Source organism: Clostridium sp. KNHs214 (genome assembly GCF_000744935.1).
Classification (GTDB): Bacteria; Bacillota; Clostridia; order Clostridiales; family Clostridiaceae; genus Haloimpatiens.
Genome location: NZ_JQMW01000014.1, coordinates 1 through 115,343, shown reverse-complemented (window position 1 = coordinate 115,343; position 115,343 = coordinate 1). Strand labels below are relative to the sequence as shown.

The window sequence follows — 115,343 nt, the reverse complement described above, 5'->3', positions numbered from 1 at the left end:
ACTATAAGTGCTGTTTTGATATTTAAGATTAATATTAGCATTAATAGAAGTGTTCCAAAGATTAGCCTAATTAGAGTGCTCTCTAAAAAATTACCCATTTTGCCCCTCCTAAATTTGTTAATTTATCTATAGTATAACATTTATTATAGTAAATGTTAAAAAACATGTATTAATATAGATTGATACTAGCAACATTAAAATATACATATGGATTAAAAATTTCTATTAATAATGAAAAATTGTTATACAAGGGGGAAGTTAAAATGGGTTTTGATGAATGTGCTAAAAATTGGGATACAGAAAAAAGAATTAGTAGAGCAAAGATAGTAGCTGAGGAGATAAGTAAGTCTATTGATATTCATAAGGAATATTCTGCTATGGAGTTTGGATGTGGGACTGGTCTTGTGAGTTTTAATCTTTATGATAAATTTAAAAAAATTACTCTTGTTGATTCATCAAAGGGAATGATAGATATATTGAATTCTAAGATTGATAAATATAAAGTAAATAATATGATTGCAAAGAATGTAGATATATCCTTTAAAAATTCATTGGATATGAAGTTCGATGTTGTTTATAATTCTCTGGTACTTCATCATATTTATAATACGGAGGAAATAATAGATAAGTTTTATGAATTAATTAATGAAGGTGGTTACTTGTGTATAGTGGATTTGGATGAGGAAGATGGTGGCTTTCATAAAAAATATCCTGATTTTGATGGACATAACGGATTTAATCAAGAAAAATTAAAAGACATTTTACTTAGGGCTGGGTTTAGTGATGTAGAGTCCCATACATTTTTTTATGGTGAAAAAATTATAGAAGGGGAGAGGATCGATTATTCATTATTTTTGATTAAGGGGAGAAAATAAAGATAGATATTAATTTATTTTTCAATATTAATATTAAGGATTATTACAAATTAATTTCAATAGCTTCATAGGAATTATTATATGTAATAATGGGGGACGGTTAATGGCCATTGTTAGATTCAATATCAAAATGGTATTAACCGTCCCAATAAACTTAAAATAAAAGGAGAGGACAATTTTTCTTCAACTGTTTACCTATAGGGTACATTCAAATAAACAATAAGTCAGTGATAGTTTATTTTGTGTAATACTACGTCAGTAGAACCCGCTGATAGTATTACTAGCTACGGAAGCTGCTTCCTCGTATGACACAAAATATACTATCATCTTTGACTTCTTATTTCTTTCATGTACCTAATTGTATTTTAGGCATTTGAAGTTTTTATATTATTTATAGTAAATGTCTTAATTAATCAATAGCAATATGTGGCATTGCTATTTAGGAAATTGAGATTTTATAAAAATTATGGTGTTACCTATAGCTATATTTAAAGGTATTTTTCATAGAAGATAGTACAATGTCCATTTTCTTATATTTTTTTGCTTCATTTATAGCTTCTTTTAAATATGTTTTGCTCATTTCAAGTTTATTTATAGCATAAAAACCTAATCCAATATCATTATATATTTCAGAAGAATATTTCTTATTTGGAAGTTTTTCATATTGGTTTAAATAAAAAATACACTTTTGCATATATTCTTTTATATTTTTGATATCATTTATTGCAATATAAATTTCTAATATATTGCACAATGTAACAAGATACATTTCTATATTATTTTCGCTTAAAGTTAATATTTTTTTGTGTACTTGTAGAGCAGCAGAATAAAATTTTTTTTCTTTAAGGCAATTAGCTTTTAATATAAGTATACTTATTTTTTCAAATAGGTAGAAATTCAATTTATTTTGAAACTTATGTTCAATTTCTTCAATTTCTTTTAAAGCTGAGTTGTAGTCTTTTAGATTTTTATAGGCTATGATACTGTTATATTTAAGCTTATATTCTTGCTCCTCTGGAATGTTATTCATGTAAGTATAGGCTAATTTAGTGAAATGTAAAGTTTCTTTATATCTTCTTAAATTGTTGCAGCAATAGGTGATGTCAATAATTAAAACTATTAATTGAAGATTATCAAAAAGGTAGTTAGAATTTTCAAAAGCTATTAAAGAATAACTATATGCTTTATTGAAATTACGAGAAGTTTTAAATATTTTACCTAGCTTTGTATATATTGCTGTTTTTTCTTTTTTTAATTTATATTTATCTAGTAAGTTTTGGATTTCATCTAGATCTTTTTGAAATTCATTTTCAAATACTTTCTGCGGAGTGGAATTTAAGAATTTAATAAAACAATCACATATTTTTTTTGCCTGGCACTTAGGTGATTCTAGTAAGTATTTCAAAGTAACGTCGCATCTTATAGAGCGTCTTTTACATATCTTATGTAGGTTTTCCATTAAAATTTCAGCAGTAGCTTTTGTAAGGCCAGTCTTATCAGTTTCCAGCATACTTATCATATTTCTTGTAAGTCTATCTCCGCTTAGCTCATATTGCTTTATGTTATATTTTTTTCTTATGTCTTTAAGTTTTTCTCCTGCTGTAATAATTTTAGTATTCATAAGATCTTCTCCTTACTATATATTTTATCTAATTAAAGTATACTAAAGAATTCTATAGAAGTAAAGATAAATCCTTTACTTTTATAAAAATCAATGATACAATATATGTAAAATAAAGAATAATTCACTTTCATATTTGCATTTAATTATAAAATATATAAGGAGGAGATATTATGAAAAAAGTAATAAAAACTATGGTATTGACACTATGTACAATAGCCATTTTCAATAATGGGACAAGGATTGTTAATGCAAAGACTTTGGATACTAAATCTAAAAATTTAATATCTATTAACAGTCAAATAAAAGCTATTAATAATAGTATTGATCCAGACTCAATAGGAAGCTAATGAAAGTAAGGAAGTTACATTTACTTTAATAAATTATGTGGCAATATGAAATAGTTGGTAAATTTACTGATTATTTACTGTAACAGTTATGCTAATATGATACCTGAACATTTTCGCCTCAAAAAACTTAACTTCTTAAATTTAAGAAGTTAAGTTTTTTTTATTGTCTATAAATAAAAAAAGCTTAGCTAGTGAATGTTTATTTGAAGTTCTTATATTATATTTTTTTCTTATATCCATAAGTTTTTTGCCTGCTGTAGTGACTTTAGTATCCATAAGTTTTTCTCCTTACTAAATATTTTATCTAATTTTAAGTGTACTAAAGAATTCTTTTTAAATAAATTAAGAAATCTTTACTTATTGTTAAATGGATGATACAATATATGTAAAATACAAACTATTTACTTTAATGGGTATATTTTAATAGAGTACTATATTCTATCCAAATATCAAATCATATATTCTTCATTGCTTGAAGTACTAATCCTTAAAATCAGAGTATAAAATCTTCATTATTTATATACTCTAATTTTAAGGATTACTGTAGTGGATGTCCTATATCAATAAGAAAAGTAGAAGGTATTGACATAGTACCATAGATGTAAAGAATGTACTATGAATTAAATAGGAGGTTTTTAGATGCTAGATTTTATATATTATCTTATTAAAGTTATAGTATTATGTATAACTGGACCTATCATTACTTTTATTCACGAATTAGGACATGCTATACCAGGGTTATTATTAACTGATGGTGATGTAACAATTCAACTTGGAGAGAAAAAGGGGCTTAATGAATCTAAAACAATAAAGATTAGGAGATTGAAAATAAAATTCAATTTTCATAATTGTTTTAGAGGAATAACTTTTTGGTCTGATTGTGATATAAGCGAAAAAGATTATTTTATTATAATTTTATGGGGTCCACTAGCAAGTTTAATAGTATTTATATTGCTTTTTTTAATTAATCTTTTAAGCCCAATAGAATTAAGAAAATTTATTAGTGTGATTATTCTTTATGATCTTTATTTATTAGTACGTTCATTAATTCCTAGAATTGATCCTTATGGTTTAGGTGAAGGAAACTTAACTGATGGATATAAAATAAGAGAATATTTAATAAGCAAAAATAAAGTATAGTTTTAGTAAAATGATACAATTAAGAATAATATTCAAGTGAATTTGGCATTAAGTGATGGAGAAGTATTGGAGATTTGCAAGTAGTTAAACTTGAAAATCTTGATAAAGCAACTGCCAACTTCATTGAAAAATTTATTTTAGATACAAATGCAATGGCTATTATGATTTCCCATCATTTAAGTGATGAAATTAAACAGCAACTAGATGGAGTAGTAAAAATTTCATAAGATTTATGAAATATTAGAGATAGCATATGTATGATAGAAAAAAAGGGGACGGTTAACAACTTTTTATTAAATTCAATATCAAAAGCTGTTAACCGTCCCTAAAACTTTAAACTTGAATTTATATAAGTTTAAAATAAAAGGAGAGGATAATTTTTTTTACTGCTTATCTAATTGTGGTTTTGGTATTTCAAGTTTTTATATTATATATATTAAATATCTTAATTAAATATTTTTACTAAATGCAATGTAAAAATACTATTTCAAGAATAGGGATTTTGTAAAATTCACTATGTCATTGATAGTTTCTCTATCCCCTAAATCATTATAGTATTTAATAAACTCAAATATTAAAGCGTTGTTTATAGGCAGTAAATTAAGAGACATAATTTCAACTAGCTGATTTTTTAAATTATCCACTTCATCTGTAGCTTTATCATCTGCAGCTATATTTAAAAGTTTTTCCATAGAGGATAGTATGATGTCTACTTTCTTATACTTTTTTGCTTCCTTTATAGCGTTGTTAAAGTACGGTTTACTCATTTCAAATTTATTTATAGTATAAAAGCCTAGTCCTATATCATTATATATTTCAGAAGAGTATTTCTTATTTTGAAGGTTTTCATATTGATTTAGATGAGAAGTACACCTATCAACGTATTCTTTAAGATTCTTACTGTCATTCATTTCAATATAAATTTCTAATATATTACACAATGTAACAAGATACATTTCTATATCATTTTGGCATAAAGTTAATATTTCCTTGTGTATTTTTAGGGCATCAATGTAGAAGTTTTTTTCTTTAAGGCAATTGGCTTTTAAAATAAGGACTTTTATTTTTTCAAATTGGTATGAATCTAATTCATTTTTAAACCTATATTCAATTTCTTCAATTTCTTTTAAAGCTGAATTGTAATTTTTTAGATTTTTATAAGCTATAATATTGTTATACTTAAGTTTATATTCTTGATCCTTTGGAATATTATCCATATAAATATAGGCTAATCTGCTGAAATCTAATACTTCTTTATACTTCTTTAAATTGTTGCAACAACAGGTAATGTCAATAATTAAACCTATTAATTCAAGATCATTAAAAAGATCATTAGAGTTTTCAAATGCTCTTAAAAGATAGGTATATGCTTTATGAAAATTACGAGAGATTTTAAATATTTCACCTAGTTTTGTATATATAATTGTTTTTTCTTTTTTTAATTTATATTTATCTAGTAAACTTTCAATTTCATTGAGAGTCTTTTGAAAGTCACTTTCAAATACTTTTTGTGGTGTGGAATTTAATAACTGGATGAATTCATTACATATTCCCTTGGCTTGATATTCAGGACATTCAAGTAGGTATTCCAATGTGATATCATATTCTATATTGCGATCTTTACATATTTTGTGTATGTTCTCTAGTAAGATTTTGGCTGTATATTTTGTAAGTCTAGCCTTGTCAGTTTCGATCATGCTTATCATGTTTCTTGTAAGTTTATCTCCGCTTAGTTCATATTGTTTTATGTTATATTTTTTTCTTATATCTTTTAATTTTTCGCCTGCTGTAATAACTTTAGTATTCATGAACATTTCTCCTCGTATAATTAATTTAATTATATTATAATAAAAAATAATATAAAAGTAAATAAAAACTATTTACTTATTTTTAAATTAATGATACAATATATGTAAAATAAAAGGTATTTACTTAAATGCATATATTTTACTATTAATAATATAAGGGGGATATTAATATGAAAAAAATAATGAATACTATTGTATTAACACTATCATTGATAGTGCTTCTGAATGGTGGATCAAGAATTGTTAGTGCCAAACCTATAGAAAATCAAAGTAAGTATTTGGTAAATGCTAAAAGTATTAGTAGTTGTATTGATCCAGAACCAACAGGAAAATAAAAAAAAGTAAAAAAATATATTTACTTTCTCAAAATCAAATGATTTTATGTATATAAAAGAGAATTCACTAAGAAAGTAGGTGAAAAAGTGTATGATATTTTAAATGTTTATCTAGAAAATGGACTCAGGGTTATAATGCATAAAATTCCTTATGTAAGAACAATGGCTTGTGGTATTTGGGTAAAGCAGGGCAGTAAATATGAGAATGATGATGAAAATGGATTATCACATTTAGTAGAACATTTAATGATAAATATAGAAAATGATAGTAATCAACGGTTTAAGAAATTAATAAATGAAGTATCTTCAGAAGGAATTGTGTATAATGCAGGGACTACAAAAGAAACTACTTCATATTATTTTACTGGTCTATCAAATATGCTAGAAAAATGTATAGAAACAATATCTACTATAGCTATAGATAATAAAACTTTTGCTAATGAACTTCTGGAAAATGAGAAGAAGGTTGTATCTCAAGAGACTATATCTTTTTACTCTTCATTTAACCAAATAAAAGAAAGAACTAGTCAGGCACTTTGGGGAAATATGGGTGTAGGAAAAATAATAGTAGGTAATTTAGAAAATATAAATAATGCTAAAATTAGTGATATAGAAAATATTATAAAAAATTCTTATACACCTGAAAATTCAACACTTGTAGTTGTAGGTGGTATAGAATATCAAAAAACATTAGATACAATAGAAGAAAATTTTTCAAGGTGGAAAGATACACAGACTAGGAAATATAAAGAAATAGTGGATAGTGAACCTGGTATCTATTTTAATTCTGCTGGAAGTGGAAAAAGTACAGCAATATCTATAGGTTTTAGAACACCATCTTATATGGATGCAGAAAGAACTAATATAGATATTATAGCTAAAATACTGGGAGACACTAGCTTGGAATCAAGATTGGTTCAAGAAATAAGAATGAAAAGAGGACTTGCATATAGCATAGGAGCATTTACAAGTTTTTATGAGAAGAGAGGAACCATTGGTTTTACAGCAGTTTGTGCTAGTGAGTCAGTAAATGAAGTAGTGAAAATTATGATGGATGAATTTCATAAAGTAAAAGTTGAAGGTTTTACAGATAAAGAAATTAATAGAGTTAAAAAAGTACTTGAAACAAGAACCTTACTTGATTTAGATGATTTAACATCACAATTAAAATTTTTAGGTAAATGTACTTCAAATGGTCAATTATTTTCATTAGAACAAGAAATAAGGAACATTAAAAAATCAAATAGCGAGAGTTTACATAAAACAGTTCAAGACATGTTTGTAGAAGAAAAAATGGGATTGGCGGCTATTGGAAACTGTGATGTAGACCAAGTGATTTCATTACTCAAATTAAACTAGGAAATGGAGGAAACTATATGAGTGATATTCCTTGCATATACGATATGTCCTTAATAAGTGAAGAAGATAAACTTAAAGAAGACATATTAAGTGGTAAAGCTTTGGATGTTTTATTAATACTCCTATCAGGATCAAAGACAGTGAAAGAAATATCTAGAGAATTAACTGTACCAAGTTTTTCAGTACAGTTGTATATTCAAAGGCTTATAGAAGCAAAGCTTATTAAGATAATTGATGTAAAGGTTATCGATGGAAAAGTAGAAAAAACCTACGAATTAGCATCTACGGATGTAGATATATTAAATTACCTAAGGAATAATTGCAAAAGTGATGACAGTAAAGATGATGTAGAATTATCAGCTCAGCATTTTTCTTCATTAACTAGGGAAATTATAAGAAATATAAATAACTTTGGTGATAAACCTCATAAAATAAAGGCTTATTTTATAAAAACTGACGAAGAAAAAATGATAGAGTTTAAAAAAGAGCTAGATGAGTTATTTGATAAATATCAAGCTATGGAAAAATTAGATGCTTCAGATACTTATGGATTTATAAGTGTTTTGGCTCCATATAATTTGAAAAAATAATTTTTTTAAATCTTAATATTAAAGCAACAAATATAAGAAATATTTAAGAAAGTAATGATTTATGGCGAAGGGGTGAAATGATGGAGAAGAAAAAAGTAAATGTTAAAATTGAAAAGGATAAGAAAGGATTACCCAAGGATTTGGAAATACAAGACTCCTCTTTAAATGTAGACTCTTCTGAGGAAAGACCGGGGGTTGGGTATGAGATTCTTATAAATCCAACTAATCATTAAATAACATCAAGAATATGATTTTTATAGAGAAGGATGATATATATCCAATTGTGAAAGAAATATATGATGTTAGAAGAAAAAAAGTTCAATCTAGCAGCACTATAAGTATTGAAAAGAATGAAGAAGTTAGTTTATTTGAATATGAAAAAGCGAACTTAGGATATACGGGAGTTTATGAAAGTAAAAACCACTAGCTAGTTAATAATTTAAATTATTATATATAACAAATTAAATAAAATTTAGGGAGGAATATATAATGGAAAACAAAAATGTTGAAGAAAAAAAGGTTATGGCTTTAGGAAAGGAAATGTACAAAGTTGAGAATGGAAGAATTTACATTGAGTCTGAAGAATTAGCAAATGCTATACAAAATGAAGGAATGGACTTATTTGTAGATGAAGAAGCAGCGTCTAATGGACATAGTTGGTGTGGAATAGGCTGTTAATTGTTGGTTATAAAAAGGTACTAAACTTTTAGTGCCTTTTTATATTAATATGGAAACAAGAGAGGGGTATGTAAGTGAAACAATCAAAATATAATGTTAAGTTCAATATAGAAGCTGATACAAATATTCTTTATAATACTCTATCACGTAAATATGTTATATATAATGATTTTCAGAAAAATGTCGTAGATAACTTATTACAAAATTTAAATAAAGATAGGTATGAATTGAAAGAGGCTACGGTATTAAAACAATTGTTAGGTAAAGGTATTTTAATAAAAGATGATTTTGATGAATTAGAAGAAATTAAATTTAATGAATGCGCTAGTAGATTTGGAGATCAAGTGTTTTATTTAACAATACAGCCAACATTAGACTGCAACTTCAGATGTACGTATTGTTACGAAGAACATAAAAAACTCAAAATGGATGATTGCACAACTGAGAAAGTTTTAAAATTTGTAGATAATATAACCAAAAGAGTAAAAAGATTAGAAATAGGATGGTTTGGTGGAGAGCCAACTTTAGAATTTAAAAGAATTATTGAATTGACTAATAAGTTTAAAGATATATGCAAAAAAAATGGATGTGAGTATAAAGCATGGATGACTACAAATGGTTATTTATTTTCAGATAAAAATATAGAAATAGTAGATAAACTTTCAATAGAAAAATTTCAGATAACGTTAGATGGACCACAAAAATGTCATGATAAGCAAAGGCCCCTTATTAATGGAGAAGGAACCTTTAATAAAGTTAAGGAAAATATATTAAAATTGTTAAGTAAAGATGTACGAATTATTTTAAGAATTAATGTGACTAAAGATAACTCTTTTTATATTACTGAATTATTTGAGCAGATTCCGAGGGAAAATAGAAAAGATATTGAGCTTAGATTGTCAAATTTAATGCAGGAACGTGAAAAAATGAATTTGTATAATGTTTACAAAAATGCTATAGATAATGGGTTTAAGTTCTATCATACTATGTCTATAAAAAATGGTTGTGAAGCTTCATGTAAAGCATCATTTACAATAGAGCCAGATGGTAAAATATGTTCATGTTCAACGGCTGCAGAGAATGGGCTGCACTTTGGTAAGCTAACTGAAGATGGTAATATTAAATTAGAAAATAGACATGAATATTATAAATTTAAGAATACTTCAGCTTTGAATAGTGAACAATGCAAAAAATGTATACAACTACCAATGTGCATGGGTGGCTGTACTTATTCTAGATTTAATAATCCAAATATATGTAATGGACTTGTTCCAGATGGATTAAGTTTAGAAGATAAGATAAGATTACATTACTATAGCGATTTAAAACACAGTGATATTAGGAGGAATAAAATAGTATGAAAGTAAGCATTTTAAAACAAAGAAATTTCGTACTTCTAATGCAAGGGAAATTAGTATCTCTTATAGGTAGCCAAATGCAGAATTTTGCACTTTCTTTGTATGTTTTAAAGATAACAGGATCTGCTACTAAATTTGCATCAGTTTTAGCTTTGACCATAGTACCACAGATAGTTTTGGGACCTATAGCTGGAGTTTTTGCAGATTGGTTTGAAAGGAAAAAAATAATAGTATATCTGGATATGCTAAATGGGATTATGATTGGTATATATGCTGTTATTTATAAAGTTAATGGGGGATTAACTTTAACACATATATATTTTTTAGTTATTGTCATGTCAATAATATCATTGCTATTTAACCCAGCCATAAGTACAGTCATACCAACTATTGTAAAAAAGGAAGAATTAGTAGATGCCAATGGAATTAATTCTTTTATTATGAATTTAGGTAATCTAGTAGCACCTGCCATAGCAGGATTCTTATTTGGAGTTTATGGATTGTTTACTATATTAGTAATAAACTCCATAAGTTTTGTTTTATCATCCATAAGCGAGATGTTCATAAATATACCTAAAACAAATAAAAAGCCTGAAAAAATTAATTTAAAATCTTTTTATGTTGATTTTTCAGAGGGAATTAAGTTTATAAAGAAAAAGAAGATAATGGTTAGTGTAATAACTATAGGAGTAATACTTAATTTTGCCTATTCACCTGTATTTTCTGTAGGATTAACTTATATATCGAAGCAAGTATTAAAAGTAACTGATTACCAATATGGTATTTTAGAAGCTATATTAGTAATTCCTATGATAATTGCTCCATTTTTTTGTAGTATTATTTGCAAAAAGATGAAATATGGTAAAATTTTATTCTTAGATATTTTAATTCAATCGGTATTAGTGGGTATTATGGCAATAGTACCATCTGCATTGTATTTAAATTTATTTAGAACTAATTTTATACCATATATAAGTTTAATATCAATTACTTTTGTAATTACATTAATAACAACTATTGGAAATATGGCATTGAATATTATGTTTCAAGAAGTAGTGCCCTTATCAATGATGGGGAGAGTAAGTGCTGTATTGGGTGCGGGATGCATGGCAGCTGTACCACTAGGACAAATGGTGTATGGAGTTTTATTTGATAAAATTCAGCCTTGGATTTGTGTAGCTATAACTGCCATAATATTACTTGCTACTACTTTAATTTCTAGAAAAACTTTATTGAGTTCTGATAAAGAAGAGACTGGTGATGAATATCATGTAGATAATGAAGAATTAATAGTATCTTCAGCAGAAGTAGCCAATGCTGTTTCTCAGGAGGATTAATTTCATAATTCCACCACATTGTATTTTTGTGGTGGAATCAATATATTGTAGTATTTATTTTTAGTGCGACAACCTTTTACATTGAAATATGTTTGCTATTTTAATACATATGCGGCTAGTACACTTTGAAGTTCGTATATATTTAAACTTTTGTTAAATTGTTTTTCTATTGGCATTTGAGTTCCTGAAATCCATATTTTTAGTTCAGCGTCTAAATCGAAGTGACCTGCAGTTTCTATGCTGAAGTGAGTTATTGCTCTATATGGAATTGAGTGCTCCTCCTTGATAATAAAAAATGTAGTATTACTTTAATAGTATACCATGATTAACCCACAATAAGGTAGAATGTAATGGAATTATGAAATTTCTCCTCCATGACTTGCATAAGAGCTAGGAACAATAAATTTAATTTAAGAAATTCTAATCTTTTAGCCATATAAAATTATCTAACGCTCACATTCAGCGTCCTGCCTCAGGTTCGCTAGCCTGGAGTCCTTGCCAGGCTAGCGATAATTTTATCTGTCTAAAAGAAGAATTTCTAAAATTAAATTTAAATAGTTCCTTCGCTTCTTATGCAAGTCATTCCAGAGAAATTTCATAATTAAAGCAATGTAATACTTATTGTGGGATAATCATACCATGAATTTATTGATTTGCATTTTTATTAAGTCTTTTAGTTTGTATTAGATTTATAGATAATTTAATCAAGAACTTCCCTCAGCGTGAGCAAGTGGATGGAGATTTTACGTATAAATACTCATTATGAAATCTTATTAACCATGTCATTAACTCCGCTATTTTTTAAATGTTTTTTATAGAAAAATGTAAAGCAAATTATAGTGGAAAGAGAAGCTAATATATCTGCTACTGGTTCTGCCATCAATACTGCCTTAAGTTTATCGTCAAAAAATGCGGGAAATATAAAGATAAACGGTATAAGTAGTATTATTTTTCTAAGTAAAGCTAATACAACGGATATCTTAGCTTGACCTAGAGCAAGAAATGTCTGTTGGCATGCAATTTGTGCTCCGAATATAATAATCCCACCAAAGAATATTCTCATGCTCCAAGAGGTGAATTTTACTAATTCAGGGTTACTGTTAAAAATCGTTACAAGAAATTTTGGGCATAGCATAATTATAGACCACACAATTGTTGTATAACTTAAGCAACTTGTAATAAGTAATTTAAAGGTTTTTTTCACTCTTTCTATATTTTTCGCTCCGTAATTATAGCTGATAATTGGTTGAGCTCCTTGGGTTAATCCCGTCAGTGGTAATAAAATTATTTGCATAAGGCTGCTCATTATAGTCATAGCGCTTACGGCTAAATCTTTACCATAAAGCAAAAGTTGGTTATTTAATGATATTAAAACTAAACTTTCAGTAGATTGCATTATAAATGGAGATACTCCAAGAGAAATTATTGACAGTATTACTTTAAAATCTGGTATTAAATATTTCCTTCTTATTTTAAGTATGCTTTTTTTGCTAAATAAAAACCGTAAAACCCATATTGCTGATACTGTTTGAGAAAGTATTGTAGCCAAAGCCGCGCCTTTAACGCCCATATTAAAACCAAATATTAATATAGGATCAAGGATTATATTAATAAGTGCCCCTATAAGTACAGTTACCATTCCGATTTTAGTGAAACCTTGAGTATTAATGAATGGATTCATGCCAAGTGCTATTTGCACAGCTATGGTTCCAATAAGGTATATGCCTAAATAATCCTTAGCGAAATCTATGGTTACTTTACTAGCGCCAAAAAGCCAAAGCAATGGTTCTTTAAATATACTGAATATTATTGTTAAAATGATTCCTATTATTATAAGAGACGAAAAGCTATTACTCAATATTTTTTCAGCCGCATCATTGTCTTTTTCACCCATCTTAATAGCTGCAATTGGTGCTCCACCCATTCCTATCAATGCGCTAAATGAAGATATTATAATAATTATTGGAAAGGATATACCTACCCCTGCCATGGCAATATGTCCATTAGGAATTCTTCCAATAAATATCCTATCTACTATGTTATAGAGCACGTTTACAATTTGAGCAATAATAGCTGGAAGAGCTAATCTAAAAAGAAGTTTTCCAACGGAACCTTTCCCTAAATTTATACTAATTTTGTTATCAGTATTTTTTTTCACTATCATCTACTCCTTTCATAATTTTTGTCATAGCAAATAAATTCAAGTTTCTTTCCTATATTGAAAATCTTTAAGGAACATGAAAATAAATAACAAGTCAAATAGACTAGCATAATGGCTGATTATTTATTTGAATGTGCTTTAATATATCTTTAATATATTTACAGGCCTATAAATAAGTATTATATCACTTATCTAGTAATATTAAATTTAAAGATTTATGAATTTTAACTTATAACTTCACGTATTTTTTTACTATGGTAAAATGTAAATGAGGAATGAATAAGAAAAGAGAATAGATAGAAAAAGAAAATATATAAGAAGAAATAATAGATTAAGAAAATACATAAGGTACATGAAAGGAAATAACAAGTCAAATATATTAGCATACTGACTTATTATTTATTTGAATGTGCCGAAGAAAAGGATGGATGATACTTATGATAAAATTTATAGCGACAGATATGGATGGTACATTGATAAATGACAATGGAAAAATAAATGAGCAGGTATTTGATATAATTGCTAAGCTTAATAAGAGAAACATAATATTTGCAGCAGCTAGTGGAAGATTTTATTCTCAGCTTAAAGTGAACTTTCAAAAGGTTAAAAATGACATGATATTTATTGCTCATAATGGAGCATTTGTAAAATATAACAATGATGGTGAAGTTCTTTACTCTCAAAGTATTTCAAAAGAAAATGTTCAAAGTGTATTGGAATTAAAACCTAATTTAGGAGAAATATTAATTTTGGCAGGGGAAAATGAACCTCATATAGTAAATCCATCACAGTATATTATGAATATTTTTCATAAAGTTAAGGTTCCAGTGGTTATATTGAATTCTTTAGATGAAATGAAGGAGCCAGTGTATAAAATATCCTATCATATGCCCAGTGGTGTCACTGAAGAGATGATAAATTATTTAAATGAAAATCTAAACCATGAGCTTGAATTTGTTGTATCTGGTCGTGAGTGGATAGATATAATGAATAAAGGGACAAGCAAAGGAAATGCCATAAAAATTATTCAAGAAAAGTTTAACATAGATTCTAAAAATACAATGGTTTTTGGTGATTATTATAATGATTTATCTATGTTCAAAGTTGCTCATTACAGTTACGCCATGGGTAATGCTCCGGAAGATGTGAAAAAAGGGGCCAACTTTGTGGCAAAGACTAATAACGAAGATGGCGTATACAATGTGTTAAAAGAATATGCTTAGTCGCTAAACAATACTTTAGGTGGCGCATTCAGCTAATCTGTACTAGAGAAGATGGGGACAGTTAACAATTTTTAGCCAAATTTAAAGTCTAAAAGTTGTTAACCCTCCCCATCTTATTTGTTTATCTAGCACTCTAACAGTATAATAAAATTAGAAGTATAGTGAAAATATAGTAAAAATGTAGTGAAAATGCAATGTAAGATAAATAAGTGTGGTAGGATAAATAGGTAAAATAGATGAAGTGTAGGTAAAATGGAGGGGACAGCATGTACAAAATAATGATAGTGGAAGACGAGGATAAAATAAGAGATATATTAAAGACATCCATTGAAAAATGGGGATTTCAGGTGTATTGTGCTGAAGATTTTGGGGAGGTATTTCAGGAGTTTTCCAGAATCAAGCCCCAATTGGTGATTATGGATATAAACCTTCCTGAGTATGATGGATTCTATTGGTGCAGCAAAATAAGAGAAATATCAAAGGTACCAGTGTTATTTTTATCATCTAGAAGTACAAATATGGACATTGTTATGGGTGTAAATATGGGCGGAGACGACTATCTTACCAAGCCTTTTTCAATGGAAGTGCTTATGGCTAAGATAAATGCACTTCTAAGACGGGCATACTCCTATGCAGGGACCTCTACGGATACTCTAAATTATAAGGGGGTAGTGCTTTCTCTAAAAGATAATATGGTATATTACAAGGAGGAAAAGCTGGAGCTCACCAAGAATGAGTTTAAAATACTTTATGTGCTTATGAAAAATCATGAGAGCATAGTTAGTAGAGAAAAACTTATGCAGGAGCTTTGGGACCATGAGAGCTTTATTGACGATAATACATTAACTGTTAATATAAATAGGCTTAGAAGGAAACTTAGTGAAGTTGGCATAGAGGAATTTATAAAGACAGTAAAGAATCAGGGGTATATGGTGAAATGAATTTTGTAAGATATTTAAAAGAAAACTTTAGATTGTTGATTTTTTATATTTTCTTTATGACATTTATATTTATGACTACTTACCTTGATAGAAGCAACAGAATGCTAAAGTCCAATATGTTGTATATAATTTCTGTGTCACTTTTTATGATGGTTATATATTTTGTGTGGGATTATAATGTGAGATACGGATATATAAAGAAGCTTCTTAAGTTTAAAAGAAATAAGGAAAAAGTGCCTATTTTCCCTAAGCCTATTGAGTATAAGGATGAAGTTTATTCGGAGATTTTAGAGGATTTATACAAATATTATGTTGTATCCTTAAGGGATATGGAAAATCAAGTTGTAGAGGACAATGAATTTATAACCGCATGGGTACATGAGATTAAAACTCCAATAACCACTTTAAAGCTTATTACAGATAATATGAATAGTAATGGGGAAAACTTATTGTCCCTTCAGGAGGAAATTGACAAAATAGATGATTATGTTGAAAAGGTCCTTTACTATTCACGAAGTGATAACTTTTCTAAAGATTATATTATATCGGAAGTGTTTTTAGATAGTGTTGTGAAGGAAAGTGTGAAAAAGCATTCTATAATTTTTATAAGAAAACATATAAGTTTTATTAATGATGTAGATTCTAATATGTGGGTGGATACGGATAGAAAGTGGATTCTTTTTATAGTGGATCAGCTGATTTCTAATGCACTTAAATACACCAAGGAAAGCCCAAAGGTAAATATAAATGTAAATAAGGATATGAAATCAGAAATAAATACAGAATCAATGGCTGCTGTAAATGCAGCTGAAAGATCTGTTGAAGATTTAAATTTATTGACAGAGGCAGATGAATTAACAGAAGCAGATGAATTAATGGAAGTAGATAAGTTAATAGAATTAGATGCAAGGGTAAGGCCAATGGTTAAAGTCAGTACAGTGGAAAATGAACGGGAAAAGATTTTGATTGTACAGGACAATGGAAGGGGAATTAAGAAGGAAGATATAGAAAGGTTATTTACAAAAGCCTTTACAGGAAACAATGGGAGAAATTTTAACTCAAAATCCACAGGCATGGGATTATATCTTTCTCAAAAATTGGCTAAAAAGTTAAATCACTATATAACCATAGAATCCCAGTATGGAAAGGGCACTTGTGTGTATGTGCATTTTCCCAAGTGGGAAGAAAGCATATAATAACTTCATATGACAAAAAAATGTTTATGTATAAGTAATGGAAGTGATATAATGGGAAAATTAGCACTTTGGAAAAAGGAGTAATATGAAAGTATAAATCGTATGCTAATATGTGATATAAAACTCATTTTAGTTTGTATAAAATGAGTTTTATAGATTTATTTTTTAGTTACAGAGTCATATTTGTATATAGTGGTTAAATATAATTATGTTAGTATATATAAAATACACAGGATAATGCAAATACTTTGCATTATTGTGTGTTTTTTTCTTTTTTAGAATTATAAATTTTGACATTTATCTCATTTAAAGTATGATACCTTTAAAGGTGGACAAGCATATCAAATGAACTATCAATATACAAATTTTTTAGGCAATTAAATTTTGATAGGAGGAAATTGTGATAAGAATTGAGATAAAAAGAATATTTAAAAGGAAATCCTTATATGTAGCTCTTTTAATTGGAATAGTAATAGCTTCTTTAGAGGCTTTTAGTAACAATCATATAAGATTAAAATCTAAGGATTTTATAGATTTTTCAAATGGAGTTTATAACAATTTGATGTTGTATAATGTTGGAAAATACATGCGAATGCTTCAAATTATATTTCCCTTAATGGTTACTATTGTTTTTGCAGATTCTTATTTAGAAGATGTAAAAAGCGGTTTTATAAAAAATATGCTCACTAGATATGATAAAAAGAAATATTTAATCAATAGGTTTTTTGTAAACTTTGTTATTAGTGGATTAATTATTAGCATTCCATTTATAGTGAATTACCTATTATATGCATCTTTCATTCCTAGTATAGAGCCAAAAATATTTTTTAGTTCACCAGCTTTAGAGGCAAGAAATTTTTTACCACGGATATATTATAAATTTCCATTATTACACGTATTTATAAGAATTTTTTTATTATTTATATATGGAGGAACATTTAGCAGTATTGCTTTAGCTAGTAGTATATATTCTAGAAATAAATATGTTATTACAATTATTCCTTTTATAGTTTATATGGCCATGGATGTTATAGCTCCCATGGTATTTCCGATGGTATCAGGCTATAGATATTCTCCAATGATGTTTTTGTTTAATCCTACTGGATATAATCATATGTTTATAGCTGTTCCACTTATATTAATCACAGCTTGTTTTTCAATATTTATAATTGGGGGAATGAAAAATGAGCTTATTTAATAACTTAAAAAGGGAAATTAAGAATAAAAAAATATACTTTATTTTAATTTCAGTATTTATTTTAATTTATTCATTAGCTGTTTATTTTGCCATGTATTCATCAGAGGATAAATCAGTAATAAATATTGTTTCAACTTTAAATGGACAAGGTGGAATGGCTGGAGGCTTAGCATGTATATATTTATATACACCTATTTTATTCTTTGGAATTAATTCTTATATGGTAAATAGTGAGAAAGGGAATTTCATAATAAAGATGAAGACTCGCAAAAGTATATTTAATAGTCATGTGATTTTTGTTATTGCTCTTTCAATTATTATATCTATGTTAATTATATGCTTGGGGTACTCTATTGGAGGCATATATGCAGGGGGCTTTAAAAATTTATGGCCTAAAGATGATGTTACATACGCACTTCCGCAGTATGTAGATTTAAACATACCTGCAATTTTAAATTCTATACCACTATATATTGTTATTTTGAAAACTTTCATAATAAAATTCATAGGGTTTTCTGTAATAGGACTTTTGGTGGTAATTTTAAAGAATGCTATAAATAATAGTGGTATTTTGGGGTTGATCGTAATATTAATTCCATTTATAGATGTTAACTTTCTTAATGGTTCGTTATTTATGAGTAAATTTTCTTTAACCATAGAAAGCTGGATTAATCCAAATGATTTTTTAATAAATATTATATATTTAAATTTTCTTTTTATAGCTTTTTATTTGATAGGCAGAGAGGTTTATAAGAATAAAGATTTTATAAGTAAAGGATATTAGTGTAATGGATAATTTAAAATCATTTAGAAATATATTAAAGCTAGATCTTATTCAAGGATTTAATTTTTATAAGAAAAAACTCATATTATTTTTAACTATTATGCTTATTTTAAATATAGGAAGCATAGTAAATATAATTAATTATAATGGAAATTTAATGGATTTGTTTTTCCTTATATATAAAGACTTAATATTTAATATGTACTCAATAAATATCCCTATGAATTGGTTAATTATAAACGTCTTTATAATATTCATTTTAGGAGATTTTATTAGTGAAAACATTAAAAGAGATTCCAATTACGTTTTACTTAGAAGTAAGAAAATTTCTCTATATTGGATATCAAAGTGTGTCTGGATCATTATAAATGTAGTTTTTATATATTTAATATTAATGCTTTTAACATATTTATTAGGAGGGATAGCTTTAGGATTTAGTTTAGATAGTAGTAAATTAATGAATGATGAACTGGTTATGAAAGTACCACATTTAACTATTATTATATGGATGATTATCACTTACATATTAACTTCTATAGCAATGGTATTTATTCAATGCACACTATCAATAGTTATAAATTCTAGATATTCATTTTTAATAACAACTATAATTTTAACAATGTCTATAGTATCTAAAAATAAATTTCTTATAGGAACTCATTCTATGATTTTAAGACATAATTATTTTAATATTAAAATTGGATTATCAATAACATTCTCAATTATTTATACGGTACTCATAAGTGTCGTATTGATGATTTTGGGATATAAGTTATTAAAACATAAAGATTTTATATAGGATAGAGTAAAGTGAGATGTGAAAAAAATAGCCTTAAAAAATATGCTTGTGAGAGCTAAAATGGTTAAAGTTAGTGGGGTGTATTCATGAATGAAAATTATTATTTAAAAGTGGAAAACTTATCTAAGGAAATAAAGAATACAAGGGTTCTTAATAATATAAATTTAAAGCTTAATAAGGGAAAAATATATGGATTTAGAGGTAAAAATGGTTCAGGCAAAACTATGTTATTTAGAGCTTTGTGTGGATTAATAAAGCCAACAGAGGGAAAGGTAGAAATTAATGGACACGTGTTAGGAGAAGATATTTCATTTCCTGAAAGTGTGGGGGTTATTATTGAATATCCTGGTTTCTTACCAAATTTAAGCGGCTATGAAAACCTTAAGCTTATTTCTGAAATTAATAATAAAATAGGAGAGAATGAAATTAAAGAAACTATAGCAGCAGTAGGATTAGATCCCGAGGATAAAAAGAAGTTTAAAAAATATTCATTAGGTATGAAGCAACGTTTAGGAATAGCTCAAGCCTTAATGGAAAATCCAGAGCTAATAATATTAGATGAGCCCACTAATGCATTAGATTCAGATGCGGTGGCATTAATTAAAAAATTACTTATGAATATGAAAGAAAACAATAAGTTAATTTTAATAGCAAGTCATGATAAGGAGGAATTAGAGTTTTTAGCAGATGAAATTTTTTACATAGAAAGTGGCTCTATTGTTAATCATGAAATATTAGGGGAGGAGCAGTGATGAAAAAAGGTAAAATCGCTATGTTTTTATTAGTTATATTACTTGTAATATTTGGATATCGATATTACAAGGTTAACCACAATGTTCCCTTAAAATACACGATGGAGTATTACAAAGATGGAAATTATGCAGACTGTGAAGGACTTCAAATAAAAATACTTTCAACGGAAACCAGAAAATCTAATGCCAAAAATAAAGTAGGAACAGAATTTATGGAACTTGTGGTAAAGTCAGAAATTGTGAACAACACATCTGAAGTGAAAAATGCTATTAGTTTTCAAGAGTCGGATATAGTCATAGATTGTTATAGTGTTAGTACAGGCCCTCCTGAGGTTACTGGAGGAGATTTAAAAAATATTAAGCCAGGAGAAAAGTTACTTCTTACACAGGTGTATACACTTGAAAAAGAGCGTTACGAAAAAGGAAAAGATAATGTATATATGTATTTAAGAGAAAAACTATATCCTAATGAAATAAAAGAAAAATTTTATAAGGGTATTAGATATAGAAAGGCAATAAAAATTTAGGGGGAAAGTATGGATAAAAAATCTAGGGGCTACATAGTAGCAATAGTATTGACAATATTAGCTGTGTCTCTTATAGTCTACGAAATTAAATTAAGAGGGCCTAATGCTAATGTAAGTAATTCCAATAAGAAGAAGGAAGTTACAGTAGTACAAAAGGAAAATCTAAAGGAAGATAATCTTAACAAGGAAATAAAACTTTCAAAGCAAGAGGAAGACGCGCTAAAATCAAATCCAATAGGAGAAAGAGTCAAAAATAATTTAAAGTATCCTGATAAGGAAGAAATACATTTTAAGATGATTAATGCTGTAGATAATTTTAAAACCTGCAAAGGGGAATTTACGGAAGAAGGAACTATCCAAAACTCTCGCATGAAATCCACCTTTGCAGTTGATGTGGAAAATAAATCTTCTGTATCTGTAATTGCAGAAGAAGGAAAAAAAACTATAACGTTAATTTATCATAATGATAAAAGAAAGGTTTTTGATGATAATGATAAAAGCTATAGGGAGTTTGAGGAAAGACAGTTCAGAGGAAAGCCTACAATAGTAAGACCCATTAGATTATTTATAGAACCATCACTTAAGAGAGAAGACATTGGATATTTAGGAATAAGTAGTAATATTATTTGTGCGGAGGCAGTTCCAACATATCTATTTATTTATGAAGATTGGAATTACACAGACTCTACCTTTTTAGGAAGAGATGTATATAAGTTAACTGGAGTAATTGATTCAAATCTATCTAGTAATATGCAAGGAAAATTTTCTTTACTTATGGATAAAGAAACTGGAATAATACTTCGATTTTTCTCATTTAATGATAATGGAAAAATAAAAGAAAAATTGGAATGTACTAAATTAGAAGTAAACACTCCAATAGATGAAAGTTCATACAATAAAAACACTTCTGGATATGTAAAAAAATAAGTTCAAAAATGGGGACAAAGATGGGGACGGTTAACAACTTTTAGCTAAATTTAAAGTCTAAAAGTTGTTAACTGTCCCCGATTTATTCTTTGGGCAATAGTAATATGGATGGTATCTTCCAAAAGATTATAGACAGGAACCCAATATTTCCCTGTGGATTCCATGCATACATCGTAGCAATTATTGTCAATTAGCCACTGCTTAAATTGATAAATGGAATTGTTAAAAGTTGAAAATTTTTTTTTTTGAATAATGTGGTGTAATACCCTGTGAAGTAATAATTGTGGCAACGAGAAAAGTTTTATGTACATCGACACCACAGCAGATAGGGTAAACAATTTTCATGGCACAGCCTCCTTTTATAAATGAGGAGAAGACATTGACTGAACCATTACACATTTAACAAAGAGCTAAAACAATGATTAGCGTGCGGTCTCATAGAACCATTTATTTGTGCTTGAAAGATGATACTTACACTGGTTAGTATGCTGTTTTAAACTGAGAAGTAATCTACGACTTACCTCATCGTGCTTTGTAGTATATCTTCTCCTCAATTTAATTATTGACAAATGGTGAAAAACCTACACCATTTTTTCATTACTATTTGTGTCGCAGCGGTAGCGGCGAAATGGAGGTTAGTATTGAAAGTATAAATCGTATGCTAATATGTGATATAAAACTCATTTTAGTTTGTATAAAAAGAGTTTTATAGATTTAAAAACTACCACCAAAACATCCTGGTGTTATTAAAAATTTAGTTGAACAAGCTCTTACGGGACGAACCATCGAAACTCGCCATGAAAAGCTATTTCAACAAATTTTTGCAAAGTTAGCTGTTGAGCCTTCTGCCAAACTAGGTCTCCTTGGTGATACTCAAAAACTTGATATATCTGGAGATGGCACCTGTCTTGAAACAGGCGGAAGCTCATTAGGCATTAAGACCTGCGATTGTGTTAAAAAAGGTGTTTTTAACTGCAAATGCAATAGAAGATTCTCTGACCCTGACGCTAGACGCGGTTGGGACAGTTACCACGAAAAGTGGTATTATGGTCATTGCCTATATTTTCTTAGTGTCTATAATCCTAATGTTAAAAAGGATCTTCCTATATATTTTAGGATGGTACAAGCACAGCGTTATGATGGTGTTACTGCAATTTTTGCACTTTCAGAAGTTAGAAAGATGTATCCTTTGTTTAACTTCGATAAGTTCATCGCAGATGCTGCTCATGATAACTATCCTACGTATAAACTTCTTAATGAATGGAATATAAAAGCTGCTATATCCCTTAATCCAAAGGGTAAAGGTAAAAATAAATATGAACCACCAATTGGATATACTAAGGACGGTATTCCTATCTGCAAATGCAACCAACCAATGGTATATGATTGGTACGATAAAGGTAGAAGTAGAATTAAATATAGATGTCCTTTAGTAAAAGGTAAAATTAAAGAATGTCCTCATAAGGAAGAATGTTCTCCTAGTGCCTACGGCCGTGTAATATACGTAAAGCCAAGTGATGACTTGCGTTTATTTACTGCTATACCTAGAAACTCTGACCTTTGGAAACAAATAATGAAAAAGAGAACTTCTTCAGAGCGAGTAAATAAAAGAATACTTGAAGACTATAATATGGAAGAATCCCACTGCCGTGGTAAAAAACGTTGGTGTTGGTGGACATTAATCCATAGCATCAATATTCATTTGGATGCTCAACTATCTATTTTTAAAACTAACCTATTGAACATTCTAGAATTAGCTATAAATAAAGCATGCTAATCTAGATAATGTTAAGTCTTGAGAAAATTCACCTATCGGTGAGTTAGCTTTGCTATACTCTTTTTTAAGTAAAACTAAATAAAAACCATAATATAATAAGTGCTCCGCACTAAAATAATATTAGTGTTATTGAAAAACTTACTGGAAATTAGTTTCCTAATTCACTCATATAATTAATCTAAGTATAGTATAATAAAAAAAACATATGAAAGTAAATATAAACTATTTACTTATTCTAAAATAAGTGATACAATATATGTAAAATACAAACTGCTTACTTTAATGGTTATATTTTGCTATTAAAACATAAGGGGGATTATTATGAAAAAAGTAATGAAAACTATGGTATTAGCATTATGTACAATAGCTATTCTTAATAATGGGACAAGGATGGTTAAAGCAAAGAAAGACTATAGGCACTGAATTTAAAAACTTAACATCCAGTAACAGTGAGATAAAAGGTATGAATAACTGTATTGATCCAGATACAGAAGAAAAATAAAAAAAGTAAAAGGAATATGTTTACTTTATAAATTAAGTGTTAACATATGTGTATATCAACAAAAAAATACAAAAAAAGGGGGGTGAAAGTGATGACAGTAGTATGGTAAGTTGAATAATTTTGCTTTAATAATTAATTTCCTTTGATAAACTTAAGGAGGATGATATTTAATGAATTTAGAGTTTACAGATAATGGATTTACTCCATTTAAGTTTAATTTACCAATATATAACTGGTTTTTTCCCTTTGCGTTTGAAAAGTTAAATAATGATATTGAAAAAAAAAATAAGTAACAACAAAATGGAGATATTTGATGTAGTTGGTGATTTGCCTAAAAATAGAGCATTATATTTTCACATACCGTTTTGTCAAGATATATGCGCATTTTGTCCATTTTCAAGAGAAGTATGTAAAGATGAAGAAACGTTAGACTTATATACAGACGCATTAATTAAAGAAATATATTTAAAGAGTAAATATAAAAATATTAAGAAATTCCCTATAAATGCAATTTTCTTTGGTGGGGGGACACCTTCTATACTAAAGCCAAGGCACATATTAAAAATAGGAAAAGCAATACATGAGAATTTTGACTTATCACAATTAAAGGAATTTTCATATGAAATGAATGCTAAAACGGTAACGCCAGACAGAGTAGAAGCGTTAAAATCAATTGGCGTTACACATGCTAGAATGGGAGTTCAAACATTTAATCCTAAATATAGAGAATTATTTAAACTCTCTGCTACACTAGAACAAATTTATTATGGGGCAAAATTATTAAATGATAATTTTAAATATGTATGTATTGATATGTTGTATGGGATGCATGGACAAACAATTGATGAATTTATAAGGGATTTAAACTGTGCTATTAAATTAAATACTCCGACAATCGATATATATCCTATAAATAATTTAGTTACTCAAACAAGATTGAGTACTGAATATAAAAATCACAACTTAAATGCAACATCTGGTTTAACAAAATTTCTAATGAATGTAATTTTAAGAGAATCTATGAAAAACAATGGATATTTACCTCATAATGGCCATGGGTATATAAAATCTAGTAAAAATATTTTTAATAATCATAATGTAGTTACGGATGAATATAGATTCCAATATCATGAGGCGGTATACGGGTATAAAGGACATGAAGTCATAGGTTTTGGTAGTGCTGCATGTTCTATTTTTGATGGGTTTTTAATTAGTAATAGTAGTAATACAAAAAAATATATAAATGATCTACTAAATAGCAATTGTTATGATTTTGATATATATCAATATGATAAAAAAGTGTGTGAAAATAAAGGGATCTGTTTACATTTACCATATCATGGTGAAGTGGAGAAATCAAAAATAAACTATGAGTTAGTTGATCCAGAAGTTTTGTCAAGATTAAGATTAGCAATAAATCATGGATTAATTATAGAAAAAGAAGATAAATTTGAACTTACTCAATTAGGATGGTATTGGTATGTTAATCTTTTATACTATTTATCACCCACATCAGATCAAAAGAAACTTGAAGATTATATTAATGGAAGGTGTTTAGAAAAAAATAGGTTTGTAGAAGAGTGGAACATAGATTTGGGGTTTAATTAATATGATGGATTTAAATAAGAATGAATTAAAGTCAGGAAAGAAACATAGATTTTTAGGAAGACATATATTAGGTGAATTATATGGTATAGATTATGAAATTTTAGATAATTTATCTATTTTAGAGAAAGCATTAAGTTTAGGGATTAAAAGATCAGAAGCTAGATGTGAGGGAATGTTAGTAAAAAAATTTAATCCTTCTGGAGTGACAATAGTAGCACTTTTATCGGAATCACATGCTTCTATTCATACTTATCCAGAATGTAATGCGTTATTTATAGATGCGTTTACATGTGGGAATACATGCGACCCTCAAGCTATTATTGATGTTGTTGTTGAGATAGTTAAACCACAAAAAATTGCAGTTAAGGAAATGAAAAGGGGAAATGAGTTGTGAAGCTGAATATTAATAAAAAAGTACTTGCAATTACAATTATAAATTTCCTATATTGTTTTGCGCAATATGTAACATTACCTATATTGGCAGTATATTATAATGTTGAATTAGGTATAGATATATACAAAGTAGGATTATTATTAGGAATAGCACCTATTGTTTCGGCGGTTTTTGGGTCAGTTTGCTCGCCTGTCTCAAAAAAAATAGGAAATATAAATAGTTTAATTTTGGGTATAATGCTAATAACTGTCCCATATATATTAATATTATTTACTAAAAATTTTTATATCATTATGATTTTGTGTTTTTTAGAGGGATTTAGTAGAGTTTTTTGGGAACCAGTAATAAAAACGCTATTTACTTATCATGCGGATAACTCTGAGAATAAAAATTATGTATTTAGATTAAAATACATAACTGTTTGTCTTGGTGCTATATTAGGACCTTTTATAGGAATGTTTATTTCAAAGAATGGAAGAAAGTTTAATATAGTATGTTCCATATTTTTATTTTTTAGTATTATATTAGTGCTCATTTTAACGAAGAAGAATATTAATACTCATGAAATCAGTATAGACGACTTTGGTAGTAATTTGAAATATCTTAAAGTTTCAACTATTGAAAGTGTAGATTATAAATTAATAGTTTATATTATTGCTGCAGTTTTATTATTTTCTGCATTTTCTGAATTTGAAAGTGTTTTTCCGCTGGCGCTGAAAATATCAAACCCTAATATTGAAAATTTATTTTCGATATTGCTTATTGTAAATTCAATTGGCGGAATAATTCTTCAATTTATAGTAATGTATTTTGTAAGAAAGTTAAATAATATTATCTGTATATTATTAGGTAATGGATTCTTTATTTTAGCATTTTTAATGTTTGGAATATCAAAAGGTAATGTTGCATTACTCATTTTAGCTGTAATAGTATTTAGCATGGGGGAAGTTTTATCTATACCTACCACCGATATTATAGTTAACGATATTGCTCCAGATGGAAAAAAAACGCTTTATTTTGGATTGGCGGAATTTAGAACATTAGGATTTTCTATTGGCCCTATATTTTCTAGTTATATATTGCAAAATTATGGATATGAATCTATGCTGTTATACTCAATACTAATTTTAGTTATTTCGAGCAGTATGTATTTAGCTCCTAATGTATTTAAGCAATTAAAGATGTATAAAATAATTAGAACGAAAAAATAATTTTAAATTTATAAGAATTTAATATTTGATGTTGATATATTTTGAAAATAATTTATATGTATAAAGAATAAGTTTATTTCTATTTTAATATAAAGATACTTTTATCTATAATTCGGTGTTTATCAAGAGAGTTGTCACATAAAGCATGAAAACTAATGTGATGATTCTCTTTTTATATATGGATAAATGTACAAATAGCAACGCGTAACATTGATATTTAGAAAATAGGGATTTTGTAAAATTAACTATGTCATTAATACTTTCGTGATCAACAGCATCATTGTAGTATTTAATAAATTTAAATATTAAAGTGTTATTTATAGTCAGTAAATTAAGTGACATTATTTCAATGAGCTGATTTTTTAAATTATCCACTTCATTTGTAGCTTTATCATCTGCAGCTATATTTAAAAGTTTTTCCATAGAGGATAGTATGATGTCTACTTTTTTATACTTTTTTGCTTCCTTTATAGCGTTGTTAAAGTAGAGTTTACTCATTTCAAATTTATTTATAGTATAAAAGCCTAGTCCTATATCATTATATATTTCAGAAGAGTATTTCTTATTTTGAAGGTTTTCATATTGATTTAGATGAGAAGTACACCTATCAACGTATTCTTTAAGATTCTTACTATCATTCATTTCAATATAAATTTCTAATATATTACACAATGTAACAAGATACATCTCTATATCATTTTCGCATAAAGTTAATATTTCTTTGTGTATTTTCAGGGCAGCAATATAGAATTTTTTTCTTTATGCGCACACAAAGATGGCACACACAAAAAAAAACACAAACACAAACAAAGATGTGGACGGTTAACAACTTTTAGCTAAATTTAAAGTCTAAAAGTTGTTAACCGTCCCCGATTTACAAAACTCTCGCATGAAATCCACCTTTGCAGTTGATGTGGAAAATAAATCTTCTGTATCTGTAATTGCAGAAGAAGGAAAAAAAACTATAACGTTAATTTATCATAATGATAAAAGAAAGGTTTTTGATGATAATGATAAAAGCTATAGGGAGTTTGAGGAAAGACAGTTCAGAGGAAAGCCTACAATAGTAAGACCCATTAGATTATTTATAGAACCATCACTTAAGAGAGAAGACATTGGATATTTAGGAATAAGTAGTAATATTATTTGTGCGGAGGCAGTTCCAACATATCTATTTATTTATGAAGATTGGAATTACACAGACTCTACCTTTTTAGGAAGAGATGTATATAAGTTAACTGGAGTAATTGATTCAAATCTATCTAGTAATATGCAAGGAAAATTTTCTTTACTTATGGATAAAGAAACTGGAATAATACTTCAATTTTTATTGCTTGATGATAATGGAAAAATAAAAGAAAAATTGGAATGTACTAAATTAGAAGTAAACACTCCAATAGATGAAAGTTCATGCAATAAAAACACTTCTGGATATGTAAAAAAATAAGTTCAAAAATGGGGACAAAGATGGGGACGGGTAACAACTTTTAGCTAAATTTAAAGTCTAAAAGTTGTTAACTGTCCCCGATTTATATCTAGAATCTAAAAAGGTATTTTAGTGTAAAAAATTCCTAAAAACATCAATATTACAAAAATGTAAGTTTAGAGAGCAAAATGTAAGGTCAAAAAATGGCTGAGCATTTTGCTTTTTTATATAATATAAGTGTAGGTGAAGGAGCCGTAAGAAATTTAGTTGTCTAGTGTGCTAGTTGGCTAGTAAATCGAGTTTAAGTAGAATGGGATAAGGATAAAGAAATTAGTTGGCTAGTTAGTTGTCTAATGTGTAATTAACAAGTAAGTATATAGTTGTGGATAAGTTAATAAGTTTGGGCGTATAGTTGGGGACAAGTTGACAAGTTAGGGAAAAATAGAGGATAAAATAGAGAAAAAGTAAGGGACGGTTAATAAGTTTTAGATCTTGGAAAGGGAAAATAAATAGTATAGAGAGGAAGTTTGTAAAATGGAAGTATTAAACATACAGAATTTAAGAAAAGTTTATGGTTCAAGATTTGGAGGAGTAAAATATACTGCTCTAAATAATATAGATTTAAAGGTTAATGAAGGTGAGTTTGTAGGCATAATGGGACCATCAGGTTCAGGAAAAACAACTTTCTTAAATGTTATTTCTACCATTGATAAACCTACATCAGGTAAAGTGGAGATAGATGGACGAGATATATCACAGCTTAAGGAACCTCATTTGTCAGCATTTAGAAGGGATAAACTTGGATTTATATTTCAGGATTTTAATTTGCTGGACAATATGACACTTAAGGAGAACATTGTATTGCCTCTTGCTTTATCAAATACATCCTATGGAGAAATACAAAAGAGATTAAAAGAAATTACGTCCAAGTTAGGCATAAGTGAAGTTTTAAATAAGCATCCATATGAAGTATCTGGTGGTCAGAAACAGCGTGCTGCTGCAGCTAGAGCCATCATATCTAATCCATCACTTATATTAGGAGATGAGCCTACTGGTGCTTTGGATTCGAAATCCTCCAAGGAACTTTTAAGTGCTATGCAATATCTTAATGAAAAAAACAAAGCCACAATACTTATGGTAACCCATGATACATTTGCTGCATCCTATTGTAAAAGAGTTATATTTATAAAAGATGGAAAATTATTTAATGAAATATATAAGGGAGATATGTCTAGAAAGGAGTTTTATCAAAAATTATTGAAGGTGTTGTCTGTAATCGGAGGTGACATTGATGAAAATATTTAGGATGGCCATTAGAAATATTAGGAGCAATTTTAAAAATTATTGGGCTTATTTTTTAAGTTCATCCTTCAGTGTTTTTATTGTTTATCTTTTTATGTCTATCTTGTACAGCAAAAATATACAGGACAATTTAGGCGGAGTAAAAAAGTTTATAACGCTTTTTAATGTGGGAGCCACTATGATTGCATTGTTTTCAGCTTTCTTCATATGGTATTCTAACTCATTTTTTATTAAATCAAGAAAGAAGGAATTTGCTACATATATGCTGCTAGGTATGTCTAAAAAGCAAGTATCTAGACTGAATTTTTTAGAAAATATATTGATAATGCTAGCATCTCTAATAACAGGGGTTGTATTAGGATTGGTATTTACGAAGTTCTTCATTATGCTTCTGTTTTTTATAATTAAGGTTTCAGCGGATGTGCCATTTCAGTGGAATTTAAAGGCTTTAAAAATTTCTGTTGTAATATTTTTAGGGATTTTTGCGGTAATAACATTGCATGGTGCATTTGTAGTGAGGAAAAGTAACCTTATAGATCTTTTTAATGCATCAAAAAAGGTAGAAAAGGGACTTAAGGTGTCTTTTGTTACCATTGTATTTGGTATATTGGCTATGATTTCTATGGGTTCAGGATATTATATAGCTATTAAAAAAATGCCTACAGATATTACGAAGTCACCTATAGTAGTGCTTTTAGTTGTAGTAGGGATGATATTATTTTTTACATCTACTACATCTTTAATAATTCATATGAATAAGAAAAATGAGAGGAAGCTTTTTAGAGGTACAAAACTTATATCAGTGTCTCAGTTATATTATAGATATAGAGGCAATGCAGGTACACTTAGCACAATAGCAATAACTACAACAGTGGCTCTTTGTGCGCTTGTTACTTGTGTAGGAACTTATACAAAATGTGAACAGAATTCAAGATACATGAGACCTCTGTCTGTAGAATATTTTAATGTAGACAAGGCTCAGAGTACTTTTGATAACATATTAAAAAACCATAAGGAAATATCAGTTAGGCATAAAGATAATATTGAGTTTCTTAACATTATAGAGGTTGATAAAAGTTCAGAAATAGCACGAGGTTTTTATGTAATAAATGAAAGTAAATTTGATAAATTAAGTGAGCATGAGGGTATTGAACGTAAAGCTAATCTTAAATCTGATAGTGATTGCTATTTTATTCAAATTAATAATTTCGTTCAAAATGAAGTAGTTTCAAGTGAAAAAATTACTTTGAAAGTTGGAAAAAAGGACTATAAAATGAATGTGGCAGGATCAGATGGAACGCCATTTATATCGTTGGATCATTTTAATAAGACTGTGGTAGTTACAGATAATGTATATAATGAAATGAAAAGCAATGTTAGTAAAAGAAACATTATTAGTATGACAGGATACACTTTTAAAGATGATTTTTCTTCTGGAAAATTTGTAGATGATTTAGCTAAAAACATGTCTAAAGATAGTGGACTGCGTACATTTTACGATCATTACAGCGATGGATTAAAGCTTTTAGGGATGATGGCTTTTATAGGACTATTTATAGGAATATTATTCATCATGGCTACAGGAAGCATAATATATTTCAAAATGACCATGGAAGCTAGAGAAGATAAAAGTAAATATAAGACTCTTAGAAATATAGGAGTAAGTAAAAAAGAAATAAAGAAGGCAATATCAAAAGAATTACTAGTTTTATTTGGGGCGCCCCTTGTGGTTGCAATTATAAGCACATATCCTGCAACTTATGCTCTTGAGAAAATGCTGTTCCTTGATCTTATGAAGAGCTACGCAGTAATATCCCTTGTATATGCTGCAATCTATTGTTTATACTACTTTGTTACCTTGAATTCCTACGTAAAAACTGTGGAATAGCAAGGAAAAACTGGGGAGAAAAATTGGGGACAGTTAAGAATTTTTAGTTAAGAACTTTTAAGCTTTAGAATAAAGAAAATAGATGAAAATAAAGGAGAAAGATAGGGGACGGTTAAGAAGTTTTCAGTAGAATAAAAATAAAAAATAGATTGGAAGTGTGTGAAATGAAAAGGAGATTGGGCGTTATAATAACTTTATTTTTGATTGTTTTATGTGTTAGCTTTTTAGGCTGTTCAAAAATAAGGCAACTTACAACTAATGCTTATAAAAATAAAGAGGCTCAAAAGAATTTGCCAAAGTATACTTTCAATGAAGAAAACCTTAAGGAGATATCCTATAAAGGAAGGGTTTACTGCATTAAGGAAGATTCATTTGCTGTTGATGATTTAGATAAGCCCATAGGAAAAATCTCCGAATGCGTTACAGTAGATGTGAATAATAAAAAGCTTAGAAAGGAAGAGCTTAAGAAAATTTATGCAATTTCATCAGAAGAGTTAAAGGGTAAGAGCGCTGATTTAAATTTTGGCTGGGTATACAGTGTTAAGCATAAGGATTCTAAGAAGGTTGTTGCTATTGTTGTAAATCAAAACCTTAGAAAAGCAGAAATAAAGAAATGAGAATTTATCGATATTAAAGGACAATTTATAAGTGAAGGGCTATTACAACTAATTGAGGGTTTAAATTTTTAAGTTAGCAAAAATTAAAAAGTGAAGATTTTAGTGGACAATCAATTAAAATAAATTAGCAAGTACTATGAGATAGCAAGCACAATAGCAAACTTATAATTGGCAAATTTATAAGGATATATTTGAGAGTGTAAAATAAATATAATTAAATAAGGTAGTTTATAACTACTAAGATTATAAAAAAACAGCAAATCCACTTTTGCTGTTTTTTTATGGAATCATGTTTCAGAAAGATTTTCAAAGTTATTTTCAGGCAATGATAGCTATGATTTTTTATTTCAATATTTTTAAGTATATAATTTGCCAGTATATAATTAGCTATGCAATTGTAGGTGACGCTATAAATGAATTTCTGGCATTTCATAGAAAAAACGTATTAGTTATGATAACATATCATGTAGAATAATTGTTTAGCATTGCAGCTTTTATATTCATAAAATCACATTTTTGCTTAGTTATGAATAAGAAAAGTTGTAGTCAGTGATTATTGAGAATTAAGGTTTATATTTGTATTTTCTTTATTTATTAATGTAAAAATTATAATGTAGAACTTAAAATTATGTGTAAAAGTTAAGTTAGGCTGCAAATGAGATGCAAAGAAAATAAATATGAAATTATATACTATGATTATCAGCAAGAAGTATTACATTACTTGAATTATGAAATTTCTCCCCATTGTACTTTTTTGTAGTTTAATCATACTATATATTACTATGTATTATTAGTGGCTTGTAGAATTGAAAAATAAAAACTGTGGATAATTTTTAAGATTTGGCTTAAAAGCGTGCAAAAAAAGACACGACAAAAAGCCTTTTGTTAAAAAGGTATGCGTAGCATGTGGAAAGATATTTATTTGTGGATATGTTAATTATGAAGCTATTTTAAGAAGTTTATTTATACTTCTAATGTATTCTGGTTTATTTATAGCGTAAGCTAGTATAACATTTATGAGTTTAGAAATAGCCGTTAGGCACAGGTCAGCACGCATAGTTGCGGTGTTTAAAGTTCTTGGTGATTCAATGCATGGGTTAGATTTTAACGATGAAAGAGTTCGTTCAATACATGCACGATTAGGATATTCATCGTCCCATTCATTAGAATTTCTTTGAACACCAGGATAAAGTCTAAAGTCTTTATTGGGATAAACATAAGTCATACGACCACTTTTTTTATCAGTACATGGATTTTCACAAGTATGATAGCACTTACCTTTTTTATCCCTATGGGCTTTGGGACAAGTAAATTTGAATCTTAAGCTTCTATTTTTGCCTTTACAAGGACCTTCAGCTTTAAAAGGGGTTTTGTCTAAAGGACATAGAGGAACACCTTCTATATCATATTCAAGATCACCTATTTTACTGTTACTTTGATTACGAGGGTTAAGAGGTATAAATACTTTTTCAAAGCCACATTGTTGAAGAAAACCAAAGTTATCATAACTATCAAATTCTGAGTCACCTAAGAAATATTTAAATTTAAAGTTAGAGGTGTTACTTAATGTTTCTAAGAATGGCTTAATTACTGGTTTTAAAGAAGCATTATCATAGCAATATTTTTGCTCTTTAGGAGTTTCAAATTCTTTATCAATAGGGTTATAAAAATCTTCATCAAAAAATTTGATATTCAACGGAATGCCCCAACCATTAGTAATTAGACCAAATTTGTAAAAATAGCCGAAATGTCCATTTACGAAGTCTAGCTTAATACTATGGTTTGCAAAAGCAAATTTAGGCATGTTCTTATATGCGACAGCATAAGGATTGAGCTGTTTGTTATTGGTAGCTTTAGCATAGGATTTTACCCTATTTACTTCAGAAACAAGAGTTTTGGGATTATTTTCTTTTACTCTTGGTTTTAAACCTGAAGTATCATATATAAGTTGATAATTACGGTTTTTATGAGGTGAATCATCAGGAAGAGATTCATTGATATTGTTACAAATATCAATGACTTGAGGAACCATTGAATTAAATAAGTCGGCAAGATCACCTTCAAAATCCGTTTTAAATCTACTGAAAAAAGATTCATCAGGAATATCATCATAGAAGCAACAAAATTCTCTTATTTCAGTAGAAAATATAAGAAAAAGATTTAACAGAACAGTAGTAGGAATATGAAATATCTGCATTAGAATTAAAGCAGATAACACTGATGAAAGATTATATTTCCTATCTCTGCCTAAATCGGCATAGTATTTTTGAGTAAAAGATTCTGGAATAAAAGATTGGATATCAAAATTATCAGCAAGTAATTTGATGAAGCCTACAGGTTGCTTTTTTCTAAGGTCTTTAAGTTCGGTTAACTGCTCAAAAATATTAAGTTGCTTAAGTTTATTAATACAAAACATGTAATTCTCCTCCTCTGTGGATAATATTTTGTGTGGTTACATTTATTTTCTCACAGTGGAGGAAAATATAAAAGCCTATCGGCTAAAAAGATAGGCAAATCAACGGTTGTGTAATTTCACAATCGACTACTATGTATTATGATGGTGAGGATTATGAATAAAGGTTCTGAAATTTTAGTTGTGGAAGATGAAAATGATATAAATAAATTGCTTTGTACTATGCTGGAAAATGAAGGTTACTTAGCTAGAGGAGCATTTTCTGGAAGTGAAGCTTTAATGTGTGTACAGCAGAAAAATTGGGATATGATTTTACTTGATTTAATGATACCAGGAATTAGTGGAGAAGAAGCTATATTAAGCATAAGAGAAATCACAAAAGCTCCAATTATTGTAATAAGTGCTAAGACATCTAAAGAAACTAAGTTAGAGTTACTTGAAAAAGGAGCGGATGATTTTGTGTGCAAACCATTTGATCCAGATGAATTAATTGCGAGAGTTAATTGTAACTTAAGACGTTATTTGGATTTTAATGGTGACAATATGGCGAGGAACAAAATATTAAGCTATAAAGATATTAATTTAAATACGGAAAGTAAAGAAGTTAAAGTTGGGCAAAATGTAGTTATATTAACAGCAAGGGAATTTTCCATATTGGAATTATTATTAAGCAATCCTAAAAAGGTATATAGTAAATCTAATATTTTTGAAAGTGTGTGGAATGAAGATTTCTTAGGTGATGATAATACTGTAAATGTACATATGAGCAGATTGAGAAAGAAGTTAAGTGTATATAACAATCATGAGGATTATATAGAGACAATATGGGGTATGGGTTATAGGTTGAGAAAATAAATAATTTATTGAACAAATTTAAGGTTTTTGAAAGGTTTTAGCAAAGTTTTCTTATGAAATATTGTTTAATATAAAAACATAGTTCATAAGGAGGGAGAAAAATGAATGAATATGTAATGAGAGCAATTAATGTTACAAAAGTTTACAGCAATCATAAAGTTTTAGACAAGGTAAATATGAATATTAAAAAAGGAGATATATACGGATTCATAGGAGAAAATGGTGCAGGGAAAACCACTATGATTAGAGTAATTGCAGGGCTTTCTATACCAAATGATGGACAAGTTCTATTGTTTAACAGTGTCCAAGATACTGTTATCAATAACACTGCAGGTTATGATGTAAATAATGCTCCAAACAATGCTACAGATAATGTAGAGAATTGCACTGATGATTGTGCTGTAAATAGTACCAAAGATTATACTACAAATATCACTAAGGATAGAGCTAGAATAGGCTCACTTATAGAAACGCCAAGGCTTTATTTAAACATGACTGCAAGAGAAAATCTTAATCTTATAAAAATCCAAAGAGGAATTTCGGGAGTAAAATGCATCGATGAAGCTTTAAATTTAGTAGGACTTAACCATATAACAAATAAAAAGGTTAAGAATTTTTCTTTAGGAATGAAACAGAGATTAGGAATAGCTATGGCTATATTAAGTGATCCAGAGTTTTTAATTTTGGATGAACCTATAAATGGATTAGATCCAATGGGCATAAAAAATACAAGAGAATTATTGCTTAAGCTGAATAAAGAAAGAGGAACAACTATTTTAATTTCAAGTCACATACTATCGGAGCTTACTCAAATTTCAAATATGTATGGTTTTATAAATAATGGAAAAATCATTGAAGAAATTACCCATAAAGAATTATTAAACAAGTGTAGAAGTTATCTTAATCTAAAGGTAAGAGATGCTTCAGAGACTTCAGTTATTTTAGAAAAAGAACTTGAGGTTAAGGACTACGAAATTTTTCCTGATAACACCATAAGAATATATGATAATTTTGATAGTGAAAGAATTAGTCTATGTCTAGCCTCCCATAAGTTAGGGGTTAAGGAAATTGTGCAAAGGGGAGAATCTTTAGAAGATTATTTTGCTCATTTAATTGGAGGTAGGGATAATGATTAATTTAATTAGAGGTGAATTTTATAAAATAAAAAGAAGTAAATACTTTGTTGGAATAATGTTTCTGTGGGCTTTGCTTGGAGTTTCAATTTCATATATTATTATAAAAGAAGCCAATGCACATAGGACTGTTTCAGGCATAAATGCTGTAGTATTCTTTTTACAATTTCAAATTTTAATTAATTTTTTATATGCTGCATTTGCTGGGGTTTTTGTAGCCAGTGATTTTGAACATAACACCATAAATATGACTTTTACCTATGGATATAGTAGAAGTAAAGTTATATTAAGTAAAATAATAGTTTATATAATTTATTCTTTGCTTATGGAATTAGTTACAGTGGTTATTATGGGAATAATTTTTTCTGCCGTTTACGGTTTTAATGATTTTGGTGAAATTAATTTAGGTTTATATTTAATTAGAATAATATTTATTGAATTACTTTGCAGTACAGCCACTACATTAATAATAGCAGCTGTTTCTGTTATATCAAAAAGTATTATAATAACCTTAGCTTCACCGGTTGTGATGTTTATTCCTATGCTTTTAAATAATGAGCATATATTTGCTTTTCTTCCATATAGAGCTGCTACCATAGGCATAGCACCATTTGCACCTAAAAATACAATTATAATCTCTGCAGTTTCATCAATAATAACAATTTTTGTAATTACTATGGTTTTGAGAAAATATTTAAGTAAATTAGATATAAAGTGATTGAAATAATATGAAAACATGTAAATTGTAGTCATGAGATAAAATGATTTAACCACAAAAATGATTAAATTACTTGAATTATGAAAACTACATTGTACATTTTTATGGTTGAATTATAAAATATAATTTTCTTTTTAAGGATGAATATTATGTACATAATTGTTATTTTAATTTTTAGTTTGCTGTTAGTAATTTTCATAACAGTTTTGATTAAATTATTTTTATACAAAAAACAAATAAGGGATATTGCTATGCAAATTAGAGAATTTAGAGAGAAGAAAACAGGTAAAAAAATTACTACTGAAATATATGATAAGGATATAGAAGATTTAACCTATGAAACTAATGAGTTTTTAGAGCTTTATAGAAAGAGCGAACAGGAAAAAGTTCAGTTTGAAAACACATTGCAGCAGGGTATAGCTAATATGTCTCATGATTTAAGAACTCCATTAACATCAATAATTGGGTATTTAAAACTTCTCCAAAATGATGAAATAAATAAAGAAGAGGCTTTAGGGGTAATAAAAAGTAAAACAGATAAATTAAATGTTCTTATAAACGATTTTTTTGAATTAGCGTTTATAGAAAGTAAGGATTATAAATTAAAAATTACAAAATTAAATTTAACTAATATAATACAGGATGAGATTTTATCTTTTTATGAAGCCTTTGAAACAAAAGGTATAGAACCTATTATAAATATCCCAAAGGAATCTATTTTCATAAATGGGGATAAGAATAGTTTGGAGAGAATAATAGATAATTTGCTTTCTAATACATTAAAATATTCTCAAAGATATGTTGAAATAAATGTAAAAAGTTCTAGAAGCACAGCGACTTTAACTATTTCAAATAAATGCACAAATATAGATGAGAAAGATGTTATCTATATGTTTGATAGATTTTATAGGGCTGATAAAGTTAGAAAAGGACAAGGCACAGGGCTTGGGCTATCCATAGCAAAGAGCTTAATGCAAAAGATGAATGGCTCCATAAGATCTGATTTTGAAAACAACAAGATTACAATAGTGTGTGAATGGGAGATAAATAATGAACAATGATTTAAAAGCATATCTGGAAAATTTAAAAAAACCTTGGTGGAAACTTTTTTTTAGGGTAGTTTGGGAACAGATGCTTAAAGTAGCTAATTCTAAAATACTTGACTTTGGAAGTGGAGTTGGTGTTACTGCGAATCATTTGGCAAAAAATAATGATGTAGTAGCAATAGAACGCGATGCTGATATGGTGAATATGAGAATATGCGAAAACAATTATAGGCAAATTGTTGGTGATATAAAAGAGCTAAAAGAGCAAGATGATAATTCTTTTGATGTTGTAGTATGCCACAATGCTTTGGAGTATGCAGAAGATCGAAAAGAAATATTTAGAGAATTTTATCGAGTTCTTAAGCCTCATGGAGTAATATCTATTGTAAAACATAATCATACAGGAAGAATCATGTCCAAGATTATTTTTGAAAATAATCTGAACGACGCAATGATGCTGCTTAATGGAGAAGAGTGTGATGCAGCTTATTTTGGACAGATAAATTATTATAATATAGATGATATTAGAGAGTGGATAGGTGATTTAGACATTAATATTGAAAAAGTTCTTGGAATTAGAACGTTTTGGGGTTTGAATCCAAACAATGAAGTTAAATATGAGCCAAACTGGCAAGAAAAAATGTTTGAAATCGAGATGAAGGCTTCTGATATAGATGATTATATAAATATATCTTTTTTTAATCACATTTTGTTAAGAAAGTTAAGTTGAATATTAGAATATTGTGAAGCGATACATTGAAGAAAAATCTGATTTTAATTCCGTAATAAATGTGTAATTTGGGACTGTTCACAATACGCCAAGAACTTCTAAATGTCTCACAGTTAAAGCACCTAAAGCTTTCAAACTCACTGGTTCCTCGTTCAAACATGAAAGTTTCTTAACGATTCTTTAACTGTGAGAAATAAGAAGTTCTAAGGCTAGTTCAATAGTCCTCAATTCCACATTTATTACTACATTAAAATCAGATTTTTAGTTTAATAGAAAATTGTATAAATATAAAATATAAAAAAATATATATATGATTATCCCACAAAAAGCATTACATTACCTGAATTATGAAATTTCTCTGGAATGACTTGCATAAGAAGCAAAGGAACTATTTAAATTTATTGTTCCGAGCTCTTATGCAAGTCATGGAGGAGAAATTACATAATTCTATCACATTATACCTTTTTGTGGTTTAATCATATATATATAATGGTATAAAATGGGGACGGTTAACAACTATTTAGCTTAAACTACCTAAAAATTGTTAACTGTCCCCATTATTTATTTATGCAGTAATGTACTACTAAACGTCATTTAATTTTCTACCTATAAGTAGTTTAAATAACTCTGCTGATTTTTCCTTGCCCAATCGAATGTACTTACCTTCATTGGAAACAACAAGATCTATTTTATCTTTCTTAGAACTTATCCATAGTTCATAAATTATTTCATTTGATTTTTGTTTTTGGTTAGTATCTTCAAAGTGAAATTTATAATCTGGAGGGTATACCATACTTACTTTTGCGTTTTTCCAACTAATGTTATTAAGAATGTCCCTTACACTTTGAACTTCTTTACTATTTTTAATTTCATTATAATATTCATATTTATTTGTTTCCTCAACGCGTTTTTCAACTACGATTTTATCACCCGCTATTTTAGTACTATTTGTACAACCTGAAAATAAAAGTAAAAATATTGAAATAAGAACAATGAAGGTTTTATTAATGTTTATATTGATTGCCCCCTTTTTTATTATATTTGTATGAAGGAATATCAAAATAGTTTGTCTTAAATTATATAGGTACTAAAATATAATATCTTTATGTGAAAATTATAACACAAATTACAATATGTTACATATAATTGAATAAAATAAATGAGCAATTATCAGTGAAGGATGGATTTCCCAGAATTTCTTTGAAAGTGCCTTAGGCATAATACATATATAAAATATATTTACTTTGTAGGAACATTCAAAATACATTTACAATTATGGTGTATTAGGCTATAATATGGTAACAAATGAATATCCAAAAATCCTAAGAAGAGGAAAGTAGCCATGAAGATTTTTTACAGCGAGCAGGAACAGAGTGGAAGTCCTGCAAGAAAAATTGTGGTGAAAAGGACCTGGGAGGAACTGCCTGAGCATAGCATGGTTTTAGTATAGGTGAATTTGTGAGGGTAAGTCGCAAGCTGCGTTAAAGTTTTGAGTGGACTATGTTTAGTCAATTTGAGTGGTACCGCGGAAATACACCCGTCTCTAAGTAATAGAGATGGTTTTTTTTGTCTATAAATAAAACCACCTGCTATGCAGGTGTGTTCAGAAAAGCTTAAGCGTTGAAAAAAAATACCTCACTTTGATAAAATAGAAATGGTTTCGTCAGCCAATCTAAAATCAAAGGAGGTATTGCCCAAAATGGACAATAATAGTTTAGCACATACTAAGTGGAGATGTAAATATCATATAGTATTTGCACCTAAATATAGAAGGAAAGAAATATATGGAGAAAAGAAAAAAGAAAAAAGAAATAGGAAAAATATTGAGAACGTTATGTGAATGGAAAGGAGTAGAAATAATAGAAGCTAATGCATGTAAGGATCATATACATATGCTTGTATCAATACCCCCAAAAATGAGTGTATCAGGATTTGTAGGGTTTTTAAAAGGAAAAAGTAGTTTAATGATATTTGAGAAATTTGCAAATTTAAAATATAGGTATGGAAACAGACATTTTTGGTGTAGAGGTTATTATGTGGATACAGTAGGAAAAAATAAAAAGGCGATAGAAGAGTATATAAAAAATCAACAAAATGAAGATATGATCGCCGATCAAATAAGTATTAAAGAATATATGGACCCTTTTAAGGGTGGCAAGTAACAGTTAAATTGCGGCTGGCGATACTTTTACACGTGCCTTAAGGCACAATGCTGGTAAAATGCCCTTATAGGGCTTAAGAAAAACCACCAGCTAAGCTGGTGGATATTTATTATTGGAGCAATTTAGCATCATAGTAATGCAAAGTGATTTATAAAAAACTAATATATGTTTAAATTTTAGAAAGCTAAAGGGTTATTTAAAACTAAATAGTAAATAGTAAAAAGTAACTATTAAAAAAAGTATTAAAAAAACCTTGTGTGTTTAAACATACAAAAACAAAATTATTAAAAAATCTTTGTGTGTTTGAATGTATGTTTAAAGATTAAAAAAGTATTAAAAATTATTGGAAGGTGAGAATATGGAACATTTAATCAAGAAACTAAGTAATCTGGTTCAAGAAGAATTTGAAAAATGTGGATATGATAGAGAATATGGCAGGGTTAATGTATCAAATCGTCCTGATTTATGTCAATTTCAATGCAATGGAGCTTTGGCGGCAGCAAAAAAATATAGAAAACCCCCTATTAACATTGCAAATGAAATTGTAGAGAAATTAAAGAATAATGAGGAGTTTGAAGCTGTTACTGCTGTCATGCCTGGTTTTATAAATATTGTACTAAAAGACAGTTTCATAATAGACTATTTAAATAATATGCATAATGATAAAAAACTTGGATGTACGGAGGCGACAAAGCCTTTAACTATAATTGTTGATTATGGCGGGGCAAATGTTGCAAAACCTCTTCATGTGGGCCATCTTCGTGCAGCAATAATTGGTGAGAGCATAAAGAGAATTTCTAGGTTCTTAGGACATAATGTCATAGGAGATGTGCACTTAGGGGATTGGGGATTACAGATAGGTATGGTAATCTCTGAAGTTCAAAGACGTAAGCCTGACTTGCCGTATTTTAATGAAGGCTTTAAAGGAGATTATCCAAAGGAGGCGCCTTTTACTATAGATGAACTGGAGGAAATATATCCAGCAGCAAGCAAGTTAGCTAAAAGTGATGAAAAGGCAATGGAGGAAGCAAGGAAGGCAACCTATGAGCTGCAAAATGGGAGGGCTGGTTATGTTGCCCTTTGGAAACATATACTCAATGTTTCTGTTGCAGACCTTAAAAAGAATTATGGAGAGCTAAATGTTGAGTTTGACCTGTGGAAGGGAGAAAGTGATAGTCAGAAATATATAGGAGAAATGATAAATTACCTTAAAGAAAATAACTATCCCTATGAGAGCCAGGGAGCTCTAGTCATTGATGTTGCTAAGGAAGGTGACACTTATACAATACCTCCATTTATACTCCTGAAATCTGATGGAGCAACCCTTTATAGCACTACAGATTTGGCTACTATATGGGAGAGGATTAAGGAATATGATCCGGATCAAATAATTTATGTTGTTGATAAAAGACAAGGCTTACATTTTGAACAGCTTTTTAGATGTGCAGAAAAAACCAAAATTGCAAGCGAAAGGTTAAAACTTAATTTTATAGGTTTTGGTACTATGAATGGTAAGGATGGCAAGCCTTTCAAGACAAGAGAAGGGGGTGTAATGAGACTTCAGGATTTAATAAAGATGATAAAGAATAATGTAAGAGGAAAATTAAAAGAAAGTCAGTCCATTGATGAAATTGAGATGGAGGAAATTTCAAGAAAGGTTGGATTAGCAGCCTTAAAGTATGGGGACTTATCAAATCAAATTACAAAGGATTATGTATTTGATTTAGATAGATTTTCATCCTTCGAAGGAAATACAGGTCCATATATACTATATACAGTAGTAAGAATTAAATCTATTTTAAATAAAAGTTCTGATGAAATATGTAGGCATGGAGCTAAATTCACTAAGCCATATAGTGGAGTAGAAAGAGATTTAATGTTGAAGCTCTCAGCATTTAATGAAACAGTGGAGCAGGCCTTTATAGATAAGGCACCAAACAGAATTTGTGAGTATATATATGATACATCTAATCTGTTCAATAAATTTTACCATGATAACATAATCATTTCAGAAGAAGATACAGCTAAAAAGATGTCATGGATAAAGCTTTTACTACTTACTAAGGAGGTTTTAGAGACAGGACTTGACCTTCTTGGAATGGAAGCTCCAGAAAAAATGTAAGTTAAAGCAAAATAGGAAAAAAGAGAAAATATGGGACAGTTAACAACTTTTAGCTGGTAATTTGCATATTATCTAGCTATTTAAGTTTAACTGTCCCTAAATATAAATATATCCCTAAATAGATTACAAATAAGTATACTATTTAGCTATTGCGTCTTAAAATATCTTGGAGAAAGTGTATGATATTAAAGGTAACTTAATAAAATTATGATTAACCCACAATAAGAATTACATTACCTGAATTATGAAATTTCTCAAATTAAATTTATTGTTCCAGCTCTCATGTAAGTCATGGAGGAGAAATTTCATAATTCCATTGCATTGTACCTTTTTGAGGGTTAATCAAAATTATATATTTTTAGATATAAAATTAGTTGTTATACATTATTAAGGATCTATTTGATATAATCTCACCTGTTGTAACAGAAACATATACATCCGCTAGTCCCATATTTTCAATCTTATAAGTTTTAAAGTATTTTCCTTTTTTGAATTCATCATATCCTGTATATTTGCAGATATATGTTTTAATCTTATTATAGTCTGGGCATTCTAGTCCAATTAAAGTCTTTATAAGATTCTCTTTTGATCCAGCTGGTAATCTAGGGTCGTTATGAATATTTGATATTTCATGTGCTTTTGCTATTTGGAAAGCTTGTCCTTTTGTAATTATAGGTGTTACATTTGCTTCAGAATTTGCTTCGTAAAGACTATTATCGAATACTCCATGAACAGTTTCTATTTGGTTGTTGTCATTAAAAATAACAATATAAGTGTTATCAGTAGTAATGCCGTTAACTACCTGTGAAAATCTAAAAACATTACCAGAATCCCTTAGGAGTTCAAGCTGGTTCTTTGGATCGGATATTCTAAATATATCTTTATTAATTTCAAAGAATTTTACTATGTTGTCGGAATTTTTCGACATTTTAGGTGAAAGTACACCATTAACATACTTAGGTGCATTTTTGATTTCCTTATCTCCTAAAAATACAGATGGAGATTGTTCAATTTTTTTAATGTACATTTTGTTATCTTGAGATTTTTGTGGTAATGTACTAGAATATTGAACTGGTTTAATGTTTTGGCACTCAGTGGTCTTAGCTTGTACCTTTGGTATTGATACAAGAGATAAAGTAGTGGTCGTGCAAACTACTAAAGACATAAATTTACTTTTCATTAAAAATTCCCCCTTAATATTAAATATTTACATTTGACCCAAAGCAAGTATAACATACTGATATTTTTTTATCAACTTTACAAAAAAAGTGTTTTAAACATAATTTATAATTTCATATTTTATGGAAGTGTGAAATTGTAAAAAAAGTAAATGATATAATGAATACCAGTACTATCAGTGCTATATAAAGTTTAACTTAAAATTTTGTTAATTATAGTATGTGATTATTTTGAATTTTTATAATTAAATTATTCACAAGATTTATTACAGAGTTAAGCGTATCGATACAATATGCTCATGAAAAACTATATATAAATTACAAATTTCTTATTTAAAGTCCAAAAGATTTGATAATAAATTTTATTTTTACTATATAACAATGATAGAAAATTTGTATCTATTATTTTGAAAAGCACAAAAATGTTAATTACTAAAAAGGTTGTTTTTGGAAAAAATATATGTTAAAATTACACAAACATGTTATAAAATATAATTGCATAAGTATAAAAACATTATTTATGAGACATAGAATTAAAGGAATATCAATAATTAATAGAATAAAGATTGTAAAAATATGCGATTTTTATTCATTATACATATCTGGCAGATTATAAACTTTATTAGTGGTATTTTAAATAAAATTAAAGATTACAGAGGAGGTTTTAAATAGTGAATACTGATAAAAAGGATATTAATACAAAGCCTGAGATAGAAATTGAAAATGATATTAATTTAGAAATTATAGAATTGGAGGATAAAATAGCCCCAAGAAACTGGGATGTTTATGCAATGCTTAATAATTAATTAAACTAGTTTAAATTTAAGTTATAGTCTGCCAGATAAATTTTTTAATAATAAAATAAGGAATGATTATTTTGAGAAAAAAATTACTCCAAGTGGATTTTAATACATGGCATTTTATATGCAACATGCAATGTCAATATTGTATAAAACATTATGATTATAAAATAGAAAAAAATAATTTATTAATTCGAAAGTGTAAAAATGAAGAGTATAAATTCTATGCGAAAATTGAACATCTATTTATTAGGGCATATGAAGTATTAAAAAAGTTAGCTGAGAAATATGATGTAGGACTTCTAACATTTTCAGGTTCGGAGACTTTTTTGTTTGATAATATCTTTGATTTATTAAAAAAAATTGATGGAATGTTCTCTAAGGTTCAATTAATAACAAATGGTATAAATTTAGATAAAGATAATATTATTAAATTGAAAGAACTTAAAAATATACATATCACTTTGTCACTTGATGGAAATATGGTTAGGTCTAATTATAGTAGAACAATTAATGATAAGGATAAATTAAATAAAATATTGAGGAATTTGGATTATCTTATAAGTGGAGAAATTCCCTTTGATATTTATACAGTGATAACTAAATACAATATTGAAGAATTAGAAAATTTTTTTAAGTTTTTAGAGAATAAAAAAGCTGGTACAAGCATTCAGTTATGGCCGGTTTTTGGAAGCAATAAATTAAAACCAAAGGAAGAACAACTAATTTCATTAGAAAAGTTGATTAAAGAATATGATAATTTTAATTTAAAGTTGCAACCTAAGGTATATTATCAGTACTTAATTGATTATTTAAAAACTGGTAGCAGACAGATACCCTGTTGGTTACCTTATTATAGCTTTTATTTAAGTGATAATGGTGATGTTAAGGCTTGTTTATGTAACGGCATAGTAGATATAGGAAATATTTTAAGGAATTCTTCTGAAGAAATAGTCAAAAATCAACAAAAGAAAGAATTTTATAAAACCATATTAAAGCATGATCATAGAATGATACCGTGTAGTAAGTGTTTTATTAATTGGGACATTGTAAATTTGTATTTTAGCAATAGAATATCTATTGAAGATATTAAAAATATTCCGCTTTTTAATAATGAAAAAATAATTTCAATGTTGAAGGAATTTAAAATTTTATCATTACAATCTAAATAATAATAGTTTATCACTTTTGAAATGTTGTTATATGAGGTGATATATAGTGAAGTATTATATTAGAAATTTTTCTACTAAGATATGTTTTTATAATGAAGATTTAATAGTAACAGGTGGTAGATATAATAAAAAGATTAAAGCTAACGATAGTATTTTTCAAATACTGAGGAAGACTTCAAAAGCTATGAAAGAAGAAGAGCTATTAGAGTATCTAAATATTAACTTTAAAATAGAATATGATATAGGCGAAATATTACTATCAAAGCTTTTGAAGCTAGGTTTTTTAGAAACTAATATAGTATATTCTCTTCAGGGTAAAGATTATAAATCAAAAGATTTTAGTAAGATAAAAAGTTTTAATATACCAACCTATTTAAGACCAAAGGAGTTATATAAATGTATAGAAAGTTATTCTAATAATTTCCAGAAAAATTCTCATTATATTGACTATTATGTTTTCGATGATACTCCATTAGATAAAAGCAGAGAAAATTATAAGGCTTTAAAACAATTAACAAATAATATCCAAATCAATATTTTCTATATAGGTTTGGAAGAGAAGAAAAAATTTATAGATATTATAGCTAGAGAATGTGGAGTAGAGAGAAGGCTAATAGATTTTGCATTTATGCCTAATAATTTATTTGAATCTCATAAGCTTTTTATGTCAGGAGCTAATAGAAATTGTATATTAGCATATACAATTGGAGATTGCTTTCTTATGGCAGATGATGATAGCTGCTGCTTGGGTTTTGAAAATAATATAAATTCAGGTGTATGCTTTTCAACAGGAAGAGGAAGTATTAGTAAACAATATATACAAAAAGAAGATTTGAAGCAAATTACACATATGGATAATTTGGATATATTAGGTGAGCATGAAAAATATATTGGAAAGTCTTTAAAGGAAATACTATACAATAAAAAAATTAAAGATATTACTTTTGATATGATTACACCAAATAATGATATTTTCCCCAATAATTATGTTTTTTATGAAAACTCAAAAGTACATTTTACTTTTAATCCTACACTTGGATGGCCTGATCAAACTGCTGATGATGCATTATATGATTATTTATATAATAAAAATAAGGAATATTTATTAGGAACTTCAAATAAAACTATTTTTGAAAGTGTAGAAGAAGATACTATTTATTCTAGTCCATTTTTATTAACTACAACACTAACAGGCATAGATAACAGAAAGAGCCATTGTCCTTTTATGCCTATATATCGTAATGAAGATATACATTATGGGTATCTTTTGAACTATTTAGATCCATATACTTTATCTAGCTGTATAAATGTAGGTCTTCTACATAATAAGAAAAAGAGTACAAATCAGCTAGAAGCTTTTTATAAAAACTTTTATGGTGATATTGTATTATCTTATATTTTATATAAAATTTTGAGAAGAATAAAAATTAAATTACCAAAGGAATATTTAAATACTAACATACGGAAATTAATATTCTCTAGTAGCATCAAGAATATATGTGGTAATAATCAATATGATTTTACAAATAATTTGTTAGGTTTGAATATTGGTTTAAAGAAGCTTTGGTATGAAAAAAAAGATTTAATCAGTAGTGTTTATAACGATATTCACGAAGACAAAAATTTATTTCAAATAAGTGAATGCTTTATAGATTTTAATAAGTTTATGGCTAGCCAAGAATGGGAACTAATGCGTATAACTTTAATATTATATTCCGATTTACTTTTAGAATGGGATAACATTATGGACGCTTGTTATAGATTAAAATTACAAGGAAGGCTTCCGCAGAAAAAAATATAAATTTAGAATATGGAGGTGAAACAAATATTGATAGACTTTCTTAGGTTAAAAGTTAGTTTTTATCAATATGATATTTATGAATAATGAATTAATCAAAAGTAAGTATTTAAAAGTTATTAAGCTAGATAATAGCTTTTCTTTAATATATCACTCATTACATGGAAATTTGGTTAAGGTTAATAATGATGTTGTTAATTTAATAGATAAGATAGAATTATTGAATAAAGATTCTGAACAAAAATTTAATAGTACAATAAAGTATTTGAAAAGTAAACGTTTTTTGGTTAACAAAGGAGAGGATGAATTTTCAATTATTAAAACTAAATTAGAAAAAAGGGATGAAAAACTTAGGAAAGGTGAATTTGTCAGTGATATCCAGCTCTCCGTCAGCAATAAATGTAATATGAACTGTAAATATTGTTTTGAAAAAAAGTTTGATAATTCCATTAGAGATTGGTCTAAGAAAATGGATTTTGATATGGCAAAAAAAAGTATAGAAAAGGTAGTGGATTTAGCTAAGAAAAATGGACGAGATTATATAAGTATAAATTTCTTTGGTGGAGAGCCATTAACAAATATGGAGGTTATAAAAAATGTTCTGCAACATTTTGGAAGAGGTGAAAAATACGATATTAATATTGGATATAGCATTGATACAAATGGAATTTTAATTAATGAAGAAGTTGCAGAAATGTTTTCAAAGTATAAGGTACTTGTAAATTTAAGTATAGACTATATTTCTAATACTTCGGCTTATCGTGCTGATGGTAATTCAGGAGTTAGCTTTGAACAATTTGATAGAAATTTAAAAATTCTAAAAAATAAAGAAGTTTTAACTTATTTTTTAACAGTTCTATCTAAGGATACTTTTGATAAGTTTAGTACAAGCCTATTGGATTATGCAAAAGATAATAATGTACAGGGTAATGATGTTATATTATCTTTTGATTTAGACTTTGAGAAACAGCATTCAGCAGAAGAGATTGTTAATAAATTAGTACAGTACTATGTTTATGCTAGAAAGTTAGGAATATATGTTGGAGGGTATTGGGGCTCTATAATAGATCAAATAGAAAGAGTTAGTTCAAGGAATATAGAGGGATTTAAATGTTGTCCAGCTATAGGAAGAAGACTAAGTATTGAACCTAATGGAGATATATTTCCATGTAAATCAAGTTCAAAAATCTATGGAAATATAGAGGATATTGAAGGAGCTTTAAGTTCCAAACAATATCATGACTATGGAATGCGAGCATTTAGAAATTCTCCTAGTTGTGAAGGGTGTAGTATTGAAGGATTTTGTTCTGGTGCTTGTTTAGGAATGCTTGAAAAAAAATATGGAAATATATTAACTATGGATCCGTTCTTATGTGATATTTATAGGAATTTGACAAGAGAGATACTGAAAGCAAAGTATGCTAATAGTTAAGGGGAGAATATTATGGGGAATAAGATAACTTATCTGGATTTAAATAATCCCATTACTAGAGAAAGCGAGCAAGAAACTACGGCTAATTTAGGTGCTTTATATATAATATCAGCTTTAGAGAATGAGGGTTATGAAGTTGATTATAGAGATTATCAAATAAGTAAATTTTATAATAAGCTAAAAGTCGACAGTATAGTAAAATTTGCGGAAGGTTCTACAAAAATAATATTAATTTGTTGTATGGCATACATGCTTCCATTAGTTATTTTAGCTATAAGGAAAATCAAGGAGGAAGATCCAGAAAAATTAATTATATTAGGAGGCGTAGGACCTACAGGAGTTGCTGATAAACTTATGAGGGAGTTTGAAGATATAGATATTATTGTAAAAGGCGAAGGAGAATTTACAATAATAGAGCTTCTTAATGTTTTGCAAGTAAAGGAAGCGTATAGTAGATATGAAGCTTTAAGAAAGGTTGAGGGTATAGTTTTTAGAGATTTAAATTCAAATGTATTAATTAATTCTGAAAGAGAGAGGAACAAGGAATTAGATTTAATAGATTTTCCTGCATATCACATTATTGATAAAACAAAATACAAAGAATTTGGATTGATTACAGGTAGAGGATGTGCTTTTAAATGCAAATTTTGCGATATTCATGGCTTGTGGGGGGAAAAATACTTTCAACGAAGTCTAGATAATGTATTTAAAGAACTGAATATATTGGTTAAGGATATGGGAGTAAAACAAATTAGAATATGGGATGATACTTTTACTATGAGTAATAAACGAGTAATAGAATTTTGCAAACGAATAAAGAAAGAAAAGCTTAATTTCCAGTGGAGTTGCTTTGGAAGAGTAAATTTAGTAAACGAAGAGCTTATTGAGTCTATGGCAGATTGTGGATGTGGTGGCATATTTTATGGCCTGGAATCTGGATCAGAAGATGTCTTAAAGAAAATTGATAAGAAAATAAATATAGACTTAATGATAAGGGCTATAGAAACTTCAGTGAAATATATGAATGTAAAAGGTCATTTAATTTGGGGATTCCCTTTTGAAAGTTGCGAGGATTTATATAAAACTATTTATTTATATAATTATCTTAAAAACAAGATAGACATAGGTATAAGTGAGCTATGGCCATATCCTACGTCTCCATTATATAAGGAATACAAGCATTTGATTAAGTTTAATCCTAATTTAGATACTTTTTATAAAATTCTACCTTTTAAGGAGGACGAACTAGAAGATGAAAAAGAAGTTTTAAAATTAGTTATAAATCACAGTGATATATTTACTCAATTCTATTATTACCATACTGATAATTTTATGGATAAATATATGATGATTAAAGATTTGTATACTTTTTGCTAATTTTATTGTGTATAGAATATTCAATAAAAACTATGGGTAGTAAAATGAAAAAATATAGAAAGGGGTAAGAATTTTGGATGTAATGGATAAAATGGTAGAAAATAATTTAAATCTTTATTTTGTTGAAGGGTTTTATGGGAAGCATTATTTAATAAAAATGTCCCCTTTTATTAGTGAAGTAAAGATGTCTTATGAACTTTTGAATTTATTAAAGGTAAGTCATGATGAAGGCATTCCAATTAAAAATGCTTGTGAAAAAATTTTAGGTGATAAAACAAATAGTAAATGTTTGAATCAAATTTTAAATCAGATAAGCTGGTTAAATGAGAAAGGAATGATTAATTTAATATGAAAGATATATTAATAATTCAGCCGCCGGTATCTTTTAATAATTCCAGACCAGTTTTACCACAAAGTGCAATAGGAATAGGCATGCTTACTATCATGGCGTATATAAAGCAATTTGGGTTTAAAGGTGAAGTAATTCATATTCCGAGAGCATTAAGTATGGGGTACAGTTTAGAAGATATTTTTCAAAGAATAAAAAATGAAAATCCTAAGCTTATATCTATAGGGCTTAACTGGCTCCATTTCAGTGAAGGTGCATTGCAACTAGCTAGCATTTTAAGAAAAATGCTTCCAAATACAACTATAGTTGTGGGAGGACAACATGCTACTTTATTTGCTAAGGAAATTTTAGAAAGTAGTAAGGATATAGATGGAGTGGCTGTAGGAGAATCTGAAAGGACAATCTATTATCTGTTAAAAGAATTAAAAAGAGGTATTCGTTACATACCTAAAGATATACCAGGTATTATGACCAATCATTCAAGTGATGGAATTACAGGTTTAATACCAGAAGTAATAGAGGAATTAGATAATTTACCATTTTATTCTTATAAGGATGTATGGCCTTATACTAAAGAAATTTGTGCTGCATTGGATACTGTAAGGGGAGAATGTATAAGAAATTGTTCCTATTGTATAGAGTCAAAAACTAATTCTCTTCAAGGAAGAGGGAGGTTTACTCAGCATAGTCCTGAATATTTGGCAAAACAGGTTAAATCCTTTATAGATGAAGGTATTAATAACGTTACCATACAAGATCCATTCTGCTTAATAGGTGATAAAAAAGTTCAAGAGTTTTGTTCATGCCTAAAAGCTAAAAATATAAAATTAAATTTATTAAATATATTTGTTGAGCCTAGAGCTTTTGATTATGAGGAGACATTAATGGCATTAAAAGAAGTAGCTAATATTGTTAGTTTAGATTATGGGATGGAAACTGGTTCTACTAAAACAGCAGATTTTATAGGCAGAAGTTATAGTAAGGACAAATTATTACAGAGCTTAAAGTGTACCTCTAAAATGGGAATTAGAGTACTTACTTGGTGGATGACAGGACTTCCAGGGGATAATAAAGAGAGCTTAAAAGAAAATATGGATTATATAGAAAAAACGATTAAATGCGGAACAATTCCTCGCTGGATAACCCCCCTCATATTATTTCCACATACAGATATGGCAAAGAAAAATAAATATTATGGAATAAAGCCTTATATGAGTTCCTTTAAAGACTTTTGCAATTATTCTAAGGTTCAGGCTAATACTTATGGTGTTTACCCTGAATTATTAACTCATGAAACAACTGATCAAAATAAAAGAGCAATAGTTGAATCAACTATTGCATTAAAAAAAGCCATATTAGATAAAATAGATGAACATAAAAATACATTAATGTCTTTTGGATGGACCAGCAAGGAATTAGAGGCTATTGAAAATGAAGCTAAAGGTAGTTTTTATTAGGAAACATTAAGAAGAGTATTTAGTATTAAGGAGGTTTTTAATGTATAGTATACCACTGGAAAAGATTAATAAGTTGAATGAAGAATTTAAAAATGAAATTCCAATTTTAGATTGTAATGCTCATTTGTTTGCAAGTAGCATTAATTTATTAATCTCAGGAAATTATTTTGAAGGGTATAAAAAGTATAAAGAATACGCTAAAAATATAGATCATATCGATAGGGATTTGGAATTAAGAATAATAAATTTTGCTTCTTGTAAATTGATATATGAGAAGAAATTAAATGATGCAAGAATGATATTGGAAGATAATATATACAATTATTCAAAAGAGGTTTCATTGAATAATAATTTAGCAGTTACATTATTTAAACTAAATAAGCCAGAATTAGCATTTAAGAGATTGGTTTTTGCTTTAGATTTAGAGCCAAATAATAAAGAAATTAGGAGTAATTATGAAAAATTGGCTAAGTATTTAAATTTAGAGGGGAAGTTATTAACTTGAACTTTGAGGGTTTAAATGAAGAAAGAGTTTCTATTGTTAAGGGATTACAAATTACTGAAAGGTATGAAGAAAATAAAAAGAAATTTTTTATAAAAAATCCTATTACTAATAAGTTCTTTATATTAGGAGAAATGCAATATAAACTATTAATGGCATTTGGTGAAAATAAAACTATTGATGAAGTAGTGGAATACATGAATCATATGGGTTTAAATATATCTTTTGAACAGGTGAAAAAGTTTAAAGAAAATCTTATAAGCGTGAAAATTTTAAGTTGTGGTGATGAAAGTCATCCATTAGAGAAAAAAAGAGTTGAAACTCAAAGGGGGAAAACATTTTTTCAACGGCTTTTATTTATAAAAATTCCTGTGGTAAATCCGGATAATTTTGTGGAGAAAGTTTTAAAAAAAGTATCATTTATATTTTCACCATTGTTTTTAGTATTAATGGCTGTGTACGTTATACTAGGATTAGGTATATATATTTATAGATTTTCACCGTGGGTATCGGAAATTATTACAGATTCTTTATCAAAAAATGTAATGATTATAGTTATATTGTACTTGATAACTATATTTTCTTCTATTTTTCATGAAATGGCCCATGCATTAACTTGTAAGAGATTTGGAGGAAAAGTTAATGAGATGGGGTTTTTAATTATATACTTTAGGCCAGGATTATTTTGCAACATATCAGACTCCTATTTATTTAAAGAAAGAAAACATAGAATTTACGTGTCAATGGCAGGAATTATTTTAGATTTTATAGTGTGGTCTACAATTATAATTGTTGGGTATTTATTTGAATTAAACGGGCTTAACGTATATTTTATATCTGCCTTTGGTTTTTATGGATTAGTGACAATTTTATTAGAACTGAATCCCTTGGTTAAATTGGATGGATACTATATTTTAACGGAAATAGTTAATATATATAATTTGAGGGAGAATTCATTTAAATATTTAAAAAATGTGTTTTTAAAAAATATGTCAAAGACATACAGCAGTAAAAAGGAAAAGGGAGTTTATATAGCTTACTCAGTGTTTTCAGCAGTGTACTCTATTTGGCTAATTTTTTATACCTTTTATATAATAATCAAATATTTAGTATTAAAGTTAAATACGTTAGGAATGGTTATCTCAATAATAATATTAATTCTACTATTCTATGATTTAGTTAAAAAAATGTTTCTTTTAATATTAAGAATGTTTAACCATAGCTGTAAAAATATTGGAGGTTAATTTATGATAGATAAAAGAGTAATATTAACACCTTATGTATTTAAAAAGAAAATACATGATAATGAATATATAGGCAATTTGTTGAATAACAAATGTTTTATAAGAAATACAGAAAGTATAGAAAAAATAATAAATTATTTTACTGAACTTAAAAGTATACCACAGAAGCTAAAGGAAAATGTTAAGTTAATAGAGAGGTTAGTTGAAATGAAGGTATTGGTAAATGAAGAAAGTTTAATGTTACCTTTGCCTAATGTTGAACTTGAAATAACTAATTATTGTAATTCATCTTGTGTAATATGTCCTCGTGAAAAGCTTTCTCGCAAGAAAGGTTTTATGAGTGAAGATACATTTAGTATGGTTATAAGTGAATTGAAAAAATTAACTGTTAATGAAGTTGAAATCTGCGGAGTTGGTGAGCCTTTACTTCATAAAAATGTGGCAAAATATATTAAAAAATTAAAAGATATTGGGATTAAAAGGGTTAAGATGGTTACTAATGCTTCGCTACTTAGTGAAGATAAAGGAAATGAGCTAGTAGATGCTGGATTAGATTCTATAATGATATCTTTTCATACAATTGACCCATATAAGTACTCTAAGATGATGAGAGGGTTAAATTATAATAATGTACTTGAGAATATCAAAAAATTTATTAACAAATACAATATGGATATTGAAACCATAATAACTTGTGTTATTTGTGAAGATAATTTTAAAGAAATAAATGAATTTAAGAGATTCTGGAATGAATTTGAAGTTAATGATTTATATTTTCAGAATCTTCAATCTAGGGCAGGGAAGCTATGTAATGTTAAAAATCCAGTAGAAAAGTATAAATGTCCAGTTTTAGAACAGGGATTATTTATTTCCTTTGAAGGAGAATATTTATCTTGTTCAAATGATTTTTCAGGTGAAAGTAGTTGGGGAAATATTAGTGATATTGGTTTTGAAAAGTGTTTAAATCACAAATTGGATATCATAAGAAGTCAAAGTCTCTTTGAATTTTGTAAGTACTGTGACTATGATTTTCATGAGCAACAGTATTTAAATACAGATTTCTATAAATATGTTACATATGAAGGAGTGAAAAAATGAGAAAATTCTATTATTCAAATTATATAGAAACACTTACGAATGGCAAAAGAGTAGCTTTTTATCATAATTTAAATGGTAATTTTGTAATTTTTTCTAGATTAAATGTAATTAAGTTAATAGATGATATTATGAGTAAAGATGAGGAAAATTTAAAACAGTATGAGGGAATATTAGAAAGATTATTGGATGAAGGTTTTTTACTTAGGAGCTTTATGACAAAAGAAGAAGAAAAAAAAGCTTATGAAAATTATTATATAGTTCCCAATAACACCATATTTTCTACTTGGATCGAAGAAAATTTAGAGCTTTCTATTCCAAGTGCAAAAAAAATAAATAGGATTAAACTTAATAAAAAGGACGGAGAATTATGGCTAAGATTGAGTGAAAATAGAATCAAATTTAAAGATGTAGAAAAAGGCTTTCTATATTTAAATAACTTATCAAATTACAATAATTCTATGTTCAAACTTATTTCTAAGCAAAAATTAAATTCAAAGTATACGTTTTCTAATTTATATTTAAGTGACTTTTATAAAGTGGATATATTAAAAAATGAACCTCATCCTAGATCTTTATATCTCAAACTTACGAATGTATGTAATTTAAACTGTAAAATGTGTGGTCAAGCCAATAATAAGAAATTAGGACTTATAAAAAATGATGATTTTTTAAATTTTAACAAAGTTAAACAATTTATTGAACCAATAATGAAAGATTTGGAATTTATAAACTTATGGGGTGGCGAACCTCTTTTACATCCTGAATTTATAAAATTTATTAAATATTTTACCGAAAATAAAAAATACATTTCAATTGCAACAAATGGTACAGTCTTGAGAAAATATGCTAAAAATTTAGTGAAACTTGGAGTTGATGAAATTGTAATTTCCTTAGATGGACCTAAAGAGATACACAACGGTATTAGGGGAAATAAAAGGGCATTTGAAGACGCAAAAGTTGGAATTGAACAGATAATTGAATTAAAAAATCATATGCAAATAAAGCCTAAAATTATTTTGAATTGTACTATAACTGAAGAAAATATAGACTATTTACAAGAATTATTAGACATTTGTAAAAACTGGAAGATAAATAAGTTAATATATCAACTGCCCATGTTTATAACAGAAGATCAGGGAAAGAAATACAACTCTATATGTAATAAGCTATGGAAAATAAACTCTACTAGCTGGAAAGGATTTTTAAAAAATTATACTTTGGATTTACATAAATTATATAAATTTTACTATAATGCTAAAAGTAATTATGGTGATTTTGTAAATTTTTATAATATAAGTTTTGACAGTGAAGACAAACTTAAGCGATATTTTAATAATCCAGATGACTGTCTTGGGAAGTCTAAGTGCATAGTATTAAACTCAGCTATAGTAATAGAGTCCAATGGCGATTTAGTAACTTGCCCCGATTTTCCTGATATAAAATGTAAAAATATTCAAAATACTGATTATGATCAGTTTTGGAATAACGAAGTGCGAAGAGAGTTTATTAAAGGATTTAATGATAATAAAGGATATCCAATTTGTAAGCGCTGTTGTCAGTTTATTTAGATAAGTAAATGTTTATTTAGAACATATGGCTAAAAATAATTTATGCAAGTTTAAGGGTATACCATAAGTTGTGGATATTTATGATTATTTTGTTGAATTTATTAACAATTGTTACAATTACATTATAGTATGGAGGTAGGAGGTAATTTAATGTGTTCAGTGGATAGGATAACATTAAGTTTATATAATATTACACCCTCTAAATTGTGTATATACAGTATATTTTTAGATGGATTTTTAATCGAAATAGAACAAGAAAAAGTATTAAAGTGGAATTTAAAGGAGGCAGTTGAACTATTTAATAAAGATAATAAGGTTACGTTTATAGGCAAGAAGAATATAAATAAACTCAAGCATTATGTGTATATTCCTAAGGAAAGAATAGAAGATTTTTTAGACTTTTTCGGACAACCTACATGTAAGATCTTAAAATTTTTTTCACAATTTGAATTTACACCCAAAATTAGCTTTGGATTTTTATATGTATTTTTAATATTATACTATTTAATATTACCTGTAATGTGTATTTTCATATTTTTTAAAATAATATTTAAAGATAGTAAAGATGAGCTCATGTTTAATTACTATCATACAGTTAACATATCTGAAGAATTATATGATGTGATTTTGAAAAATCATTATCCAATGGGGTTTGATTTGAAAGAAAGAAAAGATATTCTTAATAAAGTAATATGTGATATTAAGGAAATTAGAGGCCCTTGGCTGGATTTAGGATGCGGAATAAATTCATTATTATTAGAAGCAGAACAAGGCAATGAGGCAGAAATATATTTATTAGATCCTAATCCTCTCTCTGAGAAATCCTATGAAAAATATAAATGTAAAATGCAAAATACAAAAATTAAATTTATAAAAGGCAGTGGAGAAAGGCTGCCCTTTGATGATAATTACTTTTCTTTTATATATTGCGGTGGGGTTATAGCTCATGTTTGCTATTTAGATAAGTTTTTGTTAGAGTGCAAAAGGGTACTTAAACCTGGAGGAATTATTCTATTTGACGAATCCAATGAATGTCCTAGAAAAAAATTTATTAGCACATTGTTTTCAACAAAATTAAAGGAAAAAATAAATTTCAATTATAAGATTAGTAAAAATTATGCCTTTAACCCACCAAAAGATTATATATCAAATCCTTGGTGTTATTGGGGGTGCTCAACAGATCATTTTTGGATTTTTAATTTAAAAGGATTAACTAGACATCTAAAAAAATTTTTTAATATTAAAGCTAAGGGAGGAGTAGGTTCTTATCTATGCAATAATGGAAAATGTGGAAATTTTCCACTGTTTTATTCATTGAATTTAGGTAGATTTACTAATATATATTTAGATTTTAACAATTTACCTAAATGGTATTTAAATATGATGAGTAATATTTTTGGTGATATGGGTATCTATATTTATGCCTTATGTGAAAAAGAGGTTACTAAAGTTTAAAATTTTAGATTAAAGTATAACACTATTAAATATATATAAATTTATATATAGTATCAAAAATACTAAACAATACATTAAAAATATTTTGGGAGGTATAATTTATGTTATATGTATTTATGGGATCAAGCTGTTCAGGTAAATCATCTGTGGCAAAGGAGTTAAAAAAGTTTATTGATGTGGAATTTTATACTGGCAAGGATTATTTACGTATGTCAAAAAATGAATATGATGCTTGGAAAATATTTAGCGAGAAACTAGAAGAAGCTTCTAACAATATGAATTTAAATTCTCAATCAATTGTTTATATTATATCAGAAAGAGATGATGTATCAAAAATCAAAGGTCTACATAAAGCTATTACAGTGAAATTTACAGCTGATTCAGATATCATTAAGTCAAGATTTTCTCAAAGAATGAAGGGAAATCTTCCAAAACCAGTAGAAAAGATGATAGAACGTCAATTAACAGAATGGGAAAGTATAAATGCAAAATTGTATGCTGATACAAGTGAATATAAACCTAATGATGTAGCTAAAAAAATTTATGATTTTACTTTGAACAATTGTAATAATTTAGAGGTGTAGAGGTGCAAGTTTTACAAACAAAGTTTCTACTTAACTACTTAAATATTGGAGATGGTAATCTTCGGTGGAACACTGAACACTGAATTTAGACAAGCAAAGAAATAAGAAGAAAGAAATAAACAAACGTAGGGTTATCAGGGCTAGGTTTATAATAAAAACAGCAGAAAGTATTTTCTTATTAGAGGGATGTTGTATTAAGAAATTTATATAAAATATATTGTTTTGCAGATTTAAAACTAGCAATATATTATAGTATATGTTCTTAGCATGGGCCTTTTAATAGGTCATTTATCTGCTGTTTTTTATTGCTAACTTGCTGATTTTTCATTTCTTATTATTCTTTTTATATTACTCTTGGAAAGATAATATTCTTCACATAGTTGTTCTGAACTAAGTTCATATATTTCAATATTTCTAGCTTTTAAGGCACCTTTTGCGCCGTTGCTTTCTTCCCAAGATTTCTCATTAACTTTTTTTATAGGGGTAGCTGGTGGTTCATTATTACTCATTCCTTTAGCATGTAGCTTGTTCGGCATTCCAAACGATATTGCTATGAAGGTAGTAGGTGTGGGATTTATAGTAGGTGTACTGCAAGATTCTTTTGAAACAGCACTTAATTCATCCACAGATGTACTTTTTACAGCTACAGCTGAATTTGCAAAATGGCGTAAGGGAGGAAAAGAAATAATCATAAAGAAATAATCATAGATAAATAATTATAGATAAATAGCCATTTGGTAAATAAACTGAATAAAAACTTTATGATAGGTCAAGAACTTCACGCAAACTTTTGTTTATAAGACATTATTACTAAAATAGCTTCAATTGCTCAATTTCTTCATGGTAATAGGCATCTTTCATTTGGCTGCCCAGACCGTATTGTGCACATTTTTCTTTAAAAAAATTATATAGAGAGTTATTATTGGGAACATTGCACATGTATTTATTTCCATAAATATTTTCATACTTAGCTTTTAAATCAGGAAATAGGGCATTTAGTTTTGAGTAATAGTAGCTGCGTTGCCTGTCTCTTAGAGTTAATCCAAACCAAGGGACTATATATTTACCACCATATTTGGTGGTGTTTTTTATGATGCTTTCAATATTTTCTTTATTATCTTCAATAAAGGGAAGAATAGGCATCATTGTAACGCCTGTGCGTATTCCAGCCTTAGAAAGCTCTTTCATAGCTTCAAATCTTTCGGAAGGAGATGGAGCTAGAGGCTCGATTTTTTTTGCTAAAGCATCATCTGTAGTGGTAATGGTAAAGGCTACATTGGCATAGTTTCTGTTAATTAGTTTTAATATATCTAAATCCCTTAATACTAAATTACTTTTAGTTACAATATGCACGGAGAAATTATAAAATGCTATTAAAGATAAAGCCTTTCTTGTTAATCCATATTTTGCTTCCGCTGGAGTATAGGGATCGCTCATAGAACCAGTGCCAACTATACCTTTGACTTTTTTACCTTTAAGCTCTTTATTTAGTATTTCTTCAGCGTTTATTTTTACTAGCACATCATCAAAATTTTCTATTTGGTAACATTCACTTCGGGAGTCACAGTATATGCATCTGTGTTCACAACCTTTATATAAATTCATATTATATTTTACTCCGAACCAAGAATCTGGAGATTTCATAGTACCCAATATGGTTTTGGCTTTAATTTCTTTAATTATGATCCTCACCTCCAATAATAATTACCATTTATATCAAAAAATATATATTATTAAAGAGTATATATTTTTTCAAAGATTATGTATATTATAAACTATTTATTTGGCTTATGCGATATGCAATATAGGTAATATATGTAATATATAATGAGAATTTTGAAATACAATGTTACAACTAGGTTAGTTTTATGTTATAATTTAGTAAAAAAGTTTATATAAGGAGAAAAAATATATTTAAAAATGAAGTGAAAATAAAAACCGATATATTAAATAGTGAATGGTAATTCTATATAATAAGCATATAAATTTTACACCCTTAGGAGCAGTGGTGTATAATAATACTAGAATGATACAAATAATATATTGGTTAATGTATTGGATAACAAATGAATAGATAATGAATAAAAGAAGATATATTTTGCTTGTAAAGAATTAAAATTTTGAAAAAATGCACTCTTCAGGTGCTTTTATTAATGGAGGAGTATTATGTTAAACAAATATTATACTAAGGGTGAGGAGATTGCAAATGCTGTAATTCACGGGGTTGGAACGTTGATAGCTATTGCGGAACTTGTAATTCTCATTGTTTTTTCGGCTATGTATGGAGATGCTTGGTATGTGGTGTCTTTTACAATATTTGGTTGTGGTCTTGTGCTTTTATATTTATTTTCAACTTTGTATCACAGTATACAGTCTAAAAAAGCAAAGAAAGTATTGAGAGTTTTTGATCATTCTTCTATATTTGTGCTAATTGCAGGAACGTACACTCCATACACTTTAACTGTTTTAAGAGGGCCTTTGGGATGGACCATATTTGGAATCCAGTGGGGGCTTGCAATTTTGGGTATAGTTTTTAAGGCAATTGTTTTAGGAAGGCATGAAGAGCTGGAGGACGGAAGGCTTGGTAAAATTTCAACTATAATCTATATAGCTATGGGCTGGTTCATAGTTATTTCACTAAAAAAACTTTACTTTTCAATATCGACTATAAGCTTAATTATGCTTATAGCTGGTGGAGTGACTTACACTGTAGGTGCATATTTTTATTCTAGGAATAATCTTCGTTGTGCTCATCCTATTTGGCATGTGTTTGTGCTTGGAGGAAGTATATGTCATTTTTTCTCAGTGCTATTTCTTTTGCCTTTTAAATAAAATAAGAGCAAGAAGAAAATTCATTTAACCAAGAAGTCATTACTTCAGTGTGAGTAAGTAAAGGCAGAGTACACAAGAGTTATTTGAACCTTGTACGGGTATTGTTGACTTAAAATAAAATAATTGTAAAAAAGGTGTTGCTTTATATAATAAAGTATGCTATTATTAATATATTGCTTAAATGAATAGTAAATAATATAACACAGATATATTTCAATTAGTATTATAAAACAAATGATTTATTAATCGAAATTTTATTGGTGCATTATTACAAAAAGTTTAAGGAAAATAAAATTTCGGAGGTACACGTTATATGACTGGTACAGTTAAATGGTTTAATTCAGAAAAAGGATTTGGATTTATTACAGGAGAAGATGGAAAAGATGTTTTCGCACATTTTTCTCAAATAAATACAGATGGTTTCAAAACTCTTGAAGAAGGTCAAAAGGTTTCTTATGACGTAGTTCAAGGACAAAAAGGACCACAAGCAGAAAATATTACTATAATCTAATTAGTGAATATTTTACCCCTTAAATAGGTGACTATTTAAGGGGTTTTTTAATTTCTAAGAAAAGTATAAATTTTTAGGTCAATTTTAATCATTGAATTTTAAATAATTTTAAGCATTCTATGATTTTTGTGAAATTGTACCAGTAAAAATTTATACTTTTTTTACTTTAGTATATGTAAAATTTATATCAAGTGCAAATATTTTACCATATAACCCTTAGGCTATTGGACACTCGCATACGCATATGGAAAAGCTATGTTAAATATAAAGAAAGCTTGTTCTTTTAAAGGAAGTTGAGAAATATTTTATCTATAATTGTAAAATTATAGAACTGGAAAATAATTGACAGCTTTATGGCAAAAGATGTAAAATAAGTTTAAGATATCTAATGCCTATAAATTTATAATTTATTTTGCATATAGATAAGGCACATTCAAATAAATAACAAGTCAGCATGCTAGCTTTGCGTCATATTGCGTCAGCAGAACCCGTCGATAGTTTTACTAGCACAGGAACCTGGTTCCTTGTCTGACACAAAATATATCAACGGCTTTGAATTGTTATTCTTTTCATGTACCTAACAGCAATTAATGAGGGGGAGATATTATGAAACCATCAAGGTATAATTTTTTCTTACCATTTCAAATGGATAATTATCAAGTAATAGCATATAATGCCTTAACTAATTCTTTGGCAGTAGTAGAAAAAGATAAGTATGAAAAATTAACGAACTTTATCAATAACCATAAAGAAATAGATGATGAAGATTTTTTAGATGATTTAAAAAAAGGCGGCTACTTAATTGAAGATGATGAGGATGAACTTAAGCTTATTAAATACAGAATGTTAAATACAAGATATTCTGATAACAGCCTTTCATTAACAATAGCGCCCACTTTAAACTGTAATTTTGAATGTATATATTGTTATGAAAAAAATAGTAGAGGAAAATTAATATTGTCTGATGATATTCAAAATAAAATTATTCAATTAGTTAAAGACAATCAGAAGTATATAGAGTCTTTAGATGTTACGTGGTATGGTGGAGAGCCCCTCTTAACTTTAGAGATTATCGAAGATATGTCTAAGAAGTTTATGACAATATGCAAAGAAAATAATATTAGATATAGTGCAAGTATGGTAACTAACGGATTTAATTTAAGTAAAGAGACAGCAATTAAACTTAGGACTTATAGTATAGATTCTGTTCAGGTTACACTAGATGGACCACCTGAAATTCACAATAAAAAACGTCCTCTAGTAGGTGGAAGAGAGACCTTTCATGTGATATTAAAAAATATAACTGAGTGCGTTGATATATTTAAAAATATAGCTATAAGAATTAATACGGATATTGATAGTAAAGACACGGTTTATGAACTGCTTAATATATTACACCAGAATAATTTGCAGCATAAGGTATCTATTTATTTAGGATATGTAGAGCCTTCAAATAATTGTTATAACAGTTGCGATTGTTTAAAATTTGATGATTTCGCAAGTGTAGTTTATCAATTTGAAAATAAGTTAATTGATACTGGTTTTTCAAAGGATTTAACGCAAATGTATCCCAAAATAAAGCACACGTATTGTGGTGCAGATTATAAAAAATCGTATGTTATTGATCCAGAAGGATATTTATATAAATGTTGGACTGATATAGGGATTGAAGAGTACAGAATAGGTCATATAGATAGTAAAATAAATGAAAAAATGCCTTACAGTAAGAGATTATTTGATTTTATGCTATATGATCCTACAGAAGATGAAAAGTGTAGGGAATGTTCTATTTTGCCTATATGTATGGGAGGCTGCCCACGCAAAAGATTAGATCAATCTGAAAGATGTGTTGAATATAAGTATTCGTTAGATTTATATATTAAAGAAATTGCTGCTTCTCTTTATAAAGGTGAACAAGAAAATACGGTAGCTAAATAGTTAATAATAAAAAGGCATATATATTCGCTTTTTTATTAAATATATTTTATTGTTAAAAGGAGTGATATTATGAAATTTTTAGTTCTACCAAATCTAAAGAACTCTGGAAAGACTCAGGCTGTATTATGTAGATATTCTGATCCAAATTGTCCTGATAGAGTATCATGTAGTACTTTTAAAAGACCATGTTACTATGCAAAACCATATTCTGAAAAGGAGTAGAAAGTTAGTTAAGAGTATTAATACTAATTTTTTAGCACAAGAAAGTTTTAAAGCTTCAAGGATTTCTAGTTATATTTTTTCATAAACATTACGAAAAAACAAAAAAAGTTAACTTTATAATATAAAGATGAAATCATATATTATTAAAGTTAACTTTTATAATATGTAAGGCACATTCAAATAAATAATATAGTCAGTATGTTAGTTTATTTTGCGTCATACTGTGTCAGCAGAATCCGCCGTAGTCCTATTAGCCACGGAAACTGCTTCCTTGTCTCACACAAAATATACTAGTATCTTTGACTTGTTATTTCTTTTCATGTACCTAAAAGGAATTGATATAAATGAAAATAAAAATATTATATAAAGGAATGATTGACAATTTAAATCTTGCTGAAGCTGATGAAGAGAAATTTTTAAATTATTACAATAATGAATATATTAGTGATAACAAAGACATATTAACATATTATTTTAAGTATTATGTGCCCTTTAGTGGTGATAGGATTAAAAAATATTCCTTACAGCTATATACAAACCTTAGAGAAAATTTGAAAAAATATCATGAACTTATGAATTTTAATGTTCCACAGGATTTAGTTGAAAGGTTTTTTTATGACATGGATATACCCTATAATTTATTCGAAAATGTTACCATCAATCTTTTTTGTGGCTTAGATACCTGTGAAGCCTTTCCTATACTCTCTTATACTAATCCTTCTATAAATATTGCAGTGGAGAAATTTCTACTAGACCAGGAGCCATATATACGCATGGGTGTTACTATGGGACATGAATTATCACATATAGTTAGATTTTTTTATGGATTATTAGACATAAATCATACTTTAGGGGATATGTTAATTGAAGAAGGATTAGCTTGTCTTGCATCTAGAAAATTTTTGAATTCTAAAGAAGATGAAGAAAAGTATATTTTACCTAAAAATATTAATTCTAAAAATATAGATTATAATAAATTACTTAATATATACATAAAAAATATACACTCAACAGACAGTAATCTAATCTTAAAATTAATGAATTTAGGTTGTGCAGAAGGGAATATAGAACCTGGCACTGGATACGTTATAGGAATGAGATTGTTAACTGATTATATGAAAACTAAAAATATCCAATTAAGCGATATATATTCTACTAAGAGTGATAAAATCGTAAAAGATATTTTAAAAAGTAGGTGATATGGTGAAAAAGTATAAAATGGCTTATAAAATTATAAAACCTTATATATTGAAGCAAATTATGGCACTTATACTTATGATATCATCCACTATACTTTCACTGTTAACACCTTTTATTGTAAAGCAAATAATAGATGTATCTATAGCCAATAGAGATTTGAATAGTTTATATAAAAATATAATTATATTTATAGTGATTTTTGTTATAACACAGTTACTATCTATAATTCAAACCTATTTGTTTACATATATAGGTGAAAAGATTTTGTATGACCTTAGAATGAATTTGTATAGAAAAGTGTCCATTAAAGATATTACATTTTTTAACAAGGTACAATCAGGTGAAATAATGGCAAGGTTACTAAATGAACTTCCAGAGGTAGGGAATTTGTTTACAGTAACAATAGTTTCTATTATTAATCAAGTAGTAACGTTTATTACTACCATAATTATAATGAGTTATATCAATACAACTATAATGTTGCTTACACTGGCACTGACACCTTTTATATACGTAATAATTAAATATTATAATCCTAAATATAAACAAGCAAACAAAATGATTATGGAAGGGTATTCTAATATAAATAATGTACTGCATGAAAATTTATATAATATTAATTTGATAAAATCTTTAAAGATATATAACTATGGAGAATTAAGGCTTTCTAGGGCTTTGCATAAATATATAAAATATAAATATGGATATCTTTTTATTAGTACTGTAAATGCGATTTTTTTATCAATAATTTATTTTATACCTTCTTTAGTGATTATTTTTTATGGAGGATATTTAGCTATAAAAGGGCATTTGACCATTGGAAGTATAGTAGCACTGAATTCTTATGCAGAATACATCTTTGCTCCAATAAAAGCATTAACAAATATAAATATAGGTTTGCAAAAATCTTTAACAGCATTTAATAGATATTTAGATATAATCAAAGATGAGGATGATGAGGATAATGTAGATAAAAAATGTATCAATATAGATGGAATAAAAAAGGGGATAGATATTAAAGCTTTAAGCTTCTCCTATGATAAAAATAAAGATATCTTTAAAAATTTTAATCTTTCAGTTAAGATGGGAGATGTAGTGCAGATTAAAGGGGTGAATGGGTCTGGTAAATCAACTTTTATAAATCTTTTAAGTGGTATATTAAAGCCTGATAAAGGTATTGTAACTTATGATGATGTACCTGTTAATTATATTGATAAATGTTGCATGAGGAAGGTTTTGGGCGTAGTACCGCAAAATGTCTATTTGTTTGATGATACAATTAGAAATAATATAAATTTAGGTAAAAGTATACCAGACAGTATTATAGTAGAATTAAGCAATCAATTGGGATTTGATGATGTTATATGCAGCAATCAAATAAACTTAGATACTATAATCACCAATAATGGCGGAAATCTTTCAGGTGGACAAAGACAAAAAATATGCATACTGAGGGCTTTAATTTTAAATGCTGATATATTAATATTAGATGAAGTTTCAACATTTCTAGATGTAAATTCTAAGCAAAATTTATATAGATATTTGGACAAAAATAAGGAAGATAAAATAATATTTATTATATCACATGAAAAAATTGAACAATTAACGTCAAATATTGTTTTGGAATTTAACATTCTTTGACCAAAGAGAGTGGAATTATGAAATTTCTCCTCTATGACTTGCATAAGAGCTTGGAACAATAAATTTAAACAGTTCCTTTGCTTCTTATGCAATTTAGGCACATTCAGAGAAATTTCATAATTCAAGTAATGCAATACTTTTTGTGGGATAATTATAATATAAATATGCAAATATAATAAATTATAAGTAATGATTTCAAAACAACATAAAATCAGAAGAAATGAGGTAGATACTAATGATGAAAAAGAAAGTTATAATTGATTGCGATCCAGTAAGAACTAATGGAAAAGTTCTTAACTGTCTTAAAAGTTTTCACCAGGATTACCCTTCTATTGGCTGGGTTTTAGGAGCAGATTTATAAGCAAATTTGGTTAACATATAGGATATAATACTAATTATTAAGCAGCTTAAGGCAAGGTATTTGAAAATAACAGGAATAAATATTTTGTCCGCTAAAGCACCAAATATTACTCCAGATAAAGGAGAGCTTATTAAACAAATCATAGTTATTATGGAGCCTACTCTACCTAAATAATTTATATCCACAAGCAACTGAATTTCTGTAAAGCTCCAAACCCCTATGAGAGACAAAATTAAGCCACAAATAAAAAACATAAACGCGAAGTAAAAAGGAGTAATTAAGAAAGTACTAAATCCTAGAGCTATAGCGAAAAATGATAACCCAAAAAGATAAACATGTTGGAGTTTGATTTTGGTTTTTACTAGTACAGGATATAGTATGGTTCCAATTAATGCGCCTACAATTGTAGCAGTGGAAAAGTAGCCAGCCCAAGTGTTTGAAACTTTTAGAACTTTGTTTATTATAAGTGGAATATAAGTTTCAAGAGGAGTACTTAAAAATTGAGCTAAAAGTACAACAAAAAGAATAACCACAATTAAGTTATTTTTAATTACATAAGAAAACCCACTTTTAAGTTCCTGTATGAAGTTATTTGATTCCTCATCCTTTGTTTTCTCCATATTAGGAATAGTAATAATTATAGCAGTAATAGCTGATAGGAGAAAGGTTAAAGAGTCAATGATAAAAAGAGGTTCTTTGCCTATGGTTGTCATAATGATACCGCTTAAACTATAGCCAACAATTCGCATAATGTGATTTAAAGTGGTACCAACGCTATTAGCTAAAGGCATATTTTCTTTACCTACAACTAATACAAAGGTTATGCCTACTGTAGGTTCAAAGAAACTTTCAGCTATGGATACCATTACGGAAATTAAATAAATATGCCATAGTGCAATGGAGTTTGTGTACATTAAAATAGGAATAATTAGTATACATATAGTTCTTGCCATTTCAGCAATGAACATAATTTTCTTTTTATTATACTTATCTGCAACCACACCGGCAAAAGGACTTATTATGGCATTAGGAAGAACACTAAAAAGCATTAAGCTTCCCATGGCAAGTCCAGAACCAGTTAAGTCATAGACAAGGTAAAGAAGAGCAAGAGTTTCAAGAGCATCTCCAGACCTAGAAAAAGCCCTTGAAATTGTCAATAACATGGCACTTCTATTTTTTAATAATGATTTCATATTTACAGCCCCCATTTTTATTAATATTAAATATTTAATATCAAGTAATAAATTTTATTTAACGTTATCAAATTTTTTTATAGTTAATAGACTACAAAAGAACGGTTTAGAATCTTTTGTTTTTTGTCTACTTTTTATGTACTCAACGCACATGTCATGTAATTCTCTGGTTTCAGCAGGAGTTAGATATCCCTCTAGATTGCTTACGAGTCTTCCTGCATCTTCGTTTGGAGTGGCATTATCCCTAAAATCATCAAGGTTTTTTATTATTTCTTTGGTTATTATTCCTATGAAATCCTCTTGTCCATCATCATAAACATTATTTTTGCTGGTTTTAACTACTTGATCTACATAAAAATTTTCAGCGGTAGGTAAATAGTATTTTTCTGTTATACCAGAATTATCTTTAGTTTCTACAATTTCAAGCACACCTATTTTTTCAAGAGCTTTTACATGGTAATGTACTTTTGACGGAACCTGCCCAAGTTTATCCGCCATTTGCTTTACAGTTAGTGGAGTTTTTCCTTGAGTAAATAAATTTATGATTTTAAACCTAAAGGGATTTGAAAAAGTTTTAACTTCCTGTGGGGTAGTTAAGCGTTTGCTTTTTAACATAATTTAGACCTCCTTAAAACAGTTAGTGTTAGTCGATTGTGAAATTACACAACCGTTGATTTGCCTATCTTTTTAGCCGATAGGCTTTTATATTTTCCTCCACTGTGAGAAAATAAATGTAACCACACAAAATATTATCCACAGAGGAGGAGAATTACATGTTTTGTATTAATAAACTTAAGCAACTTAATATTTTTGAGCAGTTAACCGAACTTAAAGACCTTAGAAAAAAGCAACCTGTAGGCTTCATCAAATTACTTGCTGATAATTTTGATATCCAATCTTTTATTCCAGAATCTTTTACTCAAAAATACTATGCCGATTTAGGCAGAGATAGGAAATATAATCTTTCATCAGTGTTATCTGCTTTAATTCTAATGCAGATATTTCATATTCCTACTACTGTTCTGTTAAATCTTTTTCTTATATTTTCTACTGAAATAAGAGAATTTTGTTGCTTCTATGATGATATTCCTGATGAATCTTTTTTCAGTAGATTTAAAACGGATTTTGAAGGTGATCTTGCCGACTTATTTAATTCAATGGTTCCTCAAGTCATTGATATTTGTAACAATATCAATGAATCTCTTCCTGATGATTCACCTCATAAAAACCGTAATTATCAACTTATATATGATACTTCAGGTTTAAAACCAAGAGTAAAAGAAAATAATCCCAAAACTCTTGTTTCTGAAGTAAATAGGGTAAAATCCTATGCTAAAGCTACCAATAACAAACAGCTCAATCCTTATGCTGTCGCATATAAGAACATGCCTAAATTTGCTTTTGCAAACCATAGTATTAAGCTAGACTTCGTAAATGGACATTTCGGCTATTTTTACAAATTTGGTCTAATTACTAATGGTTGGGGCATTCCGTTGAATATCAAATTTTTTGATGAAGATTTTTATAACCCTATTGATAAAGAATTTGAAACTCCTAAAGAGCAAAAATATTGCTATGATAATGCTTCTTTAAAACCAGTAATTAAGCCATTCTTAGAAACATTAAGTAACACCTCTAACTTTAAATTTAAATATTTCTTAGGTGACTCAGAATTTGATAGTTATGATAACTTTGGTTTTCTTCAACAATGTGGCTTTGAAAAAGTATTTATACCTCTTAACCCTCGTAATCAAAGTAACAGTAAAATAGGTGATCTTGAATATGATATAGAAGGTGTTCCTCTATGTCCTTTAGACAAAACCCCTTTTAAAGCTGAAGGTCCTTGTAAAGGCAAAAATAGAAGCTTAAGATTCAAATTTACTTGTCCCAAAGCCCATAGGGATAAAAAAGGTAAGTGCTATCATACTTGTGAAAATCCATGTACTGATAAAAAAAGTGGTCGTATGACTTATGTTTATCCCAATAAAGACTTTAGACTTTATCCTGGTGTTCAAAGAAATTCTAATGAATGGGACGATGAATATCCTAATCGTGCATGTATTGAACGAACTCTTTCATCGTTAAAATCTAACCCATGCATTGAATCACCAAGAACTTTAAACACCGCAACTATGCGTGCTGACCTGTGCCTAACGGCTATTTCTAAACTCATAAATGTTATACTAGCTTACGCTATAAATAAACCAGAATACATTAGAAGTATAAATAAACTTCTTAAAATAGCTTCATAATTAACATATCCACAAATAAATATCTTTCCACATGCTACGCATACCTTTTTAACAAAAGGCTTTTTGTCGTGTCTTTTTTTGCACGCTTTTAAGCCAAATCTTAAAAATTATCCACAGTTTTTATTTTTCAATTCTACAAGCCACTAACAGTTAGTGTGTTAGCTTACTAAACTGTTTATATGTATTTAAATATCTGTATTTAAATATATTTACATATGATAAAAAATTATTTTATGATTAAACCACAAAAGAGTACAATGAGGAGAAATTTCATAACGCAGGCGATGTAATGATTTTTGTGGGATAATTTTTTTATAGAAAATATGTTTAAAACACTGTTGTTTATCTTAGCGATATTTTATGAATGGGCAATTTTTTATTGTCTAGCTATTAACATTAATAAAAATATATTTATCAATAAAATAAATTTTATTGATAAATATATTTTTATTATACGATTCAAAATGAGATTTGTGAAGAGCTTTTTCGAAATTTTTAGATTTTTGTTTATAGTTTGCATAAAAGTTTTTATAGAATTTATATATAGAATTTGTATAATATAATAAAAGTGATAAATAATAAAATGATTATCCCACAATAAGGTACAATGTAGTGGAATTATGAAATTTCTCCTCCATGACTTGCATAAGAGCTCGGAACAATAAATTTAATTTAAGAAATTCTAATCTTTTAGCCATATAAAATTATCTAACGCTCACATTCAGCGTCCTGCCTCAGGTTCGCTAGCCTGGCGTTCTTGCCAGGCTTACGAAAATTTTATTTGTCTAAAAGAAGAATTTTTAAAATTAAATTTAAACAGTTTCTTTGCTTCTTATGCAAGTCATTCCAGAGAAATTTCATAATTCAGGTAATATAATGCTTTTGTGGGATAATCATAAAATATAAAATAATAAAAGGGATGGTTAACAACTATTAGTTAAATTCACAGTAAAAGTTGTTAACCGTCCTTAGTTTTTTCCGAAGTTTTTAAGTTTTTGTTATTGCCAAAAATGAAATAAATCCAGTACAGATGTAAGAATTCCATTACACCAACTTTTATAAATTTCTATTCCAAAAGACACTACACTAACTATTGTTAATGGTATCCCTAATGTTGCATTTGTTTTATCTTGAAATGCAAAGGAAAAGTAAATCATACTTCACCTTTATATCATAATTACCCATAAATATCTCAGACTTTGTGTTGATAATGCTGATATGTGGAGTTATTTTAGTGGGGGAATCGTTACTGGAATTGTTTGAGGCGGTCTATTAATTATACAAGTTTGTAAAGTAGTTATAAAGGGGGTAGCCCTCTTAGCTAGCGTATAAGTATGAAATTTAAAAAAAATAATTTAATAATAGTATTATTTTAAGAGGTATATATTAATGGGTTTGTTGGGGAAAATCGCAAATTTATCCTCTATTTCGCAACAGATCTTTAAATAATTACTTTTTTATTGCATTTAAAAAGCAAAGCTTTTCATCGTTATTTTTGAATGCTTCATTGGGCACTGTTAAAAAGAGGTGATTTTTTAATAGTATATATATCTTGTTATTATTTTCAGCTACTTTTAATATAGATTCAAATGTAATTTCTTTACAACTATTAATTGATTTTATTATAAGTTTATCTAATTTTAAATTCAGCTCTTTTTCTTTTATTAGTTCAGGATGTTCTTGTATAAGTGATTTATATTTTTTCTTTAAATAATTTAATTGCCTTTTGGGGAATAATTTTATTAATATAAATGATATTATTGCTAATAGTATAAATGTAAAAAACATAACCATTATCTTAGTATCAAAATAAAATTTATATTTATATATTGATATTGACATATACAATCCAGCCAGTATAAAAAATAAACAGCTTACGTACTTTATTATTTTATTAATTTTCATACGAATAATCGAACTTTTATCTATTGTTGCTACGAATAAACTTCCTTCTACTAAATCGTCAAAGCTATTAGTATATTTTAAAACCATAAAATATCACTCCTTATTAACTTGTAATATGTATATTACGAAAAAATTCTATATAATATTAAGTATGTAAACTACCATGTATTAAAAAAGTTTCATAATGAAAAATACACATATTATAATTATAGCACAAGTATGGTTAAAAATAAGTTAAAAGTAAAAAAATGTATGAAAATAATTTAATGTAGGAAGAGAAGGATAGAAATCACTTTAAGTTAAATAAAAATTTGCCGAATTATATTTTAAAAGATAGGGCATAGGGATTCAGTAGCCTCCTTGTTGTGTATTTTTGGTAATTATACTAAAGCATAGGTTGCTGATTTTTTAATTGTAAAATTTATGGGTAAATTTTAATATTAATCTTCTCAATAGTATGTTAATTCCAATCGTTGAACGCTAATGATTACATATTACTAAAATATGCTCTAATTTATATCAAAGTAAAAATATATAACTAGGCACAAGATTATATTTTTTAAAATCCTTATTTTAATTAGAATTAATGGATATATATTGAAGAAAAAGGAACAGAATGGTACCATATAAGTAAATAATATTTAAAAAAGGAATTAGGAGGTAGTATGAAAAGGACTATATTTTCTAAAATAAAAATACCAAATATAAAAAAATTAAAAGTTATTATAGCTTGTGCTGTTATAATTACAGTTTTCACAAGTGGATTTGTCATATATGCTATTAATATTTCTAAACCAGAATGTAAGTCATCAAAACAAAAAGTTCAACCTAAAATTAGTTTAGCAGATTCAAGTCAAGATAAAAAATTAAGTCAAAGTGGAATTAAAGCTGAAGAAAAACCTAAAATAGAAAAGACTTTTATAAAAGAGAATAAATTAAAAAAAAGTTATAATAAAGTAACACAAAAAAATATAAATAATAAAAATAAACCAGCAAAAAAACAATTAGTGAAACAAAATAAAATTAAAAATAATAAAGTTAATCCTACTAAAAAAGAAGGTATACAAAAAAAACAAGTATCTAATAAACCAATTACTTATAAAAATAAAAAGTTAGGAATCTGTTTTGATATGCCAGCAAGTTGGGCAAATAAATATTTTATAAAAGATAATGGAACAGAAGTGAGGGTTTATATGAGAAATAAACACAATTTAGATAGTGAAGATGGATTTTTATTTATAATAACTACTGATATTCATGATTATAACGATGGAAAATTTTTAGACAGTATAGGTGGAATAGATAAAATAAAGGTAATAAATGATAAGAAATATCTTATCGGTGGGCCTACAGGTGTAACTTTCCCTGGTGATAATTTTAATGATAATCCAGAATTTAAAACTTTTTCGCAACTTAATAATGATCGAGCAGTAGTTATAAAAACACTTAGAAGTGTAAATTAATTGATTAAAAAAATATTGACATATAGCAAATAAGCATATATTATATTAACAATAAATAAAATAAATTCGATGAAGAGAAGAAGTAAGTAATATTTTGTTCCACAGAGAGTTGGCACTTTGCTGCAAGCCAATGTTCAAGATATAGCTGAAAATCACCTCTGAGAAGTAAAGCTGAACTTTAGTAAGCTTTGTCGGAGTTTCTTACCGTTAAAAGAGAAGCGTATTGATGGATACGTAACTGAGTGCTATGAAGTGGCTTATTTGTTATAGGCTTATTTTATAGAATTAGGGTGGTAACGCGGATTATTCCCGTCCCTTGTTTTTCAAGGGACGGGTTTTTTATTTTGTCCGTTCATTATAGGCGTGCTAATCCGTGAAAGTTCTATATGGCAGTTGATAAGGCTAAACAGCATTTTGAGTCAATATAGGAGCTCATAGCACCAAGCAGTAGTTTAAGACGATAAATTATTATACTAAGGCACATTCAAATAAATAATAAGTCAGTAGGCTAGTCTATTTTGCGTCATACTGCGTCAGCAGAACCCACCGATAGTGCTACTATCTGCGGAACCTGCTTCCTTGTCTGACACAAAATATACCAGCATCTTTGACTTGTTATTTCTTTTCATGTACCTAATAGGGGGCTGATTTTATGGATATAGAAGAGAACATTATAAGTTAGAAAAGTGTAGATTATGAATTATCTAAATTAGAAGTTTTATTACTATAGTTTGCATCAACAGTTAGTAATAAAGAAGTTAGTAAAAAGGAAGAAACATAACTAAGGAGGATTTATAAAATGAAAAATTTACAAAAGAAGGACTTACTATTAATAGGTTTAATGCTTTTTTCATTATTTTTTGGGGCAGGAAATTTAATATTTCCTCCATTTTTGGGGCAATCAGCAGGTGTTGCAACTTGGAAGGCAATGGCTACGTTTTTTATAACAGCAGTTGGATTCCCGGTTTTGGGGGTAGTTGCAGTTGCAAAATCTGGAGGACTTAGTAATTTAGCTAAAAGAGTTAATCCGATGTTTGCTAGTATTTTTACAGTTCTAATATATTTATCTATAGGACCATGTTTAGGTATTCCAAGGGCAGGCAGCTTGCCTTTTGAAATGGCAGTGTCACCATATTTGCCATCAAGTATATCAAAAACTTTAGCGTTATTTTTATTTACATTGGTATTTTTTATGGTGGCTTATTGGCTTTCCTTATCACCAGCAAAATTAGTAGATCGTATGGGTAAGGTTTTGACACCTACTTTATTATCTCTAATTGTGTTTATGTTTGTAGGAGCTTTCTTTAAACCGCTAGGAGGTTACGGTGAAGCTACAGGGGCATATGTGGATTCTCCTGTTGTTAAAGGTTTCTTAGAGGGATATTTAACAATGGATACCATAGCAGCGTTAAACTTTGGGATAGTCATTGCATTAGCAATAAAATCAAGAGGGGTTAAGGATGAAAAACAGGTTGTGTCATACTCTATTAAGGCCGGTGTTATAGCAGGAACTTTGCTAATAGTTATTTATTCAATGCTTGCACATTTAGGAGCCACCAGCGGCGGAAGATTTGGAGCAACTAAAAATGGAGCTGAAACTTTAACAAATGTTACTACGCATATTTTCGGAAGGTCAGGAGCTGTTTTATTAGCGGTTATATTTACTTTAGCTTGTTTGACAACTTGTATTGGGCTTATAACCTCTTGCAGTCAATATTTTTGTACATTAACTAATAAAATATCATACAAAAATTGGGTTAGAATATTAGCTCTTTCTAGTATGAGTCTTGCAAATATGGGACTTACAAAAATTCTTGCTATATCAGTACCAGTGTTAGTGGCCATCTATCCTATATCAATAATGCTTATAGTACTTGCTATATCAGACAATTTATTTAAGGGAGACTCCACAATTTATGGTTTAACCATATTATTTACTGGGGCTGTAAGTGTAGTTGATGCACTAGGACAAGCAGGTATAAAATTAGGTATGATCAATGATTTATTTAGCAGACTACCTCTCTATTCAGAAGGCTTAGGCTGGGTTATTCCAGCAGTAGTTGGTATGCTTTTAGGTACTATGTTTAAGCTTAAAGAATGGGGACGGTTAACAACTGTTAAAGAAAAGTAAAGAAAAACAATGGGGACAGTTAACAATTATTAGCTAAGTTTGATAGCAAAAAGTTGTTAACCGTCCCCGCTTTTTTTCTATTTAAACCTATTTAAATCTATTTAGAACTATTCAAACAATCTATTAGTCAAAGAAGAAGTATAGACTATTTCTATTGGACAAGAATTATGTCTAAATATAAAATGTCACTTAGAGAGAACTTAAAAAATTATATTGATATTTTAAATTTGGGGGGATAATTTTGAAAAAAAGTAAGTTTATTAGAAAATTTGCAACGCTTTTTTTGTCGATGACATTAATATTGTCGTTTGCAGGATGCTCTAAAAATAAGGACAATGCAAGTAGCAAATCTAAAGACGTAAATACTGAGAATAAAGCTGTAAAATATGATTTTGAAAACTTTGATAAAAGCAAGTTCAAGGATACAAAATTAAATGTTTATTGTGTAACTGATAGTATTAAGCCAATACTTGAGGATTTTGAGGCAGATACAGGTATAAAGGCTGAACATATAACAATGAAAAATGGTGAAATACTTCAAAGAATTAAAAGTGAAAATAAAGCAGGAAAGGCAATAGCTGATATATGGTATACAGGCGGAGCGGATGCCTTTATAGAAGCTTCACAAAAGGGGTTGCTTGAACAGTACAAGTCTTATGAAGGCAAAAATTTATCAGAAAATGTAAAAGATCCTAATGGATATTGGTATGGTACTCATTTTACAATTGTAAATTTTGTAGTAAACACTAAGTTAATAAAGGAAAAAAATTTAAAAATGCCAGAAACATGGGATGACTTACTTCAAACAGGACTAAAGGGAGAAGTATCAATGTCAAATCCAGCATCATCAGGCACAGCTTATAACATTCTTTCATCTGTTCTTCAAAGTAAGGGAGAAGAAAAAGGATGGGAATACATTAAGAAGCTAGGAGAACAAGTGCCTTTTTTCCCACCAAGAGGAAGTGATCCAGCACAAAATGTAATTAATAATGAAGCAATAGTTGGAATAAATCCATGTAGCGGTGACAATGAGCTTGAAAAGAAATATGATTACATAAAACTTATATATCCTAAAGATGGAACTGGATGGTGGCCACAGCCTGTTTCTATAGTAAAAGGAACTAAAAATTTAGAAGCTTCAAAGGTTTTTGTTGAGTGGTTACTTTCAAAAAAAGGAATGGAATCAATAGTTAATAAACTAAATGTTTCTGTTTCAAGAAGTGATGTTGAAATGCCAGATAATCTTGTGAAAATTAAGGATATAAAATTATTTGAAGCAGACTTTAAAAAGGGTGCTGAACAAAGAGCAGCAGTACTTAAAAAATGGAAAGAAATAATAAAAAAATAATAAAAAAATAATAAAGACGTAATAAAGAAATAAAAAAAATAGATTTATTAAAATATTCAAATCTACAAATTACTTTATATTTTTAAAGTTAATTTGTAGATTTAATTTTATAAAAAGGAGAATGGCATGTGATGAAAACTAAGAAAAGTTATTTCTACTATATGTATATATTTTTTCTTATACTTTTAGTATGGTTCATTTTTATGCCTGTAATTAGTGTGGTTTTAGAAAGTGTATTTTCTGATGAAGGTATTGGAATAAAGATAAGTGAGATAAAGAGAACACTTACATATTTAAATAATAGTTTAAAAGTATCTATTGTGGTGACTATATTTTCAACTTTTTTTGGATTTATTATAGCCTTTACTCTATATAGAATAAAGTTTCCTTTAAATAACGTATTAAAAAAATTGATTCTATTACCTCTTTTTAATCCACCCTTTGGAAATACGGTTGTTTTTATAATGTTATTCGGTAAAAGAGGAGTTATAACCCATAATTTATTAGGATTAAATAAAAGTCCATTTGGATATAAAGGTATCGTAGTTATGCAAACAATTAGTTTGGTGGTGCTAGCGTACATATTAATATCTAGTGCTATACAAAAGGTGGATACTAATCTTGAAGATGCTGCGAGAAATCTTGGAGCAACAGAAAAAACTATATTTTTTACCATAACTATTCCTATGATGTTGCCTGAAATATTAAGTGCCGCGCTTTTGGTTTTTCTTTCATCTATGGCTGATTTTGGTACCCCCCTTATAATTGGAGGGCCCTATCAAACGCTGGCTTCAGATCTGTACATACAAATAATAGGTCAATATGATATGAGGCAAGCATCTATTTCAGGAGTATTTCTTTTAATTCCTTGTTTATTGGCTTTTTTATTTCAAAGACATATATTATCAAAAAAAGGTTATAGCATAAAAAATACTGAAAACAAAAGTATATGTTATAGAAATCTTAATAAGACAATAAAAATAATATTTGTATGCATCACATATGTATTTATAGCTTTTGTAACCATACAATATATTTTAATTGTTCAAGGAGCGTTTGTGACTAAATGGGGAAGTGATTATAGTTTTACATTGAATAATTTTAGAATGGCACTAAAAAATGGATTTAAACCTTTCGGAAATAGTATAAAATTATCCATAGTAGCTTCAATTATTTCTTCTTTTATGGGTATATTAATTTCCTATTTAATAAATAGAGGAAACTACAAGTTTAATAAATTAGCAGATTTTTTAGTTGTGTTACCATCAGCAGTACCAGGAATATTATTTGGAATAGCATATCTTGTTGCCTTTAGTAGGCCACCTTTAATATTAATAGGTACAGAAATTGTAATTTATATAATATGTATTTCTAGATCATTAAGTGTGGCATATAAATCTGGCAGTTCCATTTTACAGCATACGGAAGAGGATATTGAAATAGCCGCGTATAATTTAGGAGCTAGTGAGATTAGAACCTTTAGAGATATAACATCACCTATTTTAAAACCTGCTTTTGAGGCATCTATGACAAAAGCAATTTCTAAAAATATGGTGACCTTAGGAGCTATAATTTTTTTCCTCTTACCTTCTAATAAGGTTGCAGTTCAAATGATATTTCAAGTTTTGACCAGCAGTAGTATAAGTGAGGCATCAGCACTATCTGTTATGCTTTCATTTATAAGTATACTATTGGTTTTAGCATTAAAGATTGTTTTTAATGGCAACCATTTGAAAAGGATATTCTTAATAAATAAAAATGATTAAATAACATAAAATTGGTGTGTGAAATTTTTAAAAGGTGGTGATGTAATGGAGCTTACTATTAGTAATGTAAATAAAAAATATGGTGATATACAAGTGCTAAACAATATAAATTTAAAAATTAATGATGGAGAATTAGCAGTTATACTTGGACCTTCAGGGTGTGGAAAGACTACTCTTTTGAAAGTAATTGCTGGAATTATGGAAAAGGATAGTGGAGAAATATGCATAGGAGAAAATGATATAAGTAATATGCCTATGCAAAACAGAGGTATAGCCTTAGTATTTCAAAACTACGCTCTTTTTCCACATATGAATGTGGAGGAAAATATTGAATATGGTCTTAAGGTTAAAGGAATAAAGCAACCACAAAGAAGAGAAATGGTAAAAAGGACGATATGTAGTGTAAAACTTAATGGTTATGAAAAGCATAGAATAAATGAAATAAGTGGTGGACAACAGCAGAGAGTTGCATTGGCAAGAGCTCTTATAGTTAAGCCTAAGATTTTACTATTTGATGAGCCTTTAAGTAATTTAGATGAAAAATTAAGGGTGGAAATGCGAGAAGAGATAAGGCATATTCAAAAGGAATGGGGTATAACTACATTATATGTTACACACGACCAAGAGGAGGCTATGTCTATAGCTGATGAGATAGTTGTTATGAAAGATGGTGTAATTCAACAAAAGGATACCCCAGAACATATATATCATATGCCATCCAATATATATGTTGCAGAGTTTGTTGGCGAAACAAATATTTTTAAAATTAAAGGTAAAATGATCAGTGAAACTATTTTACAATCGGAATTGTTTAAAAAGAAGTATTTAATAAGTTGTGATAGAAGGGTGGACATTGACAAGTTCAGACTTATGATAAGGCCGGAAGAAGCATATTTTTGTAATGATGGAATTAATGGAATAATAAAAGATGTAGTTAAACTAGGAAGTGTGTGTGTATATATTGTTGAAGCACAGAGTGGAGAAAAAATAAAAATAAAGGTTTTGAATAGAAGAGATTGTAAAAGATATTTAGTGGGAGAACATGTGAATTTTAATTTTGATGAAAAGGCATTAATGTGTTTACAACCTTGAGAAGAAAGATCATAAGTATATCTGTTTTATTATTTTATATCCCAAGATAAATTTATAAAAAATAAGAGAAAATTTGTAATTAGTTAAAGAAAAACAATGGGGACAGTTAACAATTATTAGCTAAGTTTGATAGCAAAAAGTTGTTAACCGTCCCCACTATTTTCCCCACTATTTAAAAAAAATAAGAGAATAGTTGTAAACAGTAAAAAGGTAATAGATAATGATCTTTCTATAGAAATTACCCATAGCTGTAGAAAACGATATATGTAACAAGTATAATTCAATCGAAATATTGAGAAAAAAGTTAAGTTGGGAGAGTGTAACATGGAAAAAGAAAAGTTATTTAAAAACATAGCAGAAGCAGTAGTTGAGATGGAAGAGGACACAGTGGTTGAGTTATGTAATAAGTCTTTGGAATTAGAAATACCTGCTTATGAAACAATAACAAATGGACTTATAGTAGGAATGAATGAAGTTGGAAGACTTTATGAGGAAGAAGAATACTTTTTACCAGAGGTATTAATATGTTCAGATGCCATGAATGCAGGATTGGAGAAAGTTAGGCCTTATTTAGACAAATCTGTAGTTGATACTCCTATTAAAGTAGTTATAGGGGTAATTGAAGGTGACACACACGATATTGGAAAAAATCTTGTTAGAATAATGATGGAAGCAGCAGGATTTGAAGTACATGATTTAGGAAGAGATGTGCCATTAGATGAATTTATTGAAAAATCAGAAGAAATTCAAGGAGACATTATCTGTATGTCAACTTTAATGACTACCACTATGGATGGAATGAAAACAGTAATTGATAAATTAAATGAAAAGGGTATTAGAGATAAGTATAAGGTTATGATAGGAGGAGGTCCAATATCTAGTAATTTTGCAAAGAGAATAGGTGCTGATTTATATACTAAAGATGCTAATGAGGCAGTGAGAAAAGCAAAAGAAATGATGGGGGTAGTGTAGGATAGCTTAGGATAGAGGTGTTTATCATGAATCAAAAAGAAAGACTATTAAGGGTTTTAAAAGGAGAAAAAGTTGATAGACCACCAGTTATTTGTCCAGGTGGAATGTTAAATGCATGTGTAACTGAGACACTTGATGACATTACTGGAAATCATAATACAGAAAAAGCTGCTATGCTTGAAGCAGCAAAAAGAGTTTATGAACTTACAGGGTTTGAAAACTATGGGGTTCCATACTGCATGACTATTGAAGCGGAGCCTCTTGGAGTGAAACTTGATGTAGGAAACAAATTTGTAGAGCCAAGAGTTATGGAGTACAATAGCAATCCTTTAGAGGATATAATGGCAGAATATTCAGTTGTACCTAAAGAGGAAAAGAGAATGAATATGGTGCTTGAAGTTATAAATGAGCTTAAAAATGATGAAGTACCTGTGATTGGAAGTATAACTGGACATGTAAGTACAGCTACATCAATAGTAGATCCTCTTATGGCATTTAAAATGATAAGAAAAGAACCGGAAATGCTATACAAATTTTTTAAGTATGTGAATGATTATTTAATAGAATATGCTATTGAAATGATTAAAGCAGGTGCTGATGTAATAGCAATTTCAGATCCTACAGCTACAGGAGAAATACTTGGAAGTAAAAACTTTGAAAAGTTTGCAGTACCATTATATAAGGAAATTATATCTGCCATACATAAATTAAATGTTCCTGTGATTATTCATATCTGCGGTAATACAAGGACTATAATAGATAGTCTTAATTTAATAGGCGCAGATGCAATTAGCTTTGATTCTATAGTAAATTTAAGAGATGCAAGATCAAGAATAAGCACAAGACTTATGGGAAATGTGAATACGCAATTGCTTCATACAGGAAAGCGGGAAAAAATAATATCTATAACTAAAAATTGTATAGATTCAGGAACTGACATTGTATCCCCTGCCTGTGGATTAAGTATGGGGACGCCTGTGGATAATTTGAAAGCTATGACAGAGTATGTTAAGAAGGGAATATATGAGTAATGGTTAAAGTGGTTTTTAAAAATGAAAACATTGAAGTTCAAGTAGAGGAAGGAACCAAGTTAACAGATTGCATAAGAAAGGCTAATCTTCATATTGAAACTCCATGTAGCGGCATAGGCATGTGCGGTAAGTGCAAGGTTAAAGTAGTAGGGGAGTTATATCCTCCTACTTTGGAAGAAAAGAAATTTACCCATGAAAAAGATAATATTAGATTGGCATGTCTTGCTAGAGTTAAAGGCGATGTGGAGGTAGAATTATTAAATTCTAAAAAGGTTCTTAAAACAATAAATAGAGGATATTCAGTAGAGGCAGAAATAGATAGTTCAATTAAAAAAGTAAAACTGCCTATGAAAGATAAGAAAAATTCTACGCCTTATGTTGAATTTATTGATTATAATATAAATTCTGTGGACATATATGAAAAGATTGCTCAGCTTGAGAAAGAAAATGATGAAGAGATACAAGGTGTTGTTTGTAATAATTATCTTTTAGATATTGGAAAATATTTTGGAGATATATTGGGAGTGGCAATTGATATTGGAACTACAGGAATGTCTGCTTATTTAGTAAATTTAGAAGATGGTGAAGTATTAAATAAGGTATCCTCTTTAAATCCTCAAACTCAATATGGTGGAGATGTATTAACAAGAATAAGTTACTGCATTAATAATGAAAATGGAACGGAAATACTAAGAGATACTATAGTTAATAAGATTAATGGTATGGTAAGTGAACTTTTGGATGAAAGATTTAGTAGAGATAATGTATATCGTATTATGATTGCTGCAAATACAACAATGCTTCATTTATTTTTAGGTGTAAATCCAAAATCCATAGCCAGGGCACCTTATAGGTCAGTATTTTTAAATGAACTTAATTTTAAAGGAAAAGATATTAATATAAGCATTAATCCAGGTGGAATTGTAACACTTCTGCCTTCAGCATCGGGATATGTTGGTGCGGATATAATAGCAGGGGTTATAGCTGTAGGGTTTAATGAGAAAAAACACTCTTCAATTTTTATTGATATAGGTACTAATGGGGAAATTGTTGCAATTTCTAATGGCAAATTAGCAGCTACTTCTACTGCAGCAGGACCAGCCTTAGAAGGCATGAATATAGATTGTGGATGTAGGGCTGAAGAAGGGGCAATAGATACATTTTCTATTGATGAAGATTTTAACATAAATTATACAACTATAGATAATGCTCCGGTAAAGGGTATCTGTGGAAGTGGACTTATGGATATTGCAGCTAGCTTAGTAAAAAACAATATTGTACTTTCCAGTGGAAAGTTTAATTCTAATTTGGATGAAAGAGTTAAACACAGATTGAGAGATAAAAAATTCTATATAACTGAAGAAATTTATATATCACAAAAGGATATAAGACAAATTCAACTGGCAAAAGGTGCAATTGCCACAGGGGTAACAATGCTTTTAGATGAAATTAATGTTTCTATAGATGAAGTGGAAGAGGCTGTAATTGCCGGCTCTTTTGGATATCATATAAATCCTGAAAGTATTATGGATATCTCACTTATACCTAAGAATTTTAAAGGTAAAATAACTTTTGTGGGCAATTCATCTATTGAAGGAGCTAGATTGGCACTTATTAATGATAATATGCTTAGAAGTATGACAGCGGTGAAATCCGGTATAGAGGTTTTAGAACTCTCTACAAAGCCAAAGTTTCAGGAGTATTTCGTTAAGGAATTAAAGTTTTAGAATTTCTTAAATTAAATTTATTGTTCCAAGCTCTTATGCAAGTCATGGAAGAGAAATTTCATAATTCCATTTGTGGGTTAATCAGATTATAAATTTTACTATTAAACTAATATGTTAAGAAAATAAGATTATAGAATTCATATTACACTAAAGATGTTAAGAATTTATAGTTATAAAATTTAATATTGCACTGGTTGTATTAATAAATTAAAATTTTAGATTTAATAGTATGTTAGAGAATAAAAAATATTATTTACCGAATTATGGGAAAGAAGGTTTTTGCTTTTGACACAGGATATTTTAGAATCTAAAGTTGCATTTAAGTGTGCTGGAGATAATTTTGAAGCAATACCGAAAAATATAGTTGAAGAAAATGGCATATGTTTTCCGGTGGCTCATACAAATAAGGAGGATATAAGTCTTTTAGCCAGAAAATTAAAAGATTATAGAAAAGATAGTATATGTAGAATACCTTTTTGTGCTACCGTTGAAGCTGAGGCCATAGGAGCAAATATAAAGCTTGGTGATGAAAAAACAGGACCAAGGGTGGACAGCTACGTCTACAGTAGTATTGAGGAATTAGAGAATATAAAAGAAATAGATTTGAATAAAGGTAGAATAGAAGAAGTATTGTGTGCAGTTGAGGATATTAAAAAGCATGGAGAAATAGTTTGCTTAAATGTAGAAGGGCCTTTTACGATAATTTCTTCTCTTGTAGATCCTATGATTTTTTATAGAGGTATAAGAAAAAATAGGGATATAGTTGATAATTTTATAAAGGTTATTGAGGATAGTACTGTAAAGTATATGTTAGAAGGCATAAAAAGAGGTGCAGATATTATATCTTTTGCTGACCCTGCAGGGGCTATGGACATAGTTGGACCTAAGATGTATAAGGATGTAAGCGGAAAAATTAGTCTTAATATATTAAAAAAAGTTCAACCGTTTTTGAATAATTCTATAATACATTTATGTGGAAAGACCTCCACAGCATTTGAGCAGTTAGGTTTTTGTGAATCAGCTCCCATAGAGTTTGATGAGAACCTCACTTACGGACAAGCTCTACTTAAGTTATTAGAACAAAATAATGATATAAAAATAATAGGACATTGGTGTATAAAAAGGACTCCTATAAAGAAAAGAGAGTCAGTAATATGGAGAATAAATTTAAAATAAGTATAAACTGTGATATAAGAATAAAGTAAGAACAAGAATAAATTTAAAATAAGAATAAAATTAAAAAAATTGCGTCTCGAAAGGGATGCAATTTTTTTACAGTTTATTTAAAGTACGCTAATATACAATTCATATTCTTTTTATATGTTATTATTAGTAACCTGTAAAATACAAAATTCAAAGGGCATTATAAAATTGTATAACAAAATAAAGAAACATAGTAACACAGTGAAGTATCATAATAAATTAAAGGAGTGATAAGGTTTGATTTCAGTGAATAACTTGGTTAAGTGCTATGGAAATCATAAGGCATTAAAGGATGTAAGTTTTAATGTAGACAAAGGCGAAATATTAGGGCTGCTAGGGCCTAACGGAGCAGGAAAGTCCACTACTATGAATATTATTACAGGGTATTTGTCTTCTACAGAAGGAAGTGTAGAAATAGGTGGATGCGACATATTAGAAAAACCCTTAGAGGCAAAAAAGAAAATAGGATATTTACCAGAGGTACCACCTTTATACACAGATATGACTGTAGAAGAGTATTTGATTTTTGTAGGCAAGATAAAAAAAGTGTCCAAAACCACCATAAAAGATCATGTTAATGAGGTAATGGATAAGGTAAAGTTAATGGAAGTAAAAGATAGATTAATTAAAAATTTGTCCAAAGGATATAAGCAAAGAGTAGGTATAGCCCAGGCCTTAATAGGTAATCCAGAAGTGCTGATTTTGGACGAGCCTACTGAAGGATTGGACCCTAAGCAAATCATTGAAATAAGAAATTTGATAAAAACTTTAGGTGAGGAGCATACAATAATTTTAAGTTCTCACATTCTTTCAGAAGTAAGTGCAGTATGCGAAAGAATTATAATTATAAATAACGGAGAAATAGTGGCAGAAGGAACTCCAGAAGAACTATCTAAACAGCTTAATTATAGTAGTAAGATTTCCTTAAGAATAAAAGGTTCTTTTGAGGATGGGAGTGACATATTAAAGTCATTAGAAAACGTAGAAAGTATAGAAAATATCGGAACTGTAGAAATAAACACTACAGATATAACTATAGAATCCAAAAATGACATGGACATAAGAGAGGATGTATTTAATGCATTTAAAAATAGCAATGTACCTATTCTTATGATGAAACCAGATAATATATCCCTAGAACAGATATTCCTAGAGGTAACTAAAAATGAAAGGGAGGATATAAAAAATGATTAATATATTTAGTAAAGAAGTTAAATCTTATTTTCGTTCTTCAACAGGGTATATCTTCCTATTGGTGTTTTTATTGCTTGCAGGAGCATTGTTCAGTTTAACCAATTTAATACCTGGAAATGGATTTTACACAGATACCTTGTATAGTTTAGTATTTATATTTTTATTTTTAACACCTATTTTAACCATGAAAACTATATGTAGTGAAACAAAGGAAAAGACTGACCAACTGCTTTTAACGAGTCCTTTGAAAATATGGCATATAGTTTTGGGAAAATTTTTCGCAGCTTCATTTGTATTTATATTGGCAGTAGCTATAACCTTCTTGTTTCCGATTATTCTTAGTAAATTTGGTAAAATTCCTACAGGTGAAATTGTAGGAGCTTATATGGGCTTTATTTTAATAGGTATGAGCTTTATATCTATAGGTATTTTTATTTCTTCACTAACAGACAATCAAGTAACTGCGGCTATAGGTACTTTTGGGGCTTTATTCATAATATGGATAGCTGAGTGGATAAGCAGTGCACTACCTACAAGTGTAAATTCCGGTTTGATTTTTGCGGCAATATTAGTATTTATAATAAGTTTTTTAGTTTACCGCAATATTAAAAATAAATATGTAACATTAGGTATATCTGCCCTTGGAATTTTAACTATGGTGATTGTTTATTTTAAAGATAAAGCTCTTTATGAAGGATTTTTGGTAAAATGCTTTCAATGGTTTTCTTTGATAAAAAGATACGAATCTTTTAATATGGGTGTATTAAGTCTCAAGTCTATAGTATACTATATAACTTTTTGCGCCGCATTTCTATTTTTAACTATACAGATAATATCTAGAAGAAGATGGAATTAGGGGGTGCTTTAGTTGAAAAGATTATTTAATAAAAAATTATTTAATAAGAGTAAAGCTAATGACGGTAGAAATTTAAAGCAAGCTAGTATAGCTACCATTAGCACTATAATATTTTTAGTTGCGCTTATAGTTATAAATTTAATAGTTGGAAAAATAGATTTAAGTAAAGACCTTACTAAAAATAAGATGTTTACTTTGTCAGATCAAACAAATAAAGTATTGGATAATTTAAAAGAAGATATAAATATATACGTACTTTATGAGACTGGAAAAGAAAACTATACTGTAAATACCCTTTTAAAGGAATATCAGTCTAGCTCAAAACACATTAAATTAATATATAAAGATCCAAATAAAAACCCTCAGATAATTGAAAAGTATACTAAGGATGATGTGAAACCAGAGGTGGGTTCTATAATAGTTGAGTATGGAGCTAAATTTAAAGTAATAGAACAAAGTTCATTGGTTAATATTGGATATGACACTAGTGGAAGTACAACAATTGATTCTCTAGCTATAGAGCAAAATATAACTTCAGGGATAATTAGCGTTACCTCTTCAAGTACAGCCACTGTATCTGTTTTGGAAGGTCACGGGGAAACCTCGTTATCCAGTGAAATTTCTAAACAACTACAGCTTGAGAATTTTTCAGCGGATAGTGTAAATCTTTCTATGAAAGATGCAAAATTAAAAGAGAACTCACCACTTATTATAAATTCTCCAAAACGAGATTTATCAGAGCCAGAAACTAAGACTATTAAAGAATTTTTGGCTAAAGGGGGGAAGGCACTGTTTTTAATGGATTTAACAGAGGATACAATGCCTAATTTTAATTCTTTATTTAAAGAATATGGAATACAGATACAGAGAGCTATAGCAGTTGAGTCTAACAGCATGTTTGTAACTCAAAATCCATTGTATTTGCTTCCACAGCAGAAATCTCATGAAATTTTAAATCCACTAAATAATAATAAATTACGCACTTTAATACCAGGAGCTCAAACTATAAAGATTTTGGAAAAACCTAAAAGTTCTCTAAGCATAGAACCTTTATTGGTAACCTCCGATAAATCTTGGGCAAAAACAGATTTGCGTTCTGATACTGTAGAAAAAACCTCTTCAGATATTAATGGACCTTTAAATGTAGCGGTAAGTGTTACTAATAAAATATCTTCAGATAAGGAGTCTAGAATTGTAGTTGTTGGAAATGGAAGCTTTATAAATCCACAAATATCTTCTTTAAGTAGCAATGCCAATTTAAATTTCTTCATGAATTCTGTAAATTGGTGTGCTGACAAAAAAGATAGTTTATCTATAAGACCTAAGAGTTTTGAAGATTATTCTATTCAACTAAATGCATTCCAAAAGCTTACCTTTACAGGAATAGCTGTTATACTAATACCTGTCATAGTTTTAGTTTGCGGCATTACAGTTTGGATCAAGAGAAGGAAAAAATAAGGGGACGGTTAACAACTATTAAACAAGAGAAGAGGAAAAATAAGGGGACGGTTAACAACTATTAAATAATAAAATAAAGAAATAGAGGGGACGGTTAAGAACTATTAGACATTAGACAAGAGAAGAAGATAAAGAAAAGGAAATAAGGGGGACGGTTAAGAATTATTAGCTAAGTTTAATAGCAAAAAGTTCTTAACCGTCCCCAGTTTTTATGCCCAGTTTTTAATTCCAGCACATTGTATTTTTTTGTGGCTTAATCATAACATGAATATATCAAATTATAGAAATTATTGGTACAATATAAGTATTGAGAAAATTCTAGAAAAAAAGATTTTTATAGACAGGTATAAATCTAGAGATTTCAATATTTTGAAAGTTTTAAAGAACACTATATTGGATTAGATTGGGGTGAAAAATATTGGAAAAGATAATTAAAGTGACAAATTTGAAAAAATCATATGGACAGGTTAGAGCTGTAAAAGGCATTGATTTTTATGTGGAGAAAGGAAAGTTGTTTGCTTTTTTAGGGCCAAATGGTGCAGGAAAGTCTACAACAATAGATATGATTTGTACCTTTCTAAGACCAGACGAGGGTGAAATTATTATAGACGGTTTTAAAATAGGCAAAGAGGATGATAATATACGTTCAATAATTGGTGCGGTATTTCAGGATGGATTGCTGGATAGTCTACTTACGGTTAAGGAAAATCTTGAAATACGGGGTAGTTTTTATGGTCTTAAAAAAGACAAGCTTCAGGAAGCCGTGAAACGTGTTATTCATACTGTAGGACTTGAAGAGTTTGCAAAACGTCCCTATGGCAAGCTTTCTGGAGGACAAAGACGTCGGGCGGATATTGCTAGGGCTTTAATAAATACTCCTAGAATTCTTTTTCTTGATGAACCAACTACAGGGCTTGATCCTCAAACTAGAAAAAATGTTTGGGAAATTATATTAAAATTGCAAAAAGAAAATAACATGACTGTGTTTTTAACTACGCACTATATGGAGGAGGCTGCTTCTGCTGATTATGTTATGGTTATTGATAATGGACTAATCACAGCAAAGGGAACTCCAACTGAACTTAGAGAAAAATATTCTAGCGACATCTTGATGCTTTCTTATTCAGATGAAGCTAAGGTTTGCCATATGCTTAAGGAGGCTTCTATTGAATATGAGAAAAAAGGCGATAGAATAGTTATAAAAATTCCATCAACTATGGATGCAATTTCTATTCTTGAACAATGCAAAGAATATATTATGGGTTTTGAGGTGCATGCTGGAACTATGGATGATGCCTTTATTGGTATTACGGGAAAGGAGATGAGAGAATGATTTCTTTTGCAAAGAGAAATTTAAAACTCTTTTTTAAAGATAAGAGTGCTGTATTTTTTTCTCTCTTAGGCGTATTTATTATTATTGGACTATATGCTCTTTTTTTAGGTGATGTTTGGACAAAAAGCTTAGACAAAATTTCTAACGCACGGGCATTAATGGATTGCTGGATTATGGCGGGGCTTGTGGCTGTAACCTCTGTGACAACAACAATGGGTGCATTTGGCACAATGGTTGATGATAAGGTTAAGAAGATTTCAAAGGATTTTAGCTCATCACCATTGAAACGCAGCAGTATTGCAGGAGGATATATAGTAAGTGCATATGTTATCGGTGTTATAATGAGCGTTGTTGCTTTAGTTTTGGCACAAATTTATTTAGTTGCAAGCGGCGGAGCTATGTTATCCTTTGTGGCAATAGTAAAATGTCTAGGACTGATACTTCTCGCTACTCTAACAAGTACATCAATTGTTTTATTTATTGTTTCTTTTTTTAGCAGTGTCAATGCTTTTGCTACAGCTAGTACAGTAATAGGTACTCTTATTGGTTTTTTAACAGGTATTTATCTTCCTGTGGGAAACTTGCCGGATACTGTTCAAACATTTGTGAAGATTTTCCCCATATCTCATGCTGCAGTACTATTGAGGCAGGTTGTGATGAAAGATCAATTGAAAATTGCATTTAAGGGTGCCCCAGCAGAATATTTAACTAAATTCAATGAAATGATGGGTGTGACCTTTAAATTTGGAGAGTATGAAGTAACGACATTTGTTAGTATTGCTATTTTAATTGGTACTGCTGTTTTATTCTTTATACTATCAATTTTAAATATTTCTCGTAAAAAGAGATAAGAATGATTACCCCATAAAAATCATTACATTACCTGAATTATGGAATTTCTTTGGAATGACTTGCATAAGAAGCAAAGAAACTGTTTAAATTTATTGTTCCCAGCTCTTATGCAAGTTATGGAGGAGAAATTTCATAATTCCATCACATTATACCTTATTGTGGATTAATCATAAGAATTAGTTTCCCACAAAAGGTTATATCTAAAAGGCTTACTTCTTAAAATTATTTATATTGTTAAACATTTGTATTTAGATATAGTTAGATTTTATAAAGTTTTTAAATTCCATAATAGGGTTAATGGGTTTAGTGAAAAATCCAAAAGGGAGGAATATAAATTGGAAAAACAAGCACTAAAAGAATTGTTAAAGAGCATAAAAAACAATGACTATGCAGTACCAGAAGGTGTAAATCCATATGAATTATCTTTAGTGATGATGGAGAATATAGGCGATATTGATAGTGAACTTAGAGATGATTTGATACTTTACAATCTATTTAAATGGATAAATGAGGGGATTTTATCAGCAAAGGAAGTTTATGAGTTGTTGATGATAGCCATAGATGAGGAACATCTTCTTAAGGGACTAGGAAATATTAATGACTCAGTTTTCGCTAGAACCTTCTCAAGTGAAATAGTTGCAGCAGCCATTTATAAACATAGGAAGGCAAAGTTCATATCCGAAAGCGATATCCAAAAGGCTTTTAATACTGTTTTGAAATTTTATAATGAAGACAGGGATGTTAGAGGGTATATAGAAGGTAAAGGTTGGGCTCACGGGGCTGCCCATGGTGCTGATGCCTTGGATGAATTTGCTAGATGCGAAGAAATTGGATATCAGGGATTAAAATTAATATTAGATGCAATTTACAAGAAGGTGAACGTAAATTATTATGGATATATCCACTTTGAGGATGAACGTATGATTACAGCTGTTAAAGCTATATTAGAAAGAAAAATTATACCTACAAAAGAAATAGAAGAGTGGATTAAAAATTTTAATAAAATAGAGAAAACAGGTAGATATCCAGAAGATTTAGTTATTCAATTCAATGTAAATGTTTTCTTGAAAAGTTTATATTTTAGATTGATTGATAAACCGGAGTATGAACAAATCACAAATACAATTAGAGAGGTATTAAAGGGAATAAGTCGATTTAGTGAGTGCTAATACTGAAAAATTGGGGACGGTTAAGTAATTAGTTAAGTAATTAGTTAAGTAGTTTATAGTGTTTATTTGAGTTTCCATTGAAGTATATAGAAAATGCAAATTAATTAAAAAGTGAAGGAGTATAGATATGGATAAAACTTTAGTTTATGTTACAGGTAATGATGTTAAGTTTAATGTTGCTTCACAAGTATTTACAAATACAGGAATAGTCCTTTTACAGGAGAAATTGAGTACTCCGGAAATTCAGAGCAAAAATGTGCGAGAAGTAGCTATATACTCAGCTAGCTGGGCAAGTAAGCAGTTAAATAAATCTGTTATAGTGACAGATGCTGGATTTTATATTGAAGCTTTGAATGGATTTCCTGGTCCATTTATCAAGTTTGTAAATGAGTGGTTTTCTGCAGAAGACTATATTAATTTAATGCAAGGAAAAAACAATCGTACTATTATTATTCAGGACTGTTTAGCGTATTGCCGCCCTGATGGGGAACACGTTGTTTTCACTGGATCATATAGAGGAAAATTGGCAAATGAAACTAGTAAAAAATCTGGCACTTCAATTGAAAAAGTTTTTATTCCTGAAGGCTATGGCCGTCCTATTTCAGATATACCTCAGGAAGAAATGATATCTTACTGGAGTAATGGTGAGATAATGAGTAAGTTTAAAGAGTATTTTTGCAATACCATTAAATAAAAAAAGTGTTATGGTGGGATAAGCGTATCGGGCAATTTTTTAAATGCATAAAAGCATGTAAAAGTAATATATGTTAACTTTTAATTGACAAATAGAATAATATGGTATACAATACTTTTATTGAATAAGCTGAAAATTATAAGTATTCGTAAAATAAAGAAAGAAGGATTGGGTGAAATGTTAAAGTTGTTCTAATGTCAATTTAGATTAATCAATATTAAATTAATTTAACTTAACTAATTTAAATGTAGGTTAAGTTATGCACAATTTTAATAATCGTTGCTTACTAATTTGTTTATAAGCTAGATAAATTTGTTTATTAGTTGAGCAAATGAAAAATATTGATTTATAGATATAGAACAACAGCAGCTATAATCCTAAATTCTGTGTAAAACATTTACTTATAGGATATATTTTTAAAATATATTTTGTAATATGTGTTGTAATATACATTATAAAGATTTAATGTTAGAAGTTTACGCTGTGCTGTTTTATAGTACAGCGTTTTTGTTTTATACCAATGAAATCTATCATATAGCTACAAATGTTTATAAATATTTTTAGTTATATGATAAATAATTAAAGTTATATGATAAATATTTGGAGTTATGGTGATTATTCTATTAATCAGTAGAAAATATTAAGTTTTACAGCGGTGGGTGAGATTAAATGAATTACAATTTTTGAAATGATGAAAAAATAAGACTTAGGTCAATTGAATCTAAGGACGCAGGTACATTTTTTAAATGGTCATCAGATTATGACAATGAATCAGATAGGTTTTGTGATGAGATTTTATATGGAATGACTTGTGAAGAATTTTGTGATATTTATAAAAAAATTGAATTGTAGAAGTTAATTTATTTGAGTGTATATATTCTTTTTATAAAATGTCACAGGGATAAATTATCACTAACACTATTTATATTTTACGTTTTTACGTTGTTTGGAGGAATATACATATGGATATAATTTTTGATTTGGGAAAAGCAGATGATATTGATGAATTAGAACAGCTCTATAACGACTTGAATGACCATTTAGCAAAAGAAATAAATTATCCTGGATGGAAAAAGGGTATATATCCTGTTAGGAAAAATGCAATTGATGGGGTTAAACATGGTAATCTCTATGTAGCAAAATATAATGGAAAAATCATTGGTTCTATTATTTTAAGCCATGAACCTGAACCAGCATATTATAAAGCTAAATGGGAAATTGAATCTGATTATTCAGATGTTTTTGTTGTATATACATTTGTAGTGCATCCAAAATTTTTAAAATGTGGCGTAGGTAAAGCATTAATGAATTTTTCTATTGAACATGGTATTAAGTCACAAGCTAAATCAATTAGATTAGATGTTTATGAAGGTAACATACCTGCCATTAGGCTGTATGAAAAATGTGGTTTTAAATATATTAATACAGTTGACTTGGGACTTGGAAACTATGGGTTGAACTGGTTTAGATTATATGAAAAATTACTATGAGATAATGAGCATAATCTTATTAGAAAGATAGGAAAATAGTAAAATAATTTTATGGAGTGTAACAAGATGGTAACTGAGTTTAAAATCAAGTTTGAAACCAAAATGAAAAATAGGGACGGTTAACAATAATTTATTTGTTAATAAAGAATATATTAAGAAAAGGGGTATAATTTATGCTAGATGTTATGGAATTTTATAAAGAGGAAAACGAAAAGGTTTTAGACAGCTACAAGAAGGGACTTTTAGATATCGAGAATATGTGTACAAGCACAGAAAAGTATCAGGAAGATAAAGAGCCTAAAGAATACTACAGGTTTTTAAATCATACTGGTAGATTTCTTTTAAAGATTGCTAAGTTTGAAGAAAATCTAAATGATGGGTATTTTGAAACAAAGAATTTTCAAGAGTTAAAAGAAGAAAATAATGGGCTTTACACTGAGCTTTTAGAAGAAAATTATAAAACAAGTTATGCCAATCCAACCTATACCGTTGAAGTGTTTGGTGATAACATGGGGCAGCTTATGGCAGCTTTTTATGCTAGTTGCAGAGAGTCTATATCTTATGCATATAGACATAGAATATTCAATATGGATAAAATAAACAATACTTTACTAAGGGTATTTGAATATGTTAAAAATAAGAAAGTTAACTATGATGAGTTGAAATCTATAATGTACCCTACAGATGCAGAGTGGATTTTCAAGAACGAAAAATATTTAAGACGTGAAAGAATGGACAAGAACTTTGGATTTTATTTAAGCACCATATTAGAGAAGGATTTAAGTGATTCAAGGTATTTATTTAGATTAGACAAGTATATAAGTGACATTGAAGTTGGTACAGCGAAGTTTTTATCAAATTATCCAAAGGAGAAAATAGAAACCTTATCAAAAACAACAGTGGATGCATTTATAAGAGGCTTCGTGGTGGATAATAAAAACAGAGGAAATAGAAATAGTGTACAAATAGTCTACACAGCAGGCCAAGAAATTATTATAAGGCAACTTATAAAAGACTTTGAAAAAGCAGGATTTGAATCAACTATAGCTATAGTGGATTCATCTGAAGCTAATAAGCAGTATAACTACGATCATAGATTTGACAATGCTATATATTTAAATGAAGAATATATACAAATAAAAGAATCCATGATGGAGAAGGCTTTTGAATTTAACAAAGACATTTTTAGCGTACAGGCAGGTCCTATGGTTTTCGAAAGCTTTGGAGAGGTACCATTTTCGCCAGAAAATAAGAAAGAATGTCTTAAATTATCAAAAGAACAGCAGGATTTAATGCAAAAACATAAAAATAAGGTTAATCAATTATTTGATAAATTCGAGCCAGAAGAAAATACAAGCTTTAGCATAATTGCTTTTCCAACTGCTGAAATTGGGGATAAATTTGAAGAAATCTTTAATGATGTTTTTCAAATAAATATGATGGATAACAATATTTATGAAGGCATTCAGCAGAAGATAATTGATGCTCTTGATGAAGGCGAATACGTGCATGTTAAGGGTAAGGGCAACAATAAAACAGACATAAAGGTTAAATTGCAAAAACTTAAGGATAAAAGTAAGGAAACTAATTTTGTAAATTGTGTGGCAGACGTAAATATTCCATTGGGAGAGGTTTTCACTTCACCACAACTTAAGGGAACCAATGGTGTTCTTCATTTAGAAGATACTTATCTTGATCTTAAATATAAGGATTTAAAGCTAACATTCAAAGATGGTTATGTAAGTGATTATACTTGCGGCAACTTTGAAAATGAAGAGGACAATAGAGCGTATGTAAAGGAAAATTTATTACAGCTTAATGATACTCTACCTCTAGGAGAATTCGCTATAGGAACCAATACAGAAGCATATGTAATGGCAGAAAAGTATGATATCATTGAAAAACTACCAGTGCTTATTATTGAAAAAATGGGACCACACTTTGCCATAGGCGACACATGCTTTGGCTACGCTGAAGATTTGCCAGTATACAATATGCTAGATAAAAAAGAGATAATAGCAAGAGATAATGAAAAATCAATTCTTAGGAAAGAAGATATAAATAAGGCATATACCAATGTTCATACAGACATTACTCTTCCATATGAAGGAATAGAATTTATTTCCGTTGTTACAGAAAAAGGAGAGTACATTGACATTATAAGAGATGGAAGATTTGTACTAAAGGGCACTGAGAAGTTAAACGAGCCATTTTAAAGAGGAAAATGGGGACGGGTAACAACTATTGGTATCTAATTGAGGATAAAAAAGTAGCGCTCAGTAGCAACTTTAGGAAAATAGACAAAAATAAAAGTGAATAACAATTATTGGTATCAAGTTAAAGATAGAAAAAGAAAGAATAGGGGCAGTTAACACTTTTATCTAATTTTAATGATAAAAAGTTATTAACTGTCCCCAATGTTTTTTAAAATTTCTAAATTTAAAATTTTACTTAAGAAACGGAAAACAAGTGATATAACTCTTATATATATGGGACGTAAAAAATAGGGATGGTTGATAAATTATAGACATATATATGGTCTTAAATTTGTTAACCGTCCCTTAAAACTTTCCCTTAATAGTTACTTCTTTATCTCCTTCTTAATTTTAATTTAAATCTAATTTTTTTGCTTTTTAAAAATTTCTAAATTTTAAAATTTCAGTTTGGAAATGAAAAACAAGTGATATAATTTTCATATTGTTTAAGTGGAAATCAGTAATAAATTGCGAATAAAATATATAATTATGCTTAACCCACAATAAGGTACAATGCAGTGAAATTATGAAATTTCTCCTCCATGACTTGCATAAGAGCTAGGAATAATAAATATAATTTAAGAAAATTTAAGCTTTTAGCCATATAAAATTATCTAACGTTCACATTCAGCGTTCTGCTTTAGGTTCGCTAGCCTGACGTCTTTGCCAGGCTTACGATAATTTTATCTGTCTAAAAGAAGAATTTCTAAAATTAAATTTGAATAGTTCCTTCGCTTCTTATGCAAGTCATTTCAGAGAAATTTCATAATTCAAGTAATGTAATACTTTTTGTGGATAATCATAATTATTAATACTTATGAATATATGAGGTACATAAATGGATATAGCAAGAGGCTTATAACACTTTGTGTACAAGATACGTAAGATATAGAAAGGAAGTGAATATTTAGTGTTTTGATGTGTAATTAAAATGCGCATTCTCACTAAAGATAAAAAATGGAAATAAGGAGTATAAAAGGAAACACATTTTGTATTGATACAGGGATGACATATATACCTTTTTATAAAATTAATGATGAAAAAATTATTATGTTAGATTCTGGATGGTCAAAAGGAGAAAGAGAAGGAATAGAAGAGCTTCTTGAAAAAAATAATTTTAAAGTAGTTGGTATCATATGTAGCCATTTCCATATTGACCATGTAGGAAACAGTGCATATCTTAAGGAAAAATACAACTGTGTTATTGCTATGCCAGCCTATGAAGCTTTTGTTTGCAGTTCTACAGTTAATTTAAAGCTTTATTACAGCAGCCAAACATTATCTGATGTTACAGAGCATTATGGACATTCTGTTTGCAAAACAGATATTATGATTTTTGATAATCAAGATAGCGTATGTGTTCAAGGGATTAAATTTAAAATTTTTCATACACCAGGACATAGCCCTGCACATATATGCATTATTACTCCAGATGATGTTGCATATTTAGGAGATTCTCTTATAAGTTATGAAGTTATGGAAGGGGCTAAGATGCCTTATGCATATATACTTTTAGAAGATTTGAAAAGCAAAATAAAACTTTATGATTTAAAATGCAGCAGATATGTAGTGGCACACAAAGGAATGTATTATGATATTGAAAAACTTATAACTGATAATATAGATTTTTATAAAGGTAGAGCAAAAGGCGTATATTCTGTTATAGAAGGTTCTATGACAATGGAGGATATTCTAAAGGCTTCTATTAAAAAGTTTAATATTAGTGTAAAAACTAAATATAAGTATAATTTAATGGAGAGAATGCTAAGATCATATGTGGAGTATTTGTGTGAGGTAAAAATTGTGAAATTAAATATGGAAAATGGATTCCTTAAATATTCAAAATGCCTCTAGAGTAGAAGAGATAAATAGGGACGGTTAACAACTTTTAGCACCTTTTAGTTAAGTTTAAGGATAAATAGGGACGGTTAACAACTTTTAGCACCTTTTAGTTAAGTTTAATGGCAAAACTTATTGACTGATTCTTAATATTTCTTAAAAAATGATTATTATTAAATTAATTTGAATAAAAGCCTCATTTTATGACTATAATTCAAATATAAATAACTGTGAAATGAGGCGAGCAGATGGCAAGAGGAAATAGAATAAAAGTGGATGGAGGCATATACCATGTAATGATAAGGAGTATAACGGAGGTTCCACTATTTAAGCTGGATGAAGATAAGGATATATATTTAGAAGAAATGAAAAAAAAGCAACAAATGTATAAGTTTAAGTTGTATGCATACTGTCTTATGACTAATCATGGACATTTTATTATTGACCCAAATGGTGCGGATATATCAAAAATAATGCATGGTCTAAACCATAAATATGCTATAACATTCAATAAAATTCACCAAAGGAAGGGAACTTTATTCCAGGATAGATTTAAAAGCAAAGTAGTAGATACAGACAGGTATTTAGTGGTTTTATCTGCTTATATTCACAATAACCCATTAAAAATAAGGGGATACGAGCACCATCCAGAGAAATATAAATATTCAAGTTTAAGTGTATATTTGGGCTTTGAAAAGGACAAAACAGGACTTCTAGATGAAGATTATGTAATGAAATTTTTCGGTTCGGATGTAAAGACAGCAAGAGAAAATTACATGAAATTTGTTTACATTTGTGATGAGGATAAGTTAAAGGAAGAAGTAGAATTTGAAAACGAAAAGACGGAGTACATAAGTGAAAAAACAGTATTAGTAAGAGATTTTGATTCGGATAAAATAATGGAATTTGTAGCAAAGGAAACAGGCACTAAAAAGGTAATGTTATACATAAAAAACTGCAGAAAAACTAAGGTTGCTAGGGCACTAGCTGCGCTTTTAATGCGATGTCTTTGTGATTTCAAGTGCAGTGATATATGTAAAATACTTGGAAATATAACTCAATCAAGAGTGTCAAAGCTATGTGCTATAGGGGTTGAGCTAACATCAACAGAGGATAAATATAGAAATATAATAGAGAAATTTATTTCTCAATATAAATCGCAGGCATCGTGATGAAGTTAAATTATGATGAAATTAATCTATGAGCTACATAATGTACAGTAATAGAACATTAAGATTACTACATTAGCGATGTGAGCATCATAATATTTTTTAAATTTAAAATTTCAATTGAATTTTTTTGATTTGAAAATAAACCTTTTATTTTGGTGTTAATATAAGGTATTAATATAAGGTATTATTTGTGTGTCTATATTTAATATGTACAAGCCTATTGATATAAAAATTTACAGAACAAATACAGATATATGTATATTTATTGACTATCCCTAAAAATCTTATGAAAGTTTTATATTGTTAACCGTCCCTAAAGACTATCCCTAAAGAAGGTCCTCACTAAAAATATCCTAAAGATATCTTGAACAACTTACTTACAACTGTTATAATAACATTAAGTTTTTTAAAATTATTGAAATTAATAATTGGTTTAAAGAGTTTAAAGTAAAGGAGAATGTTTTGTGAGTGAGGTTGTTCTTAACTAAGTAAGTAAATTTAATATAGTAGTCTAGAGAGTTTTTTTAACCTGTATTAAAGGGTTTATTTGGTTTAAACTTTTTTAGACACCACTTAGATAAGAACACGGTAAAACGGCATCCTTTTTTGTATTGGTAATAATTAACCGTGCACTAGCACGGTATTTTTATACCTAAAAATGCTTTTACGTTTATAACATAAGTTTTTATAGAATAGTGAAGGGCAACTAATAATCTTATAAAGATTATTACTATGATTATTCAAGTATACATTAATATTAATATACGTATATTAATACAGATATAATGCAGAAATGGTGAGATATGTGTGTTAATATATTAGATACTAATGTATATAATAGCATAAGTAATTCAAAACCTGTGAACACCATGGTAAAATTCTAAATTTGAATTATAATTGGAATTTAAAAGTATTGGATTAGTTGCAGATACGTTTGTTATAAACTATAAAACAAAATGCTAATTAAGGCTGTAAGTGAGCTGTTGTTCATTTGCAGCCTTTTTTTAATACAAAAAAATAGGAGGAATTAGTATATGTTGAGTGTTTTTAACTTGAATTTATTGGTATTAAGTGTATTGGAAATGAGTGATTTGAGCGTATCGGCATTAAATAGAGAGGCTTATAAGCCTAAATAAATGGAGGGATTAATAGTGAATAAAAAGGCTACTGAAATATTAGAATACAATAAAATAAAGGGAATATTAAAAAGTTATGCATTGTCAGATTATGCAAAGGATATGATTGATAAGTTAGAACCTTATTTAGATCAGAAAATAATTGAAAGAAATATGCAGGAAACTACAGAAGCAAGGGCAGTGGTGGATATAAGTTCTAGCGTTCCAATTAATAGTTTAAGCGGCATAAAAATTGTTAAGCAGAAGATTGAAAAGGGAGCAATACTTGTTCCAGAAGATTTAGATATTATAGCTAGTTTATTAAGAGAAATTAATAAGCTTAAGAGATTTATGAAAGATAAAGAATTTGTTGCACCTAATGTAAGCAGTTATGTGATGTCAGCCTATGAACTTGAGGAGGTAAGAGAAGAAATTGAAAGATGCATTTGTCATGGAAGAGTGGATGATAGAGCTAGTTCTAAACTTTTAAAAATAAGGAAAAGGGTATGGATTTTAGAAGATAGAATAAAAAACAAACTTGAAAGTATGCTTAGAAGCGATAAGTATAGGAATTATTTTCAAGATGCATTAGTAAGTCAAAGAAATGGCAGATATGTAATTCCAATAAAGAGTGAGTATAAAAACAATGTCCATGGAAGTATTCATGATAAATCGGGTAGTGGTTCTACGGTGTTTATTGAACCAGTAGAAGTTAAAAAACTCCAGGATGAGCTTAATTTATATAAAATTGAAGAGGAAAAAGAAGTTTATAGAATCCTTTCAGAGCTTACTAATATGGCATGTAGTTTTGAAAAAGAGATAAATATTAATATTGAAACTATGAGTTATTATGATTTTATTTTTGCTAAGGGTAAGTATAGCAGGGCTTTGGGTGGTAAGAAAGTGAATTTTAATAAGAAAAATTATATAAATATTAAAAATGGTAAACATCCCTTAATAGGTAAAAATGCTGTACCATTAAATTTTAAAGTTGGGGACGGGTATAAAGCTGTAGTGATTACAGGTCCAAATACTGGTGGAAAAACTGTTGCTCTTAAAACTGTGGGACTTTTGACAATGATGGCACAGTCAGGACTTCATGTACCAGTAGATGAAGGAAGTGAATTTTCGGTGTTTGCAGATATATTAGGGGACATTGGGGATGGTCAGAGTATTGAGCAAAGTTTAAGCACTTTTTCATCTCATATTAAAAATATTATAGACATTATAAATTCTGCCGATAAATATTCTCTTGTTATTATAGATGAGATTGGCTCAGGTACAGATCCTGGAGAGGGCATGGGTATAGCTGTTGCGGTGCTAGAGGAAATATATAAAAAAGGTGCTACTATATTAGCTACAACTCATTACAATGAAATAAAGGAATTTGCAAATAATCATGAGGGCTTTGTAAATGGATGTATGGAATTTGATATAAATACTTTAAAGCCGCTTTATAGGTTGAATATAGGAAAACCTGGGGAAAGTAATGCATTTTTGATATCGTTAAGGCTGGGCATACCTGAAAAAATAATAGAAAGAGCTCATGAAATAACTTATAAAGAGCAAAAGGATTACTCTAGTTATAAGAAGGAATTTGATGAATTTTTATTAAAAAAGAATGAAGGATATGAGGAACATCAAGAGCAAATTGAAAAGCTTAAAAATGCAGAAAAAATGAGAAAAATATCACAAAAGCAAAAGGTAAAACCTAAATTTAATATTGGTGATTGTGTCTATATAAGTTTTATGGATAGAACAGGAATTGTATGTGATATTGAAAACAATAAAGGGGAGTATGGAGTTATGGTTATGCAGAAAAAGATTAAAGTAAATAAAAAAAGACTCTCTCTTTATATAGATAAAGGGGAACTTTATCCAGAAGATTATGATTTTGATATTGTTTTAAAATCAAAAGAGGATAGAAAAAAGGATAAAATCATGAGCAAAAGGCATATAGAAGGAGTAAAAATTCAAATAAAATAGAAGCAAAACAAAGGAATAAAACATAAAACAAGGGAACAGTTAACAACTTTTAACGGTGATTTTTATAGGTGTAATGATGTAAGCTATTATCAAGATAAGATACATTTTGCTGATTCAGGTGATTAGGAGCTGTTTAAAGCATTATTTTCCATAGGTAATTCTTATATTTGGGATATGAAATACAGTGATTAAATTAATTGTTAACCGTCCCCCTTTTTTTCCCCCTTTTTTTCTTTTTTCTCCTAATTTGTTCTCTATTTATCTTGTGCTTTTAATGATTTTTATGCTTAAGTTTGTTAACCGTCCCCATACTTTCTCATACTTTCTCCCCATATTTTTCCCTAGATTTTTCTGAAGTGTTCTTGAATGGAACAAAAATATAAAAAATGTGTCTAGTTATAAGAATAATTTCATATATGTATTGAAGTGATACAAAATATTATATAATATAAGAGTATAGATAAATTTCTATTTTCAGAATGTTAGAAAATTTAGTCCAGCTAAGAAATGTCAATAAGAATTAAAAAAATAATTAATATTTTTATTATCTTAAAAAAGGGTAACCTTAATAAACTTTTGTTAGACTAACAAAAAACGGAAATTATATTTATGGAATTATACTACGCAGCGAAGCCGCATTTCGCTTTGAGATAATTCTTTTGGTGTTCTTCTGGTGTAATTATTTCAAATTCTTTCCCATCACGAAGAATGGCAAATAATATGTTACAAACTTTATGCATAACTGCCCCAAGAGCAATCATTTTAGGCTTACTTTGGCACTTTAAAAGATAGTATTCTCGAAGTACTTGATTTTTGGCGGAGCCATCTTTGTTTTTGCTTATGCTGATTAATGCCATAGTGTGAATTACTCTTCTGGCAATTCGAGAGCCTCGCTTTGACATACTGATTTTTGTGCCATTAAAGTTGCCAGATTGCTTTACTGCTGGATCTAAACCAAAATAAGCAAAAAGCTGTTTTGGTGAGTTGAACGCAGAGAAATCTCCGATTTCTCCCATGAGGCTTACAGCAGAAAGAAAACCTGCACCTTTAAATGTTTCAATCAAGTGAATTTGCTTTACAAAATCAGTATTTTCATTTTCATCAACAAGCTTATGCATTTCAGAGAGTATAGAAGAAATCTCTTCATCATACTTTCGAATAAAGCTTATGTATAATCTAATACGCTTAAAATTACTACTTACAGAATAACCGAAGGTCTTTGCATCATTGGCAGCCTTTATAATGGCATTATACTTATTATTAGCATATGTAAGCCCAAAACGAGCTGTAGATCTTATAGAATCAATAATCTCTTCTTTGGAAGCATTTAAAAATGCATCTGGAGATGTGTATGTTTCTAATAAGGTTAATGATGTATTAGTAGTTATTTTTGAAAAAATTTTAAGGTATTCTGGAAATACCATCCGAAGTTCACTTTGAAGTTTGTTCACATAAGCAGAACGGTTGTCCATCAAATCATAATACTCTCTTGAAAGATTTCTTAAATCAAGAGCAAGATCTGATGGCATAAGAGATACTTTTAAATCTGGCTTTAAGCCTATTAAGGCAGCTTTTTTTGAATCAAATCTGTCATTATGCACTTTTCTAATGTTAATGTTTGTGCTATTCTTAGTGATGATAGGATTAATTAGGTTAACATTAAATCCAGTATCACGAAGATAGCAGAAGAGTGGGTAATGATAAATTCCCGTGGATTCTAGGAAAATGCGACTTTCCAAAGAATACAACTCTTCTGCTTCTTTTATTTTAGAAACAGCGAGTTCAAGGGAATCAATGTTTGAATGTAGTATTTTAAAAGGCTTTCCAACAAAGGTCTGGTTAGGAAGTGCGATAGACATCCAACTGAAATCTGCACCAACATCAATACCGACCGAGATAAATAAATTTTTAAATAAAATGTTTGACATGAGCAAAAGCTCCTTTCCGATAGGAATCCATTTCCATCTAATGAGTACACAACCTTGCGAGTTATACAGGTATGGCCTGAGGCTCCCAACCAGCCGAATCATAAAACCTCATTGAATGGACTAATTGACTAAATCACGGGTATGAGTCAGCAGATACTGACTTCCCAAGGAGGAAAACATTATTTGTCCTATCCTTGAAGATTATACTTTATGAAAAGTCTGGAGTCTATATAGGAACCGTCAAGCATGATAATTAACTAAGATAACATCTGATGAAGGAAGAAATCCTTCTTCTGTTATCTATTATAGAAACAATTAAATTGAGATGAGTAGTCTTAATGACTACATCATTATTATACAAGGAGGGAACCTTATGAAAAAAAGCATTTTATTACTGACTAGTTTTTTTATGGCATTAAGTATTGCAGGCTGTGGTAATGCTTCGAAAAATGATGCTGCTAAAAAAAATACAGAAAAAAAAGAAAACAGAACCATGATACTGGCAACTACTACAAGCACTCAGGATTCAGGACTTTTGGACTATTTATTACCTGAGTTTAAGAAGGATACAGGAATAGATGTTAAGGTAGTTGCAAAGGGAACTGGAGAAGCTCTTAAGCTTGGACAAAATGGCGATGCAGATTGTCTTTTAGTACATGCTAAGGCTAAAGAGGAAGAATTTATTAAAAAAGGCTATGGAACAGAAAGACATGATGTTATGTATAATGATTTTATAATAGTTGGACCCAAGGAAGATGCTGCAAAGATAAAAGAAAAGGCACCGAATGATGCGGCAGAAGCTTTAAAATTAATTAGTGAAAGCAAAACACCATTCGTATCTAGAGGAGATGAATCAGGTACTCATACTAAAGAAAAGAACCTTTGGAAAGACACAAAAGTAGATCCTAAAGGAGAATGGTATATTAGCGCTGGTAAAGGTATGGGCGCAGTGCTACAAATGGCAGATGAAAAAAAGGCATATACATTAACGGACAGAGCAACTTATTTGTCTATGAAAGACAAGCTTGATTTAGAAATTGTAACAGAGAAAAGTAAGAATTTATATAATCAATATGGAGTTATAATGTTAAATACGGAAAAACATAAAATTAAAGAAAAGGAAGCTAAGGAATACATAGATTGGATGCTTTCTGATAAAGGACAAAAGCTTATAGGCGAATATGGCAAAGATAAATTCGGACAAGCATTATTTGTACCTAATGCAAAGAAGTAGATACAAATAAATGTAATGAAGTAGATGTAAAGAAATAGATGAGAAATAGGTGATTTTTATGGAACAGGGAATTTTTAATATGGTTAATTTTAGGGAAATTATTCCTGTGGTATTGATGTCTCTTTATGTTTCATTATCATCAACTTTAATTGCTTCAGCACTGGGAATGTTTTTAGGCATTCCCTGTGCTTTATTAGAATTTAAGTTGAAGAGGACAATAATTCAAATTACTGATACTCTAATGAGTGTACCTCCAGTTCTTATGGGATTATTGGTGTATCTTTTATTATCCAGAAAGGGACCTTTAGGTGATTTGGAATTATTATTTACGCCTACCGCCATGATAATAGCGCAGACATTGCTTATATTTCCTATAGTATTTGGACTTACTGTGTCCATTATATCTAAAAATGGTAAGAATATAAAAAATACATGTACCACATTGGGGGCTCATAGGCTTGAGACCTTTTTTATTATCATAAAAGAAAATAAAATACAGTTATTGTCGGTTATAACAGCAGGCTTTGGACGAGCTATATCTGAAGTGGGAGCGGTTATGATAGTTGGTGGGAATATCAAGGGATTTACAAGAGTAATGACCACATATATTGCACTGGAAACAGGTAAAGGTAATTTTAATGAGGCTATAATAATAGGTGGTATATTATTAATTATATCATTTACAATTAATGCTCTTCTTCATTTCTTTCAATGTAATGAAAAATCATAAATTTAATGAAGGGTCATGATAATGAACATAGTGAAAAATTATGAACATCAAAATTATGAGAATGTGAATAGCTAAAGACTATTTAACAGTAAAAAATCATGAAAATGAAAATAGTAAAAAGTCATGATTACTTCCAAAGGAGTGAAGAATTATGAGAATAGAAGTAATTAACGGGATAAAAGAGTATAGTGGCAGAAAAGTGTTAGATGCAGAACGTATTGTTTTTGAAGAAGGATGTATATATGCTGTGTTGGGGTTAAATGGAAGTGGTAAAAGCACGCTTCTTCAATGCATAGCAGGATTTAATGAATTAACTCACGGGAAGATTTTATATGATAAAGGAGATTTTAATGAGAAAAAGCAAAAAATCTCCATGATGTCTCAGCAACCTTTTTTGTTTAATTCTTCTGTGAAGGAAAACATTATAATGGGACTAAAATTCAGAAAAATTTCTAAGGAAATTATTAATAAAAGATTTCATAATTATAGTAAATACTTTGAAATAGATGAGATTCTTAATAAAAATGCAAAAAAACTATCTGGAGGGGAATCAGCAAAAGTTGCGCTTTTGCGTACAGCCATATTGGAAACAGAGGTTGTAATATTGGACGAACCTACAGCTAGTATGGATATAGAAAGCACCATGGCAGCAGAGAATTTGATCAAGGATATTATGAATGAGAAAAAACCATAATCCTTGTTACCCATGACTTGTACCAAGCTGAGAGAATAGCAGATTATGTAATATTTATGGATAAGAGTAAAGTCATAGAGCAGGGTAAAAAAAATACCATATTTAATAACCCTACAAACTCTAAAGTTAAACTGATTTTAAACAAGTAATTTAACTTTTGAAGTTATAAAATAAAGAAATTAATTGTCAAATGGCGTAGAGTAATTAAAAGAAATTATTAGGGGTGTATATGTAATGAATTTAACGTTAGTGGATTTTACAGAAGTACATGCGAAAGAGATTTGTGATTGGAAATATGAAGGCGAATATTCTATATACAATTACCCAGAATGGGACAAAATATCTAGTGCAAAATGGGGAGTTACAATAGAAGAAAAGAGAAAAAGTGAATTTAAAGCTGTAATTGATGAATGCAATTACTTATGCGGATATATAAGACTAATAAACAAAGATAATTATGTTCTTATTGGCCTTGCACTAAAGCCATCTCTATGCGGAAAGGGTTTAGGAAAGGTTTTAATGGAAATATTAAAACAACAATGCAAGAAAGTATACCCAAATAAAAAGATTGTTTTAGAAGTCCGTTCTTTTAATGAAAGAGCTATTAAATGTTATAAGCGTGCAGGATTCAATGTAATAGATACTTATGAAAGAGATACGCCTCTTGGTTGTGGACAATTTATTAGAATGGAATTTATATATTAGTTTGACATATTCTTATTTAGTTAATTTAACCAAAGTCATAAATAAGGTATCTGCAAAATTATAAAGTATAGAATATAGAGATTATGCTTAACCCACAATAAGGTACAATGTGGTGGAGCTATGAAATTTCTAGAATATACTTACATTTTACGTAAATATATACATTAAATAGATTATATATAGTATATGCTATAAGTAAATAAAATAAGTAAATAGAATTAATTAAATAAAATAAGTAAATGTATAGAATTATAGATTATATTAAAGAAAGGAAGTGAGTATTTAGTGGGAAATGAGTATAACATTATATATGTTATAAATCATAAGCTATCAAAGGTTAATACAAAAATGTTTTGATAACTACAGTACATGTTCTCACTAAAGGTAATTTATGATAAAAACAGCCATTCTTACTATAAGCGACAAAGGTTCTAGGGGAGAGAGAATAGATGAAACGGGACGAGTTTTAAAGGAACTTTTACAAAAAGAGGACTATAAAAAAGCTGATTATCAGGTGGAATACTACAAAGTAATACCAGATGAAATAGATATTATAAGTGGTGAACTTATTAAGCTATGTGATGAGGGAAAAGTAAATCTAATCATTACTAATGGAGGCACAGGTTTTTCTAAGAGAGATGTAACTCCAGAGGCAACAGAGAGGGTAATTGAAAAGCGTGTACCAGGTTTTGGTGAGGCCATGAGGGCAGGCTCGCTAGCTATAACACCTAAAGCAGTGCTTTCCAGAGGAATTGCTGGCATTAGAAAAGAGTCTCTTATAATAAATCTTCCAGGGAGTCCTAAAGCAGCAGTGGAAAATCTAGAGGTAGTGTTGCCAGCGATACCACATGGAATAGAAATTTTACTAGGACAGGCATCAGAATGCGCTAGATAATTTAATTATACGCATACCAAGGCAAAATTTGTGGGATAAGTTAAGTATGACTATGTGGAGGGTGTTAGATAATTTATATATTATTTCTTCAACTTTAGCAGTTATAAAATAAAAATTTAAAATTTAAAATTGAAAATTTAGAATGAAGAATAAAACTCCTTTAGAGCAGTTTTTGAAAATATGAATTGAGGAAATTCCATAGGAATTTCACCATTATATTGTTAAAGAAATATTACTAAAGAAACACTACTAAAGAAATATTGTTAAAGAAATAATATTAAAGAAACATTGATTTAAGGAGGATATAAACGTGGATTTATTTAATGTTGTGTCTATTGAAGAAGCTAGAAATCTTATAGAAAAAAACTTTAATATAAAGCCTTTAAGTGAAAAAGTAGAACTTTTGGACAGCATGGGCAGCGTCATATATGAGGATATAATTTCGCAAATAAATGTACCACATTTTAGAAGATCCACTGTGGATGGTTATGCTGTAAACTCCAAGGATGTGGCTGGAGCCAGTGAGAGTATGCCAGCCATGATGAATTACAAGGGTGAAGTGCTTATGGGGAAAAAGCCTGAGGTTAGCATAGATTTTCCTGGAGATTGCATATATGTCCCTACAGGAGGCATGCTTCCAGAGGGAGCAGATTCAATGGTTATGGTGGAATATACTGAAAAAGTTCATGAGGACACAGTGCTTATAGATAAAGCTACAGCCTATGGAGAAAATGTTGTGGAGATAGGTGAGGATATAAGTGAAGGTGAGGTAATAATTAAAAAAGGCAAGAAACTTAGGCCTTATGAGATAGGAGTGTTATCAAGCCTTGGAATATATAAGGTGCCTGTATGCAGAAAGCCTAAGGTAGCTGTAATATCCACTGGAGATGAGATAGTAGAACCTCATGAAACTCCAAAGAAAGGGGAAGTTAGAGATATAAATTCATATCTTTTAGAAGCTTGTATTATTGAAGATGGTGGAGTTCCAGTTAATTATGGAGTAATAAGAGATGACTTTCAGCTTTTAAAAAGTACCGTTAATAAAGCGGTAGATGAGGCAGATATTGTACTTATATCCGGTGGCAGTTCAGTGGGTAAAAAAGACGTTACTATAGATGTTATAAATAGCCTAGGAGAGCCAGGGGTTTTTGTACACGGTATAGCAGTAAAGCCTGGAAAGCCAACCATCATAGGAAAAGTTAAGGATAAAATTGTTTTTGGATTGCCAGGACATCCTCTTTCAGCGGCTATTGTATATAAGGTTGTGGTTAAATACTATATTGATAAAATCACAGGACGCGAGGAAGAAATTTTCCCTATAGTTTGTAAGTTTGATATAAATTATCACAGCGCAAAAGGGAGAGAAGAATATTTGCCAGTTACATTGTCTTGGCAGGGAGATGAAATAATTGCATCGCCTGTATTTTCTAAATCAGGACTTATAAGTGTTTTTCCAAGGCCTATGGTTTTGTAAAAATAAACAAGAATCTTGAGGGATTGAAAAAAGGTGAGAGGGTATTTGTATATAGATTTTAATTACTATAAGTTCAGCTAAGAAATGGCAATAAGAAATAAAAAAAATTATTATTATTTTTATAAACCACAAAAAGGAGGTGAACTCTGTTGCCATAAATCTATAAAAATCTTAAAAATAAACTTGCATAAAATATATGTATAATATGCGTGTAATTTAAACTTAGACTCAACTAGTTATATTATATGGAAAATTAAACCTAAGGAATAGTATTATATGGAAAACTAAACCCAAGAATGGTATTATATGGCAAGTTATGTGCTGAGAATTTTATAGCAAACCAAAGTAGTTTTATAGAAGAATCTGACACGTTGAACAAGAAATTGAATAATGGTATAGATTTTTATAGTATATTGGCAATGGAAATAATATGGGTCAAAATATTTATCTTCAAATTATGAATTAGAAGAGGCAATGAAGCTTTATTTTAGTAAAATATCACCAACAAAGCAAAAAGAAGTAATGAAAACAGAGGATGCCAGTGGAAGAATAACAGCTTCACCAGTGTATTCTAAGATATCATCTCCATTTTATAATTCGGCAGCTATGGATGGAATCGCCCTTAATAGCGAAAAAACTTTGGGAGCAAATGAAAAGAAACACATAGTTCTCGAAGAAGAAAAAGATTATATAGTGGTGGACACTGGAGACCCTATTCCTAAAGAATACGATTGTGTAATAATGGTGGAAGATTTAATAAAAGTAAATGATAAAAAGGTGGAAATATATAAAAGTGCAGCTCCATATCAGCATATAAGACCTTTAGGTGAAGATATAGTAGAAAAATCACTTATTGTGCCATCATCACATAAAATAAGGCCTGTGGATATATCAGCAATGATTGCAGGAGGAGTAAATGAGGTAGAAGTTTACAAAAGACCTGTGGTAGGCATAATTCCAACGGGCACAGAGTTGGTGGAGCCAAGAAGTGAACTGAAAACAGGGGATATAATAGATTTCAACTCAAGAACCTTTGCAGCACAGGTTTTTGAATATGGTGGTATTCCTAAAAGATATCCAATTGTAAAGGATGATTATGAAAAAATTAAAAACACTATAAAAAAGGCAGCGGAAGAATGTGACATGGTTCTTGTAAATGCAGGTTCCTCTGCGGGAAGAGAAGACTACACATCACAGGTTATTAGTGAACTTGGTCAGGTGTACATACATGGAGTGGCTATAAAGCCAGGAAAACCTGTAATTCTTGGCCAGGTAGACCGTAAACCTGTTATAGGAATACCGGATATCCTGTGTCAGCCTATGTGTAATGGAAATGTTCGTAAGTAGAATTGTGGAAAACTTTGCTGGAGAAAAACCACGTCAGTTTAAAACTGTAAAGGCCATTTTATCTAAGAGGGTCATGTCATCACTGAAATATCTTGAATTTGTAAGAATAAAATTAGGAAAAGTTGGAGATAAGCTTGTGGCTACACCTTTAAATAGGGGCGCTGGAGCTACCATGTCCTTAGTTAGAGCCGACGGAATACTTGAAGTCCCTCAAAATGTTGAAGGTATAGAAAGAGGAACGGAGGTAGAGGTAAAGCTTTTAAAGGATGAAGAGGAAATAAATAATACTGTAGTTTGTATAGGCAGCCATGATCCTATTATAGATGTGGTAGCAGATTTAATTCATGTAAAGCGTGATGAATATTACTTGTCCTCCGCTCATGTAGGTAGCATGGGAGGAATAATGGCACTTAAAAATGGAGAAACTCACATAGCTCCTGTACATCTTTTAGATATGGAAACAGGCGAATATAATATAAGCTATATTAAAAAATATCTTGAAGATAAACCTATGGCTCTAATAAAATGCGTAAAGAGAATTCAAGGCATTATGGTGCCTAAAGGAAATCCAAATAATATAACTTCTATTAAAGATATAAAGGATAAAAAAATGAAATTTGTAAATAGGCAAAGGGGTGCAGGTACAAGACTTCTTTTTGACTACAACCTTAAGAAATTAGGTATAAATCCTAGAGAAATAGACGGTTATACAAGAGAGGAATACACTCATTTAGCTGTGGCAGCTGCTGTGGAAAATGGGGACGCTCACTGTGGTTTAGGAGTATACTCCGCTGCAAGCATGATGGACTGGATTTCATACCGGTTTGCAATGAGGAATATGACATAGCAATTCCAGCAGAGTTTTTGGACATGGCAACTATAAAAGAATTCATAAATATTATAAAGAGCCAGGAATTCAAAGAAAAATTGGACGAATTAGGTGGATATGACTACAGTGAAGCGGGAAATATTGTTTTGCTATAGGATGAACAGGTGAATGGAGCAGAAATTCATGCATGGAGCAATATGGAAACTTTAAATCTATTTTAATTTTATATTTTAGCTCTATATTGAAAATTATTGTACATTAAGTTAGTAATGTAAATTACTAATTGTGGTTATAAGAGACAAGTAATTGGAATGGAAAGTAAAACAAAGGAGAATCTAATGTTAGACAAGCATGGAAGAAAAATTAATTATTTAAGAGTGTCCGTAACTGATAGATGTAATTTAAGATGTATTTACTGTATGCCATCTAGGGGTGTTGAGAAAAAAGAGCATGAGGACATAATGAGATATGAAGAGATTTTTAATGTGGTTAAGTCGGCGGCAACTATAGGAATAAATAAGGTTAGATTTACTGGGGGAGAGCCGCTTATACTTAAGGATATGGATAAATTAATTTATTATACATCAAAAATAAGCTCCATCCAGGACATTGCTATGACCACCAACGCCATGCTTCTACAGGATAGGGCGGAGGATTTAAAGAAAGCTGGATTGAAAAGAGTTAATATAAGTCTGGACTCATTAAAAGGGACAAATTTAAGAATATTACAAGAGGTGGAGATATAAATAAGTTTTTAACAGCATTGAAAAATGTCTATCCATTGGTATGGAGCCTATAAAAATCAACACTGTAATTATGAAGGGCATTAATGATGATGAAATAGATGACTTCATGAATTTAACAAAGGAATATCCTATATCCGTAAGATTTATAGAGCTTATGCCAATAGGTGAAGGAAGCAAAATATACAAAAACAGTTATATTAGTTCAGAAGAGATAATATCAAAACATGGAAATCTTATACCTGTGGAAACTAATAAAAACAGTACAGCTGCATTGTATAGATTTAATGAAGCTAAAGAAAATATAGGATTTATAAGTCCTATGAGTTGTAAATTTGTAGCAATTGCAACAGGGTAAGGTTAACGGCTGAAGCACATTAAAGCCATGTCTTCATTCTGAAAAAGAAATAAATATAAAAGAGTATGTGAATGATAGCAAAATTCTTTTATCTAAGATAACCGAGGCCATTTATGATAAACCATTAGAACATCATTTGGTGGAGGATGAAAAGAGCAAAAGTAAAAAGATGATGTATCAGATTGGAGGCTAAAACATGGAATTAACGCATATAAATGAGCAAGGAAGAGCTAAAATGGTGGATGTAGGCAGCAAAAAGGACACAGAAAGAGAAGGGGTTGCCTATGGATGTATAAATATGAAAAGAGAAACTTTGAATAAAATAAAA

At 28.9% G+C, this 115,343-nt stretch carries 98 protein-coding genes, 8 pseudogenes and 2 other annotated features (1 of these 108 running past the window's edge); of the genes and pseudogenes, 89 read left to right on the top strand and 17 right to left on the bottom strand.

What is annotated here, in order from left to right; genetic code table 11:
• A protein-coding gene (locus tag CC89_RS18830; RefSeq protein WP_035294894.1) for a hypothetical protein crosses the window boundary here: on the bottom strand, positions 1-98 show its start. Its footprint begins 391 nt before the window's first position; 98 of the gene's 489 nt are visible here — the first part of the coding sequence; the start codon lies at positions 96-98; the stop codon falls past the left edge of the window.
• A 165-nt stretch (positions 99-263) separates the two neighbouring features.
• Between CC89_RS18830 and CC89_RS18825 the strand changes: the two genes are divergently transcribed.
• Positions 264-875, top strand: a complete 612-nt coding sequence (locus CC89_RS18825) for a class I SAM-dependent DNA methyltransferase (protein ID WP_035294892.1) — start codon at positions 264-266, stop codon at positions 873-875.
• Between the two features lie 472 nt (positions 876-1,347).
• Here the strand turns inward: CC89_RS18825 and CC89_RS18820 are convergent, their stop codons facing one another.
• The gene (locus CC89_RS18820) at positions 1,348-2,496 is read right to left on the bottom strand and encodes a helix-turn-helix domain-containing protein (RefSeq protein WP_035294890.1); all 1,149 of its coding nucleotides are present in this window, start codon (positions 2,494-2,496) and stop codon (positions 1,348-1,350) included.
• 173 nt (positions 2,497-2,669) lie between these two features.
• On the opposite strand from CC89_RS18820, the gene CC89_RS20785 reads away from it, so the two are divergent.
• Positions 2,670-2,846 (top strand): hypothetical protein, encoded by a 177-nt coding sequence (locus CC89_RS20785; RefSeq protein WP_185750827.1) that lies wholly within the window; start codon positions 2,670-2,672, stop codon positions 2,844-2,846.
• A gap of 141 nt (positions 2,847-2,987) precedes the next feature.
• Here CC89_RS20785 and CC89_RS21330 read toward each other — a convergent pair whose 3' ends face one another.
• Positions 2,988-3,122 (bottom strand): hypothetical protein, encoded by a 135-nt coding sequence (locus CC89_RS21330; protein WP_286161409.1) that lies wholly within the window; start codon positions 3,120-3,122, stop codon positions 2,988-2,990.
• Between the two features lie 363 nt (positions 3,123-3,485).
• Here CC89_RS21330 and CC89_RS18815 point away from each other — a divergent pair, with 363 nt between their 5' ends.
• Positions 3,486-3,986 (top strand): hypothetical protein, encoded by a 501-nt coding sequence (locus CC89_RS18815; protein WP_035294888.1) that lies wholly within the window; start codon positions 3,486-3,488, stop codon positions 3,984-3,986.
• A 74-nt stretch (positions 3,987-4,060) separates the two neighbouring features.
• Entirely contained in the window at positions 4,061-4,213 is a 153-nt protein-coding gene (locus CC89_RS20780; RefSeq protein ID WP_185750826.1) for a hypothetical protein, read from the top strand.
• A gap of 255 nt (positions 4,214-4,468) precedes the next feature.
• On the opposite strand, the gene CC89_RS18810 is transcribed toward CC89_RS20780, so the two are convergent.
• Positions 4,469-5,794 (bottom strand): helix-turn-helix domain-containing protein, encoded by a 1,326-nt coding sequence (locus tag CC89_RS18810; RefSeq protein WP_035294887.1) that lies wholly within the window; start codon positions 5,792-5,794, stop codon positions 4,469-4,471.
• A gap of 170 nt (positions 5,795-5,964) precedes the next feature.
• On the opposite strand from CC89_RS18810, the gene CC89_RS20775 reads away from it, so the two are divergent.
• From CC89_RS20775 to CC89_RS18785, 8 genes are all read left to right on the top strand, one after another.
• The gene (locus tag CC89_RS20775) at positions 5,965-6,129 is read left to right on the top strand and encodes a hypothetical protein (RefSeq protein ID WP_207641520.1); all 165 of its coding nucleotides are present in this window, start codon (positions 5,965-5,967) and stop codon (positions 6,127-6,129) included.
• Positions 6,130-6,216: 87 nt separating this feature from the next.
• On the top strand, positions 6,217-7,488 hold the full coding sequence (locus CC89_RS18805) for a M16 family metallopeptidase (protein WP_035294885.1): 1,272 nt from the start codon (positions 6,217-6,219) through the stop codon (positions 7,486-7,488).
• A gap of 17 nt (positions 7,489-7,505) precedes the next feature.
• Complete coding sequence (locus tag CC89_RS18800) at positions 7,506-8,078, top strand: hypothetical protein (protein WP_035294883.1); 573 nt, start codon at positions 7,506-7,508, stop codon at positions 8,076-8,078.
• An 80-nt stretch (positions 8,079-8,158) separates the two neighbouring features.
• Entirely contained in the window at positions 8,159-8,311 is a 153-nt protein-coding gene (locus CC89_RS20770) for a hypothetical protein (protein ID WP_185750824.1), read from the top strand.
• Positions 8,312-8,361: 50 nt separating this feature from the next.
• The gene (locus tag CC89_RS20765; RefSeq protein WP_185750823.1) at positions 8,362-8,505 is read left to right on the top strand and encodes a hypothetical protein; all 144 of its coding nucleotides are present in this window, start codon (positions 8,362-8,364) and stop codon (positions 8,503-8,505) included.
• A gap of 62 nt (positions 8,506-8,567) precedes the next feature.
• On the top strand, positions 8,568-8,756 hold the full coding sequence (locus tag CC89_RS18795; RefSeq protein ID WP_035294881.1) for a hypothetical protein: 189 nt from the start codon (positions 8,568-8,570) through the stop codon (positions 8,754-8,756).
• Positions 8,757-8,830: 74 nt separating this feature from the next.
• A complete protein-coding gene (locus tag CC89_RS18790) occupies positions 8,831-10,117 on the top strand; it encodes a radical SAM/SPASM domain-containing protein (RefSeq protein WP_035294879.1) in 1,287 nt (428 codons plus the stop codon).
• The gene (locus CC89_RS18785; protein ID WP_081897122.1) at positions 10,114-11,451 is read left to right on the top strand and encodes an MFS transporter; all 1,338 of its coding nucleotides are present in this window, start codon (positions 10,114-10,116) and stop codon (positions 11,449-11,451) included. Before CC89_RS18790 ends, CC89_RS18785 begins: the two co-directional genes overlap by 4 nt.
• Positions 11,452-11,546: 95 nt before the next feature.
• Here CC89_RS18785 and CC89_RS20155 read toward each other — a convergent pair.
• Positions 11,547-11,732 (bottom strand): annotated as a pseudogene (locus CC89_RS20155) (PH domain-containing protein); the annotation flags it as partial.
• A gap of 479 nt (positions 11,733-12,211) precedes the next feature.
• Positions 12,212-13,615: an MATE family efflux transporter gene (locus CC89_RS18780; protein WP_051932034.1), complete on the bottom strand. Its 1,404-nt coding sequence runs from the start codon at positions 13,613-13,615 to the stop codon at positions 12,212-12,214.
• Between the two features lie 434 nt (positions 13,616-14,049).
• Between CC89_RS18780 and CC89_RS18775 the strand changes: the two genes are divergently transcribed.
• The 9 genes from CC89_RS18775 to CC89_RS18735 all read left to right on the top strand — a co-directional run bounded on the left by CC89_RS18775 (position 14,050) and on the right by CC89_RS18735 (position 21,959).
• Entirely contained in the window at positions 14,050-14,835 is a 786-nt protein-coding gene (locus CC89_RS18775; RefSeq protein ID WP_035294875.1) for an HAD family hydrolase, read from the top strand.
• A 266-nt stretch (positions 14,836-15,101) separates the two neighbouring features.
• Entirely contained in the window at positions 15,102-15,776 is a 675-nt protein-coding gene (locus CC89_RS18770; protein WP_035294873.1) for a response regulator transcription factor, read from the top strand.
• A complete protein-coding gene (locus CC89_RS18765; protein ID WP_035294870.1) occupies positions 15,773-16,972 on the top strand; it encodes a sensor histidine kinase in 1,200 nt (399 codons plus the stop codon). The genes CC89_RS18770 and CC89_RS18765 overlap by 4 nt, the downstream gene beginning before the upstream one ends.
• Before the next feature lie 400 nt (positions 16,973-17,372).
• Entirely contained in the window at positions 17,373-18,170 is a 798-nt protein-coding gene (locus tag CC89_RS18760) for an ABC transporter permease (RefSeq protein WP_035294868.1), read from the top strand.
• Positions 18,157-18,954, top strand: a complete 798-nt coding sequence (locus tag CC89_RS18755) for a hypothetical protein (protein ID WP_035294866.1) — start codon at positions 18,157-18,159, stop codon at positions 18,952-18,954. The genes CC89_RS18760 and CC89_RS18755 overlap by 14 nt, the downstream gene beginning before the upstream one ends.
• Positions 18,955-18,958: 4 nt before the next feature.
• The gene (locus CC89_RS18750) at positions 18,959-19,753 is read left to right on the top strand and encodes a DUF2705 family protein (RefSeq protein WP_035294864.1); all 795 of its coding nucleotides are present in this window, start codon (positions 18,959-18,961) and stop codon (positions 19,751-19,753) included.
• Between the two features lie 86 nt (positions 19,754-19,839).
• Positions 19,840-20,505 (top strand): ATP-binding cassette domain-containing protein, encoded by a 666-nt coding sequence (locus tag CC89_RS18745; protein ID WP_035294862.1) that lies wholly within the window; start codon positions 19,840-19,842, stop codon positions 20,503-20,505.
• Positions 20,505-21,032: a hypothetical protein gene (locus CC89_RS18740; RefSeq protein WP_035294860.1), complete on the top strand. Its 528-nt coding sequence runs from the start codon at positions 20,505-20,507 to the stop codon at positions 21,030-21,032. Before CC89_RS18745 ends, CC89_RS18740 begins: the two co-directional genes overlap by 1 nt.
• Positions 21,033-21,041: 9 nt before the next feature.
• Positions 21,042-21,959: a hypothetical protein gene (locus CC89_RS18735; RefSeq protein ID WP_035294858.1), complete on the top strand. Its 918-nt coding sequence runs from the start codon at positions 21,042-21,044 to the stop codon at positions 21,957-21,959.
• 92 nt (positions 21,960-22,051) lie between these two features.
• Here CC89_RS18735 and CC89_RS21325 read toward each other — a convergent pair.
• Positions 22,052-22,304, bottom strand: a pseudogene (locus CC89_RS21325) (IS110 family transposase); the annotation flags it as partial.
• 772 nt (positions 22,305-23,076) lie between these two features.
• Here CC89_RS21325 and CC89_RS20835 point away from each other — a divergent pair.
• The 6 genes from CC89_RS20835 to CC89_RS18715 all read left to right on the top strand — a co-directional run bounded on the left by CC89_RS20835 (position 23,077) and on the right by CC89_RS18715 (position 27,451).
• Positions 23,077-23,736 carry a transposase gene (locus tag CC89_RS20835; protein ID WP_035294855.1) on the top strand — a complete coding sequence of 220 codons (660 nt, stop codon included), beginning with the start codon at positions 23,077-23,079 and terminating at the stop codon, positions 23,734-23,736.
• 379 nt (positions 23,737-24,115) lie between these two features.
• Positions 24,116-24,238, top strand: a complete 123-nt coding sequence (locus CC89_RS21320) for a hypothetical protein (protein WP_286161408.1) — start codon at positions 24,116-24,118, stop codon at positions 24,236-24,238.
• A gap of 170 nt (positions 24,239-24,408) precedes the next feature.
• Complete coding sequence (locus tag CC89_RS21315; RefSeq protein ID WP_286161407.1) at positions 24,409-24,531, top strand: hypothetical protein; 123 nt, start codon at positions 24,409-24,411, stop codon at positions 24,529-24,531.
• 7 nt (positions 24,532-24,538) lie between these two features.
• Positions 24,539-25,846, top strand: coding sequence for a radical SAM protein (locus tag CC89_RS18725; protein ID WP_185750822.1), 1,308 nt, complete (start codon positions 24,539-24,541; stop codon positions 25,844-25,846).
• Position 25,847: 1 nt separating this feature from the next.
• Positions 25,848-26,240, top strand: a complete 393-nt coding sequence (speD, locus tag CC89_RS18720) for an adenosylmethionine decarboxylase (RefSeq protein WP_185750821.1) — start codon at positions 25,848-25,850, stop codon at positions 26,238-26,240.
• Positions 26,237-27,451, top strand: a complete 1,215-nt coding sequence (locus tag CC89_RS18715; RefSeq protein WP_035294850.1) for an MFS transporter — start codon at positions 26,237-26,239, stop codon at positions 27,449-27,451. The genes speD and CC89_RS18715 overlap by 4 nt, the downstream gene beginning before the upstream one ends.
• A gap of 105 nt (positions 27,452-27,556) precedes the next feature.
• On the opposite strand, the gene CC89_RS18710 is transcribed toward CC89_RS18715, so the two are convergent.
• Positions 27,557-28,093 carry a hypothetical protein gene (locus tag CC89_RS18710; RefSeq protein WP_185750820.1) on the bottom strand — a complete coding sequence of 179 codons (537 nt, stop codon included), beginning with the start codon at positions 28,091-28,093 and terminating at the stop codon, positions 27,557-27,559.
• A gap of 247 nt (positions 28,094-28,340) precedes the next feature.
• Here CC89_RS18710 and CC89_RS18705 point away from each other — a divergent pair, with 247 nt between their 5' ends.
• The 5 genes from CC89_RS18705 to CC89_RS20755 all read left to right on the top strand — a co-directional run bounded on the left by CC89_RS18705 (position 28,341) and on the right by CC89_RS20755 (position 33,159).
• Positions 28,341-28,898 (top strand): hypothetical protein, encoded by a 558-nt coding sequence (locus tag CC89_RS18705; protein ID WP_035294847.1) that lies wholly within the window; start codon positions 28,341-28,343, stop codon positions 28,896-28,898.
• A 513-nt stretch (positions 28,899-29,411) separates the two neighbouring features.
• The gene (locus tag CC89_RS18700) at positions 29,412-30,182 is read left to right on the top strand and encodes an ABC transporter ATP-binding protein (protein WP_035294844.1); all 771 of its coding nucleotides are present in this window, start codon (positions 29,412-29,414) and stop codon (positions 30,180-30,182) included.
• On the top strand, positions 30,169-32,067 hold the full coding sequence (locus tag CC89_RS18695) for an FtsX-like permease family protein (RefSeq protein ID WP_035294842.1): 1,899 nt from the start codon (positions 30,169-30,171) through the stop codon (positions 32,065-32,067). The genes CC89_RS18700 and CC89_RS18695 overlap by 14 nt, the downstream gene beginning before the upstream one ends.
• A gap of 164 nt (positions 32,068-32,231) precedes the next feature.
• Positions 32,232-32,684 (top strand): NisI/SpaI family lantibiotic immunity lipoprotein, encoded by a 453-nt coding sequence (locus CC89_RS18690; RefSeq protein ID WP_035294840.1) that lies wholly within the window; start codon positions 32,232-32,234, stop codon positions 32,682-32,684.
• A gap of 289 nt (positions 32,685-32,973) precedes the next feature.
• Positions 32,974-33,159: a hypothetical protein gene (locus CC89_RS20755; protein ID WP_185750819.1), complete on the top strand. Its 186-nt coding sequence runs from the start codon at positions 32,974-32,976 to the stop codon at positions 33,157-33,159.
• Positions 33,160-33,621: 462 nt separating this feature from the next.
• Here the strand turns inward: CC89_RS20755 and CC89_RS18685 are convergent, their stop codons facing one another.
• Complete coding sequence (locus CC89_RS18685) at positions 33,622-35,100, bottom strand: transposase (protein WP_035289274.1); 1,479 nt, start codon at positions 35,098-35,100, stop codon at positions 33,622-33,624.
• Between the two features lie 153 nt (positions 35,101-35,253).
• Here CC89_RS18685 and CC89_RS18680 point away from each other — a divergent pair, with 153 nt between their 5' ends.
• The 5 genes from CC89_RS18680 (at position 35,254) to CC89_RS18660 (ending at position 39,579) form a co-directional block, all read left to right on the top strand.
• A complete protein-coding gene (locus CC89_RS18680) occupies positions 35,254-35,952 on the top strand; it encodes a response regulator transcription factor (protein WP_035294838.1) in 699 nt (232 codons plus the stop codon).
• Between the two features lie 101 nt (positions 35,953-36,053).
• On the top strand, positions 36,054-37,088 hold the full coding sequence (locus CC89_RS18675) for an ATP-binding cassette domain-containing protein (RefSeq protein WP_035294836.1): 1,035 nt from the start codon (positions 36,054-36,056) through the stop codon (positions 37,086-37,088).
• Complete coding sequence (locus tag CC89_RS18670) at positions 37,081-37,803, top strand: ABC transporter permease (RefSeq protein WP_035294834.1); 723 nt, start codon at positions 37,081-37,083, stop codon at positions 37,801-37,803. The genes CC89_RS18675 and CC89_RS18670 overlap by 8 nt, the downstream gene beginning before the upstream one ends.
• Positions 37,804-37,952: 149 nt before the next feature.
• A complete protein-coding gene (locus CC89_RS18665; protein ID WP_035294832.1) occupies positions 37,953-38,864 on the top strand; it encodes a sensor histidine kinase in 912 nt (303 codons plus the stop codon).
• The gene (locus tag CC89_RS18660) at positions 38,854-39,579 is read left to right on the top strand and encodes a class I SAM-dependent methyltransferase (RefSeq protein ID WP_035294831.1); all 726 of its coding nucleotides are present in this window, start codon (positions 38,854-38,856) and stop codon (positions 39,577-39,579) included. Before CC89_RS18665 ends, CC89_RS18660 begins: the two co-directional genes overlap by 11 nt.
• A gap of 583 nt (positions 39,580-40,162) precedes the next feature.
• On the opposite strand, the gene CC89_RS18655 is transcribed toward CC89_RS18660, so the two are convergent.
• Entirely contained in the window at positions 40,163-40,639 is a 477-nt protein-coding gene (locus CC89_RS18655; RefSeq protein ID WP_286161406.1) for a YhfM domain-containing protein, read from the bottom strand.
• Between the two features lie 255 nt (positions 40,640-40,894).
• Positions 40,895-41,127, top strand: a binding site (T-box leader).
• Between the two features lie 151 nt (positions 41,128-41,278).
• On the opposite strand from CC89_RS18655, the pseudogene tnpA reads away from it, so the two are divergent.
• Positions 41,279-41,741 (top strand): annotated as a pseudogene (gene tnpA / locus CC89_RS18645) (IS200/IS605 family transposase).
• Positions 41,742-42,099: 358 nt separating this feature from the next.
• A complete protein-coding gene (gene argS / locus CC89_RS18640; protein ID WP_035294825.1) occupies positions 42,100-43,863 on the top strand; it encodes an arginine--tRNA ligase in 1,764 nt (587 codons plus the stop codon).
• A 370-nt stretch (positions 43,864-44,233) separates the two neighbouring features.
• Here argS and CC89_RS18635 read toward each other — a convergent pair whose 3' ends face one another.
• Complete coding sequence (locus tag CC89_RS18635; protein WP_035294824.1) at positions 44,234-45,043, bottom strand: hypothetical protein; 810 nt, start codon at positions 45,041-45,043, stop codon at positions 44,234-44,236.
• 669 nt (positions 45,044-45,712) lie between these two features.
• Here CC89_RS18635 and CC89_RS21310 point away from each other — a divergent pair.
• The 13 genes from CC89_RS21310 (at position 45,713) to CC89_RS18575 (ending at position 59,877) form a co-directional block, all read left to right on the top strand.
• On the top strand, positions 45,713-45,847 hold the full coding sequence (locus CC89_RS21310) for a hypothetical protein (protein ID WP_286161405.1): 135 nt from the start codon (positions 45,713-45,715) through the stop codon (positions 45,845-45,847).
• Between the two features lie 71 nt (positions 45,848-45,918).
• A complete protein-coding gene (locus CC89_RS18630) occupies positions 45,919-47,013 on the top strand; it encodes a radical SAM protein (protein WP_035294822.1) in 1,095 nt (364 codons plus the stop codon).
• A 46-nt stretch (positions 47,014-47,059) separates the two neighbouring features.
• Positions 47,060-48,814 (top strand): hypothetical protein, encoded by a 1,755-nt coding sequence (locus CC89_RS18625; protein ID WP_035294820.1) that lies wholly within the window; start codon positions 47,060-47,062, stop codon positions 48,812-48,814.
• 76 nt (positions 48,815-48,890) lie between these two features.
• Positions 48,891-50,243 carry a radical SAM/SPASM domain-containing protein gene (locus CC89_RS18620; RefSeq protein ID WP_185750818.1) on the top strand — a complete coding sequence of 451 codons (1,353 nt, stop codon included), beginning with the start codon at positions 48,891-48,893 and terminating at the stop codon, positions 50,241-50,243.
• A gap of 12 nt (positions 50,244-50,255) precedes the next feature.
• Positions 50,256-51,620: a B12-binding domain-containing radical SAM protein gene (locus CC89_RS18615; protein WP_035294816.1), complete on the top strand. Its 1,365-nt coding sequence runs from the start codon at positions 50,256-50,258 to the stop codon at positions 51,618-51,620.
• Between the two features lie 73 nt (positions 51,621-51,693).
• Complete coding sequence (locus CC89_RS18610) at positions 51,694-51,972, top strand: hypothetical protein (protein WP_035294814.1); 279 nt, start codon at positions 51,694-51,696, stop codon at positions 51,970-51,972.
• The gene (locus CC89_RS18605; protein ID WP_035294812.1) at positions 51,969-53,426 is read left to right on the top strand and encodes a B12-binding domain-containing radical SAM protein; all 1,458 of its coding nucleotides are present in this window, start codon (positions 51,969-51,971) and stop codon (positions 53,424-53,426) included. The genes CC89_RS18610 and CC89_RS18605 overlap by 4 nt, the downstream gene beginning before the upstream one ends.
• Positions 53,427-53,466: 40 nt before the next feature.
• Positions 53,467-53,931 carry a hypothetical protein gene (locus CC89_RS18600; protein WP_035294810.1) on the top strand — a complete coding sequence of 155 codons (465 nt, stop codon included), beginning with the start codon at positions 53,467-53,469 and terminating at the stop codon, positions 53,929-53,931.
• A complete protein-coding gene (locus CC89_RS18595) occupies positions 53,928-55,172 on the top strand; it encodes a site-2 protease family protein (RefSeq protein WP_035294808.1) in 1,245 nt (414 codons plus the stop codon). Before CC89_RS18600 ends, CC89_RS18595 begins: the two co-directional genes overlap by 4 nt.
• 3 nt (positions 55,173-55,175) lie before the next feature.
• The gene (locus CC89_RS18590) at positions 55,176-56,270 is read left to right on the top strand and encodes a radical SAM protein (protein ID WP_035294806.1); all 1,095 of its coding nucleotides are present in this window, start codon (positions 55,176-55,178) and stop codon (positions 56,268-56,270) included.
• Positions 56,267-57,838 carry a radical SAM protein gene (locus CC89_RS18585; protein WP_035294804.1) on the top strand — a complete coding sequence of 524 codons (1,572 nt, stop codon included), beginning with the start codon at positions 56,267-56,269 and terminating at the stop codon, positions 57,836-57,838. The genes CC89_RS18590 and CC89_RS18585 overlap by 4 nt, the downstream gene beginning before the upstream one ends.
• Positions 57,839-57,988: 150 nt before the next feature.
• Complete coding sequence (locus CC89_RS18580; RefSeq protein ID WP_035294802.1) at positions 57,989-59,293, top strand: class I SAM-dependent methyltransferase; 1,305 nt, start codon at positions 57,989-57,991, stop codon at positions 59,291-59,293.
• Between the two features lie 101 nt (positions 59,294-59,394).
• Positions 59,395-59,877: a hypothetical protein gene (locus CC89_RS18575; RefSeq protein ID WP_035294801.1), complete on the top strand. Its 483-nt coding sequence runs from the start codon at positions 59,395-59,397 to the stop codon at positions 59,875-59,877.
• Between the two features lie 308 nt (positions 59,878-60,185).
• Here the strand turns inward: CC89_RS18575 and CC89_RS20750 are convergent, their stop codons facing one another.
• Positions 60,186-60,386 carry a hypothetical protein gene (locus tag CC89_RS20750; protein WP_051932032.1) on the bottom strand — a complete coding sequence of 67 codons (201 nt, stop codon included), beginning with the start codon at positions 60,384-60,386 and terminating at the stop codon, positions 60,186-60,188.
• Here CC89_RS20750 and CC89_RS20145 point away from each other — a divergent pair.
• Positions 60,358-60,579 (top strand): annotated as a pseudogene (locus CC89_RS20145) (serine/threonine transporter SstT); the annotation flags it as partial. The gene CC89_RS20750 and the pseudogene CC89_RS20145 sit on opposite strands and share 29 nt — an antisense overlap.
• Positions 60,580-60,687: 108 nt before the next feature.
• Here CC89_RS20145 and CC89_RS18565 read toward each other — a convergent pair.
• The gene (locus CC89_RS18565) at positions 60,688-61,482 is read right to left on the bottom strand and encodes an SPL family radical SAM protein (RefSeq protein WP_353601623.1); all 795 of its coding nucleotides are present in this window, start codon (positions 61,480-61,482) and stop codon (positions 60,688-60,690) included.
• A 561-nt stretch (positions 61,483-62,043) separates the two neighbouring features.
• Between CC89_RS18565 and trhA the strand changes: the two genes are divergently transcribed.
• The 5 genes from trhA to CC89_RS18540 all read left to right on the top strand — a co-directional run bounded on the left by trhA (position 62,044) and on the right by CC89_RS18540 (position 68,221).
• Positions 62,044-62,709, top strand: a complete 666-nt coding sequence (gene trhA / locus CC89_RS18560) for a PAQR family membrane homeostasis protein TrhA (protein ID WP_035294799.1) — start codon at positions 62,044-62,046, stop codon at positions 62,707-62,709.
• A 313-nt stretch (positions 62,710-63,022) separates the two neighbouring features.
• Positions 63,023-63,220: a cold-shock protein gene (locus CC89_RS18555; protein ID WP_035294797.1), complete on the top strand. Its 198-nt coding sequence runs from the start codon at positions 63,023-63,025 to the stop codon at positions 63,218-63,220.
• Positions 63,221-63,826: 606 nt separating this feature from the next.
• Positions 63,827-65,158, top strand: a complete 1,332-nt coding sequence (locus tag CC89_RS18550; protein ID WP_035294795.1) for a radical SAM/SPASM domain-containing protein — start codon at positions 63,827-63,829, stop codon at positions 65,156-65,158.
• Between the two features lie 566 nt (positions 65,159-65,724).
• Positions 65,725-66,579: a DUF2268 domain-containing putative Zn-dependent protease gene (locus CC89_RS18545; RefSeq protein ID WP_035294793.1), complete on the top strand. Its 855-nt coding sequence runs from the start codon at positions 65,725-65,727 to the stop codon at positions 66,577-66,579.
• Positions 66,580-66,583: 4 nt separating this feature from the next.
• Positions 66,584-68,221 carry an ABC transporter ATP-binding protein gene (locus tag CC89_RS18540; protein ID WP_035295072.1) on the top strand — a complete coding sequence of 546 codons (1,638 nt, stop codon included), beginning with the start codon at positions 66,584-66,586 and terminating at the stop codon, positions 68,219-68,221.
• 321 nt (positions 68,222-68,542) lie between these two features.
• On the opposite strand, the gene CC89_RS18535 is transcribed toward CC89_RS18540, so the two are convergent.
• The gene (locus CC89_RS18535; RefSeq protein ID WP_035294791.1) at positions 68,543-69,775 is read right to left on the bottom strand and encodes an MFS transporter; all 1,233 of its coding nucleotides are present in this window, start codon (positions 69,773-69,775) and stop codon (positions 68,543-68,545) included.
• 54 nt (positions 69,776-69,829) lie between these two features.
• A complete protein-coding gene (locus CC89_RS19685; RefSeq protein ID WP_051932028.1) occupies positions 69,830-70,390 on the bottom strand; it encodes an ArsR/SmtB family transcription factor in 561 nt (186 codons plus the stop codon).
• 158 nt (positions 70,391-70,548) lie between these two features.
• On the opposite strand from CC89_RS19685, the gene CC89_RS18525 reads away from it, so the two are divergent.
• Positions 70,549-72,027 carry a transposase gene (locus tag CC89_RS18525; protein WP_035289274.1) on the top strand — a complete coding sequence of 493 codons (1,479 nt, stop codon included), beginning with the start codon at positions 70,549-70,551 and terminating at the stop codon, positions 72,025-72,027.
• A gap of 1,449 nt (positions 72,028-73,476) precedes the next feature.
• Here CC89_RS18525 and CC89_RS18520 read toward each other — a convergent pair.
• A complete protein-coding gene (locus tag CC89_RS18520) occupies positions 73,477-74,019 on the bottom strand; it encodes a hypothetical protein (protein ID WP_035294789.1) in 543 nt (180 codons plus the stop codon).
• 578 nt (positions 74,020-74,597) lie between these two features.
• Here CC89_RS18520 and CC89_RS18515 point away from each other — a divergent pair.
• The 21 genes from CC89_RS18515 to CC89_RS18415 all read left to right on the top strand — a co-directional run bounded on the left by CC89_RS18515 (position 74,598) and on the right by CC89_RS18415 (position 104,078).
• Positions 74,598-75,395, top strand: coding sequence for a hypothetical protein (locus tag CC89_RS18515; RefSeq protein WP_035294788.1), 798 nt, complete (start codon positions 74,598-74,600; stop codon positions 75,393-75,395).
• 60 nt (positions 75,396-75,455) lie between these two features.
• Positions 75,456-75,715, top strand: a binding site (T-box leader).
• A 479-nt stretch (positions 75,716-76,194) separates the two neighbouring features.
• Positions 76,195-77,526, top strand: a complete 1,332-nt coding sequence (gene brnQ, locus CC89_RS18510) for a branched-chain amino acid transport system II carrier protein (RefSeq protein WP_035294787.1) — start codon at positions 76,195-76,197, stop codon at positions 77,524-77,526.
• Between the two features lie 241 nt (positions 77,527-77,767).
• Positions 77,768-78,874 carry an ABC transporter substrate-binding protein gene (locus CC89_RS18505; RefSeq protein ID WP_051932027.1) on the top strand — a complete coding sequence of 369 codons (1,107 nt, stop codon included), beginning with the start codon at positions 77,768-77,770 and terminating at the stop codon, positions 78,872-78,874.
• A gap of 131 nt (positions 78,875-79,005) precedes the next feature.
• Positions 79,006-80,640: an ABC transporter permease gene (locus tag CC89_RS18500; protein WP_035294786.1), complete on the top strand. Its 1,635-nt coding sequence runs from the start codon at positions 79,006-79,008 to the stop codon at positions 80,638-80,640.
• 45 nt (positions 80,641-80,685) lie between these two features.
• A complete protein-coding gene (locus CC89_RS18495) occupies positions 80,686-81,732 on the top strand; it encodes an ABC transporter ATP-binding protein (protein WP_051932025.1) in 1,047 nt (348 codons plus the stop codon).
• Between the two features lie 324 nt (positions 81,733-82,056).
• Positions 82,057-82,704, top strand: a complete 648-nt coding sequence (locus CC89_RS18490; RefSeq protein WP_035294784.1) for a cobalamin B12-binding domain-containing protein — start codon at positions 82,057-82,059, stop codon at positions 82,702-82,704.
• Positions 82,705-82,730: 26 nt separating this feature from the next.
• The gene (locus CC89_RS18485) at positions 82,731-83,735 is read left to right on the top strand and encodes a uroporphyrinogen decarboxylase family protein (protein ID WP_035294782.1); all 1,005 of its coding nucleotides are present in this window, start codon (positions 82,731-82,733) and stop codon (positions 83,733-83,735) included.
• Complete coding sequence (locus CC89_RS18480; RefSeq protein ID WP_035294780.1) at positions 83,735-85,462, top strand: ASKHA domain-containing protein; 1,728 nt, start codon at positions 83,735-83,737, stop codon at positions 85,460-85,462. The genes CC89_RS18485 and CC89_RS18480 overlap by 1 nt, the downstream gene beginning before the upstream one ends.
• A 285-nt stretch (positions 85,463-85,747) precedes the next feature.
• Positions 85,748-86,638, top strand: coding sequence for a uroporphyrinogen decarboxylase family protein (locus tag CC89_RS18475; protein WP_051932023.1), 891 nt, complete (start codon positions 85,748-85,750; stop codon positions 86,636-86,638).
• 264 nt (positions 86,639-86,902) lie between these two features.
• Positions 86,903-87,859 (top strand): ATP-binding cassette domain-containing protein, encoded by a 957-nt coding sequence (locus CC89_RS18470; RefSeq protein ID WP_035294777.1) that lies wholly within the window; start codon positions 86,903-86,905, stop codon positions 87,857-87,859.
• Positions 87,852-88,715: an ABC transporter permease gene (locus tag CC89_RS18465; protein ID WP_035294775.1), complete on the top strand. Its 864-nt coding sequence runs from the start codon at positions 87,852-87,854 to the stop codon at positions 88,713-88,715. Before CC89_RS18470 ends, CC89_RS18465 begins: the two co-directional genes overlap by 8 nt.
• 12 nt (positions 88,716-88,727) lie before the next feature.
• The gene (locus CC89_RS18460; RefSeq protein WP_051932022.1) at positions 88,728-90,173 is read left to right on the top strand and encodes a GldG family protein; all 1,446 of its coding nucleotides are present in this window, start codon (positions 88,728-88,730) and stop codon (positions 90,171-90,173) included.
• Positions 90,174-90,591: 418 nt separating this feature from the next.
• Positions 90,592-91,506, top strand: coding sequence for an ABC transporter ATP-binding protein (locus tag CC89_RS18455; protein ID WP_035294773.1), 915 nt, complete (start codon positions 90,592-90,594; stop codon positions 91,504-91,506).
• A complete protein-coding gene (locus CC89_RS18450; protein ID WP_035294771.1) occupies positions 91,503-92,357 on the top strand; it encodes an ABC transporter permease in 855 nt (284 codons plus the stop codon). The genes CC89_RS18455 and CC89_RS18450 overlap by 4 nt, the downstream gene beginning before the upstream one ends.
• Before the next feature lie 336 nt (positions 92,358-92,693).
• Complete coding sequence (locus tag CC89_RS18445) at positions 92,694-93,527, top strand: DUF2785 domain-containing protein (protein WP_051932020.1); 834 nt, start codon at positions 92,694-92,696, stop codon at positions 93,525-93,527.
• Positions 93,528-93,654: 127 nt separating this feature from the next.
• Positions 93,655-94,221 (top strand): non-canonical purine NTP pyrophosphatase, encoded by a 567-nt coding sequence (locus CC89_RS18440; RefSeq protein ID WP_035294769.1) that lies wholly within the window; start codon positions 93,655-93,657, stop codon positions 94,219-94,221.
• Positions 94,222-95,183: 962 nt separating this feature from the next.
• Positions 95,184-95,711, top strand: a complete 528-nt coding sequence (locus tag CC89_RS18435) for a GNAT family N-acetyltransferase (RefSeq protein WP_035294767.1) — start codon at positions 95,184-95,186, stop codon at positions 95,709-95,711.
• A 173-nt stretch (positions 95,712-95,884) separates the two neighbouring features.
• Complete coding sequence (locus CC89_RS18430; protein ID WP_286161404.1) at positions 95,885-97,927, top strand: aminopeptidase; 2,043 nt, start codon at positions 95,885-95,887, stop codon at positions 97,925-97,927.
• Between the two features lie 996 nt (positions 97,928-98,923).
• Positions 98,924-99,820 carry an MBL fold metallo-hydrolase gene (locus CC89_RS18425; RefSeq protein WP_035294765.1) on the top strand — a complete coding sequence of 299 codons (897 nt, stop codon included), beginning with the start codon at positions 98,924-98,926 and terminating at the stop codon, positions 99,818-99,820.
• Positions 99,821-100,053: 233 nt separating this feature from the next.
• Positions 100,054-100,977 (top strand): transposase, encoded by a 924-nt coding sequence (locus tag CC89_RS18420; RefSeq protein WP_035294762.1) that lies wholly within the window; start codon positions 100,054-100,056, stop codon positions 100,975-100,977.
• A 1,136-nt stretch (positions 100,978-102,113) separates the two neighbouring features.
• A complete protein-coding gene (locus CC89_RS18415; RefSeq protein ID WP_207641519.1) occupies positions 102,114-104,078 on the top strand; it encodes an endonuclease MutS2 in 1,965 nt (654 codons plus the stop codon).
• Between the two features lie 620 nt (positions 104,079-104,698).
• Here CC89_RS18415 and CC89_RS18410 read toward each other — a convergent pair.
• Positions 104,699-106,006, bottom strand: a complete 1,308-nt coding sequence (locus CC89_RS18410) for an IS110 family RNA-guided transposase (protein WP_035287686.1) — start codon at positions 106,004-106,006, stop codon at positions 104,699-104,701.
• A 373-nt stretch (positions 106,007-106,379) separates the two neighbouring features.
• Here CC89_RS18410 and CC89_RS18405 point away from each other — a divergent pair, with 373 nt between their 5' ends.
• The 9 genes and pseudogenes from CC89_RS18405 to moaC all read left to right on the top strand — a co-directional run.
• Positions 106,380-107,240 (top strand): ABC transporter substrate-binding protein, encoded by an 861-nt coding sequence (locus CC89_RS18405; RefSeq protein ID WP_035291409.1) that lies wholly within the window; start codon positions 106,380-106,382, stop codon positions 107,238-107,240.
• A 58-nt stretch (positions 107,241-107,298) separates the two neighbouring features.
• The gene (locus tag CC89_RS18400) at positions 107,299-107,970 is read left to right on the top strand and encodes an ABC transporter permease (RefSeq protein WP_035291406.1); all 672 of its coding nucleotides are present in this window, start codon (positions 107,299-107,301) and stop codon (positions 107,968-107,970) included.
• A gap of 151 nt (positions 107,971-108,121) precedes the next feature.
• Positions 108,122-108,664 carry an ATP-binding cassette domain-containing protein gene (locus CC89_RS18395; protein WP_286161403.1) on the top strand — a complete coding sequence of 181 codons (543 nt, stop codon included), beginning with the start codon at positions 108,122-108,124 and terminating at the stop codon, positions 108,662-108,664.
• Positions 108,665-108,898: 234 nt separating this feature from the next.
• The gene (locus tag CC89_RS18390) at positions 108,899-109,369 is read left to right on the top strand and encodes a GNAT family N-acetyltransferase (RefSeq protein WP_035291402.1); all 471 of its coding nucleotides are present in this window, start codon (positions 108,899-108,901) and stop codon (positions 109,367-109,369) included.
• 391 nt (positions 109,370-109,760) lie between these two features.
• A complete protein-coding gene (mog, locus tag CC89_RS18385) occupies positions 109,761-110,264 on the top strand; it encodes a molybdopterin adenylyltransferase (protein ID WP_035291400.1) in 504 nt (167 codons plus the stop codon).
• A gap of 310 nt (positions 110,265-110,574) precedes the next feature.
• A pseudogene (locus CC89_RS18380) lies at positions 110,575-111,800 on the top strand (molybdopterin molybdotransferase MoeA).
• Positions 111,801-112,168: 368 nt separating this feature from the next.
• Positions 112,169-114,069, top strand: a pseudogene (locus CC89_RS18375) (molybdopterin biosynthesis protein).
• 183 nt (positions 114,070-114,252) lie between these two features.
• Positions 114,253-115,208 (top strand): annotated as a pseudogene (gene moaA / locus CC89_RS18370) (GTP 3',8-cyclase MoaA).
• Between the two features lie 3 nt (positions 115,209-115,211).
• A pseudogene (gene moaC / locus CC89_RS18365) lies at positions 115,212-115,343 on the top strand (cyclic pyranopterin monophosphate synthase MoaC); the annotation flags it as partial.

What these genes read in the sequence shown, in the direction of transcription:
- CC89_RS18435 (WP_035294767.1), top strand. Translation starts at nt 95,184, where the DNA reads ATGGATATAATTTTTGATTTGGGAAAAGCAGATGATATTGATGAATTA.
- CC89_RS18815 (WP_035294888.1), top strand. Translation starts at nt 3,486, where the DNA reads ATGCTAGATTTTATATATTATCTTATTAAAGTTATAGTATTATGTATA.
- CC89_RS18415 (WP_207641519.1), top strand. Translation starts at nt 102,114, where the DNA reads ATGGAGGGATTAATAGTGAATAAAAAGGCTACTGAAATATTAGAATAC.
- CC89_RS18765 (WP_035294870.1), top strand. Translation starts at nt 15,773, where the DNA reads ATGAATTTTGTAAGATATTTAAAAGAAAACTTTAGATTGTTGATTTTT.
- CC89_RS18405 (WP_035291409.1), top strand. Translation starts at nt 106,380, where the DNA reads ATGAAAAAAAGCATTTTATTACTGACTAGTTTTTTTATGGCATTAAGT.
- CC89_RS18700 (WP_035294844.1), top strand. Translation starts at nt 29,412, where the DNA reads ATGGAAGTATTAAACATACAGAATTTAAGAAAAGTTTATGGTTCAAGA.
- CC89_RS20835 (WP_035294855.1), top strand. Translation starts at nt 23,077, where the DNA reads ATGGTACAAGCACAGCGTTATGATGGTGTTACTGCAATTTTTGCACTT.
- CC89_RS18685 (WP_035289274.1), bottom strand. Translation starts at nt 35,100, where the DNA reads ATGTTTTGTATTAATAAACTTAAGCAACTTAATATTTTTGAGCAGTTA.
- CC89_RS19685 (WP_051932028.1), bottom strand. Translation starts at nt 70,390, where the DNA reads ATGTTAAAAAGCAAACGCTTAACTACCCCACAGGAAGTTAAAACTTTT.
- CC89_RS18825 (WP_035294892.1), top strand. Translation starts at nt 264, where the DNA reads ATGGGTTTTGATGAATGTGCTAAAAATTGGGATACAGAAAAAAGAATT.
- CC89_RS18660 (WP_035294831.1), top strand. Translation starts at nt 38,854, where the DNA reads ATGAACAATGATTTAAAAGCATATCTGGAAAATTTAAAAAAACCTTGG.
- CC89_RS20770 (WP_185750824.1), top strand. Translation starts at nt 8,159, where the DNA reads ATGGAGAAGAAAAAAGTAAATGTTAAAATTGAAAAGGATAAGAAAGGA.
- CC89_RS21320 (WP_286161408.1), top strand. Translation starts at nt 24,116, where the DNA reads ATGGGACAAGGATGGTTAAAGCAAAGAAAGACTATAGGCACTGAATTT.
- brnQ (WP_035294787.1), top strand. Translation starts at nt 76,195, where the DNA reads ATGAAAAATTTACAAAAGAAGGACTTACTATTAATAGGTTTAATGCTT.
- CC89_RS18695 (WP_035294842.1), top strand. Translation starts at nt 30,169, where the DNA reads ATGAAAATATTTAGGATGGCCATTAGAAATATTAGGAGCAATTTTAAA.
- CC89_RS18800 (WP_035294883.1), top strand. Translation starts at nt 7,506, where the DNA reads ATGAGTGATATTCCTTGCATATACGATATGTCCTTAATAAGTGAAGAA.
- CC89_RS18545 (WP_035294793.1), top strand. Translation starts at nt 65,725, where the DNA reads ATGAAAATAAAAATATTATATAAAGGAATGATTGACAATTTAAATCTT.
- CC89_RS18600 (WP_035294810.1), top strand. Translation starts at nt 53,467, where the DNA reads ATGTATAGTATACCACTGGAAAAGATTAATAAGTTGAATGAAGAATTT.
- CC89_RS18690 (WP_035294840.1), top strand. Translation starts at nt 32,232, where the DNA reads ATGAAAAGGAGATTGGGCGTTATAATAACTTTATTTTTGATTGTTTTA.
- CC89_RS18615 (WP_035294816.1), top strand. Translation starts at nt 50,256, where the DNA reads ATGGGGAATAAGATAACTTATCTGGATTTAAATAATCCCATTACTAGA.
- CC89_RS18620 (WP_185750818.1), top strand. Translation starts at nt 48,891, where the DNA reads ATGAATAATGAATTAATCAAAAGTAAGTATTTAAAAGTTATTAAGCTA.
- CC89_RS18535 (WP_035294791.1), bottom strand. Translation starts at nt 69,775, where the DNA reads ATGAAATCATTATTAAAAAATAGAAGTGCCATGTTATTGACAATTTCA.
- CC89_RS20750 (WP_051932032.1), bottom strand. Translation starts at nt 60,386, where the DNA reads ATGAGTAATAATGAACCACCAGCTACCCCTATAAAAAAAGTTAATGAG.
- CC89_RS18670 (WP_035294834.1), top strand. Translation starts at nt 37,081, where the DNA reads ATGATTAATTTAATTAGAGGTGAATTTTATAAAATAAAAAGAAGTAAA.
- CC89_RS18520 (WP_035294789.1), bottom strand. Translation starts at nt 74,019, where the DNA reads ATGGTTTTAAAATATACTAATAGCTTTGACGATTTAGTAGAAGGAAGT.
- CC89_RS18635 (WP_035294824.1), bottom strand. Translation starts at nt 45,043, where the DNA reads ATGAAAAGTAAATTTATGTCTTTAGTAGTTTGCACGACCACTACTTTA.
- CC89_RS18550 (WP_035294795.1), top strand. Translation starts at nt 63,827, where the DNA reads ATGAAACCATCAAGGTATAATTTTTTCTTACCATTTCAAATGGATAAT.
- CC89_RS18400 (WP_035291406.1), top strand. Translation starts at nt 107,299, where the DNA reads ATGGAACAGGGAATTTTTAATATGGTTAATTTTAGGGAAATTATTCCT.
- CC89_RS18795 (WP_035294881.1), top strand. Translation starts at nt 8,568, where the DNA reads ATGGAAAACAAAAATGTTGAAGAAAAAAAGGTTATGGCTTTAGGAAAG.
- CC89_RS18490 (WP_035294784.1), top strand. Translation starts at nt 82,057, where the DNA reads ATGGAAAAAGAAAAGTTATTTAAAAACATAGCAGAAGCAGTAGTTGAG.
- CC89_RS18410 (WP_035287686.1), bottom strand. Translation starts at nt 106,006, where the DNA reads ATGTCAAACATTTTATTTAAAAATTTATTTATCTCGGTCGGTATTGAT.
- CC89_RS18440 (WP_035294769.1), top strand. Translation starts at nt 93,655, where the DNA reads ATGGATAAAACTTTAGTTTATGTTACAGGTAATGATGTTAAGTTTAAT.
- CC89_RS20775 (WP_207641520.1), top strand. Translation starts at nt 5,965, where the DNA reads ATGAAAAAAATAATGAATACTATTGTATTAACACTATCATTGATAGTG.
- trhA (WP_035294799.1), top strand. Translation starts at nt 62,044, where the DNA reads ATGTTAAACAAATATTATACTAAGGGTGAGGAGATTGCAAATGCTGTA.
- CC89_RS18555 (WP_035294797.1), top strand. Translation starts at nt 63,023, where the DNA reads ATGACTGGTACAGTTAAATGGTTTAATTCAGAAAAAGGATTTGGATTT.
- CC89_RS18575 (WP_035294801.1), top strand. Translation starts at nt 59,395, where the DNA reads ATGTTATATGTATTTATGGGATCAAGCTGTTCAGGTAAATCATCTGTG.
- CC89_RS20785 (WP_185750827.1), top strand. Translation starts at nt 2,670, where the DNA reads ATGAAAAAAGTAATAAAAACTATGGTATTGACACTATGTACAATAGCC.
- CC89_RS18515 (WP_035294788.1), top strand. Translation starts at nt 74,598, where the DNA reads ATGAAAAGGACTATATTTTCTAAAATAAAAATACCAAATATAAAAAAA.
- CC89_RS18585 (WP_035294804.1), top strand. Translation starts at nt 56,267, where the DNA reads ATGAGAAAATTCTATTATTCAAATTATATAGAAACACTTACGAATGGC.
- CC89_RS18785 (WP_081897122.1), top strand. Translation starts at nt 10,114, where the DNA reads ATGAAAGTAAGCATTTTAAAACAAAGAAATTTCGTACTTCTAATGCAA.
- CC89_RS18675 (WP_035294836.1), top strand. Translation starts at nt 36,054, where the DNA reads ATGAATGAATATGTAATGAGAGCAATTAATGTTACAAAAGTTTACAGC.
- CC89_RS18580 (WP_035294802.1), top strand. Translation starts at nt 57,989, where the DNA reads ATGTGTTCAGTGGATAGGATAACATTAAGTTTATATAATATTACACCC.
- CC89_RS18425 (WP_035294765.1), top strand. Translation starts at nt 98,924, where the DNA reads ATGGAAATAAGGAGTATAAAAGGAAACACATTTTGTATTGATACAGGG.
- CC89_RS18725 (WP_185750822.1), top strand. Translation starts at nt 24,539, where the DNA reads ATGGAGATATTTGATGTAGTTGGTGATTTGCCTAAAAATAGAGCATTA.
- CC89_RS18820 (WP_035294890.1), bottom strand. Translation starts at nt 2,496, where the DNA reads ATGAATACTAAAATTATTACAGCAGGAGAAAAACTTAAAGACATAAGA.
- CC89_RS18485 (WP_035294782.1), top strand. Translation starts at nt 82,731, where the DNA reads ATGAATCAAAAAGAAAGACTATTAAGGGTTTTAAAAGGAGAAAAAGTT.
- CC89_RS18780 (WP_051932034.1), bottom strand. Translation starts at nt 13,615, where the DNA reads ATGATAGTGAAAAAAAATACTGATAACAAAATTAGTATAAATTTAGGG.
- CC89_RS18775 (WP_035294875.1), top strand. Translation starts at nt 14,050, where the DNA reads ATGATAAAATTTATAGCGACAGATATGGATGGTACATTGATAAATGAC.
- CC89_RS18710 (WP_185750820.1), bottom strand. Translation starts at nt 28,093, where the DNA reads ATGAATGATAGTAAGAATCTTAAAGAATACGTTGATAGGTGTACTTCT.
- CC89_RS18450 (WP_035294771.1), top strand. Translation starts at nt 91,503, where the DNA reads ATGATTTCTTTTGCAAAGAGAAATTTAAAACTCTTTTTTAAAGATAAG.
- CC89_RS18395 (WP_286161403.1), top strand. Translation starts at nt 108,122, where the DNA reads ATGAGAATAGAAGTAATTAACGGGATAAAAGAGTATAGTGGCAGAAAA.
- argS (WP_035294825.1), top strand. Translation starts at nt 42,100, where the DNA reads ATGGAACATTTAATCAAGAAACTAAGTAATCTGGTTCAAGAAGAATTT.
- CC89_RS18665 (WP_035294832.1), top strand. Translation starts at nt 37,953, where the DNA reads ATGTACATAATTGTTATTTTAATTTTTAGTTTGCTGTTAGTAATTTTC.
- CC89_RS18565 (WP_353601623.1), bottom strand. Translation starts at nt 61,482, where the DNA reads ATGAATTTATATAAAGGTTGTGAACACAGATGCATATACTGTGACTCC.
- CC89_RS18390 (WP_035291402.1), top strand. Translation starts at nt 108,899, where the DNA reads ATGAATTTAACGTTAGTGGATTTTACAGAAGTACATGCGAAAGAGATT.
- CC89_RS18750 (WP_035294864.1), top strand. Translation starts at nt 18,959, where the DNA reads ATGGATAATTTAAAATCATTTAGAAATATATTAAAGCTAGATCTTATT.
- CC89_RS18745 (WP_035294862.1), top strand. Translation starts at nt 19,840, where the DNA reads ATGAATGAAAATTATTATTTAAAAGTGGAAAACTTATCTAAGGAAATA.
- CC89_RS18420 (WP_035294762.1), top strand. Translation starts at nt 100,054, where the DNA reads ATGGCAAGAGGAAATAGAATAAAAGTGGATGGAGGCATATACCATGTA.
- CC89_RS21315 (WP_286161407.1), top strand. Translation starts at nt 24,409, where the DNA reads ATGAATTTAGAGTTTACAGATAATGGATTTACTCCATTTAAGTTTAAT.
- CC89_RS18605 (WP_035294812.1), top strand. Translation starts at nt 51,969, where the DNA reads ATGAAAGATATATTAATAATTCAGCCGCCGGTATCTTTTAATAATTCC.
- speD (WP_185750821.1), top strand. Translation starts at nt 25,848, where the DNA reads ATGATGGATTTAAATAAGAATGAATTAAAGTCAGGAAAGAAACATAGA.
- CC89_RS21330 (WP_286161409.1), bottom strand. Translation starts at nt 3,122, where the DNA reads ATGGATACTAAAGTCACTACAGCAGGCAAAAAACTTATGGATATAAGA.
- CC89_RS18705 (WP_035294847.1), top strand. Translation starts at nt 28,341, where the DNA reads ATGAAATCCACCTTTGCAGTTGATGTGGAAAATAAATCTTCTGTATCT.
- CC89_RS20755 (WP_185750819.1), top strand. Translation starts at nt 32,974, where the DNA reads ATGTTTCAGAAAGATTTTCAAAGTTATTTTCAGGCAATGATAGCTATG.
- CC89_RS18740 (WP_035294860.1), top strand. Translation starts at nt 20,505, where the DNA reads ATGAAAAAAGGTAAAATCGCTATGTTTTTATTAGTTATATTACTTGTA.
- CC89_RS18495 (WP_051932025.1), top strand. Translation starts at nt 80,686, where the DNA reads ATGGAGCTTACTATTAGTAATGTAAATAAAAAATATGGTGATATACAA.
- CC89_RS18430 (WP_286161404.1), top strand. Translation starts at nt 95,885, where the DNA reads ATGCTAGATGTTATGGAATTTTATAAAGAGGAAAACGAAAAGGTTTTA.
- CC89_RS18525 (WP_035289274.1), top strand. Translation starts at nt 70,549, where the DNA reads ATGTTTTGTATTAATAAACTTAAGCAACTTAATATTTTTGAGCAGTTA.
- CC89_RS18735 (WP_035294858.1), top strand. Translation starts at nt 21,042, where the DNA reads ATGGATAAAAAATCTAGGGGCTACATAGTAGCAATAGTATTGACAATA.
- CC89_RS18755 (WP_035294866.1), top strand. Translation starts at nt 18,157, where the DNA reads ATGAGCTTATTTAATAACTTAAAAAGGGAAATTAAGAATAAAAAAATA.
- mog (WP_035291400.1), top strand. Translation starts at nt 109,761, where the DNA reads ATGATAAAAACAGCCATTCTTACTATAAGCGACAAAGGTTCTAGGGGA.
- CC89_RS18810 (WP_035294887.1), bottom strand. Translation starts at nt 5,794, where the DNA reads ATGAATACTAAAGTTATTACAGCAGGCGAAAAATTAAAAGATATAAGA.
- CC89_RS18465 (WP_035294775.1), top strand. Translation starts at nt 87,852, where the DNA reads ATGATTAATATATTTAGTAAAGAAGTTAAATCTTATTTTCGTTCTTCA.
- CC89_RS18590 (WP_035294806.1), top strand. Translation starts at nt 55,176, where the DNA reads ATGATAGATAAAAGAGTAATATTAACACCTTATGTATTTAAAAAGAAA.
- CC89_RS18500 (WP_035294786.1), top strand. Translation starts at nt 79,006, where the DNA reads ATGAAAACTAAGAAAAGTTATTTCTACTATATGTATATATTTTTTCTT.
- CC89_RS18770 (WP_035294873.1), top strand. Translation starts at nt 15,102, where the DNA reads ATGTACAAAATAATGATAGTGGAAGACGAGGATAAAATAAGAGATATA.
- CC89_RS18480 (WP_035294780.1), top strand. Translation starts at nt 83,735, where the DNA reads ATGGTTAAAGTGGTTTTTAAAAATGAAAACATTGAAGTTCAAGTAGAG.
- CC89_RS18680 (WP_035294838.1), top strand. Translation starts at nt 35,254, where the DNA reads ATGAATAAAGGTTCTGAAATTTTAGTTGTGGAAGATGAAAATGATATA.